This is a genomic window from Nocardiopsis sp. TSRI0078, assembly GCF_001905145.1.
Classification (GTDB): domain Bacteria; phylum Actinomycetota; class Actinomycetes; order Streptosporangiales; family Streptosporangiaceae; genus Nocardiopsis.
In genome coordinates this window covers 172,836-288,178 of sequence record NZ_LWLB01000023.1, presented here as the reverse complement: position 1 = coordinate 288,178, position 115,343 = coordinate 172,836, and the positions used below count along the sequence as shown (strand labels likewise).

Here is a 115,343-nt window from a genome sequence, read left to right as displayed (position 1 = left end):
CGCGGGGTCGATCAGGCCGCCCGCGCACAGCAGGAAGAAACCGAGCTGGAAGGGGCGCCAGGAGGCCTTCCCGTCAGGGGCGGTGTCCCGAGGGAGGGGGTCGGTGCGGTTTCGAGGCCTGCCTCCCAGGTCGCGGGCCCCGCGACGCATCTGCAGGGCCATGGCCTGGTTGGCCATTCTGAAGGCCGCCAGCGCCACGGGGTCCTCGCACAGCAGGCGTGCTCCGGCCTCCATACGGCTGAGAGCGGTGTGGACACGCGAGAGGATGCGTTCTGCGGCCACGCGTCCCCAGGGGGGAACCTCTGCGGCTGCCTCGCTCAGCCTGTCCTCGTACCACTCCCGGTAGCCGCGAGTGAATTTCGAGAGTGTCTCGGCCAGCTCCGAGGCGGGCAGGAGGCCGTCGCCGAGGTAGGAGAGCCGCAGAGCGCGTGCGTCGCCCTGGCCGGCATGCCGCACCTGGAGTACCTCCTCGGTCGGCATGACCTCGGTGCGTACCCGGGTCGGCGGCGCCCCCTCCGGGGCTGACGTCGGGGCCTCCTCCGCGACCGCGCAGCCGTGGCCCACGGCGAAGGTGCGCACGTGCCGGTACTGCAGGCGCAGCTCCTCCTCTTCCGGGTCGCGGCTGGTGAGGAGGACTCCGGGATACTCCAGGAAGGCGCCTCCGAGCGGCTCCGCGGTGAAGGCCGCCTGGAAGAGCATGCGGTCCCAGTCCGTGCGTGCCGGGCGGTGGCCCACCGTGCCCTCCGCGTCGGGCGGCTCGGCCACGGCGGCGTTGACCAGTGCGACGGTCACCAGCCAGGCCCCCGCATAGGGGCGTCGACGCACGCGCAGGAGCGCGCGCCCGCCGAAGACGGGCAGGTCGTCGCTCTCGGACGCACGGACGGTCTCCTCCTCGAACGGGACGCGTGTCCAACAGCGCCGACCGTCTGTTCTGGAGGTGACGTAGCGTGAGCCCTCACAGGTCAGGCGCAGCTCGGGTGCGTCGGTGAACACCGACAGGCCCAGCGACGAGGGCAGCCAGGCGTTGGCGTCGGAGGTGGGGTCCTCGGCGAAGGCGTTCTCCTCGGTCGGGCTCTCCGCGTCGCGGCCTTCGGCCTCCTCTCCTGCGGCGAGGAGGCGCGAGTGCAGGTCGGCCTCCTGCGGATACAGGGTGCCCATGAGGTAGCGGCGGTCAGGAGGAACGGTCAGGACTTCGTGGGTACCGTCAGCCGGGCCGACGAGCTGGCGCCGCAACGCGGCGGCGAGCAGGCCTCGGACCTCGGCCTCCGGGTGCCTGGCGGGGTGATCGGGCATTCACGGCCTGTTCTCGATAGCGGAGTGTGCGGGATCCGGTTCCCGGATGCGGGCTGGATTGCTCTGGTTGGAGAGAATTCTGTCAGCGGTAGGTGACATTATCCGAAGCATGCGGAATCCCATCCCCCTCACGTCGGATTCAGGTCGGTACAAGCTGGTACGGGCAGTCCTGGGAAGAATTCGGTCATACGTGAATAAAGGGCTCATAGATCTCGAAGATCTCGAAAGGGTGTACGAGGAATTCGGTCTCGACGGTGGGGCCCGCGCCCGTGTCGAGGCGGCGCTTCCCGGGCTGGGTGTGCGCGTGGACCGTGCGCGGAAGCCGCCCTTTCGTCAGTCCGGCCAAGGAGCGGAGCCTCACGGTGAGGCTGCCCCTCCTGTGCGGGAGGATCCGCGGCTGGCGGGTGCGGCGCGCCTGGCGCGGCGGTACGTCGCTGAGGGGCGGATCCCCCCGCGTGTGTTCGAGGGCGTCGTCCGCATGTGCGGACTCAGGCCCGAGGAGTCGGAGGGGTTCAAGGATCGCCTGCGCGTTATGGGGATATCGATCACCTCTTCGAAGAATTCCGGGAGGGCGGAAACGGGAACTCCGCCAGCACCGGATTCCAGCCGGCAGACGAGCAGCGAAGCCGACGCGGACGAACGCCCGCCCGAGGAACCGTCCCCGGACGCGCCGGCGCTGCGGGACCGTGCGGAACTGGTCGGCGCGGTCACCGCCGCGAGGCGAGTACTGGAGGAGGACAGGGTGTGGGGCCGCCCTGGCGATCACATCCTTGACGCGCGGGCCGAGGTGGGGCTGGCCGCGCTGATGAGGGGCGACGGAGACCTCGACCGGGACTTGGATGAGAAGGCCCTGGCCGCCTTGGACCCGCAGGACGAGCGCCGCAGGGCCTTTGACGCGATGGTGCTGCACAACCGGCGGCTCGTCTACAACTTGGCCTTCAAGTTCGAGGGGCAGGGGCTGGAGACGGAAGATCTGGCGCAGCACGGCATGCTGGGTCTGATGCGCGCGGTCGCCAAGTTCGACGGGAGCCGCGGTTACAAGTTCTCCACGTACGCCACCTGGTGGATCCGCCAGGCCATCACCCGTGCCATCGCCGACGAGGGCGCGCTCATCAGGGTTCCCGTGCACTTCCACGAGAAGGCGGCCAAGGTGGCCGCCGCGGAACGGCGGCTGTCGACCCAGGGCAGGAGCGCGAACGCGGCTGCGGTGGCGGTGCACAGCGGATTGACGGTGACCGAGGTCGACCAGGTCCGCCGCCTCACCTACCGGACCGACTCCCTGGACCGCCAGATCCGAGGGGATAGCACGACTACTCTGCTCGAACTGGTGGCGGGCGACGAACGGCACGCCCTGCCCTCTCCCGAGGCCCAGCTGCTGAAGGACGAGTACAGGAGGGAGACCCGTGGTCTGCTGTCGTGTCTGACGGACCGGCGGGAGCGCGAGGTGATCGAACGCCGTATGGGGTGGACCACCGGGGACAGGCAGACGCTGGACCAGATCGGGGAGCACTTCGGCGTTACCCGTGAACGCATCCGGCAGATCCAGAACAAGGCGATGGCCACTCTGCACAACGTCCACGTCCACGGCATCGAGCAGCCTCAGGGCGTGGCCGCGGAGAAGAAGCAGAAGAAGCGCAGGCGGCGACGCAGGAGGGTCGGTTGATCTCCGCGGTGGCACCGGGGTAAGGATCCCTGGACCAGCGTGCCCGCGTCTCCTCCAGGGATCCTTGCGGCTGTCACCAGCTCCCAGCCCCGGCGCCCTGGGCCCGGGCGAAGTCTCTTCTGCGGAACGCCCGCAGAGTTGTTACCTGATGGCCGTATGTGGCCAAAGTTCCAAAAGGGACTTTGGTCCCGGCTCAGTATGCAGGTCAGCGGCGATAACCTGGATCCGCAGACCGCGCGTTCCCCCGTTCCACCGCGCGCGGCCCCCGGTGGTATTGGCAGGCCCACAGTGCAACCCCTCAGAGACGAAGACCCCCGGACCCTCGGTGACATCACGCTGCTGGGCAGGCTCGGCAAGGGCGGCATGGGTGTGGTCTACGCGGGTCGCACCCCCGAGGAGGACATCGTCGCGGTCAAGACGATGCGGGCCGAGTACAGTGACCAGAGCGAGTTGCGCGAGCGGTTCAACCGCGAGGCCGTCGCGCTCGGCATGGTCCAGGGGCCCGGCACCGCCGCGCTGGTGGAGGTCGCCGAGCCCGACGCCGATCCCCAGTGGATGGCCATGGAGTACGTCTCCGGACTGGACCTGGCCGCCTACGTCAAGCGGGAGGGGCCGCTGGACACCGAGACCGGCACCGCCCTGTCCCTGATCCTGGCCGACGCCCTGGCCGCCATCCACGGCGCGGGGCTGTTGCACCGCGACCTCAAACCGTCCAACGTCATGCTCGGCCCGGCCGGTCCGGTGTTCGTTGATTTCGGCCTGGCCGCCATCGGCGGGGCGGGCGGCGACCTGACCGCCACCGGGGCGGTCATGGGCACCGCGAAGTTCATGGCGCCCGAACAGTTCGACGGTGCCGAGCAGGTCACCGAGGCCGCCGACCTGTACGCGCTGGGCGCGGTCCTGGTCTACGCCATGACCGGACGCTATCCCTATGACCGGCCCACGGACACCGCCGTGTACCTGGCGGCCAGGAACCCCGAGATCGAACCGGACCTGGAGGGCGTCCCCCAGACCCTGGTCCCGCTGCTGCGTGCGCTCCTGGCCCCGGAGCCCGAGGACCGCCCGGGCCTGAGCGGGGTACGGGCCCGGCTCGCCGACCGGCTCGCCGCGGTGGGCCTGTCCGCGGGATCGGCCCGCAGGTTCGTCGCCGAGCGCACCCACGTACCGGGCACGGAGGTCTTCGACTCGGTGCGGAGGGACGAGCACGAGCGGCCCCGGCCGACGAAACCGAAGGCTTCCGCGCCAGCGACCGCGGCGACGGGCACGGGCGCCCGGCGCGCGGAGGTGGTCGCCGAACGGTTGCGCAAGGCCTACGCGCGTCCCGCCACCGCGGCCTGACCGCCGGTCGTCAGCCCTCGAGGGCGAGGACGTTCCGATTCGTTATGGCGCCTACGCCAACCGTTGCCCGCGGCAACGCGTGAGACCTGACAAGAGCACACCGGTGGAACACACCGGGGAACACTGTGGAGAGCGAGGGCCGTTCCTTGGCGGAAGGCGTGACAGAGGCCAGCCCGTACGCCCCCGGGGCGCGTGTGGTGGTGCGCGACGCCGAGTGGATGGTGCGGACCTGCACCCACACCGGCTCCGAGCACGACGGATACCAGCTCCGGGTGGTGGGGGTCTCGGAGTTCGTGCGTGGCGAGGACGCGGTCTTCTTCACCGGTATCGACACGGTGGTGCCCCTGCGCCCGGAGGAGACCACGCTGGTCCACGACCTCTCCTCCGGGTACGCCGACAGCCGCCTGTACCTGGAGTCGGTCCTGCGCCGCACCCCGCTACCGCAGTCCGAGCGCCGCCTGGCGATGACCGGCACGTTCCTGCTGGACGAGAAGGTCTACCAGCAGCGCCCCGCCGAACTGGCTTTGCGGGCCCTGCGTCCCCGCGTGCTCATTGCCGACGTCGTCGGCCTGGGAAAGACCCTGGAGATCGGCCTGCTGCTGGCCGAGCTCATCCGCCGGGGCCGCGGCGAGCGCATCCTCGTCGTCACACCCCAGCAGGTACTGGAGCAGTTCCAGCAGGAGCTGTGGACGCGTTTCGCGATCCCGCTGGTGCGCCTGGACTCGGTGGGCCTGGAACGCATCCAGCGCGACATCCCCGCCGGACGCAACCCGTTCCTGTACTTCAAACGGGCCATCATCTCCATCGACACCCTCAAGAACCAGGGCAAGTACGGCCAACACCTGCGCAACATGTACTGGGACGCCGTCGTCATCGACGAGTCGCACAACCTCATCAACGAGGGCAACCTGCGCAACAAGCTCGCCCGGCTGCTCTCCCGGCAGACCGACGCCCTGATGCTGGCCTCGGCCACCCCGCACAACGGTGACTCCCGGTCCTTCGCCCAGCTGGTCAACCTGCTCGACCCCGCCGCGATCGCCGACCCCGGCTCCTACACCGCCCAGGAGATCGAGCACCTCTACATCCGGCGCACCAAGGTGCACCCCGAGGTGCGGGCGGAGATGGGCGACCAGTGGCCCGACCGCGGCCCGTCGGTCCCGGTACGGGTACACGCCACCCCCGCGGAGGAGGCGGTGTTCGCCGAGTTCGCCCAGGTGTGGCTGGCCGGTGAGACCCGCGAGGGCGGACCGGTCGTGGGCCGGGAACGGCGGCTGTTCCCCTACACCCTCCTCAAGGCCTTCCTGTCCTCGCACCGGGCCCTGGCCACCACCGCCGGGAACCGGATCAGGACACTGGAACGCAAGCACGCCCGGCAGGCCGGAACCGGCACCGCCCCGGCGGACCAGCGCGAGCTCGCCGCCCTGACCACCCTCAGGGCCCTGGCCGAGAAGATCGATACCACCACCTCCGCCAAGTTCCGGGGGTTGGTGGACCAGCTCACGGAGATCGGCGTGGGCGCGAAGAGCCCCACCCGCGCCGTGGTCTTCTCCGAGTCCGTGCCCACCCTGGAGTGGCTGCACCAGGCCCTGCCCGCACAGCTCGGCCTCAAGCCCGACCAGGTCGCCCTGATGCACGGCGGCATGTCCGACACCGAACAGCACCGCGTCATCAGCGACTTCGCCCTGTCCGACAGCAGAGTCCGGGTCCTGGTCACCGGCGACGTGGCCTCCGAGGGCGTCAACCTGCACCGCCAGTGTCACCACATCGTCCACTACGACCTGCCCTGGTCCCTGATCCGCATCGAACAGCGCAACGGTCGCATCGACCGCTACGGGCAGGAACACCAGCCGCAGTTCCGCGCGCTCATCCTCACCTCCGCCACCGACGGGGCCAAGGACGACACCACCGTCGCCGAGAAGCTCCTCGACAAGGAGGCCGAGGTACACCAGCGGCTGGGCACGGCCGAGGCCGAGTCCGGTCTGTACAGCGCCCAGAAGGAGGAGGACCGCCTCGTCCTGGACCTGCTGGAGGAGCGCACCGTCGAGGAGTCCATCGACAGGTCCCGGCAGGAGGACCAGGACGACGTCTGGGCGGGGGAGGTGTTCTTCGGGGACTTCGGCGTCGACGACGATGCGGACCCGCCGGAGACCGCCCCCGTCCCACGCCTGTTCGACTCCACCGAGCAGTTCGTACGTACCGCCCTGCACACCGTGGGTGAGGGGATCGACCTGGACGGTGACGACAGGATCGTCGCCTTCGCCCCGCCCGCCGACCTCAGGCAGCGCCTCAAGGCCCTGCCCGCCGACTACCTGCGCACCCACGGGGTGAGGGAGCGCCTGCGGGTGACCTTCGACCGCGAGCACGCGCAGAACAGGCTCGACGAGGCCCGCGCCACCAAGACCACCTGGCCCGACACCGGATATGTCACCGACCTGCACCCGCTCGTGGAGTGGCTGGTCGACAAGATCCAGGTGCGGATGCCCCGCGGCCAGGCCCCCGTCCTACACGGGCGGGTCGACGCCCCCGTCTTCCTGGTCCAGGGCACCTACTCCAACGCGCTCGGCCAGCCCACCGTCGTGGAGTGGATGGCGGTCACCGGGCTGCCCGACACCCCGCGGGTGGAGGACATGTTCGAGGTCCTGGAACGCGCGGGGGTCGGCCCCGACATGGTCAACACGGGCCAGGGCGGTGACCTGGCCGACCTCCAGCGGCTCGTCCCCGACGCGGTCCGGGCCGCCGCGGTCCACCTGGAGGAACGCAAGGACGCCTACACCGCCGGGATCGAGGCGGACCTGGAGGAACCTCGACAGCGCGTCCAGAAGTGGGAACAGCTCGCCCTGGAGGGGCTGGCCCAGGTCACGCAGGGCGGCGGGAAGAGTGACGAGGTGCGTGACACCGCCGAGCAGCAGCGCAGGTTGATGGAGCAGATGCGGACCGCCGGGGAACCCCTGCTGCGTGTCCTGGCCGTGGTGAAGGGTGGAAACTGAGCATGGGTTACGACTCCCTGGTCAACCGGGGCGAGTACTTCTCCGACCACTACCTCGCCGAGGTCCTGCCCAAGACCCTGAGGAAGGGCGTTTTCAAGGAGTGGGGGGAGCGGGAGGCCGCCGAGACCAAACGCGTCGCCGTCGCCAAGCAGAACGAGAGGGCCGGTGAGGAGGAACGGCGCCTGCGGACGGTCACCCCGCGCGCCGGACTGCGCAGGCTCCGCTCGCGCTACTTCGACGATCGTCCCGCCTTCGCCGACCACGTCGAACGGGTCCGGGAGGGTGCGGGAACGCGCCCGGGCGAGGCCGACGCCTACCGCGAACGCCTGCACGGGCTGCACCGTGAGCTGCTCACCGCCCTGGGGTACACCCCCAAGGACGAGCCCGTCGTCTCCCACTTCGAGCACGGCGAGGACACCGTCGGTGTCCACCTCGCCCTGCACGAGCCCACCGTCGCCGCCATCGAGTGCGGCTGGGCCCCCGACGTCGACGCCGCCATGGACGCCGACGGCGCCGGACGGCTCCTGGACCCCGTGGAGCTGGGCGGCCGCGAACGCGTCGAGGCGGCCACCAAGCTGGTGTCGTGGCTCTTCGCCCGGGAGGAGGGACTGCGCTACGTGCTGGTCCTGGCCGGGGGAGTGGCGGTCCTGGCCGACCGCACGGTGTGGGGAGAGGGGCGTTACCTGGGCGTGAGCCTGGACACCGCCCTGGGCCGCAACGACACCGACGAACTGGGCACCATCGCCGCGCTGCTGGGCGCGGAGTCGCTGCTGCCCTCGCAGGACGGCAGCGGGGACGCGCTCGCCCAGCTGGTGGAGTCCTCCCACCAGCACGCGGTCGGCGTCTCCAAGGAGCTGCGCCAGGGTCTGCAGCGGTCGGTGGAGATCATCGCCAACGAGGTACTCGTCCGACTGCGCGAACAGGGGGTCGACCCCCACAAGGTCGACACCCGCACCGGTCGGGACTTCGCCGAGGAGCTGGCCCGCCAGTCGCTGCGCTACCTGTACCGGATCCTGTTCCTGCTCTACGCCGAGGCCCGCCCGGAGCTGGGCGTGGTGCCCGCCAAGGACGAGGCGTACGTACGCGGGTACAGCCTGGCCCGTCTGGGCGACCTGGTGGTCGACGACCTGCTGGGTGAGGAGGCCCGGCGCAGCACCCACCTGTACGAGTCGCTGGACCTGCTGTTCCGCATGGTCAACAAGGGACACAACCCGCGCGGGTACGTGCTGGACGAGGACGAGGCCGCCGGACTGTCGGAGGGGGAGGGGCTGCGCTTCGAGCCGCTCAAGGCCGACCTGTTCGACCCCGAGCGCACCAGTCTCATCGGTATGTCCCTGCCGCACCCGCAGGACGACCCCGACGAGGGGGAGGTGCGCCTCCTGGACACCCGGCTGCGCAACGAGGCGCTGCACAGGGTGCTGCGCATGCTCATGCTGTCCCGGGGCAGCAAGAAGGGGCGCGGCGGGTTCATCTCCTACGCCCAGCTCGGCATCAACCAGCTGGGGGCGGTCTACGAGGGGCTGATGTCCTACACCGGCCGGATCGCCGAGGAGACCCTGTACGAGGCGGCCAAGAACGGCGATCCCAAGGACGGGTCGTGGCTGGTGCCGCACTCCAAGGTCGACGACTACCCCGACGACGTGTGGGTGAAGGTCCCCGACGAGTACGGCAAGCCCACCGACGAGCGGGTGGTGTACCGGCCGGGGGCGTTCGTGTACCGCCTGGCCGGACGCGACCGGGAGACCAGCGCCTCCTACTACACCCCCGAGTCGCTGACCCGCCTGACCGTGCAACTGACCCTGCGCGAGCGGCTGGACCAGGACGGGCGCACCACCCCGGCGCGTGAGCTGCTGGAGTGGACCGTCTGCGAGCCAGCCCTGGGCTCGGGGGCCTTCCTCAACGAGGCGATCAACCAGATCGCCGCCGAGTACCTGAAACGGGCCCTGGCCGAGCGCGGCGAGGAGCTGGACCCGGAGCGGTACGCCAAGGAGCTGCAGAAGGTCAAGACCTACATCGCGCTGCACCGCTCCTACGGGGTGGACCTCAACGAGACCGCCGTGGAGCTGGCGGAGGTGTCGCTGTGGCTCAACGTGATGTACCCGGGTCTGCAGGACCCGTGGTTCGGTCTGCACCTGCAGCGCGGCAACTCGCTGGTGGGGGCAGGGCGGCGGCTCTACTCCCCGGGGGAGGTGCAGAAGGGGGAGTGGCTCAAGAGCGCCCCGAAGGAGGTGCCCTTCCGGGACGGGGAGATTCCCGAGGGGTACATCCACCACTGGTTGCTGCCCGCCCAGGGGTGGGGAAGCGTGGCCTCGGAGAAGGAGGCCAGGAGCCTGGCCCCGGACGAGACGGCGAGGCTGAATGCCTGGCGCAAGGCGATGCGCAAGCGGCCCAAGGACAGCAAGGCCAAGGGCACGCAGTTCAAGCGGTTGCAGGCGCTGTCCCGGCGGGCCGAGTACCTGTGGCAGTGGGTTATCCGCAGGCTGGAGCTCTCCGAGAGGGAGATCAGCCGCCGGATCGACGTCTACGGCGCCGACTGGATCGACCAGCCCCAGGACGCCATCCCGCGTGAGCAGGTGCTGGAGCGGCTCAAGAAGACGGGCACGCCGTACTGGCGGCTGAAGACGGTCATGGACGCCTGGTGCGCGCTGTGGTTCTGGCCGGTCCAGGAGGCCGGGCTGCTGGACGGCAGCGACGAGATGTACAAGGGGCTGGATCGTTCCTCGCAGGTCACCGTCGCGGGCGCGGGTTCCCAGGCCAAGCAGCGGGACAGCGTGAGCCTGGCTGACCTGGAGGCGTGGCTCACTTTCGCCGAGTCCCTGCTGGGCGCGCACGACATCCCCGACGACTCCCTGTTCGGCGGGAAGATCGACACGCTCGCCGAACTCGATCAGCAGGAGAAGCTCCTGTCCGGGTTCATGGGGATGACCGAGCCGTACCGGCTGGCGGAAAAGTTCCCCTGGCTGGGGATGGTGGAGAAGCTGGCCAAGCGGCACGGTTTCTTCCACTGGGAACTCCAGTTCGCCCACCTGTTCAAGAACCGGGGTGGTTTCGACATCCAGGTGGGGAACCCGCCGTGGGTGCGGCCCACTTGGGATGAGGACTCTGTGCTCGCGGAAGACGATCCTTGGTTTAAGCTCGTTGAGCGTTCGTCTGTTGAAATAAAGAAGAAAAGGAAGAATTCTCAACTCCAATCGGAAAGCAGCTGTGACTACTTCCTTGAGGAGCTTGCTTCTGTTTCGGGCCTCAGTGATTTCCTGTCTGATGTTTCGACGTATCCTATTTTGGTTGGAACGCAGTCCGATCTTTATCGGGCCTTCATGTGTCGCACCTGGCTGAACGAGAGTTCTATCGGTGTGGTCGGCCTTATTCACCCTGTTTCCCATATGTCTGGAATTAGAGAAGCCTCCCTGAGGGGTGCCGCTTATCGGAGGATGAAATTTCACTTGCACTTCTCTAATGAGAGAAGGCTTTTTTCCGATGTTCATAATCAGACCTATTTTTCCGTAAATATCTATGCCCATTCTGCAGATCCTAAGTTTGTTTCCGCGAGCTTCCTCTATGGTGCGGAAACCTTCCTTGGTTCTCTTGGGCATGATGGAGCTGGTGATATTCCAGGTGTAAAGCACGACGGCACCTGGGATGTTCGCCCGCATCGTGAGCGACTAGTGCATGTGGACAAGAGTGTGTTGCTCCGGTGGGGGAAGTTGACTGGTCAAGAAGATTTGCTTTCTGTTCCATTGTTGTATCCCGTGAGCAATGCTGAGGCAGGTGCTATCGATGCGTTTTCGAGGTCTGTCGTGCGTCTTGGGGGCGATGGTCCACTGATTTCTAGTGGTTACCATGAAATGGGGGCGAAAAGGGATGGTTTGATTTCTTGGGGGACGGTGCAGCCATCGCGCCTCAGAGATGCCATCATCCAGGGTCCTCATTTTTCGCAGGGAAATCTCTTCAGCAAGAAGCCAAATATTCCTTGTAAGAGCAACAAGGACTGGTCAGCGTGGGATCTTCGGGCCCTGCCTGAAGACGCGGTTCCCGTGACCAACTATGAGCGTGCTTGTGACGTGGACGAGTACCTGGCCGCTCAGGACGTGTGGAACGGAAAGCGTTACACCGAGTACTTCCGTTTGGCATGGCGGCGCATGATCCCCCTGGCCAACGAGCGAAGCCTGTTTGCGGCGCTGATCCCACCGGGGCCCGCCCATGTCAATGCGGTCCACTCGATGTGGGTCAAGGACAACCGGACCACCGTGCTGAACGCGGGGTTCTGGGCTTCACTGCCCTTGGACTACCTGTTGCGCATCACTGGTAGGGCTGACTTGCAGCAGGGCGAGGCTCCCAAGATGCCTGCACCCACTCCTGGGCATCCCCTCGAAACCGCTCTCCTCGTGCGTACCATGCGCCTGAACTGCCTCGCCAACGCCTACGCGCCCCTGTGGTCGGAGCTCTACGACGACTCCTGGCGGGAGCAGGCCTGGGCCGTGGACTGGGAGGACCTCGCTCCTCTGGGGGAGGTCGGCCCCGAGTGGGAGTACGCCTCACCCCTGCGCACCGAGCGCGAGCGCCGCGCGGCCCTGGTCGAACTCGACGCCCTCGTCTCGGTGTGGCTCGGGATCACCGCTGACCAGCTCGCCGTCGTCTACCGCTCCCGCTTTCCCGTCCTGCATGACTACGAGGCCGAGACGTGGTTCGACGCGAACGGCCGCAAGATCGCGAAGAACCACAACACCTACGGCTACGGGCAGACCAAGGAGGACTACCTCCACCTCCAGAAGTTCCTGGACCCGGAAGACCCCACGAACACGCCCCCGGAGGGCTACTCCGCGCCCTTCCACGAGGCCGACCGTGAGCGGGAGTACTACCAGGCCCACGCCCACTTCACCGAGATAGTCGAACGCGCCAGGCGCGACGGAACCTGGACCGACCCGACGCCCAGGTCTGAGTCCGCGCCCGGGAAGGCATGAGCATGCAGCCCACCCTCGCCGCAGCCGAGGTGCGCCGGAACATCACCCAGTACCTGTCCACCACCTTCGCCCTCGCCGACGAACCCGTCCGCGAAGGTCTGGAGTCCTTCTTCAACGACCCGGACCAGGGCATCTTCCGCGGCCCCTACCTGCGCGTGCGCACGCCCTTCCGCAGGTCCGGCGACGGGTGGCAGCGGCACCTGGAGTGGTACCCGGCCGGGTTCAGGCCCTTCCTGCACCAGGCCAGGGCCTTCGAGCGGCTGTCCTCCCTGGACACGTCCCCCGAACCCACCCTCATCACCACCGGGACCGGCTCCGGCAAGACCGAGTCCTTCCTCGTCCCGGTCCTGGACCACTGCCGCCGCGCCCGCGCCGAGGGCGGGCAGGGCGTCAAGGCGATCCTGCTGTACCCGATGAACGCCCTGGCCACCGACCAGGCCGGTCGTCTCGACGACTACCTCGCCGACCCCGCCCTGTCCCAGGTCACCGCGGGCCTGTACATCGGTGACACCCCCGCCACCGGCTACGACCGGGTGGCCACCTCCCGGGGGGAGATCCGCCGCCTGCGCCCGGACATCCTCATCACCAACTACAAGATGCTGGACCTGCTGCTCCAGCGCGAGGACGACCTGCCCCTGTGGCAGGGCTCGGAGCTCACGTACGTGGTGGTCGACGAGTTCCACACCTACGACGGCGCCCAGGGCACCGACGTGGCCATGCTGCTGCGCCGCCTGTCCGCCGCCACCGGCCAGGCACGCCCCGGCCGCCCCCTGGGCGGCATCTGCCCGGTGGCCACCAGCGCCACCCTCGGCCAGGACGACGGCGGCGACGGGTCCGGCGCCGCCATCCGCGAGGTGGCCGCGATCGTCTTCGCCACCGAGTTCGGCCCCGACGCGGTGGTGGGCGAGGACCGGCTGTCCATCGACGAGTTCATGGGCGGGCTCGAATACGAGCTGCCGGTTCCCAACCCCGTCCGCGTCGCCAACCTGCCCGCCCCGCACGGCGACCCGGACCGGATGGGCCCGATCATGGCGGCCTTCACCGGACGGGACGACCTCACCCCCAGGGAACTGGGTCGGGTTCTGCGCGGCCACATCCTCACCAAGGCGATCCTGGAGATCCTCGACGGCTCGGTGCGCTCCCAGGACGAGATCCTCGAACACCTGCCCAAGAACGGCGCCTACGAGTGGGGACGGACCCTGCGCAGCAGCCCCGAACTCACCGCCGAGGCGCTGTCCCGCTACGTGGCGCTGCTGTCCACCGCCCGCGACCCCGACGTGCCCGAGGACCAGAGGCAACAGCCGCTGGTGACCGTGGAGGCCCACCTGTGGGTCCGCGCGATCTCCCAGCTGCTGCGCGCCGTCTCCGACCGGGCCGCCTTCACCTGGCACGGACAGAGCCCGCCCTCCCAGGACGGTCACACCACCACCGGTACCCTGGGCCGGTCCCACCTCCCGGCGGTCTACTGCCGCCACTGCGGGCGCTCCGGCTGGGCCGCGGTATCCCCCGAGTCCACCCCCCACGACCTGATCAGCGCACCGGAGAAGGTCTACCGCACCGCGGTCACCGAGAAGCGGCGTCTGCGCCCGTTCATGCACGCCACCCTCAAGGAGGCCATGGAGAGCACCTCCGACCACGCCGTGCTCGTGCTCAACTCCTCCGGTACGCACGTGCGCCCGGTCGGTCCCCGGGACATCGCCGCCTACGACGCGGGCGAACTCGACGGGGTGTTCGTCCACGCCGACCTGCGCCACGACAGCGAGGCCTTCCGCGCGGCCGAGAACGACCGCTGCCCGGTCTGCGACGCCGACCAGGGCACCCGCTTCCTCGGCTCAGGGCTGGCCGCCCTGGCCTCGGTCGCCGTCACCGAGCTGTTCACCGGCGGCCAGCTCACCCACGACGGAGACAAACCCAAGACCCTCGTTTTCAGCGACTCGGTGCAGGACGCCGCCCACCGGGCCGGATTCGTCTCCAACCGCTCCTACACCTTCTCCGCCCGCTCCCTGCTCACCTCCTCCCTTGAGGACGACGGCACCCCCAAGGACCTCAACGACCTCATCGCCGACACCGTCAGACGCGCCGAGGACCCCGCCTACCTGGCCTGCGTGGTCCCGCCCGACCTGCACGACCAGAAGGGCATCGACGAACTCCTGGCCGGGGAGAGCACCGGCACCGTCCGGCAGTGGACGATGGTCGGCGAACGCCTCGCCTTCACCGCCGTCCTGGAACTGGGCCTGCGCTCCCGCCAGGGCCGGACCCTGGAACTCACCCGCACCGCCGTCGCCCGCGTCCGCCTGGACGACCCCGACCGGACCGCCGCCCTGGCCCGCGACCTGCTCCGGCACAGCAGCGAGGCCCTCACCGGCCTGCCCGACCTCCGGGTCTTCCGCGGCTACCTGCGCGGCCTCCTCGAACGCATCCGCACGCGCGGCGGCATCAGCCACCACTGGCTCCAGAAGTGGATCCACAACGCGGGCACCAGCCGCTACGGCGCCATCTGGGGCAAGCGCCCCGACGGCATGCCCGCCTTCCCCAAACCCCGGGGCGGCGCTGCCCTGCCCGCCCCGCGCTTCCTGCTGGACCGTGCCAAGAACGGCAGCGAGTTCGACTCCATCGCGGGCAAGGGCACCTGGTACCAGGACTGGACGACCCGGTGCCTGGGGATGCCCGCCGACGCCGCCACCCGCTACCTGGGCCGCCTGCTGGACCTGCTCCACGACGAGGGCGTCGTCAGCCGCTTCGCCACCCAGGACAACGCCACCCGCGTCTACGGGCTCACTCCCGGACACATCCAGGTCAGCCGCATCGCCGATGACGAGGTGACCAAGGCCGGACTGATCTGCCCGGTGTGCCACTGGCGCCAGACCGTCCACACCGACGACCAACCCGACTGGGAGGGGGCCCGCTGCCCCCGCTACCGGTGCTCGGGCGCCCTCGGCCTCGACGAGGACGTGCGCTTCCGCAACGACTACTACCGTCGGCTGTACGGAAGGACCCAGCCGTTCCGTGTCACCACCGCTGAGCACACCGGCCAGCTCACCCGGGCCCAGCGCGAACGCGTCGAGGAGGCCTTCACCAGGGGTGCCCGCTACACCGACCCCAACGTCCTGTCCGCCACCCCCACCCTCGAACTCGGCATCGACATCGGCGACCTGTCCGCCGTCATCCTCGGCTCCCTGCCGCACGGCCCCGCCAACTACGTGCAGCGCGCGGGCCGCGCCGGCCGCCGCTCGGGCAACGCGCTCCTGCTCACCCTGGTGGGCCGCCGCGCGCGCGAGCGCTACTACCTGCAGGAACCCCGCGACATGATCGCCGGGCGGATCGAACCCCCGGGCAGCTTCCCCTCGGCGGTGGAGATCCTGCGCCGCCAGTACGTCGCCCACCTGCTCGACCTGGCCGCCCGCGGCCACCTGCCCGGGGTGTCCGCGCTGCCCCGCCGCGCCGCCGACCTGTTCGGCGACCTGGGCTGGCTGCGCGGATTCGTCCCCTCCGCGCAGGCCCACGGTCCCCGCCTGGTCGAGGACTTCCTCGCCCTGTTCACCGGCGCGGGCCAGGGCGTGGACGACGACGCCGCCGCCCAGCTGCGCGACTTCGCCCAGAGGGGTGTCGGGGACAAGATCGAGGCGGTCGAACTGGCCTGGGCCGAACGCCTCGACGAACTGCGCGAACGCGTGGCCAACGTCGGCCGGACCATCGACGACCTGCTCGACACCGACCCCGAGCAGAAGCAGCGCAAACGCGCCCTGAGGGCCGAGCGGTTCGCCGTGCAGAGGCGTATCGGCGAGATCGGCCGCACCAGCGCCCACGGCGCCCTCGTCGAGTACGGGGTGCTGCCCAACTACTCGCTCATCGACACCGCCACCGAGCTGGAGGCCACCCTCGTCTGGGACGAGGAGGGCCCCGACGGCGACCGCGTCCACCGCTCCGAGGTGCGCGAGTACACCCGGCCCGCACGGGTCGCCCTCACCGAGTTCGCCCCCGGCAACCACTACTACGTCCGCGGTTTCCAGCACACCGTGGACGGCCTGGACATCGGCTCCCGCAACCGGCAGGCCTTCCACCCCTGGCGGATATGCCCCGGCTGCGGGTTCGTACGCACCTCCGAGGCCGAGACCGACACCTCTCCCTGCCCCCGGTGCGGCAACACCTTCATCGGTGACCGCAGCTGCCTCCACCAGGTCCTGGAACCCACCCGGGTCCACGCCCGCGACCGGCGCGACGACGCGCTGATCCGCGACGACCACGACGACCGCCGCCGCGAGTTCTACGAGACCACCACCACCGTGGACATCCCCCAGGACCGGATCGAGAGCGGGGCCTGGCGCCACCACAAGCAGGCCTTCGGCGTGGAGTTCACCCGCGCCGCGACCGTGCGCCACTTCAACCTCGGCCGACAGCGCGCCAGGGGTACCGACGCGGGCAGGATCTCCTTCGCCGGGGAACAGGTCGACGTCAACCCCTTCCACGTCTGCCGCTCGTGCGGGGGCGCCACCCCCGGCGAACCCAAGGAGGCCGTCAGCGACCTGCTCGGCAGCCGCTACGACTCCAGCCGCAGCTACCACCGCCCCTGGTGCCCGCAGCGGCGCGGCGACGCCGTCGACCACGTGCCGCTGATCCTGGCGCACACCCTGCGCACCGAGGCGCTGCGCATCCTGTTGCCTGTGGCCACCGTGCACACAGTCGAACGCATGGTGAGTTTCAAGGCCGCCCTCATGGCCGGGTTCGCCCGCGTCTACGGCGGCGCCCTGGACCACCTGGACGCCGTCGTGGCCACGATGCCCGACAGCCAGACCGGCCACCAGCGCCGCTACCTGGTCGTCTACGACACCCTGCCCGGCGGCAGCGGCTACCTCAACCTGCGTTCGTCGGGTGCCGAGGGCATCCACAAGGTCCTCACCAACGCCCGCGAGGCCCTCCGCGAGTGCGGGTGCGGGGACAGCGTCGGCGGCCGCGCGGCCTGCCACCGCTGCCTGCTCGCCCACGTCAGGGATCAGGAGTTCCCCTTCGCCGACCGGAACACGGCCCAGGAGATGCTCGACGACCTGCTCGATGACTGGCGCACCGCCACGGTCGCCCACACCGGCCTCATCTCGCTGTGGGACCAGGTCGAGAGCGAGCTCGAAGGGCGTTTCCTCGGGGCCCTGGAGCGCTGGGCCGCACAGGGCGGGTCCTCCCGCTCCTTCCGCCGGGAGGGGCAGGAACGCGGCCGCAAGAAGGCGGTCCTGCGCCTGGACACCCCCGAGCACGGCGTCATCAGCTGGGAGGTCGTCCTGCAGAACACCATCGGGGGCACCCGCCCCGACGTGGTGTTCCGCCGCCTGGACTCCGAGGGGCAACAGGTCGCCGTCTACCTGGACGGCTACCGCTACCACGCCTCCCCGAGCAGGAACCGGATCGCCGGCGACGCCGCGAAACGCGCCCGGCTGCGCGCCCACGGCATCACCGTCTTCCAGCTCACCTGGGACGACATCGACTTCCTGGAGGAGAAGAAGACCTTCCACGACCCGGTGTGGCGGCCCTACGGTCCCAAGGGCCGGATGGCCGCCCAGCAGATGTTCGGCAAGGGCGACCCCAAGGAGCTGGAGAACCTGGTGTGGACCAGCCCCGCCCGGACCCTTCTCGCCTACCTCACCGATCCCGACCAGAGGGTCTGGGGCGGGCGCGCCGCCGCGGCCGTCGCCGGGATCGCCGGGGCGCGGAAAACGGAGAAGACCAACGGCACGGGCGTGGCACTGGCTCCGCACATGACCTCCCTGCTGCGGGGGGAACCCCTGCCCCCGCCCGCCTCCGGCGGTGAGTGCCTGGTGATGCGGGGCCGCGACGACGCGGGCTGCCAGGTGGTGGCGCTGCTCAGCAAGGCCACCAAATCCGTCACCGGCCTCACCGTCCTCGACGACCGCGAGAAGACGGTCGCGGCCGACACCGAAGCCCACAAGCGCCGCTGGAAGGCCTGGCTGTACTGGGGCAACCTCGTCCAGTTCCTGCCGGCGCAGCAGGGTGACGGGGCCCAGATCGCCCTGACGGAACTGGACTCCTTCGACGCCGTCGTCCTGAGGGCGCTGGGCGGGGACAGCCTCGATGAGAGCATCGCCCGACGCCCCCTCGACGAGGCCGAGCGCGAGGAGCTGTTCGGCGACACCCTCGTCAGCGCACGCCTGGACCGGACCCTTCCCGGGCAGACCCCCGGGCTCGTCGTGGCCACTCCCGAGAGTCTCCACGGCGACCAGGAGAACCTCATCCCGGAGTGGGAGGAGACGCTCGACCTGGTGGACACCGACGCCCCCGGCCTGCGCGCGCTCGCCGAAGGCCTGGCGCGCGCCGGTGCCCCCCTCCCCGAGGTCGGTTACGAACTGGACGGCGGACTGTGGCCCGCGGAGCTGGCCTGGGTCGAACAGCGGGTGGCCGTGGTGCTGCCCGCCGATCTGGTCGGCGCCGAGGAGCGCGAACGCGGTGACGCCGCCTTCGCCGAGCAGGGATGGCGGGCCAGGGAGGCCACCGGATGGGAGCTGCCGGAGCTGCTGAGCATACTGGCCTCCAGCGCCGACCGGCCCCCGGCGGCGGCCGTGACGACGACACGACGACAGCGGTGAAGGGATGAGCGTGCAGGGCAGGACCACACTGCGGCTGCTGGACAAGGCCGACAAGCAGATCCGCAAACTCCCCCAGAACGTGAAGGGGGCGCTCTACGACTTCCAGTACAAGTTCCGGGAGAACCCCAAGCTCACCGGCCTGAGGTTCAAGGCCCTCGAAGGCCACGACCGGCTGTACTCGGCGCGGGTGAACGCCGACTACCGCGCGCTGCTCTTCCACGTGGGCGACAGCGACTACATCCTCGTCGGGGTCCGCCACCGCAACCACGTCTACGACCACCTGGACCGGTTCCGCTACGAGGTCAACGCGGTCACCGGCGCCCTGGAGATCTTCGGCATCGTCGAGTCCCGGGAGGTGACCGAGGAGGCGCCGCCCGCGCACCCGGCCGTTCCGGAACCCGCCCCCGCTCCCGCGGCCGAGGAGGTCCCCGCACCCGGTTCCGAGCCCGAGGAGTCCTCCGGGGCCGACGAGTCCGGAGTCGGGAAGGCGGCGGCTCCGCTCTTCGCCGACCACACCGCCGAGCAGCTGCGCGAGCTGGGTGTGGCCGAGGGACTCATCGACGACGCCCTGGCCGTGACCTCCGACAGCCAGTTGCTGGAGTTGGTCTACGGTGCGCCGGGCCACACCGAGGACGTGCTCCTGGCCCTCGCCGACGGCAAGGGCTTCGACCAGGTGATGGCCGAGATCACCGGTCCGGTCGCCGCCGAGGAGCCCGTCGACACCACCGACTACCCGGCGGCCCTGGCCCGGACCTCCACCCGCGTCACCACCTCCGACACCGACCTGCGCGAGGTGCTGGACGACGACTTCGCCGCCTGGAAGGTGTTCCTGCACCCCGCCCAGGAGAAGCTCGTCAGGCGTCACTACCGGGGCCCCGCCCGGGTCACCGGCGGCCCCGGCACGGGCAAGACCATCGTCGCCCTGCACCGGGTCAAGCACCTGGTGGAGCAGCTTCCGCCCGGCCGGTCCAAGGCCGTCCTGCTGACCACCTACAACACCAACCTCGCCGCGGACCTGCGCCGCCGCCTGCTCGACCTGGCCGGTCAGGAGGTGGCCGACCGGGTCGACATCGTCAACATCGACCGCCTGGTGTCCCGGATCGTCACCGAGAGCGGGCAGGGCGGCCGGGGACGGACGCCCATCAACGACAACCAGGTGCTGCGCGAGTGGCGGAGCATGCTCACCGAGGTCGGTGAACAGCGCTGGAGCGCCGAGTTCCTCAACGACGAGTGGAACCAGGTCATCCTCGGCCAGAGCCTGCGTTCCCGGGGTGAGTACTTCCGGGCCCGCCGGGCCGGGCGCGGGCAGCGCATCAGCCGGGCCCAGCGCGCGGAGATCTGGCAGTTGGTGGAGCGCTTCACCATGCGCCTGGAGGAACGCGGTGTGTGGAGCTACCGGCAGATCGCCGAGGCCGCCGCCCAGGTGGAGGGGGACCGGGCAGCCAAGATCGAGACCAACCGCCGCCGCGAGGCGCAGGGCGGCCCGATGCTGCACCACCGGGACCAGTCGTCCATGAACCTGCGGTTCCGGTACCGGCACATCGTCGTGGACGAGGCCCAGGACCTCAGCTCGGCCCACTGGACCCTGCTGCGGGCCATGGTGGACCGCACCGACAACGACATCTTCCTGGTCGGCGACACCCACCAGCGCATCTACGACAACCGGGTGTCCCTCGGGGCCCTGGGCATCGAGATCCGGGGGCGCTCGGCCCGGCTGACCCTCAGCTACCGCACCACCCGTGAGATCCTGGGCTCCGCTCTCGGGCTGCTCGGCGACGAGACCTGGGACGACCTGGACGAGGGCACCGACACCCTGGACGGCTACCGGTCGGTGCTGCGCGGTCCCCGGCCCGGGTTCAGCGGTTCACCCACCTGGGCGGCCGAACGCGACGCCCTGGCCGCCTGGGCCCAGGAACAGGTGGAGCGGGACGGCCGGGCCGCCTCGGTGGCCATCGCGGTACCGACCGGTAACGAGGTGAACGAGGTACAGCAGGCCCTGGTCAGGGCCGGGGTCCGCGCGGCGGCCCTCGGCAAGGACGGGCCCCCTCCGGGGTACGAGGAGGCCGTGCACGTGGGGACCCTGCACCGCTTCAAGGGGCTGGAGTACCAGCACATGGCCATCGGCGCGGTGAGTGAGGGATTGGTGCCGCGAACCGGCCTGGAGCGCCTGCGCGCCAACGACGCACCGAGGTACCGGTTGGAGACCCAGAAGACGCGTTCCCTGCTGTTCGTGGCCGCCACCCGTGCGAGGGACTCGCTGCTGGTGTCCTGGCACGGCGACCCCAGTCCGTTGCTGCCCAAGAAGGCCGTGCGTGCGGCGGAGGCCGAGGGCGACGGTTTCGAGGACGGGGGCCTGTTCAAACCCCCGGGCGCGCTGCTGTGACCGAGGGCGAGGAAGGGGCGGCGTGCCCGCGCCCCTCCCGCCCCTGTGGGATCCTGGACCGGATATGAGCCCGGACATGCACACCGAACCCGAACCCGCCAACACCTACCTGCTGATCCTCAGTGAACGAGAGGCCGTGGCATGGGTCCTGCGCACCTCGCGGATGGCCTTTCCCGCGACGCGGCGGGCGGAGGTGGAGCGGCTCAAGGTCGGTGACCGGCTCCTCCTGCTCACGACGCGGGGCTGCTGGCACAACCCCACGCGGGACCGGACGAGGGTGATCGGCCTGGCCAAGGTCACCTCGCCCGTCCGCGCCTACGACGAGCCGGTGACCATAGCCGGGCGGGACTTCACCCGCGGTTGCGGGCTTCGGATGGAGGCGCTCAGCCCGTACCGGACCGGTGTGGAGCTGGTTCCGCTCGTGCCCCGGATGGAGGCGTTCCCGGACACGCGCCCCGGCGCGTGGGCGGTCCGGCTGCGTCGGCCGCTGCTCCAGCTCAGCGCGGCGGACGCGGATCTCCTCACACAAGAGATCAACAAGGCCGCTGGTGCTCCTGAGGACCTCGTGCCGGAGTACGTGGAGAAGGTGCGCCTGGCCGTCTCAGGCCGGTAGCGACGAGCACGGCCCCGGCTTCGGAGCGAAGCCGGGGCTCTTGGGTTTTCAGGCCTTGTGGGGTGTGGGGGCTGAGGAGGTCAGCTGCGGGCGATGGCGAGGAAGGCGTCCCACTCGGCGGCGGGGAAGGGGAGGTGGCCCCTGGCCGGGTTCTTGGAGTCCCGGACGGCCGCGCCACAGGGCAGGTCGGCGACCTCGACGCAGTTCTGGCTCTGGCCGCTGTAGCTGCTCTTCCGGAACACCAGATCGTTGATCATCATTTGCTCTCTAGGGATTTCAGGACGTCAGTGATGAACCTTGCTGACTGTGCGGTGCTCAGCGCTGAACCCTGGACATCGCTGTAGGTAACAGTATGCTGCTCGACCTCTTCCGGTTCCTCCAAGAAAAGGCCGTCTGTGGCGGTGTCCACGAACACGATGGGCAGGTCCAACGGATCTGGGAACTCCAAGATGCTGAAGGGAGCAACAAGCGCTGCATGTGATCCAGCAGCAAACGGTAGGACCTGAAGGTCGACGTTGGGGAGTTTGGCCATGTAGAGCAGGTGGCGCATCTGCTCAGCCATGATCTCACGGCCGCCCATGAAGCGACGTAGCGCCGCCTCATCAAGGACCACACGGAACTTGGCCGGGTTGAAGCGGGTCAAGATCTCCCGGCGTTCCATACGTGCTTGAGTGCGACGTTCGATCTCTTCGGCGCCGGTATACCGGCCGCCTTCAAACACAGCCATGGCGTACTCGGGCGTCTGTAGCAGCCCGGGAATCACGGAGGACTCGAAGGTACGGATGGCGGATGCCTCCGCTTCGAAGTCCGGGAGCGACTGAGGCCCGAACACCTCCTTGTAATTTGACCACCACCCTCGGACTTTGGCATCCCTGGCCAGCGCGTGCAGAGCTTCGCGCTTCGCCGGATCGTTGATCTCGTACAGGTCCAACATCTTGTCGAGATCGTCGGCCTTGATCGTCTGCGTCTCGGCGGTTTCAATCTTGCTCAGCTTGCCAGTGGCCCACTTGAGCGACTTCACCACTTGAGTGGTGGTCAGGTTCGCGTTGCTACGGGCGCGCTTGAGCTCGGCGGACAAGCGTCGGCGGCGGAGGGTGGGGCTGTGAGGACGCTGCATGGTGACAGTGTAGTTCTTTCCTGGTGAATCTCCTATCTCGATGTTGACGTGAGTGAGATTCACTACTAGCTTGAAGATGTGGCCAGTGACCGGATTGCTACACAGAGTCTCTACTGGTCAGGCTACGTCGTGCCCCTTCCCGCTGATCGGGAAACGCGAAGGTCTCACACCTGCGGGCACACCGAACCCCCGTTCCGCTCCACACGCGCAAGGAGTCTGTTCGTCATGCCCGCAACCGCACCCCTGACCGGTCTGCCCGAGGTGACCGTCCCGCTCGGTGAGCTGGTTCCGCCTCGGTGCCGCCACTACTTCACCGGCCGGGCCGACCGTGCCCACTATCGTGTCCGCCGCTACGACTTCGGCGGCTCGGCCCAGTACATCCCGCTGGTGCGCGCGTTCCTGGACACCTGCGCCGCCGAACGCGACGTCGACTACCGCTACCTGTTCACCCTCCTGGGCAGCGAACTCGCCAACAACGCGCTCCGGCACTCCCGCTCGGGCCAGCCCTTCGGGGTCTACACCCTCACCTGCCGGCGCCACCGCGACGGCCTGAGCCTGACCTGCCGCGACCAGGGGGCGCGTGACGAGAGGAAGGCCGTTCTCGGCCAGCGCTCCCACCTGACCGCCGACCCGAACGGGTCGGCCCTGTCGGCCGAGTCCGGGCGTGGGCTGGCCATGGTCGACGCCTTCGCCACCTCCTGGGGTGACAACGGCATCTGCGACTACCGGCAGGTGTGGTTCTTCCTGGCCTACGACCTGACCGGCAGCCTGTGGAACACCACCGCGTAGCCGTCAACACCGCTGCACGCAGAAGGGCCCAGGAAAGCGCGGCAACGCTTCCCGGGCCCCGACAATCCCGAAATCCGCACACTTCCACATGTTCAGAAAGCAGGATCAGTGACGCATCCTATCCCTGCGCCCCGGCCCTCCAGCGACCCGCTGTACCGTCCGCTCCCGCCGCTGCCCCGGCGTCGCCCCCTGGTGGGCCCGTTCTGCCCGGCGTGCGAGCACCCCTCCTGCCGGCAGCGCCGCGCGGCACGCCTGCCCCGCCTGGGCGGCCAGCGCTCCGAATATCAGCGCGAGCACGCCCGCGCCGCCACCCTCCAGCGGCACAACCCGCACCTGCTCATCTGGTGGGGTGAGAGCACGCTGTCCTATTGGGTGGCCTCGCCCGCCGGCCTGACCGAGGCTCGCGAACCGGGGGAACTGCTTCTGCTCCTGGACCCGGCTCCCGTCCTCGTCTGCTGAACCTGCACCCCGACGGGCGGCCGCTCCGGGAAGGCGGTCGCCCGCCACAATTCGGGCCCCAGAGCCCGTAACCCTTTCACGCACCCGGCACGGTCGCGCTCCTCCGCGCCGTACGGATTCTGTCACCGTCCGCTGCTATTCCTGACCCAGCGATCGCACTACGAGGGCGGGGAAGCCGGGATATGAGGGTCAGGGCGGACCGGACGCTGTACAAGCTCCTGGACAAGATCGTCGAACTGGGCTGTTCAGGGAAGACGGAAAGGCTCATCGATGACGCGAAGAACCAGATGGGGCACTGGTCTCCCTTCCGTGGAAACCGCGACTTGGTGGAGCTCCTGGAGTTCGTGCAGGCCAACGCGGTGAAGGAGAGAGATGAGGCGACGAGTCAACGGCTCACGGACGCCATCGGATACGCGCTCAACACGGTGAACAGGAACCGCCTCGAAGCCGAGTACGAGCTGTACGGAGGTTCTCTGGAGCGGGAGCTCCAGTCCGCGCAGAGGGTCCTGTCCTTGGGGCTCCAGTTCGCCGCAGTGCAGATCCGGGAGAACTTCGACGACCTCAGGCGGGTGTCCGGGGACGACGTCGTCGCCTACTTGGAACAGCTCCACGCTGGTGCCCAGCGCATGTTTCCGGAACCGGGTCGCCCCGGCCACTACCAGGTGCCCCGGGGCAGAGCGGAGATCGCCCACAGGTTCGGTGAACTCCTGGACAAGCACATCACCGTCGTGGCCGAAACGGGAACGGACGGATCGGAGGGGATCAGCGGACTCGCTCGCGAAGCCGACTCGCACGCCGTCTTCGACGGGATCGAGGTGCAGCGCCGCCGCGACGCACTCGCCCTGCTGCGCAGTACGGCCCTCAACCCCCACGCGGTCGAGGCCGACCTGCAAAGGGCACTGGAGAAGAACCCGTGGATCTTCGGCGGCCGGTTCGTCGACTTCGCGACGCGCCGCCTCCTCGCTCCCAGCACGGAGATCGACCTTCCGCTGCTGCGGCCGGACGGCGTACTCCACGTCGTCGAGATCAAACGGGCCAACACCAAGGTGGTGACCCACCAACGGGGACGGTTGATCCCGAGCGCGGAGGTGCACCGCGCGGTCGAACAGATCATGAACTACTTCGTGTCACTCGACGAGCGGCGCGAGGAGATCCGGGAGAAGTGGGGGATCGACGTCCGGCGCTGCCAGGCCACGGTGGTCATCGGTCACCCGCACCACACCGAGGAGGACCCGCGTGCGGTCCACGAGACCCTGCGGGTCTACAACAGCCACCTCAGCCGCATCGATGTGGTCACCTACCAGGAGCTCATCGACAGCGCCGAACACGCGGTGGACTTCACCCGAGGCGCGCTCCGCCTCTCCGACGCGTGAACGGTAGTCGGTAGGCCCGGGCCTGCCCGCCTTCACACGCCGGTGGCCGCTGCTCCGCGAGAGCGGCCACCGGCGCGCGACCTGTACCCGTCGCACGCCCGGCGAAGAGCGGCCTACCCGGCGCCGGCCCCCGAGCCGTCCGGCGGGATCTCACCCTCCAGCGTGCGAACCCGCGCCGCGCCCGGGTGGCGGATCGAAGCGATGGCCGGACGGGTGTAGGTGACCTTCTCCGGCTCCTCCGACGGTGTGAAACCGTCGGGAAGATCGGTGTCGATGAGGAAGATCTGCAAGCGATCCCTGTTCTCGTCGGCGATGCTCTGGATGCGGTCGTACATACGCTTGCTGAGTTCCTGGCGCGCCCCGAGCGATTTCTGCGGCGTGTCCAGGATCAGGCAGCTGGGCACGCGGTAGTTGGGGTTGCGCAGCGCCATCGTGAGGAGCGTCAGCCAGTATCCGACGATGAACGGCACCCGGTTGCCACCGCTGATGTTGACGTGGTCGAACCTCTTGTCGTCGATATAGGGCAGGTAGTCCTCAGGGCTGATCCGTCCCCGGTCGACGTTCGGTGTCCCAAAGGCATGGAGTAGTCCGTCGTAGGACTGGCTCAGGTCCTCGAACAACCGCCAGGACGTCGCCTGGGCACGGAGGTTTCGCTGACGCCATTCCTCCTCGGACTCGCTGACCCGCTCTTCGAGGACCTCCGCCGAAGCCGCGAAGGTGTCCACCCGTCCCCACAGCCGGAGTGCCTCCTCCGCCCGGCTCACGTCCGCGTCGGCCTGCGCCAGGGCCTTGGTGGTGGACGCCAGTTCGTCGGCGCGTGGTGAGGCCGTGGTCGTGACCATGTCGTCGATCTCCTGGCGCAGTGCCACGACCTCCTCCTCGACCTCCTCCCGGTGCCCGTCGAGTACCGCGAGTTCGCGTTTCCCCTGGTCGATCAACTGCCTGACCTCCTCACTCTCCGCGGCGAGCTGCTCCTCCTGAGCGCTGGCCTCGCCCTCCACGACGAGCGGTAGCCGGTCCTGTTCCGCGCCACCGCGCTCAGAGGATCGGCGGGTCTGCTCAGCCGAGTCGGGGAGAGGCTGACGGCACAGGTGGCAGTCGTCATCGTCGGTTCGCCGTTCCGGAAGGTCCTGCATACAGCGCGGGCAGGTGGAGAACTCGATGCCGTGCAGCAGGTGTCCGGCACTGCGTACACGCTGCACACGGACCAGCTCCGCTTCCAGGCGGTCCAGCCGTGCCCGGCGGCGCCTCTGCACGCGTTCGAGCCGTTCGCGCGCCTCCCGCAGTTCGTCGGTGTTGGTCCGGCTCACTGACAGCAGGCCGCGTAGCGCCACCACGCGATCGGAGTGTGCACCTGTGCGTGACCGCAGCTGTTCGAGTTCCGAGGAGAGGTGGTCACGGCGACGGCGGGACCGTGTGAGGTCGTGTTGGAGGTCAGCGCGCGCCCGGACGGGGGAGGAGTCCAGGAAGGAGGTGACCGCCTCCTGCCTGAGCACGGCCTCCTTGTGCCGTTTGCGGATCTCGCTGATCGCCTGGTCGAGCGCCTGGAGTTCCGGATCGTAGATGCCGAACAGCAGCTCGAAGAGGCGCTTGCGCTGCTTGCTGAGCGAGGAGACGTCGTGTCGGGCGATACTGCGGTCGATCTCCGGCTGCGGGATGTGGATGAACTCCCACAGGTGCTGGAACCCCAGTGTCCGGGGGCGGCCGTTGACGAGCACCTCGGCGTCGGCGGGGAGTTCCAGCCACTCCATGAGCTTCGCACCGATCGTGGGCTGTCCGTCCCCCTGGGCGCGCACCGGGAACTCGCCCTCATGGGTCTGGACGTCGAGGTCGTACACCGAGACCGTGCCGGGTGTCGCGACCTCGCGGGACAGGCGCAGCTCACGCCTGTGGGTCTGGATCTCCACGGACACCCCGTGGACGTGCTGCTCCACCACCGGGGTCTTCTGCGCGGTGCCGCCCAGACCGAACCTGATCAGTTCGAGCATGGTGCTCTTGCCCGCTCCGGGCGGGCCGGTGAAGATGTTCAGCCCGGGTTTGAAGTCCCGTCGGTCCGCCGGGTCGGTGTCCGTCCTGAGAACCAGCGCGTTGATGCGGAAGAAGGAACTCACCTGATCGGCTCCCGAAGGTCATCGCGGCGGGTCCGCGGCAGGCGGGTGAGAATCAACTGGGTGAGCCGGTGGCCGCTGAGCCTTCCAGCGGCTTCGGCGACAGCCGCGCAGCGGTCGGCCACCGGTCGCCACGGAGGGGACGCAGCGGCGGCTCGTGCGAGACGGCTGCCGGCCGGTGCGGGGGTGAGCGTGAACCGGCTTCGGCCTCCTTCCCCGAGACGGATGAGCCCGCGGCCGACCAGGGCACCGACCACCGTGTAGTAGCGCTCGTCCCAGGGGCCGTAGCGGTGCCGAATGCCGGGGGAATCGACGGCGCGCGCGTCAGGTGCGTTCAGGTGCAGACGCGGGTCCTCTTCCCCGACCTCCTCCAGAGCGAGCGCGGCGAAGCGGGGATGACGTACGAGGAAGTCGAGTTTGGCCAACTGGGTGAGGCCGTCGATGTGGCCCGGGCCGGGGCGGTGTTCGGAGACCGACACGATGAGCAGCAGGACACGGACCTCGTGGTAGTCACGGTCCGTTCTGAGGATGTCGGGATGGGGACGTACGGGGGGTGGGGATGTCACATATGCTCCTGTTCCGTGTCCTGGGGGCCCTCATCGCCGTCGGTGTCGCTCTGCGCGTTGGCCCGCTCCAACACCGCCAGGGCGTCGAAGGGCTCGCTCAGCCAGAACCTGCACTCGTCGGTGATGTCGGCCGCCGCCCCGATGAGCAGGGACCGGTTCACCTCGAACGGGGGTTGAGGTAGGTCGCCAGGGGGATCTGGGTGGCCCGCCGCCACAGGAGGCGACCGCGTTCACTTCCGTCGCCCGGCGCTTCCGGTAGTTCATCGTCGAGATCGTCGAGCCGGGTCTGCAGCTCCTGGGTGAACATCTCCAGTCGGGCGTGGTTGCCGGGTGCGTCATCGAGCTCGTTGTCGCGCGTGTCCCGCCACAGGTCCAACTTGTCCTTGGCGTTGCGTACCGCGTTCGGGCGGCACCCGCCCACGGCGAGCTTCACCTCCAGCTTGCTGGAGTAGGGCTTGCCGAGCGAAGGCAGTGCATAACTGCGGGGACGGGTGGTGACACGCTCGATGGCGATACGTGCCTGCTCCGAGGTGATGCGCCGCCGTTCCTCGTCGGGGGTCCGGTGGTGTTCGCCCCGGCGCCACCGGTGCACCAGGTCGGCGAGGCCCCCTCCCCTCGCGGGGCCGTCGGCCTCCATGCGTTCCGAGACCATCCGGGTGACGTGCTCCCACGCCTCCCGTGCCCGCTCGCCGGGGTAACCGAGGCGTTCCAGGACCGGACGCACGTACCGCTCGGGACCCGTCGAGCGGATCAGGCGACGCGGGGGGAGTTCCAGGTCCAGGCTCAGACCGCGCAGGAACGGGCCGACCTTGGCCAGGAGCCCGGGGCCGGGGCGGCATCGGTTGACCTGGGCGGCCAGGCCGTCGAGATCCTCTCCGGCCAGTCCGGCCTTCTTGGCGTGTGTCATGAGGTGGCGGGCGACCGTGTGCTCCAGGGCGGCAACCTCCTTTTGGTCGAGCTTCCGCGCCGGCGTGCCGCTGGCCTCGTCGGAGACCAGGCACATGTTCTTCAGCGCCCGGGTGGAGGCCTCGCTGACCAGCGCCGCGTTACTGACCAGGCGGCAGTGTGGCAGGCCGCCCATCAGCCGGTGCGTGCGGTACAGGTGGGCGATCCCCCCGTCGTCGAAGATGGTGGACATCCGCCAGGGGCCCTGGTCGGCGTCCAGGTGCTTGGCCGAGACGAACTCGACAGCCGCACCGCCGAACACCAGCCAGTCCTCCCAGCGTTCGCAGACCAGCCCGCGTTCTTTCGGGGTGATGCCCTGGTCGCGGTCCTCCGCGTCCAGCAGGATCAGCGCCAGTACGTCGCGTGCCGCCATGCGGGCCTGCCACCGGAACTTGTCCTGGGTACGGGACCCGGAATCCTCGGGAGGCAGCGAGCTGACCAGCTTGCTGACCGCCTCGTCCGTTCTCACAGAATCGTCCGTTCTTCTCGTGTGCGCTGTGCCGAATCCGGGGAGCCGGTCAGGCGACCTGCCGGAAGTCGCGATACACCGTGCGCTTGTCCACTCCGAGTTCGGTCGCGATCTGTGCCACCGTCCACCCCTGCGCGCGTAGGCGAACGGCGCGCAGAGCACGGTCCCCGGGGCCGGGGTCCGGGTACTCCTCCGGAGCCGTCGCCCCGAGGCCGAGACGGGCCGCGATCGCGCTTCGTTCCTGGGGGCCCAGACCTCCGGACCATCCGTGGCGCGGCGCCGAGGTCTCGTACCGCAGGGCCAGGGCCAGACAGACGAGCCTGGCATGACAACTCCGGCAGCGGGCCAGGGCGAGTCCGTCCGGCACACCGTGTTCGGGGAAGAAGACGTTCGTGTCCATACCGCGGCAGGCGACGGAGGCGGTGGCCCGCTGTTGGAGCTCGCCCGTCGGCTGGCGGACCAGCCTTCGGAGGTGTTCGTCGTCGCGGGTGGGGGAAGGGGCTGGGTTGAGGTCGCTGTTCATGGAATCCGTCTCAGCTGCTGGCGGCTCAGGCGGCCGCTGGGCGGACAGCTCGGGTGGTCCCGGACGAATTCCGGTGCACCCGCGTGGCACGGGCCGGTGTCCTCCACCGGCGTGGTGCGTGCGGCTACGGTCGCGGCCATGTGTCCCAAGGCGTTCGGGTGTCGCGCTCCTCGCGGAGGGTGACACCGGAGTGTCCTCCCCGCCCCGTCTGGGAGGGCGGGTGGACGGCTCGCGGAGTCCGTGGCGTGGTCGTGTGCGGGACCGGAGCAGGGAGTGCTCCGGTCCCCGGCTGTGGGGTCAGGCGCCCGTCAGCTCGACGGGGCCCTCATCGAGATCGGGATCGTCGAAACCGTCGGCCTCGGGGTCCTCCTCCTCGTAGGCGGCGCTGGTGAGGGCCTGCTTGCGCTGCTGCCACAGCGGGAGCTTCTGGATCACGCCGAACAGTGACCCCTGCCAGTTCGCGCAGTCCCCGGGGTCGGCTCCGAGCGAGGCGATGGCGGGCGTACCGTCATCGTCCTTGACTCTCTCCACCTTGCCGACGGCGTCGAGGAGGGCCTCGACGGCGGCCGCGAGCTCGGTCAGGGCGTTGCCCAGGTTCTCAGCGGGGGTCTGGGGCGCCGGAGTCATGCCGGGCCCCTTGCCCTCGGCGTAGAAGCGCGTGCGCAGGACCTGCTCGGTGGCCCGGGATTCGGTGCCCTTCTCCGTGCGCTCGACCTCTCCGTGCTCGTCGACGAGCCGGATCGGGCCCCGGCGGGACAGGTCCAGGAGGGCCTGGCCGAGCTGGTGGATACCCCGGGGGGTGGCCCGCATCCGGTCGATCACCTCGCTCGGGTTGCGGCGGTCCGGCTGGTCGTTGTTCTGGGTGCCCCGGTCGGCGGTCAAGGCGCCCTTGACGATGAGGGAGTAAGCGCTGCGCACCGCGAGTTCGGCCGAGGCCGGACCCGGACGCCCCTCCTCGGACTCGGAGAGGGCCGCGGCGACGAGGTCCTCGGGGGAGCGGTAGGTCGCGGCCCAGTCCTCCTTGGCCAGGTCGCCGCGGAAGGCGTTGGACAGGTACTTGCGGATCCTCTCCCGCCTACGCGGCTCCTCCTCGGGCAGCGAGCGCAGGATGAGGGAGGTGGCCAGCTCGAACAGGAGCTTGCCGCTGGTCCTCTTGCGCGTGCTCTGGCTGGTGATGGCGGTGCGGACCGCCGCGTGCACCTCGGGATCGCGGTCGGTGAAGGTCCGCACGATCGCCGCCGCGCGTGTGGCCGGGTCGTCGGAGAACCCCGCCTCCTTCGCCTCCTGCGGGGTGAGGCCCCCGGAGAGCCAGTCCGCCCTCTTCGCCGTGATCAGGTTCTGGCGCCTCAGCTCGTCGATGACGGCGTCGGCCAGGGTCTCGTTCTCGGCGGCCGGGCCCCAGGGCTTGGGGTAGTCCACGTGGCGCAGCGCGACCAGGGACTTGACCGCGACCCCGAAGTCGTCCGTCGTGCCGCTGTGGGGCTCGAAGCCGACCAGGAGCAGGGCGGGGACGATCTCGCAGCGGGCCTGGACGGCCACCTCCTCCTCGAGTTCGTGCTCCTCCTCCACCGAGCTGATGGCTTCGTTGAGCCTTCGGATCTCGGCTCGCAGCCGGCGGTCGTTGCGCTGGTAGGGGACATCGGCCGACCGGAGCGGCTCGCGCCCGTCCGACTGGTGATCGGGCAGCAGCCTGTGCACGCAGGTGATGCGGCTGGAGCCCTCGGCCGTGGTCGGCACGGTGACGTCCGGGGTGTCATCGTCGTGGGTGATGGTGGTGGCGACCAGCCACACCTCCGTCATGACCCCCTGGTTGCGGATCGAGTCACGCCAGTCGTTGCTGTTGAGCACGTAGTCGCTGGCCTGTTTGGCGGACCAGGCCAGGTGCTCCTTGCTCCTGACCCGCTGGACCAGCTCGGGGCGGCCCCGGGGTGCGCGGACGGGTTCGGGAAGGGGGCGCTCCCGGGTGGCCTCCCCCCGGCCGATCAGCCCGGAGGCGGCGTGGCGGCGGGCGGGGCTGATCCGCGGGTTGCGGGGGTCGGGCATGATGTGGCGGGCCCAGACGTGGGTCCGTATGGCGAGGATGACCCCGCCGGGGACCGGCAGGCGCTCGGGTACCTCGATCGCCTTGCGGGCCTGGGCCGGGTCGGTCACCGCCAGGGCGAAGGCGTCGGCGCCCTCCTCGCTCAGGTCGAAGTGCTCCCTGAGCTTGTCGGCGAGCCTGTGGCGGGCGGTGGCGATGGGCGGGAGGGGAAGCGGGGCGACGGGCCGGGGGAGGACGGTTTCGTCTGCGGGGTAGGAAGGGGGCACCGGACACCTCTCGGATAGACGCATCGCCCGGTCGGCCCGGACGGTGCGTGTGGCACTGGTCCGGGGAGGTCGGCCCCAACGGATTCCGCTCTCCCCCTCGACGGCCAGGGGAATCCCTGTGTGGCCGAGGCGGCATCGCTCAGATTCCGGTTCCCCAAGGCGTACAGAACCAGCGCGCTGGTCCGCGTTGCCTCCCTCTTCCGGGAAAGGGGAAGAGGTGGGAAGTCGAAGCTGCTCGAAGTCGCACAGAAAATTTATCAGAAGGGGTGACACGGGGATGAGAAATGAGATTCCCGCGTCTTTCTTCTGCTCTCATCATGATCATGGAAGACCGTGATTGTTCTTGATGTGAATCATGTCTACTTGTGTGACTTATGGGTTATTCGATGACGAGGTGGAGGCCGCCCATGACGGTCACGGCGGTGACGGCACACGCCACGGGGCCCGAGGCCGCGAAGGCGGCGAGGGCCGCGCAGCCCGCCGCTCCGAGGATGAGTGCCCAGCGCAGTGGGAGCCGCTGGCTCTCCTTCGTGGAGTCCGGGGTGTTCTCACGGCGGGAACGAAACATGGGTGTCTCCTCGGTGCGAGAGGATGAATGGACATGGGCAGGAGTGCTGTGAACTGGGAGAAGGTGTCGGACTGCGCGGTGGCCGCCCCTGCTGCCTCCATCCTGGCCCCCGGCGGAAGGTTGTGCCCGCTCCGTGAAAACGCCTTGACCCGCCCCTGCTGAAGGGCATAGGTATATAACTTCAGGGGCGGGTTAAGGCGTTGAGTTCAATAACAGCAGAGGGAAGAATGGGCGTTCGTGAAATCCAGCGGTTCAGGCGTCGCCTCATGCGCCTGGAGGTGATGCGGAGCATGGTCGGAACAGCCGCGGAGCAGCTCCGGCACCGTGGTACGCCGCCGGGGGGAGTCGTGCGGGTGCGCTCGCGTTTCGTGTGGACGGAGCCCCGCCACGACGCCGCCCTCTCGGACCGCCGGCTGCCGGAGAGGGCACGGCGACCGTCCGCGACGAGGATCCTCACGCCGCGCGGGGTCGCCCTGCGGCTCTACCTGATCGCTCTGTACGAGGCGCAGGCCCGGGGGACGGCGGTCGACCGGGTCCCCGTCAACGACATGCCCCTGTGCGGGGCCGGACGGGAGACCGGTTGGACCGATCTCATCGCGGTTCCCGTCCAGCACCAGGCGCGCGGCCGTGTTGTGCAGTCGGTGACGGACAAGAAACTCCGCGCCCTGCAGTCAGCCCTGGCACACCTGGCCTCCACCGAGGTGCAGCTGGTCCACCTTCCGTACGGTGGAGCCAGAGCGGGAAGGTTCGAGGGGTTCCAGCTCCTGCATGAGTCGGGTGCCCAGGAGGGCCCCCATGCCCTTGCCTACACCGTGCCGCGCCGTGACGAACCCTGTGTCCTCCTTCCTGCGGAGATGTTCACCCGAGGGTGGATCCACCTGTTGGAGGACAGTGAGATCGTCTTCCTGATGATGCTGTTGCACGAGAGGCGGCGGGCCGGGCACTCCGACTGGGTGAAGGTGGAGAGCGAGGTCCGCCTCTCCGGCTACGGCGTCGGTAGGGACTCCTACGCCGCCCATCGTGCCCTCGACCTGTTCGGCCTGGTTTCGGTGTCCGTCAGCCCGGACCGGGACGAGAACGGGAGGTCGAAGGACTTCGACAGGTTCCACCTCCCACCGCTGCACCAGTTCCGTGTAAACGGGGAGGCCTTCGAGCAGGCCGCGGTGGAGGTGGTTTCGAAAGCTCTGACTCAAGGGGTTCAAGGATAGGGATGGTTCCTGGTCCTCTTTCGCGCGAGGCAGGATGCCCGGCGGTACCGGCTGAGATCCGTTTCCGGGGCAACGTCGTGGAAGAGGTCAGGATGGCCATCACCCTCCTGAACGGCCCGTTGTCTCCATCCGGGTGACTGCTCCCCGGCTGCTGCTGAGACGGCCGGATTCGTAGACTATTTCCCTGCTCTCGGAGGACCTGCCTTTCACACGGCTCCGGTCAGGGCCCCTTCCCGTTCGGTTCCACCCACGGGCCGTCGTTTCCGAAAAACTCAGTGAACACCTGGCTCACCTCGTCCCGGGCGACCTGCCGGATGTACCAGTCGGGTTCTGTCGGATGCCCGTTCCCGGTGGCCGCTCGGGGGACGTGTAGCTGAACCGTGTCAGCTCCCTTCCGGTGCGTCTGCTCCCACCTCTCATGGCCGAAGTCCTCGTCGTGGCGTGCGGCCGCTCGGTAGAAGTCCTCGGCCTCAGGGTTTCCCAGGTCTCGGAGCAGGTCCCCGGCCTCGACGAGGACCTGTGGGCCGGACTCCTCCAACGCCCTGTCGTACCAGTGGCGTGCGTCTGCCGGACGTCCCCGCAGGCTGAGGTCAAAGGACCACAGCACCATGCCCAGAGGGTCCTCGGCGGACTCCGCCGATTGCCGCAGCCAGTGCTGTGCCTGTTCCTCTTCCGCCCGCTGTGAGTACAGCATGCCGAGGTGCGCCATGGCTCGTCCGGAGCCACTCTCGGCCGCATCCAGGTACCACTGTTCGGCTTCGTCGACACGGCCGGTCCTGTGTAGCAGGGCACCGAGTTCGAACCTGTAGGCGGCGGAACCGTTCTCCCCGACCACCTCGCGCAACAGCGGTTCGGCTCTGCGGTAGTCGCGGGCCTGTGCGGAGAGGAGACCGAGCAGGCCTCTGGCGGCCAGATCGTCGTGCTCCGACGCCTGGATGAGGATGGACAGGGCGATCTCGTACTCGTCCATACGCAGAGCGTTCATCGCGACATCGGCGGGGCCGACCTCACCTGAGGCGTTGGCCGCGGCGGTGAACCACAGCTCCCGGGGAACGGGGCCGCCCGCTTCAGCCAGGAGGTGGTCGGCGGGACGCCAACGGGTACCCTGCGCCGAGACCAGGAGACCGCCGCCCCGGGGCACCGGTAGGCAGGCCCAGTTCAACTCCTCGATGAATGACATCCCCTCGGGAAGGTGTACGTCGTGGAGGTGGACCGTGTGGGCCTTCGCGAGCAGGTCGTTGGAGACCGTTGGAAGACCGGCGCGGGCGAGGTCCGTGACGGTCCTCGCCAGGGAGTGTGCGAGGGCGTGGGGCCGGTGCGGCCGCCGTTGGTGCGTATGAGGATTGACCGTGGCTTCCCCCCGGGCGGTTTCCTCTCGGGAGGAGGGCGCGGGGCTTTCGGGAGAACCGTCCTGGAGGTCGGTCATGGGACGAGTGGTGAACAGCCGGGTGGGGGTGAGCCGGGTCGACGAAGGTTCTCTGCCCGTTCCGGCCGCTGCCACTTCGCCCGTCAGCCTCGTCCATCCGCCGGAGGAGTGGCTCTCCACCAGAGTCTGCATCAGTCTGGCCGAAGTGGGCCGCCTCTCGGGCCTCTTGTCCAAGCAGGACAGTACGACGGACAGGAGGGGTTCCCGAACGCCGTAGGTCTCGGGTTCACGGTTCATCACCTGGTGCATCCAGGCGAGCTTCTCAGCAGCCGGGAAGGCTTTTCTTCCCGTGGCGGCGAACACCATGACGGCACCCCAGGCGAAGACGTCCGTCCTCGGGCTGAGAGGGACGTCCTTCAACTGTTCGGGTGCCGCGTAACCGACAGAACCGAGAGGCATACTCGGAAGCATTCCCGTACTTTCCAGAGCCCTGGAGATGCCGAAGTCGATGACTCTGGGGCCCTCGGAGGCCAACAGGATGTTCTCGGGCTTCAGATCGCGGTGGATCACTCCGGCGGCGTGGATTCCCGTGAGAGCCTCGGCCGTTCTGACCGCCAGCCGATACAGATCCGGTCCTGTGCACGGACCGTTGGCCTCAATGAACTTCTGGAGAGTCGGTCCTTCAATGTACTCGGTGGCGATCCAGGGGATCGGGGCCTCAGGATCAGCGTCCAGGATGGAAGCCACGCAGGGACCGCTGACCCTGCTGAGCTGCTCGATCTCCCGGACGAAGCGCTGTTGGGCTTGGCCGCTGTCGAACCGATCGGTGCGCAGGAGCTTGACCGCGGCCTGCTCTCCAGAGTCCCGCGACCCCAGGTAGACAATGCCGTAACCGCCGCGCCCAAGCAGTTTCAGGGGGCGGTAGCCGCCCACGGGGACAAGAGGCCACGGGAGGATGTCGGACACCGGGTACCTTTCCAGCTCGGGGCACTGAACGGGAACGTGCTCGCTCCGACGGGAACGTGCTCGCTCCGCTGTTCACGCCCAGTCAGTAGGGGCTATGGACTCTGCCTACAAGGCGGTGCCCCGAGGGAGTCGCCGCGGGAGAACGGATGTGTCATCCCCACGGATCGAGGTCTTCGGGCTGGGACAGCAGCTCGACCAGAGGGCCTCGGCTCGCCCAGGCGTTGGCGAGATACTCGTCCTCCGCCAAGGGGCCGTTCGGGAGCAGACGGCGCAGCCGGGAACAAGCCCAGGAAGTGATTCTGTCGAGGAGTTCCGCGTCGTCCTGAGTGAAGAGAAAACCCCGGGCACCGATCGGGATGCTCTCCTCCGCCTCCAGATCCTCGTTCCACCTCAACTCCACGAACTCCACGGAGACCTCACGGCGCTTGGCGATGAGCAGGATCTGACACAGGTCCCCCACTCGTCGGGGAAAGAACGAGAAAGCCGCGTCGACTCCGGCGGACTCCAGAGGAGGGGCGTCCAGAGACAGTCCGACAGGTGAGGAGAAGCTCTGGGGGATGTTCGCCGTGATCTGGTGGACCTCCCAGCCGAGGATCTTCCGCGCGGCGGCGACCTGCTCCTCTCCTCGCACCACGACCACGAGCCACGGCACCGGGCCCCACGTTCCGGCAGCGGTCTCACAGGGGATCTTGCGGATGTTGGGCCGGTGCTGAGCCATGTACACGGCGAGGCACTCGTCCGCGAACACCTCGTCGTCGTCACGGTCAACGAGGAGAAGAACCTCGAAGGCGGTCAGGCCGCGCATGACCGAGCGGTACCGCGTTTCCAGTTCGTCCCACAGGTCGTTGACGCGCCTGCCTGCGGTGAGGACGTGCGGGGGCATGTCCGCCCTGGCCATGCTGTTGTTCAGAACCTGTCGTGCCGCTCGCAGGTAACGCAACTCGGTTCCGAAGAGAAAAAGGTGCTCCGTGTGGTTGATGTCCCAGTGAAGGGAATCGACCCAGGCCTCCACATGACTCCTCGCGGTGCCGTGGCTCAGACACAGGCTGGCGAGGTTACCTACGATGGTCTCCTCCTGCTTGAGGATGCCGAAGGCGTCCACGAAGTCGGCGAAGGGGTCCTCGGGCAAACCCATCCAAGCATCAATGAGCTCCGGCATCCGGATGTCCCAGCAGCCGGTCAGCTCGTGCCTGAGTTGAGCCGCAGGTACGACGGAACCGCGTTGGGAGGCCCAGTACTCCGTCAGGCAGGAGGACAACTCCTCCAAGTTCCACTGGGGGATGCCGGTCATCTCCAATGCGGAACCGAGCCACAGTCGCTGCTGTTCGAGCCGCTCGGTGATCCGGTGGACCAGGGACTCCAGGATCTCGGTCGTGGGCGCCGCTGAAGAGAACACTTCTCTGACCGTCAGCCACTCCGTGACCTTGGTCAGGCCTTCACCGGCAGAGAGCCTGTGGGCGACGAGAGTCACCAGAGTGGCTCTCACCAGGTCCACGTCACCCAGGTCATGCCGAAACAGGCCTGCCTCCAGAGCCGGGTGGGGACCGACACCCTCCAGGATCGCGGCGCTTACTCCGTTAAACCACTCCGCCCGACTCCTGCGGAGTTCTGCGGCCTTGTTTTCGTGCATGGGACCTTTTCGGAAAGAAGGGGCGGTAGAGAGCAGACCGGACTCCACTGTCCGGAAGAACCTCGGCTGACGAAGGAGGCAACGAGTACGCCCTGACGCGACACAAGGAGGAGCAACCGCGCTTCCAGGGGGTGACACCGTGCCGAATGCTACAACTTCCGCACTCCTGCCGGATGCGAGAAATCCTTCAGAACAAGGGATTGCGGATGGCCGGAAGGGGCCAACGGGTTTACCTCGACCGCCCGTCACCATAGGCCCACCAAGGGCACGGGAGCTCCGCGAACCTCCAGAACACGTGGTCCCTCGGAGACGACGCGCGGCGACGCCAACGACTCGCCCTGCTGCTCCAACTGCTCCTCGTGCTCGCCGCCGACCTGCTGGAGTGGTCACCGATTTCGCCGCCGACGGGCGTCAGACGCCCCTGCCGATGCGACTGTTGGAGCAGGCCGCCGTCTTCTTCAGCCGCGCCGCCCAGGCCACCGAGGCCATGCGCCGCCTCAACGGCGTCGGCACCGACTCCTTCGGGCCCTGACCAAAGCCCTGGCCGCGGCCACCGACCACGCGCAGGCCGACCGCCTGTGCCCGCCACATCCGGCGCGACAGCGGCGAACTCCTCACCCTGTCGCGCAAGACCCGTCACGAGAACAGCGGAACCCGCCGCACAGTCCTGGCCATCGACCAGCTGGAAAACTGCTCACCCTCAGCGGAGAACACGATCGGGCCCTGTTCCTATGTCCAGCGAAGACGTGACAGGAGCGCGTGCCCGGTAGCCCCCTCCAGGCGTGCGGGCGCACCGAGGGAGGGGCGGCCGTCCTCAGGTGTGCTGGAATACGCGTTCGTAGTGCCAGGCGAACGCGTCCGGGCTGGGGAGGTCCGCCTTGCGCGGGGGAAGAGCGATACTCCTGCCCTCCAAACCGGTGTACTCCTTGGTCGCGGGGGAGGGGTGTTCGTGCAGGCGGGGGCTCACCCGGACGGTCAGCTCCGGTGAGACCCCCAGGTACCCCTGGTCGAAGAGCCGGTGCACGTCCGCGCGCAACAGCATGCCGTTGTCGAGCCGGTGCAGCCCTCCCTCGGACACCGGGTGGATGTGCGCCGCCTCCAGGGCCGGTGGCACATCGATCCCCGTGACCGCGCACCTGCCCTGGTAGGCGCTCATGAGCGCGAGTTTGAACGCCTCCTGCCCGAGGCGCTGGCGGACGGGGCGGTACCCGCCTCGGGTGGGTCCGTCGTGCCGCCAGGTGTCGGTGTCCTCCGACTCCTCGCCGAGGGCGGCGTCCGCGCCCTCCGCCAGTACGCGGTCGGCGATCGGGGCGAAGTAGTCCGCGAGGACGGAGGCCTCGATGTTGTCGTACCCCTTGCCCTGGACGAGGTTCTTGCTGAAGTCCGGCGGGGGCGCGAAAGTCGTGCTCTCGGGGAAGAAGACGGGGTCGCGCAGCATGATGCAGCCGATGAGCGGGTCCTCGTCCGTGCGGATGGGCGGCTTGCCCTCCTTCCGGCGGTACACGTTGAGTGCGTCGCGCAGCTCGTTGAGGCTGCTCCTGCCGTTGCCCTCCCCGAAGGAGGCCCAGGCTTCGGACAGACGGACCTGGGTGAACCCGCTGAAGACGGCGCCGCCCACGATCCTGTTGTGGGGGTACCGCGTCTTGAAGAGGAAGAGGTCGCCCAGGCCGATACGGCCGAAGTCCTTGTCTGACGAAGGGCGCCAGAAGTTGATCTCGGTCAGGTGGGGTCGCTGGGCGAGGAATTCGGCCCAGCCCTGGTCAGTCACTCCGACAAAAGCCTTCATATCCGGCATTATGCTGCTTTCTCGGTTTTGCTGCTTCCGCGGAGAGTTCCTTTCGTCCCATTTGGCCTATTTGGCCGGAATCGGTCATCCCTGGTTCGCTTCCGTGCTCCAGTCGGGAGGATGGGCGGCAGCGGATCCGATGGTGAAGCCGAGAAGGACCGCATGGCGCAGCGGCAGCGGTTGCGATGTCCCGTGCGCAGAAGCCGCACGTTGACGCGGCCCGGCTGGACAGGCTTCTCACAGAGGCGAACAAAGGCGGTGGCCAGGAGACCGGAGGCGACACGGCGTATCCGCGAGCGGGCCCGGGGAATGCCGCGGAAGGCCCTGCGGAGCAGGACAGCGCAGGCACCTTCGAGGAAGCCTTCCAGGAGGTGTCGGGGAAGGCCAGGAAGAGGACGCCGGGCGTGCTCGGAAGCAGGCACGTCGCCGGAACAGGAGCGCGCGGGGTATGCCACCGGGATGATGCCCCATGGGGTTCGGCAGCTTGCCCCTGTTGCGGGCAAGCGCTCTGAACGCCTCGGTTAGCGGATCTCGTTCCCGGGGTGCTCGCTGTCGTATGCGCGGCGGGCCCGGGCGACGGTGTCACGGTGCTCCAGCGACCAGTCCGCGAGCGCCTTGACCAGGTGGATCAGGCTCGCCCCGGTCTCGGTGAGCCGGTAGTCGACCTGGGCGGGGACCGTCGGGTAGACGGTACGAAGTACCAGGCCGTCCCGTTCGAGCCGCCGGACCGTCAGGGTGAGCATCCGCTGGGATATCCCGTCGATCGCGCGTTGGAGCCGGCGGAAACGGCGTGGCCCGTGAGCGAGTTCGACGATGACGAGGACCGACCACTTGTCCCCGACCCGGTCGAGGACGTCGCGGATCCCGCAGTCCGGGTGGTCCGACCTTCCGCACGGGGCCAGGTCGGCCGCGTCGGCGGTTACACCGGTGTGCGTCGGTGACATGAAACTGCCTCCTTGTGGGCGGTCTGCGGCCGGTCCAGGATCTCAGAGGTAGTTACCGAAGAGAACCACGAGGGAGACCGAGACGCATGATCATGGTGACCGGTGCGCACGGACAGCTGGCGTCGCTCACGCTGGATGAGCTGAACTCGCGAGGGGCACAGGCCGTCGGAGGCAGCCGCACCGCCGGGGACGGTCTGCGCCACCTCGACTTCGACGACCCGGGGAGCCTGGATTTCGAGGGCGTCTCCACGCTGGTCCTGGTCTCGGCCGGGTACGCCGAGGACGACCGGGTCATCACCCGTCACGGCGCCGTCGTCAGTGCCGCGGTCCGTGACGAGGTGGCCCACATCGTCTACACGAGTCTGACGGGGGCCGGGGACCACCTCGGGTTCGCCCTCGCCCACCGGGCCACCGAGAGACTGGTGAAGACCAGCGGACTTGGGTGGACCATCCTCCGCAACGGCCTGTACGCCGAACTGTTCGGCGCACTGCTCGCCTGGAGTCCCGGCGGCCTGGAGTCGGCGTTCGGCACCGGTGCCCTGGCCGCGGTCGCGCGCGCGGACCTGGCCGCCGCCGCGGCGGTCGTCGCGGCCGAGCCCGCATCGCACGCGGGAAGGACCTACGAGCTGGTCGGCGACCCGATCAGCGCCGACGATATCGCCGGGCGGCTCGGCGTTCCCCACCGCACGATCAGCCTGGGGGAGTACCGCGCCCGCCTTCTCTCCGACAACGCCCTGCTGCCGTTCCAGCCGCCGATGCTGGTCTCGACCGCCACCGGTGTCCGTCACGGCTTCCTCGACGGCACCAGTGACGACCTCGCCACCCTGGTGGGGAGGCCGCTCACGGACCCGCTCACGATCGCCGCGGACACGGCGGCCTCGACGCGCGCCGGTCAGCTTTGAGGTCTGGAGTCCTCTTCCGACCCGATGGCCGGCTCAGGTGGGCGGGGAGCCACCGGAGGGGCGCAGTGTCCTGGGCATGGGCGGGACGGGGTGGTCCGGGCGAGCCTTGCGGCCGACCCGACGCGGTTCACGGTCCTCGGTGACACAGTCCAGGGCCTCGCGGACGGCCAGGCGGCCCGCCATCGTGAAGCCCTGCGGACTGGGGGCGTCGTCGTGCCGGATCGCGTCGCGCAACACCACGCGGGCGGCGTAGAGGGGGTGGCCGCCGCCCGAGTCCTCCCATGACTCGCGCGCATCCTGGGCGAAGGCGCGGACGAACTCCTCCGGTAGCGGTTCCCCTGGGTAGTCGCAGGTTGCGGGCAGGTCGTCGGTGAAGGCGAAGGCCGCCCCCGCGCCGTCGTCCGGCAGCGGTTCGAAGTCGGCCCAGACCAGGGCGAAGTACCAGGGACAGGCCGTTTGGAGCACTTGTTGGACGAAGACACCGGTGACCGGTCGGGGTGGGACCGGTGGTCTGGGGGACGCGCTCACGGTAGTTCTTCTCAGGTGTCGCAGCTCCGGCAGCGGCGGGTGGCGAGGCGCTCGGTGTTGCCGTGTGTGGCGCGGGCGGGGGAGGACTCGCCGAGGCGGCGCCACAGTTGCGGGTCGGCGTCGGGAATCCAGCCCCACAGGGGTGCCTTGATCTCGGAGTCGGACTGGTGCAGGCAACCCGGGCGGTGGGCCACGCCGCGCGGTGAGATGAGCAGGGTGCCCGCGGGGAAGTGCGCGTCGCCCATGGCGGTACCGCCGTCCTGGGCGTGGGCATGGGCGCTGCGGCCCTCGCGCGTGAGCGAGCACGAGCATCCGCCGCCGATGAGGAGTTCACAGAAGTCACAGCGTTCCATGGCCCCGACCATGCACCGCTCTGATGACGAACGGGCTGAGGTCTTCCGCGCCTGAGGGGTGTTCTGCCAGGTGGGAGGCGGATGACCGGATCCGGCCATCCGGCACCGGATCTCACGCGGGGCCGTGCTCCCACCCGTGCCCGGGCCGGGGGCGGGGGCGCGGGTGGGAACGGCACGGAGAGTTCGGCGCGGCCGCCGCCGCGCATCGCGGTTTCCCTCCCCGCGGGTGAAACCGACGTGCGGATTTCACCCGCGGAACACCCCTTGACACTCTCGCGACCACGGAGCTATACCTAGGAAAATACTTCAACCGACCGAATTCGCTCGACGACACCTAGGAATGTTAGCGCTAACATACAAATAGCGAACACCGGGACAAAGGCCATGGAATACGTGCGCCCTGTCCCCGATGAATGATGCCTGTCGTCGCCGATAGCCCTCATATCGCCGCGACCCGACACATCCTGCCACCGCCGACCGGACCCCCGTCGGCGGCACACCCCCCGGAGGAGACTTGCGAGCGAACCGAAGGAGATCGGCGCGCACCGCGTGCGCGCTGATCACCGGACTGCTGTGCGCCGTGACCGCGGCGGCCCCCGCATCGGCCGCGACCGACTACAGCATCACTGTCGACCCTTCCGCTACCGGGCCGCGCATCAGCGACCAGATGTACGGCATATTCCTGGAGGACATCAACCACGCGGCCGACGGCGGACTGTACGCCGAACTGGTGCAGAACCGCTCCTTCGAATACGGCACCGCGGACAACGAGAACTACACTCCCATGACCGCATGGGAGGAGATCACCACCGGAAACGCCGACGGCTGGGCGAAAGTGGTGAACGACGACGGCCGGCTCAACGAGCGCAACCGCAACTACCTCCGACTGGTCCTGCCCGCCGACGGCGAATACGGCGTGGTCAACAGCGGATATTCCACTGGAATCACCGTCACCGAGGGGGAGGAGTACGACTTCTCGGTGTGGGCGAAATCCCCGGGCCACGCCGTTCCGCTGACCGTGCGGCTGCACGACGCCCAGGGCGGGCCGCTGGCCGAGCCGCTGACCTTGGACGTCCAGGGCCGCCGCTGGGCGCGGTACACCGGCACGCTGACCGCCACGGGCTCCAGCACCACAGGCCGGCTGTCGGTCACCGGGAGCGGCGGCGGCGTGCTGGGCCTGGACATGGTCTCGCTGTTCCCGCGCGAGACCTTCAAGGGGCGCGAGAACGGCCTGCGCGCGGACATCGCCGAGAGGATCGCCGAGCTCGCCCCGGGCTTCGTCCGCTTCCCCGGCGGCTGCCTGGTCAACACCGGCAGCCACGAGGCCTACGAGGGCCCCGACTGGCCGCGGGAGCGCTCCTACCAGTGGAAGGACACGGTCGGCCCGGTCGAGGAGCGCGCGACCAACCACAACTTCTGGGGCTACAACCAGTCCTACGGGCTGGGCTACTACGAGTACTTCCAGTTCGCCGAGGACCTCGGCGCCATGCCGCTGCCGGTGGTGCCCGCCCTGGTCACCGGCTGCGGCGAGAACGAGGCCACCGACGACCCCGACCTGCTGCGGCGCCACATCCAGGACACCCTGGACCTGATCGAGTTCGCCAACGGCCCGGCCGACTCCGAATGGGGGAGCGTGCGCGCTGAGATGGGTCACCCCGAGCCGTTCGGCCTGACCCACGTGCAGGTCGGCAACGAGGAGAACCTGCCCGACGCGTTCTTCGAGAACTTCCTGCGGTTCCGCGACGCCATCGAGGCCGAGTACCCCGACATCACCGTGGTCGGCAACTCCGGCCCGGCCTCCGGCGGCACCGTCTTCGAGCGCGCCTGGGAGCTCAACCGCGAGCACGGCGTCGACATGGTCGACGAGCACTACTACAACTCGCCCGCCTGGTTCCTGGCCAACAACGAGCGCTACGACTCCTACGACCGCGAGGGCCCCGACGTCTACCTGGGCGAGTTCGCCTCGCAGGGCAACCAGTTCTCCAACGCCCTGGCCGAGGCCGCCTACATGACCGGGCTGGAGCGCAACGCCGACGTGGTGAAGATGGCCTCCTACGCCCCGCTGCTGGCCGCGGAGTGGGGCACCCAGTGGACCCCCGACATGATCTGGTTCGACAACAGCACCAGCTGGGGCTCGGCCAACTACGAAGTGCAGCGGTTGTTCTCCACCAACACCGGAGACCGCGTGGTGCCCAGCACCGCCTCCGGCACCCCCGGTATCGGCGGGCCGATCACCGGCGCGGTGGGACTGTCCACCTGGAACACCAGCGCCGAGTACGACGACGTCCGCGTGACCTCCGCCGACGGCGAGACACTGCTGGCCGACGACTTCTCCTCCGGCGCCGACCAGTGGACCCACGTCACCGGCGCCGGGAACTGGACCGTTGAGAACGGCGCCTACGTGCAGACCGAGGTCTCCGGCGAGAACACGATGGTCACCGCCGGAGACCCCGGGTGGACCGACTACGACCTGGAGGTGACCGCCACCAAGCGCGAGGGCGCCGAGGGCTTCCTCATCGGGTTCGGCGTCCAGGGCACCGGCGACTACTACTGGTGGAACCTGGGCGGGTGGAACAACACCCAGTCCGCGGTGGAGCGCGCCTCCGACGGCGAGAAGAGCCTCATCGTCTCTGACGGAACCACCGTGGAGGCCGGTCGCGCCTACGACATCCGCGTCGAGGTGCGCGACCGCGACGTCACCCTCTACCTCGACGGCGAGGAATGGGATAGTTTCACCGCGCCCGAGCCCGAGCCGTTCCGCCAGGTGGTCACGCGCGACGAGCAGACCGGCGAGCTCATCGTCAAGGTCGTCAACGCCCAGGACGAGGCGGCCCGCACGTCGATCGACCTGGGCTCGGCACGGGTGGAGCCCACCGCCGAGCTGACCGTCCTGCAGGCCGACCCGGCCGCCGAGAACACGGCGACCGACCGGCCCGTCAGCCCGGAGACCTCCACCATCGACGGCGTGGGCAGCACGTTCACCCACACCTTCCCGGCGCACTCGGTCACCTTCATGCGCCTCGCACCGGAGCGGTAACCCGCTGCGGCACCGCGCCCGCCGGGCACCGCAGAGCCGGTGCCCGGCAGGCGTCCGTGCGTGGGGGGCGAGGACCGCGGGATCTCGACAGCGCCGCCGGTGATCACCCGCGGCGCCCCGGTCGCCATCCGGGCCGTCTTCCCACCGCAGCCGCCGTGCTCCGAGCACCACCGCTTCCCGTGACTGGCTGGAGGTACACCGCCTATTCGCCTCATCCGCTGTCACGCACCAACTCGTCAGGACCCTTGGTAAGCGAGGCCTTTCGCGGCCAGTGCGTCACCGAGGACGGCGATCGCCTTGGGGCCGACGCCGTGGATGGCCGGCAACTCCTTCCTCGAGTGCTCGGCCACCTGCCGGAGGCTGGTGATGCCGTTGGCGGAGAGTTCGCGAGCGGCCGTCTTTCCGATCCCGTCCGGCAGGTCCCCGACCGGACGTATGTCGGGTGTGGCTGCCATGGCGCGTCCTTCCGGTCGGACCACTGTGAACGCCAGATCAGCGATGACGGGTGCTGACGAACAATTGGTCCAAACCAGCGGCTGGTCTCCGCTTCGGGGACGGTCCGGCCGAGCGCGTCGCCCCCACACCGGAATCGGCGGGGCCCTTTCCCCGCTCGCCTGCCTCCTCCAGGGACTCCGCGTCCGTGCCGGTGCCCGCGGGGCCGTCACAGAGGCCGATTCCGGATCACTGAATGATGCTGGTGGCGGGTAGACCACCCCCACAGCGACCATGGACGGGACTGCCATGACAGCCGGACGAACCGACAACGCACACGTGGAGGTCGTCGGTGTCGATGCCTGCCGCAAGGGGTGGATGGCGGTCCGCCTGGTCGACGGGCGGTTCCGTGACGCCCGCCTCTGCGATCGCCTGAAGGAGGTCACGGCCAAGCCCGGCTCCCAGATCGTGGCGGTGGACATCCCGCTCGGACTCACCGACCGGGAATGGCGTGAGTGCGACCTGCGCGTACCCGCCCTGTTGGGACCTCGCTCGCACAGCGTCTTCCGGGTCCCATCCCGCGCAGTCGTCGAGACCGCGGACTACGCGGAGGCCAATGCCCTGTGTCGGGACATGACGGGACGTGGTCTGACCCGTCAGGCCCACGCCCTGTTCCCCAAGATCCTGGAAGCCGACCGCATCAGGCGTTCCGGTGCGGACCACCTGTACGAGGTCCACCCCGAGCTGTCCTTCCGCACCATGGCCGGTGCGCCGTTGAGCTGGGCCAAACGGACCTGGAACGGCCAGAGGCACCGTCATGCGCTGCTCGCCGAGGAGGGGATAGTGCTTCCCGAAGACCTGGGCGCGGCAGGGGAGGCGGCGGTCGACGACGTCCTGGACGCCGCCGCGGCGGCCTGGAGCGCGCACCGCATCGCCCTGGACCGGGCGCTGTCCTGTCCCGAGTCTGAGCAGCTCGACGCTTCCGGTCGGCCGATCGCTATCTGGCGCTGATCCCTCCAGAGGACTTCCGCGCTTCGAGTGCCGAGTGAGCCCCGGTCCGCGCCGCCGCGGAGTGGCGGGCCCTCACGATCATGTGAAGAGGGGGAACCGAAACCGCCTGAGTCGGCGCGGACCAAGGCTCCGGAACAGGACGGAATCGGTAGCCTGACCAGGGATTGCGTCCCCTGGGCGGTCCCGGGAGCCCGCTCGGGGGTAGCCACGGCCCATGACCACCACACGCAGTGAACAGGGTACGGACACCGTCACCACACGGATCGTCGACTACTACAACGGCCGCGAACGGGCCTGGGCGAAGGCCGCGTCGATCGCGTCCATGCGCCTGCTCCTGTCACGACTGCGCCACCGCGCGGGCCCCTCCACCGGGACCAACCTGGGGGGAGCGATGCGGATCGTCGCCGAGATGCTCTCCGACGGGGAGAGGGGCAGCGTCGTCAGGCTCATGTGCGACCAGGGCGAGCGGTACATGCGCAACTACTACGACGACGCGTGGGTCGAGCAGACGCTCAAGCTGGACCTCGCGCCCTACACCAGGGCGCTGGAGGACTCCCTCTCGACCGGTCGCTGGAACGAGCCCGCGGCCACCGCCGTCCCCGCGGCCAGGAAGGCCTGAGGACGAGTCCGTGCCCGGGGCCGAGGGATGCCGGGAAACACGGCGTCCCTCGGCCGGTTCGTCCGCGGCACCGATGGTCTCCTACCCGCGCAGGTGCTCCAGCGCCGACAGGACCTCACCGTCGGGGTCCTCGACCATCTCCTCCGCTTCATCGGTGAGAGTGAGCACGGTGTCGAGGAACTCCCCGGCGGCCTCGACCTGGCCGGAGCGCTCCAGCTCACGTACCGCGTCAGCGGCGCTGTGCACCACCCGGGCGTACTCTGCCGCCTGTTCGTAGGGCACCGGTTCGGTCACGCGCAGCGCGCCCTCGAACAGGGTCCGCAACGCCTCCGGGTCCCGGGCCGCCACCGCCGCACGTGCCTCCAGGGCCAGGGTGAGCGCGGGGGAGCGGTCGGCCTCCTCCAGCAATAGCCCCACGAGCTGTTCGCGGTCGAGGGTGTCCAGGTGGGAGGCGATATCGGGCACCGACGGTGCGGCACCGCCGTGTTCGCGTTCGTACAGGTGCACCAGGCCCACCGCGACCACGTGCTTGCAGCAGTTGCCCTCCTGGGCCCAGGGGCAGTCGCAGTGCCAGGAGAAGGCCCCCTCGGCGGTGAGCCGCACCCGGTAGCGCCGCTGTCCGCCGACGGTGGCGTGCACGGCCTTCCCGCGCTTTCGCAGCCCCGACACCCGTCCGAGGTAGTCCAGGCCGCGGTCGAAGGACTTCTGGCCGGCCAGATCCAACAGGTGGTCACGTGAGAGCTCAGCCATGGGCCCAGTCAAGCAGAGCGGCGCGCAAGACGTGCAGCCCGAACACCACGCCCCGGCCGCGGGTCGGGAAGTCCCCCTGCCGAGAGGCGGAACATGTCCGGAAGCGGCCACCCGGGGCACGGCGGCCCCGGAGACCGCTAGCGTGGCCGGACGTGAGTGATTCCCCTGCCCCTCGTGACTACGCCTCCTGGATCAGGGACTACGCCAACCTCGTGGACCGCGTGTTCGCACGGGGACCGGAACGGGTCGCCGACGAACTGGCCGAGCATGTTCCCGACGCAGCCGACTCCGACTCCGCGCCCGGACGGTTGCGGCGGCTGCTGCTCACCCGTGCCCACCTGCTCACACACTCCCGCGACCGGACCGAGACCGCCTGCACGCTGCATGACGTCCTCGCCCGCGAACCACGGGTGTCCGGGTGGCTGACCGGGGCCGACGAGGTCCTGCCTCCGGTGCGCCTGGCCGAACGCGGCCCCGACGCGGCCCCGGTCGACGCACGGCTGCTGCGGGTGCTGACCGGGCACCGCGCACCGGTGTGCTCCGTGGCCTGGTCCCCCGACGGGGAGAGGCTGGCCACGGTCGGCGCCCACGACGCCACCGTACGGATCTGGGACGCCCGGACCTGGCGGCAGGAGCGGCGCCTGGACATCCGGGGCGCGGCCCTGGACCGGGCGGTGTGGAGCCCCGACGGGCGGCGGCTCGCGGTGCTCGGCAAGAGCGACCGCTTCCCCGATCTGGGAGAGTACGACGCCGACGACGTCCACGGGTGGGAGAGCCGGATCGAGCACGTGCGCATGGTGCTCGTCTACGACACCGCCACCTGGCGGGAACATGCCGCCACCCCCACCGCGCCGCGCTCCTGGTACGGGGACCGGCCCGTCATCGCCTGGTCGCCCGACTCACGGACGCTCGCCATCGGCGAGGACATCGGTGTGCGCCTGTGGGCGGTGGACGGGGAGGAGCAGCCTCCGTGGCTCCTGCCCGGCGACAGGGTACGGCGGGTGCTCGACCTGCACTGGCACTCCGGTGGCGCTCTCGCGGCCCTGGCCCAGGGCAGTGAGTCCGCGCCGGGAGGGGCGCGCGGGGTTCCGGAGAGCCTCCTGGTGACCTGGCCCGACCCGTACGGCGGTCCCCGGTGCCGGGTGTGGGCGCGGGGAGTGCCGTGGGACTCCCCGTCCGGAGTCCGCTGGCACCCCGACGGGGAGCGGGCCTGGGTGTTCTCCAGCCACGAACTGACCCTGTGCGATCCCGGAGCCGAACAGGTCCTGTGGCGTTCCGAACGCGGATCCGAGGACCCCTGGGCGAAGGCCGTGGAGTGGTCCCCCGACGGGGCCACCCTCGCCGAACTGCGGTCCCGGCACGGGGGGTGGGCGCACCTCGCCCTGTGGGACGCCGGGGCCACCGGTGCGGTGTCCCCGCGGGCCCGGATCGACTGTGCCCCGGAGGAGACCACGGACCTGGCCTGGAGCCCCGGAGGCGCGACGGTCGCCACCGCCGGAGAGTCCGGGGTGCGTCTGTGGGACCTCCGGCGCGGCGGGCACACGGGCCCGGAGCGGTCCGCTCCGCGGTTCACCGACCCCGTGTGGAGTCCCGACGGCGCGCACGTGGCGGTGCGGTCCATCCAGGAGCGGCGGTGGTACGTGGCCGACGCGCGTGATCCGAGCAGGGTCGAGCCGGTCGGGGAACAGTGCCCCTTCCCGCACACCGGCACCGAGGAGGTCCGGGAACGGGTCGAGGCCGCGCGCAGGGAGGGGCGCGACTACGACCAGTACGCGAGCTGGTACGGCAGCCGTATCCCGGACGCGGTCAGTCCCGGGCGTGAGCTGTACGCGCTCGCGGGGGGCCTGGCCCCCGTCATCCTCTTCGACCTCCGCGACGGAGGCAGCCGCAGGCTCAGCGAGGCCAGACCCGAGGGCCGGTGGATGCTGGTCCGGTTCGGCCCCGGGGCCGACCGGCTCGTCACCGTGCAGCAGCGCACCGTCAGCTGGGAGCGGGGCGGTGACTGGGTGGAGGAGATCGTGATGATCCTGTGGGACGTCGACACGGGAGAGCAGTTGGCCCGCACGCGTTCAAGGGGAACCCGCGGCGAGGACGCGTGGACCGACTACCCGCGCGACCTGGCCGTGGGCCGCACCCGTCTGGCCTGGTGCGGCAACCACGGGGTGATCGCCCTGCACGATGCCCGCACCCTGGAACCCCTCAGCCGGACGAGGGTCACCGGGGGCGTGAACGGGGTGGCGTTCTCGTCCGACGAACGCGCCCTGGCCGTCACCGGCGACGCCGGGGTACGCGTTTACGACGTGCTCGGCGGCGGCCTCTTGCGGGGGTAGTGCGCCGGTCCGCCACCGCCGCACTGTCTCCGGTGCTCCCTACGATGCCGCCATGGACACGAGTACGGATGTGTGGACCGGAGTCCGCGAGCGGGTACGGGAGCTGGCACGGGAACCCGGCGCCGGGGAGGTGTTCGGAGCCCGCTCCCACGGTTTCGAGCTGCTGGACCCGCTGACGCCCGGGGAACTGGCCGAGGTGGAGGGACAGCTGGGGACGCGCCTGCCGGAGGGGTACCGGGAGTTCCTGCTCAGGGTGGGCGCGGGCGGCGCCGGACCCGCCTACGGCGTCTTCCCCGTGGTCAGGGGGGCGGACGGCCGGTGGCGGTGGCAGGGCGACGGCGCCGACCTGGCCGCGCCGTCGCGGCTGGCGGAGCCGTTCCCGGTCACCGGGCCCGATCCGGCGTCCCTGGCCGCCCTGCGGGCCCAGGAGCCCGCGGAGGAGGACTTCGGGGACATCGAGGAGTTCGACAGGGTCTACGAGGCCTGGGACGCGCGCATGGGCGACCTCCTGTGGGCCGAGGACCGCACGGCCGGGGCGCTGTGCCTGTGCCATCTGGGCTGCGCGCTACGGCAGTGGCTGGTCGTGTCCGGTCCTGAGGCCGGGCGCATGTGGAACGACGGCCGCGTCGACGACGAGGACCTGCGGCCGCTCACCGGTGCGGACGGCAGGCCCCTGACCTTCACGGACTGGTACCTGGCGTGGCTGCGGGAGGCCTCCCGCACCGCGGCGGCCCGGCCCTGACGGTGCCGTGCGCCGCCCGCCCCCTGCGGGCGGCGCGTTCCGGGAGCGGAACCGGGCGCCTCAGGCGGACGGTTCCGCGCCGGGAGGCGGCGGTGTCCTGGGCATCGGCGGTAGCGGTCGGCCTCCGCGTGCGCCGCGACCGACCGGGCGGGGGCGCGGCCCTCCTCGGCGCAGCCCAGGATCTCCCTCGCGGCGAGTCGCCCCGCCGCCTCGAAGCTCCGGGCGTTGGAGTCGGTCCAGTGCCAGACGGCGTCGCGCAGCACCACGCGTGCGGCGAAGGGCGGTCGGCCGTCGTTCCACCCCTCCCATGCCTCGCGTGCGGCCTCGGCGAACGCGTCGGTGAACTCCTGTGGGAGCGGCTCCTCGGTGTACCGGCACTCGGCGGGAAGGTCGTCGACGAACGCGAAGTCCCCGGCCCTACCCTCCGGCGGCGGCTCGGCGTCGAACCCCGTTGTCCAGCACACGACCGCCGCGGCGGTGGAAGACGAGGTGCCAGCCCGTGTTCGGAATCCTGCGTCCCTGTCGGCACACGTTGTCCGACGGACTGGCAAAGGAGTGGATGTCCCACATGTGCGGGCTGTGCCTGGCACTGCGCGACGGCCACGGCCAGGCCTCCCGGATCGCCACCAACCACGACGGGCTGGTGGTGTCGGTCCTGGCGGCGGCGCAGTCCGAGGAGTGCGCCGGTACGCGCCGGGCCGGCCGCTGCCCCCTGCGCGGCATGCGCGGGGCCGAGGTCGCCGACGGTCCCGGCGCCCACCTGGCGGCGGCGGTGTCGCTGATGCTGGCCTCGGCCAGGATCGCCGACCACGTCGAGGACGGCGACGGCCCCTACGCCCGCCGCGGCGTGCGCGCCCTCGCCGGGCGGGTGGCCGAGCGCTGGCGTCGCGACGCGCGGGAGGCGGGCGCCGGACTCGGGTTCGACGGCGCCGCGCTGGTCGCGGTGGTCGACCGGCAGCGGGAGGCCGAACTCGCGGCGGGACCGGGCACCGACGTCCTGGCGGTGACCCGGCCGACCGAGGAGGCCACCGGCGAGGCGTTCGCGCACACCGCGGTCCTGGCGGGGCGTCCCGGCAACATCGAACCGCTGCGCGAGGCGGGACGCCTGTTCGGCCGGGTCGCGCACCTGCTGGACGCGGTCGAGGACCGTGAGCAGGACCGGGGACGAGGCGCCTGGAACCCGCTCACGGCCACCGGCACCGGGAACGGCCGGGCCCGCGAGCTGTGCGACGACGCCGTCCTGGGTGTCCGGCTGGCGCTGGAGGAGGCCGGGTTCGCCGACGACCGCCTGGTCCGCGCGCTCCTGGTGGGGGAGCTGCACCGCGCCGTCGGCCGCGCCTTCGCCCACGGCGGGTATCCGGGCCGGGGCCACCACCAGAACGACCACCCCCACCACCAGCAGCAGCCCCATCAGCGGCGAAGTGACGGGGACGGGGCCCATGACGCCGAGTACGGCGACGGACACGGGGGCGGCTCCGGCTCGGGCGGGGACAAGGGCGGCTGCTGCGTCGCCTGCTCGTGCGACACCCCCGAGCTTCGGCACCCGCCCAGGCAGCGGGGGTTCCTGGCGGGCTGCGCGACCGCCCTGTTCATGTGCTCCACCTGCCAGTTCTGCTGCCGCGACCCCCACCCCGGGCCGTGGTCGGGCAAGCCGCGTGACGCCTGGTGCGGTTACTGCGATTGCTGTAGTGCTTGTAACCCCTGTAACTGCTGTGAGTACTGTGAGTGCTGTCCGTGTTGCTGTAACTGACCTTCACGGACAGCGGCCCGGACGCCCCTACCCGCTCACCGGCCGCCCCCGCGGCGCCGCGAACCGCTCCGCGAGGGCCTGGGCCTCGTCGTAGCCCGGAACGCCCTCGGGCAGGGGCAGGTCCGACGCCACCGCCTCGACCGCCGCGAGGGCCCCGCGCAGGGCGGCGCGAAAGAGCAGCGAACCGCAGCTCACCCGGCGCACGCCCAACTCGGCGAGGACCCGGAGCGGCGGACCGGCGGGGGAGTGGAGGACGTTGAGCGGGACGCGCAGGGCGCCGGCCAGTGCCGCGATCTCCTCCTCGTCGCGCAGACCGGGGACGAACACCCCGTCGGCGCCCGCCTCCTCGTAGGCGGCGGCCCGCTCCGCCGTCCGTTCGGCCGTGCGCTCGGTGTGCCCGGTCAGCCACCAGGTGTCGGTGCGGGCGTTGAGGAACAGCGACGGCGCCTCCTCCTTCACCGCGCTGATGACGGACCGCTGCCGGGCGACGTCGGCCAGCCCGCCGTCCGCGAGGCCGTCCTCCAGGTTGATCCCCGCGATCCCCAGCCGCTCCAGTTCGGCGGCCAGGGCGGCCACCCGCGCGGGTGAGGCGTCGAAGCCGCCCTCGACGTCCACGCTGACCAGCACGTCCAGCCGGGACAGGCCGCGGGCCAGCCGCAGCGTCTGCTCGCGCGCGAGCCCCCGGCCGTCGGGGAGCCCGGCCGCCGCGGCCACGCCCAGGCTGGTGGTCCCCACCGCACGGAACCCCGCCGCGGCCAGGGCGGCCGCCGAGGCGTGGTCCCAGGCGTTGGGCAGCAGCAGCGGAGCGCCCGCCCGGTGCAGGGCGCGGAACCGCTCGCCGGGGCTCGACCCCTCCGGGGAAGGGACCTCCCCCTCCCGTGCGGCGGTGCCGTCGTCGGAACGCACGGCCGTGCGCCGCGGCCGCGCCGGGCCGTCCTCCGGCGGAGCGCCCGCGGCATCGTCGCGGACGGGCGGAACAGTGGGCGCGGGGTCGCCGGGGACGGCACGGACGCCGGCGTGCCCGTTGACGCGTTCTGCTGGTGAGGTCATGGGGTGACGTTACGGCCGTGTCGTTTCGGTCTCCACCGAAGTGACGCGACCCGGCCCAGCGCGGTGCTGCTGTTGGCCGCTGGTCCTCGACCGGGGGCGTCACGCGTCGCACGCCCCGCATGGTTCGCGCGCTCGGGGGAAGGTTTCCGGTCCGTCACCGTCCACGGTTCCCCCGATACGGGCGGATCCCTGTGCCGGAGGCCACGGCCTCCGGGGAGGTCCACGTTGTTCTACGTCATCGTCTCCATTACCGGCCTGGTCTTCGGAGCCGCCACCATCGTGCTCGGTTTCCTGCACGAGGCGAGGATGCGCAGGGTCGTCGAGCGTCTGCGCGCGGGTGGCCTCACTGAGTCGGAGGCCGTCCGCGACCGTGCGGGCCTGCTGTACCGCTTCCGGGCGTTCGTGGTCGTGGTCGCCCTGGTGATCGCGGGGCTGCTCGTCGCGATCCCGGTGCACGCGGTGATCATGGACGCCTGGGACGGGGACGCGGTCCTCCAGTCGGTGGTGTTGGCGGTGGTGCTGGTCCTGAGCGCGGCGTGGCTCCGGCGTCTGCGCGCACGGATCACCGCGTTGCGGTCCGGGGCCGAGGAGTCGTCCTGAGCACGCCTCCGTCGGCGGCTCCGCCCCCCGGCGAGCGGAGCCCCGCTGTGGCACCGGCCGACCGTAACCCTTTCCGTATGCGGCCGTGAAGCGGCTTCTCGGGGCACCCCCATGGGAATTCACATCATGACATGTCCATATTCAATGGACTGGCCTTGTGGGTCTTCCCTGGACCGGGATGGCTGATCCGAGGGAACCCATGGATCATCCTTGCCGGCCAACGGCATAACGAAGGGATGGGAGCGCCGCTCCTGCGGGAGCGCGCGCCCCGCGGTGTCCGACAAGGGCCAGCGTAGGTAGGGGACAGGCATTTCCCCCTCCCGGTGCCGATGGAAACCGTGGTTTCCTTGCACGCATCGGATGGCCGAACCTAGGGTGGTCAGCGGTTTGCGGAACTCCGATCCGCGCCTCAACGGTCCTGTTCAGCCCACGTATCCGAACAGGCGTCACCACTTTTCCTCCGGGTCCGCTTCGCAGGAGTCCCTCAAGTCCCGTGGAGCAGGCATGTGACCACCCAGGGGAGACACGACGGATATCGATCGATTCGGCTCCCGAGGTACGAGCCGGAAAGCAACAGAGCCTGGGAACCGCCGCCGCGCCCCCGCATCCGCCGCCGACCCGAACGCGAAGGACGCCCATGCCCACCGGTTCAGCCGCCGACCACCGCTCCACCGCACCCCCGGCCGACCCCGGCGCCGCACCGGTCATGCTCGAACTGGTCGACGAGGACGGGACGACGATCGGCACCGCGGAGAAGGTCTCCGCGCACCTGCCCCCCGGGCGACTGCACCGGGCCTTCTCGGTCTTCCTCCTCGACGACCGGGGCCGCCTGCTGCTCCAGCGCCGAGCCCTCGGCAAGTACCACTCTCCCGGGGTGTGGTCCAACACCTGCTGCGGCCACCCCCACCCCGGGGAGCCGCCCTTCGTGGCCGCCGCCCGCCGCACCTGCGAGGAACTGGGCGTGGAGCCCGCGCTCATGCGCGAGGCCGGGACGGTGCGCTACCACCACCCGGACCCCGATTCCGGGCTGGTGGAGCAGGAGTACAACCACCTCTTCGTGGGACTGGTGCGCGATCGGCTCCGCCCCGATCCGGACGAGGTCGCCGAGACCGCGTTCGCCGACTCCGCGGAGCTGGAGCGCATGCGCGGGAGCCTGCCGTTCTCGGTGTGGTTCCCCACGGTGCTCGACGCCGTGCTGCCCGCGGTGCGCGAGCTGACCGGGAGCCGCCACTGGTGACTCCGTCCGTACGGGGAGCCGCCGGCCGTGTCCGCCACCGCGGAGCCGCCGCTTCCGCCCGCCTCCGCGGTCCGGGTCCTCAGGCCTGTGAGGCGCCCTCGCGGACGATACGGCGGTGGAGGAGGGAGAGGGCTCCGAGGGTCAGGGCGAACCCGGACACGGCGATGGCCGCGGCGTAGAGGGGTTCGAGGCCGCTGGTCGGTACCAGGGCCGGGGGCATGGGGTTGGCGGGATCCCTCATCGCCCGCAGCGTGGTGAGGGTGTCCCAGGCCGACCAGCCGACGAAGGCGAGGGCGATCACCGCCTCGAAGGCCAGGAACCGCCGGTGCGTGGCGGCGAAGGTCCACCCGCTGATGTGCCGGGCGAAGATGGTCTGGGCACGGGCGCGCACGTGGATCACGCATGTGGCGATCCCCGTCATCAGCAGGACCGAGGCGGCGGCGACCAGGTTGAACGTCTCGACGCGCAACAGGGTGAGCTGGGTGGCGTGGGCACTGGCCGCCTTGTCGAGGACCGGTTGGACCGTGTTGACGTATTCGGCCATCCGAGGGTCGGCGCGTGCCTGTTCCACCACGGACGGGTCGGGGAACAGCAGGGCCTCGTGGGTCATGTAGTCGACGTAGCCGCTGTCCGACAGCACGGCACCGTTGGGCAGCGCGATGATCACCGGGTCCCGCAGGAAGGGGGACTCCTCCCGGCCGAGGGGATCGTTCGAACCGTAGGTGAACGCCGTCTGGCCGTCGGCCGTGGGCAGGATCTCGACGTCGGCCCCGAATTCCTCGTCCCCGGTCTGGACCCGGAACCACCCCGGCAGCGCCCGCGTGATGCCGTCGCTGTGGGAGGCGTGCTTCTCCGGGAGCAGGACCCGGATCCGGTCCTCGGAGCCGGCGGCACCGTAGCGCTCGCCCGTGGGGGACAGGACCTCCTGCTCGGTGAGGTAGGTGTCGTTGACCACGAGCACGTCGAGGTCGGGGCGCCGGGAGCCGACGGGCGCGACGGACTCCGGAGCCTGCTGCTCGGCGATGACGAGGTGCCCGTCGCGGTCGGTCCGGCGCAGCCAGGGGCCGAGAAGGGAGTCGACGTCCTCGAGGTCGTCGAAGCCGGTGCTGCCGTTGAGGGTGATGTGCGAGGTGTCCCCGGTCCGGGCGAAGGCCTCCAGTGAGGCGTGCTGTTCCCGTGTGGTCTGCGCCAGGTGGACGACGGACCCGAGGATGGTGAGCACCAGGAGCAGGACGGGGGCACGCACCAGGTAGGCGCCCACCTGGGTGCTGCGGACGGGAATGCGGCCCCTGAGCGCGGGGAGGACCGCGGTGAGGTGCACGAGGCCGAGTACGGCGGCGTGCGTGGCCAGGGCCACGGCGGCGAAGACCCCCACGAGCACCAGGGCGTTCAGTGCGAAGAACCCGAGTTGGTTCCACCTGTTGTAGAAGCCGAGGAAGACCAGCGTGGCCACGGTGACGGCGGGCAGGACGACACCCCACAGCCGCGCGACCCGGGCCAGGTCGTGGAGGAGGATCCCGGCGTAGGAGCGTCCCTGCAGGCGCTGGACGGCGTAGTCCCTGGAGGAGAGCAGGACACCCGCGCTGATCGCGGTGACACCCACCAGCAGCGCCGCGGCCAGGGCGTTGAACAGCGGACCGCCGAGGAAGGACTGCCACAGCTTCGCCTCGTCGCCGCCGGCGGCCGGTGCCAGCCCGTGTTCGGCGAGGGCCTCGGTGAGCACCTGCCCGTTCTCGGGCGGCCCGAAGACGAGGTAGAACCCGCGCGGGCTGCGGCCGGCGAACTCCTCCACGGGATGGACGCGCAGTTCCATGGTGCGGCCGAAGGACGGGTATCCGTCGGTGAGCCAGTCGGCGTACCGGGAGTCGGGGTCGCCCACGGCCAGGTACATGTGCCACAGCGACTCAGGGGCTTTCACATCGGGCGCGGCGAACCCGATGGCGATGTCCCGCTCGGCGGCCACGCGTTCGATCGTCCGCGCGACCTGTCCGCTGTCGGAGGTGCCGTCGTCCTCGACGATCCACACCAGGCTCGAGTGCTGTGCCGTGGGTACCGACAGCTCCCATGTGGTGAGCAGCAGCGTGGTGATGAACGCGGCGAGGAGGAGGAACGCCGTGTGGGCGAAGGCGATGGTCCGGTGCGGCATGCTGTCCTGGCGCGTTGGTGGAGGTCAGACGGCCCGCCGGCGACGAGTGCCGGCGGGCTTGTGCGGGGCCTTGGTCAGCAGTACCTCCAGTAGGTCTGGTTGTTGGAGAAGGCACGGGTGGCGCTGGCGTAGGACGTGGACCCGGCGTAGGCGGTGGCACGGTCGGTGGTCGTGCCGAACGCGGTCGATCCGTGGCAGTAGGAGCCGTGGTAGTAGTTGGAGTACACGTCCCCGACCCTCGGGGCGCCCGTGAAACCGTGGCTCCACTTGCCGCCGCCGACGTATTCGACGGCCGCGAAGGCGGCACCCGCGGTCGCGGCGGTGAGTCCGGCGGCGATCGCCAGAGTCGCCACCGTTCGCTTCAGGGCACTGGTCATGGTTCCTCTTCCCCGGCCTCCGGTGGGGTGGTGGGAGGCCGTTCGAAACGGGGGCGGTCTGATGCGTGATCCCTTGCGGCGGGATTTTCCTCGGGCCGTTCTCGGCTTTGTGTCGTGCGTGCCTAGTGGTGGCCACGTACTGAGGAATATGCGGTGGGCGGTACCGGGGTTTTTTCTCGGGGCCCCGGGCGGACTGGTGTACGGCTCGGGGGGAAATTACAGCATTCGTTGCCCGGGCGGGACCCCCGGGGCCGGTCCTGGACAGGCGACCGGATCCGCGCGGCCGCCACCTGGATCGACGCGGTAGCGGCCGACCACGGGAGCGGCGTCCGCGGCGGAGGCGGCGTATGGCCCTTGCGTCTTGAGGCGCGTCCGTGTAGTGGCGGTGCCGCGGCTGGTGGAGGGCCGGGGCACAGCGGGTCCGGGGGTGTTCGGGGGCGAGGACGGACGCCCGCCGACGGGGCCCGGAGGCGGCGGACACGAATCCGGCTGGTCGGCCGGGGTGTTACGGACGGACCCGGCCCGCGTCCTCGGGGCCGGGCCGGTGGCCCGTTCCCCGCGGTGGTGCCGCACACGCCCGGACGGCCGGTGGCCGTGGCGTCGCGCTTTCATCGGTCATCCGGAAACTCACCGGCCGTCCTTCCGGGGTTCGGTGGTCAGGCCTTTACCCACGGGGAATGCACATCACAACATGTCCTGAATTCAGGAGGATCATCGCAGTGGGCGTGCGGAGTGCCGCGGGGTTACTGCTCGTGGGTTCCTACTGGTCAAAGGATTGTGTGAGTGTGCGAGGAGGATGCGGTCTCGTATGTGCTGCTGTCGTCCTGAGTAATGGTTCGGGCAGGTATTGGACAGCCTTTTTTCGCTTCGTGTGGGAAAAAACTCCGCTTCCCTTGCGTCTTTCTCATGCCCTCTCCTAGGATGATCGTCAGTTTACGAAGAGGCGCCCGCCGCCGGTGGGACCGGCCGATGCGCACAGGCGATTCCCTCCCCCCTCCCCCCGGTCCGCCCCGTGAGGTCCCCTCAGCCTCGCGGGGCGGACACAGACCACACGCGGAAGGGGTCGACCGGCGCCCGGACGGGGCGGCCCCGCCCTTTCCGGAGCGGCGGAGCCCGCGCGCGGCCCCGGGGCCCTACGGCAGGATGCGGCGCGGCCCCTCGGGCGGAAGCGGCCGCGCGCCCCACTCCCGGGGGTAGCCGAGGGAGACCTCGACGTGGGGAACGCCGTCGACCACGATCGTGCGCGGGATGTGCAGGTGCCCGTAGACGACGGCGCGGGCCCGGTAGCGCACGTGCCAGTCGGCGGTGGCCTCGGTGCCGCACCACTGGGCGAACTCGGGGTAGCGCAGGATCCGCGTGGGCTCGCGCACGAGCGGGAAGTGGTTGACCAGCACGGTGGGCAGTTCCGGGTCGAGGGAGTCCAGCCGGGCGCGGGTGTACTCCAGCCGGGCGCGGCACCAGGCGTCGCGCCCGGGGTGGGGGTCGGGGTGGAGCAGGTACTCGTCGGTGCACACCACGCCCGCCGCGTGGGCGACGGCCAGCGCCTCCTCCTTGGTGCTGGTTCCCGCGGGGCGGAAGGTGTGGTCGTAGAGCACGAACAGCGGGGCGACCGCGACCGGGCCGTCGGGTCCGGGCCAGAGGGGGTAGGGGTCCTCGGGGGTGTGCACGCCCAGGCCGCGCAGGGCCTCGACCAGGTGGTGGTAGCGCTCCTGCCCGCGCAGCTGGAGGGGGTCCGCGGACACGGTCCACAGGTCGTGGTTGCCGGGCACCCAGACCACGGTGGCGAACCGGTCGGCCAGCAGTTCCATCGCCCAGAGGATGTCGGTGCTCGTCTCGGCGACGTCCCCGGCCACCAGGAGCCAGTCGTCCTCCGACCCGGGCCGCAGGGCCTCGGTGAAGGCGCGGTTGTCGCCGTGCCGCACGTGCAGGTCGCTGATGGCCAGCAGGCTCATCCCAGCCGTCCTCCCGTGTGGGCACCGGTTCGCGATCACCCTACACAGCTCCGCGGCGCCGTCGTCGGCGGGGCCGCCCCGTACCGGGACCCGGGCGGGACCTCAGTGCTCCGCGGCGCTTCGGGCGCCGGGGGCGGCGGTGGCGGCACCCGCGGAACCCGTGCGGCGTCCGGCGCGCAGGTGGTGGACGAGCACGGCGATCACCGCGGCCAGGAACACCGCCTGCATCGCGGTGCGGACCGGCAGGTCGTCGGTCAGGCCCGTGCTCACCTGGGCGGTGATCGCGTAGACGTTCGCCGGGAACATCGCGACCAGGAGGGCGCCGAGCCCGGCCGCGGCCCAGGGCGAGGTCCGCGCCCACAGCAGGCCCGCGGCGCCGGCCAGTTCGAGGATTCCGGTGACGGTGACCAGCAGTTCGGGGGTGGGCAGTGCGGGCGGGACCATCGAGACCAGTTCTTCGCGCATGCCCACGAAGTGGGACACCCCGGTCAGGGTGAACATGGCGGCGAGCCCGCCCCGGAGGGCCGTCGGCCACGAGCGCAGGGGGCGCACGCCCGCGGCGCCGAGGGCGAGCAGCAGGGCGGTGGTGCCGACGAGGGCGATGAGGGGTGCCACGGGGTTTCCTCCTGGCTCGGGCACGGAATCTTTCCACTGGAAATATTCCTGTGCGCACCCCTGTCTTGTCAACGGAAAGATCAGGTGTGCCCCTTCGGAGGAGCCGGCCGGCTGGAGGGGCGGAGCGGTGCGTCCGCCTACCGATCGTGATCCTTCCCATTCCGGTGCCGGGTGGCCGAGGGGCCCGGCTCGGGTAGGGCCCGCGCACCGTGACGGCTCCGGTGCGCTCCGCGCGCGACCGTCACACTCCGTCCGTGTCCGGCACCACTGCGGCGTGTGTAGGATGCCGCGGGTGATCGTCACGCCACGGTCACCCGAGGCCCGTGGTGTCCTACCTCCCCGCCACGGTCCGAGCCGAGGCGGCGCCCCGTCCGACGCCCCGCGTCCGGGTGCGCGCGCCTCTTTTGCCGGATGACCACGAGAGGTAGAGATGACACCTGAGACCGTCGGCCTCGCACTCCTGCTGCTGGGGGTGCTGCTCCTGGTATCGAAGCTGGTCCGGGTCAAGTGGAGACTGACCCAGAAGCTGTACCTGCCCGGTTCGATCATCGGCGGCGGCATCGCGCTGCTCCTGGGCCCCGACGTCCTCGGGCGCCTCATGGGATGGATGGCCGACCGCGGCATGGGCGGGGGCCTCGCCGAGCGCGCGGCCGAGGGCGGGCTCTTCGGCACCGACGTGATGTCGGTCTGGTCCGCGCTGCCCGGCCTGCTCATCTCGGTGGTCTTCGCCAGCCTCTTCCTGGGCAAGCCCCTGCCCCGGTTCCGCGACGCCGCGAGCCTGGCGGGCCCCAACCTCGCCTTCGGGATCACCATGGCCAGCGGCCAGTACGTCATCGGCCTGGTGCTCGCACTGCTGGTGCTCGTTCCGCTGTTCGGCGTGCCGGTCTTCTCCGGTGCCCTGATCGAGATCGGCTTCCTGGGCGGGCACGGCACCGCGGCCGGCCTGGGCGCCACCTTCGAGCAGGCGGGCTGGGCCGAGGGGCAGGACCTGGCCCTCGGCATGGCCACCGTGGGCCTGCTCTCCGGGATCATCGTCGGCATCGTCCTCATCAACTGGGGCGTGCGCCGCGGCAAGTCCAACGTGATCAGCGCCGACGCCCGGGGCAGCGGCGACGAGCAGGCCGGGCTGGTCGAGCGCGGCGACCGCTCGCCGGGCGCGACCATGACGATCCACCCCTCCTCCATGGACCCGCTGACACTGCACTTCGGCCTGGTCGCCCTCGCCGTGCTCATCGGCCAACTCCTCCTCATGGGGCTGCAGTGGCTGGAGCGGGCGCTGTGGGCCGACACCATCGAGATCATGGCCTACGTGCCGCTGTTCCCGCTGGCCATGATCGGCGGCATCGTCCTGCAGATGCTCATCGACCGGTTCGACCGGGGCGACGTCGTGGACCAGAAGACCGTCGAGCGGATCCAGGGACTGTCACTGGACGTGCTGATCATCGCCGCGATGGCCACCCTGTCGCTGCAGGCCATCGCCGACAACTTCGCCACCTTCGCGGTCCTGGCCGCCTCCGGCGTCCTGTGGTCGCTGTGCGCCTTCCTGTTCCTGGCGCCCCGGATGATGCCCAGCCACTGGTTCGAGCGGGGCATCGGCGAGTTCGGCCAGTCGCTCGGCGTCACCGCCACGGGCCTGGTCCTGATGCGCGTCGTGGACCCGGAGATGCGGTCGCCCGCCTATCCGGCGTTCGGCTACAAGCAGCTGATCTTCGAGCCGTTCTTCGGCGGCGGCCTGGTCACGGCGGCCGCGATCCCGCTGATCATCAGCCCCCAGGTGGGGCCGGTGGGCTTCCTGGCGGTCATGGCCGCGGTGCTGGCGGGCAGCCTGTTCACGGGCCTGTTCGTGCTCGGGCGCGGGCGCCGGGGCCGGTCCCGGGGCGGCGCCGCGCCCGAACGGGAGGCGGAGAAGGTCTCCTGACACGGCACGAGAGGGCGCCCCGGCGCGCGCCGCGCCGGGGCGCCCGCCGTTCGCGGGCGTTACGCTCCGCCTCCGCTGGGTAGCGGCAGGGCCGCGTGGGGGAGGGCGGGAGCGGGCCGGACGCGGACGTCCGAGGTCCGCGGCCTCCTCCCGCCACGCTCCCGGACCGAGGCGCACCCGCCGGGCAGGGCCGTGCCCGACGGTGTGCCCCTCCCCGCAGAACGGCCTGAGAGGTGGAGATGACCCCTGACACCGTCGGACTCGCGCTTTTGCTCCTGGGAGCCCTGCTCCTGGTGTCGAAGCTGGTGCGGGTCGGGTGGAAGCTGCCGCAGAGACTGCACCTGCCCGGGTCGGTCATCGGCGGCGGCATCGCGCTGCTCCTGGGTCCCGGTGTCCTCGGGCGCCTCATGGGGTGGCTCTCCGACCGGGGCCTGGGCGGAGGGCTCACCGAGGGCCTGTCCCGGGGCGGGCTCTTCGGCCCCGACGTGGTCTCGGTCTGGTCCGCGCTGCCCGGCCTGCTCGTCTCGGTGGTCTTCGCCACCCTCTTCCTGGGCAAGCCCCTGCCCCGGTTCCGCGAGTCCGCGGTCCTGGCGGGGGGCAACCTCGCCTTCGGCGTCACCGTCGCGAGCGGCCAGTACGTGATCGGACTGCTGCTCGCGCTGCTGGTGCTCGCCCCGCTGTTCGACGTGCCGGTGATCTCCGGCGCGCTGATCGAGATCGGCTTCATGGGCGGGAACGGCACCGCGGTGGGGCTGGGCGACACCTTCGACCGGGCGGGCTGGGCCGAGGGGCAGGACCTGGCCCTGGGACTGGCCACCGTCGGCCTGTTGTCCGGGATCATCGTCGGCGTCGTCCTGCTCAACCGGGGCGTGCGCCGGGGCGCCTCCGGCTTCCTCGGCTCCGGCACCGGACGCACCGACAAGGAGCGTGCCGGGCTGGTCGAGCGCGGCGACCGCTCCGAGGGCGCGACCATGACGGTCCACCCCTCCTCCATCGACCCGCTGACGCTCCACGTCGGCCTGGTCGCCCTCGCCGTGCTCGTCGGGCAGCTCATCCTCACCGGACTGCGGTGGTTGGAGCGGGCGCTGTGGGCCGACGCCGTCCAGGTCATGGCCTACGTGCCGCTGTTCCCGCTGGCCATGGTCGGCGGCGCCCTCCTGCAGCTGCTCATCGGCCGCTTCGACCGGGGCGACGTCGTGGACCAGAAGACCGTCGAGCGGATCCAGGGACTGTCGCTGGACCTGCTGATCCTCACCTCGATCGGCACCGTGCCGCTGAGGGGCATCACCGCCGACCTCGCCGTCTTCGCCATCCTGGCCGTCGCGGGCATCCTGTGGTCGCTGTGCGCCTTCCTGTTCCTGGCGCCCCGCATGATGCCCGACCAGTGGTTCGAGCGGGGCCTCGGCGAGTTCGGCAAGTCGCTCGGCATCACCGCCACCGGCCTGGCGATGATGCGCATGGTCGACCCGGAGATGAAGTCGTCCGCCTACCTGGCGTTCGGCTACAAGCAGCTGATCTTCGAGCCGTTCTTCGCGGGCGGGCTGGTCACGGCGGCCGCCATCCCGCTGATCCTCAGCCCCCACGTGGGCCCGGTGGGCTTCCTGGCGATCATGGCGGCCGTGCTGGCGGGCAGCCTGTTCACCGGTCTGTTCGTGCTCGGGCGCGGCCGTCGGCGCTAGGGCGTGGAGACCCCGCACCCCTTCCGTGAACCGGTCCCGTGGAAAACGGGTGTACCGTCTCTGCGGTCACCTAGCGTCATTGACGCGGCGGGCGTCCGGGGCGCCCGGGCAGGCACACGCACACCAACCGAAGGGACGGCCCATGGTCGAACGCAGAGCCCTCGACATGGACTCCCCGGCGGTCAGCGACCGCTTCCGCCTGTTCAACTTCACCCGGCGCGACGACCACGTCACCTACCTGTGGATCCTGAGGGCCATGGACCGCCTGCGCGAGGTCCACCAGGTCCAGGTGGCCCCCGACGACGTCGCCGCCGCCCTGCGCGAACTCGCCGCCTCCCACGACCAGGTGCCCGCCGCCGACCGGAACCTGCGCGACCGCCTGGACGAGCTCCACGCCGACCGCGTCGTGCACCGCTTCGACGACGCCTCCCGGGCCGGCAACCTCGCGCGCTACCGCAACCGCCAGTCGGTGTACCAGTTCAGCGAACTCGGCTACTGGGCCTACCAGGCGGTCGAGAACCTGCTGGGCGCCCGCATCGAGGACGTCAACCTCTCCCGGCTGGTCTTCTCCGAGGTCCTGGAGGACCTGCGCGCCCTGGCCGAGGCCAACCGCACCGGACAGGGCGAACAGGTCTACCGCAGGCTCTCGCGCCTGGACTCGGTCATGGAGGACATGGGGCGCCGCTCGGCCCAGTTCCACGTCACCCTGGGTGAGATCCTGCGCTCCACCGACGCCTCCCCGGACATGTTCCTGCGGCACAAGAACGCCCTGCTGGTGCACATGAGCGACTTCATGGCCGAACTCGACCGCTACCTTCCCCGCCTGGACCGGGCCGTGCGCGAGGTGGAGGAGACCGGGCTGGCCACGCTGCTGTCCCGCGCCTCCGAGCGCGACGAGCGCCTGTTCATGGAGCGCGACGAGCGCCTGGCGGACTGGCGGCGCCGCTGGCAGGCCCTGCGCGCCTGGTTCGCCTCCGACGACGCCGTTCCCGCGCGCGCGGCCGAACTGCACTCGGCCACCCGCTCGGCGGTCTCGGGCGTCATCGCCCTGCTGCGCCAGATCACCGAGGCCCAGCGCGGCGGTGTCAACCGCTCCACCCAGCTGCGGCACCTGGCCGAGTGGGTGTTCAACACCCCCGACGACGGCGCCGCGCACGCCCTGATGGGCGCCGCATTCAACGTCCGCTCCGCCCGCCACCTGGGCGTGGCCCACGAGGACGAGGAACAGATCTCCCCCAACACGACCTGGTGGGACGCGCCCGGGGTGGAGGTGTCGGTGACCCTGTTCCGCAGCGGCACCGCGCCCACCACGGGCGTGCCCAAGCCGGTGCGGCGCAACCCCGGAGCCCAGGCGCGCCTGCGCGGACGGCAGGCCGCCGGCCGGGCCGCCGAACGCGAGGCCGCGTCCCGCCTCGTCGAGCAGGGCGCCCACGACCGCGTCCTGGACGAGGTCGACACCCGCGTCCTGCTGCGCCTGGTCACCCGCGCCCTGGAGGGGCGCACGGTCGTCGCCGGACGCCTGTCCTCGGCCACCGGCGCGGGCGACGGCACCATGGTCCGCCTGGTCCCCGACCCGGCGGGCAGCACCGTCCGCACCAGCCAGGGCCGACTCCACCTTCCGGGCCTGCGCCTGGAGGTCACCGGTCACCGGACCCGAACGAAGAACCCGTGATGCCCCGACTCTTCGCCCGCAAGGTCGCCCCCGCCGACCTGGGCTCCTACCAGCAGGCCATGCGCCGTGTCCTGACGTGCGACCTCATCACCGCCGCGCGCCCGCGCCCCGGCGTCCTGGACCAGGTGCTGCGCTGGGCCGACGAACTGGCCGCCGACCTGGAGCGGCTCTTCGGCTACACCCTGATCGCCACCACCGGCCACGTGCGCCTGGTCCGCGAGCTCGACGCCCTGGACCCCACCCAGCGCCAGACCTTCTCGCGCAGGGGCAGGCCCTTCGACCGGCGCAGGCTCGCCTACCTGTGCCTGCTGCTGGCCGCCTTCCAGCGCTCGCAGATCGAGATCAGCCTCGCCGACCTGGTCGGCCGCCTCACCCCCACCGCCAACGCCGTCGAGGGGCTGGGCTACGACCCCACCGACGGCACGCACAAGGCCGCGCTGGTCGACGTCGCCCACTGGCTGGTGGACCGGGGCGCCCTGCACCTGTCCGACGGGTCCCTGGAGGCGTGGGCGGCGGGCGGCGAACAGGGCGACGCCCTCTTCGACATCGACCACGAGGTGTGCGAGGTGCTGTTCCGCCCGGCACGCCCGGTCCAGCACCTGAACAGCGCGGCGGGCCTGCTCTCCGACCCCCTCACCGAGGGCTCGCCGCGCGAGCAGGCGGCCCGCCGGGCCCGGCGGCTGCTGGTGGAGCGGCCGGTCGTGTACTACGCCGACGTCGAACCCGCCGTCGCCGCGGTCCTGCGCGGGCGGGGCGTGGCCGAGGACCTGGCACGCGCCACGGGGCTCAGGGTCGAGCGCCGGGCCGAGGGCGTCCTGCTGGCCGACCCCGCGGGCACCTTCACCGACCGGCCCTTCCCCGGCAGGGGCGGCGCGGTCAACCGCACCGCCGGACTGCTGCTGGCCAAGGTGGCCGACCTGATGGAGACCTCCCTGGCCGCGCTGGTCATGCTGCCCGTGCCCCCGCACGCCGACGACCGGGCCGAACTCGTACGGCTCGTGGACGCCGGACTGCCCCGCGACGGTGTCGTGGACGAACTCGCCTGGACCGTGGAGCCCCCGTCGGGGACGCGGGAGGGCGAGGCGGCCGCGCGCCTGGAGGCCCCCCTGGTCGAGCGCGGCCGGTGGGAGGCCATGATCCACGAGCTCTTCGCGGAGTTCGGCGCCTCCTCCTTCGGGGGCGCCTGGCAGCAGGACCCCTACGGCCTGCTGGACGCCGCCCTGTCCCTGCTCGCCGAGCTCTCCCTGGTCCGGCCGGTCCCCGGCGGCGCCCTGGTGCTCCCGGCGGCCCTCCGCTACCGCAACCTCCAGGGCGCGCTGCCCGAACGCGCCGACGAGGGCCAGCTGCCCCTGGGACTGTCCGAGCCCTCCTCCGGCGGCACGCGGCCGCCCGACGACGCGGGCCCCTCCGCCGGCGCGCGGTCCTCCGACGGGGAGCCCGGCCCCGAGGAGACCGGTGCGCCGGAGGGGGCCGCCGGGCCCGAGGGGGCCGCCGCGCCCGCCCCCGCAGCCGACCACATCCCCGCGGAAGGAAACCGATGACCCCCAGGAGCGACCGATTCCGGCCCAGCCGCGCCGGTGTGATCAACGTCTGGGACTACGTCGACGAGGAGTTCGTCTTCGCCGACGGCCGCCTCGTCCTGCGCGGACACAACGGCTCGGGCAAGACCAAGGCCCTGGAGGTGCTCTTCCCGTTCATCCTGGACGGGTACACCGACGCCCGCCGCCTCGACCCGTTCAGCGGCCAGAACCGCACCATGAAGTCCAACCTGCTCTACCGCGGCCAGGACGCCGAGTACGGGTACGTGTGGATGGAGTTCGCCCGCCCGGCCCCGGGCCCCGCGCCCGGCCCCGGGAGCGCGGGCACCGAGACGGTCACCCTGGTCATCGGGCTGCGCGCGCACCGGCACCGCGACGGTGTCATCCCCTCCTTCTTCGTCACCGGCCAGCGCCTGGGCGTGGACTTCGGCCTGCTCGCCTCCGACGGGCGCCCGCTCACCGAGAGGCAGCTCAAGGCGGCCCTGGGCGAGACCGCCTTCCAGTCCACCGCCGCCGACTACCGCCGGGCCGTGGACGCCCGCCTGTTCGGCCTCGGCGAGCGCTACATCCAGCTGCTCGACCTGCTCCTCGCGCTGCGCCGCCCCCTCCTGGCCAAGGACCTGGACCCCGAGAAGGTCTCCGAGACCCTCACCAGCGGGCTGAGCCCCCTGGACGAGGAACTCGTCGACCAGGCCGCCCGCGACTTCACCAACCTGGCCGCGGTGCAGCGCCGCTTCGACCAGGCCACCACCGCGCACGCCGCGACCACGGCCTTCGTGGAGGAGTACGCCTCCTACCTCACCCTCCACGCCCGCCACCGCCTGGCCCGCGTGCGCACCGCCGTCGGGCAGACCGCCGAGCAGGCCCGCGCCATCACCGAGGCCCGCGACACCCGGGAACAGGCCACCCTCGCGCACGCGAGCGCCACCAAGCAGGCCGAGGAGTACGACGCCGAGATCCGCCGGCTCGCGGCGCGCAGGAGCGGGCTGGAGGCGCACGAGGCCTTCCGCAGCCACGCGGCCCTGGAGATCGAGCGCGCGCACAACGCCGACACCGCCCGCGAACTGGAGGAGCAGCGGGGCAGGCTCGACGAGCAGGCCGGGGAGGTCGCCGCCCTGCGGCGGGAGGCCGACCAGGTCGCCGCCGGCCTCGAACACGGGCGGGCCCGCACCCGGGAACTGGCCGCGGAGCTGGCCGAGACCGCGGCGCAGGCCGGACTCGCCCACGACGGCGAGGGCGCCGTCGACACCGGCGACGACCTGCCCGGCACCGCGCAGGCGCGTGCGACCGCCCGCCGCGCCGACGTGGCGGCGGTACGCGAACGCCTCGGAGACCTCGCCCGGGCCGAGAGCGCGCGCGGCACCGCCGAGAGGGCCTGCGCCCAGGCCGACGACAGGCTCCGATCGCGCGAGCGGGGATGCGAGGAGGCGGACGGGGAGCTGGCCGCCGCCCGCCGCACCGCCGCCGACGCGCTCGCCGCGTGGGCCGGGCACTGGGCCGAGGGGCCGGCCCCGGTCACCGACACGTCCTGCGTGAAGGCCCTGACCGAGGCCCTGAAGGCTTTCGGCGAACCCGGGACTCCCACCCTGACCGAGGTCTACGGCGAGCACACCGACCAGCGGCGCCTGGACGCCGCCGCGCACGCGCGCACCCTGGAGACCCGCCGCGACCAGCTCGACGCCGAGATCGCGCTGCTCACCCGCGAGCGCGAGGACATCGCCGCCGAACGCGACGACGCACCGCCCGCCGACGCCCCGCGCACCGCCCCGCGCCAGGGCCGTCCCGGCGCCCCGCTGTGGCAGCTGGTCCGCTTCGCCGACGGGGTCCCCGACGCCGACGCCGCCGCGGTCGAGGGCGCCCTGTACGGCGCGGGACTGCTCACCGCCTGGGTGCACCCCGACGCCGACGCCACCCGCGCCGCCCTCGCCGACGGCGGGGCCGACGCCTATCTGCTGCCCGGCGACGCCGCCGCCGCGGACGGTGGCCCCACCCTGGCCGACGTGCTGGTGCCCGAGCAGCAGGACCTGGTTCCCGAGCCCGTCATCGCCCGCGTCCTGGAGTCGGTGCGCCTCACCGACACCGACCCCGCCGACAGGGGGGAGGCGGCAGCGCACACGGTCAGCACCCGGGCGCACTTCGCCCAGGGGATCCTCGTGGGCGCGCACCCCAAGGCCGCCCCCGAGTTCGTCGGGGCCACCAACCGCGCCCACCGCCGCCGCGAACGCCTGGCCGACTGCGACGCACGCGCCGCCGAGCTCACCGAACAGCGCGCACGGGTCGCCGAGCAGCTCGACCGGGCGGGCGAACTCCTCAGGGACTTCGCCCGGGCGCGCACCGCCCTGCCCGACACCGCGCCCGTCGACCGGGGCGTGCGCCGGGTCGCGGAGCAGTCCGCCCTGCTGGCCTCGGCGCGCGCCGAGAGCGAGGAGCGCCGCCGCGACCTGGACACCGCGGTCGCCGAGGTGGACGCCCACCGCCACCAGGTGCGCGCGGTGGCCACCGAACGCGCCATGCCCGCCCGCCCCGAGGACGTGGACGCCGTCGCCCGGGCCGTGGACGACTTCCTGGAGACCGCCCGCGCCCTGCACGCCGCACGCACCGAGGTCGCCCGGTACACCACCGACCTGGACGGCCGCAGGGAGGCCGTCACCCGGCTGCGCGGGCGGCTGGAGCAGGACCGCGAACGCCACGAGGAGCGGGTGCGCGAGCACGAGCGGGCCACCGCCGAGCTGGCCGCCAAACAGGACGGCATCAGCGCCCCCGTCCAGGAGCTCATGGCCGAGCTGGAACAGGTCAAGGAGGACCTGCGCGGGGTCCGCGAGGAGCACCGGCGCGCGGACCGGGAGGCCGCGGCGGCCCACGAGGCGATGATCCGGGCCGACGAGAAGCTGGAGGGTGGGCAAAGGGCCCTCACCGACGCGTTCGCCGCCCTCTTCGAGCAGGCCGACGCCTTCGCCGCCCTCACCCGGCCCGACCTGCGCGCCGCCCTGGGCGCGGACACCGCGCTCGCCTGGCCCGACCGTCGCTCCTGGCCCACCGCGGAACGGGCCGCCGAACAGGTCCTGGAGTCGGTCTCCTCCGACCCCGGGGCGACCGTGCGCGCGGTGCTGCCCGGCCGGGCGGCGGAGCTGCTCGACGCCTTCGACGCCGCGGTCGGCTCCGGCCCGGCCGTCGCCGACGGCGACCTCAAGACCGCCTCGACCCGGATCTCCAACGCCCTGCGCGTCTTCCAGGACACCCTGGGCGGCGACGCCGAGGGCTACCGGGTCGACCACGACCTCGGCGTCAGCGGCGTCATCACGGTGTTCGTCAACGACGAGACCGGCCGCAACCCCGTCTCCGCCTTCGCCCGCGTCATCGCCGAACGGGTCGAGGAGCAGGGCGCGCTGCTGCGCGACGAGGAGCGCGGCGTCCTGGAGGACGAACTGCTCACCGGGATCGCCCAGCAGATCCACGAGCGGGTGCGCGCCGCCCGCGACCTGGTCGCGGGCATGGACCGCGACACCCGCTCGCGCCGCATGTCCTCGGGGACCCGGATCGGGATCCGCTGGAGCCGCTCGGACCGCGTCACCGAACACCAGGCCACCGCCGCACGCCTGGTCAAACGCGACGTCACCGGCCTGGGCGCCTCGGGGCTCACCCGGCTGCGCGAGGTCCTGCGGGAGATGATCCGCGAACACCACGCCGCCCACCCGCGCGCCACCTACAAGCAGGTCCTGTCCGCGGTGCTGGACTACCGCACCTGGTACCGGTTCGAGCTGCGCATGGCCGTGCCCGGCCAGGAGGAGGTCAGGCTCACCAAGAACAAGCACGAGCAGATGTCGGGCGGCGAGAAGTCCGCCGCGATCCACCTGCCGCTGTTCGCCGCCGCCAACGCCCTGTACACCTCAGCCGCGCCCACCTGTCCCCGGATGGTGGCCCTGGACGAGGCCTTCGCCGGGATCGACGACCGCTACAAGCCCGAGCTCATGGGGCTGACGGTCACCTTCGACCTGGACATGTTCATGACCGGGCACGACCTGTGGGTGCACTACGACACCGTGCCCATGGCCGCCCACTACGACATGCACCACGACAAGGGCGCGCACACCGTCTCGGCGATGCTCATGCTCTGGGACGGCACCCAGACCGTCGACGCCGACGCCGGGTTCTCCGGCAACGAGGAGCTGGCCGCCGAGCTGCTGGGCATCACCCCCAGCCGGTTCGCCCCGCTGTCGTCGGCCGGAACGCTGCTGGAGGAGACCACCGAGTGAGGGAGCCGCCCCCGGCCCCTCCTGAGGGGCTCGCCCACTGAGCCGTCGTGTGCCCGGCGGCCGGCCGGGCCGGGCCCGTCCACGGTGCGTGCGGGAGGGCCCCGGCCGATCACGCGCGTCTGGGAAGGCGGATCCGCGCGGTGAGCCCTCCACCGGGGTTGGGCGTCAGGTCCAGGTCGCCCCCGTGGGCCTCGGCGATGCGCGCGACGATGGGCAGGCCCAGGCCGTGTCCCGCGCGTACGGATCCGCCGGCGGCCATCCGGCCGCCGCCGCGGAGAAAGGGCTCGGTGAGGTTGTGGACCGGTTCGGTCAGGTGCGGCCCGGTGTTGTCGACGGTCAGCAGCACGAGGCCGTGGTCGAGGGGATCGGGCGCGGTGGTCAGCACCACCCTGCCGTCCGCGGGCAGGTTGTGCCGCAGGGCGTTCTGCAGGAGGTTGACCACGAGTTGGCGCAGCAGCACCCCGTCGCCGGTGACCGGCGACGTCCGGCTCCGGACCGAGACCGTGACGCCGAGGCCGGTGGCCTCGTCCCCGGTGATCGCGACGGCCTCACGGACCGTGTCCGACAGATCGACCGGCTCCATGTCGGGCGGGGTCTGGGCGAGCGAGGAGAGCTGCAGCATGGCGTCGACGATCTCGATGCCGCGCTGGTTGGTCTCGTGCAGGCGGGAGATGAGGCGGGGATGGTCCTGGCCGTGGGGGTCCGCCCTGGCCACGTCCAGCATGGTCCGGGTGATGGCCAGCGGAGTGCGCAGTTCGTGGGAGGCGTTGGCGGCGAAGCGCTGCTGGACCTCGAAGGAGTGCTGGAGGCGGTCGAGCATGTGGTCGAAGGTGTCGGACAGGTCGGTGAACTCGTCCCGTCGGCCGCGCAGGCCGATCCGGTGGTCCAGGGAACCGTCGGCGGCTCGCCGGGCGGCCCGGGTGATCTCCTGCAGCGGCCGCAGCACACGGCCCGCGATCACCCAGCCTCCCCACAGGCCGATGACCGCCAAAGCGACGAGCGCGAGCCCCGAGGCCACCAGCAGGGACTCCAGGATCTCCTGGCGGGAGGCCACATGCGACACCGACGGGTCCGTCGTGGACAGCGGATAGCTGGGAACGTAGCGCATCCCCAGGTAGAGGACCGCCAGCGTGGCCGCTCCGGCGACGTTGAGGAAGAGCGCGTAGCTCAGCGCCAGTCTCATCCGCGCCGTCAGCCGCCGCGGGCGCCACGCCAGCGCCGGAGCGCGCCCGGTCGGGGCCGCCGCCGCGCCGTGGACCGGCGCCCCGCCGCTCACCGGTCACCACCGGTCTCTTCGAGGCGGTAGCCGACCCCGGGCACCGTACGCACGACCGGTGGTTCCCCCAGCCGCCTGCGCAGTGTGGAGATGGTGATGCGCACGGCGTTGGTGAAGGGGTCGGCGTTCTCGTCCCAGGCGCGTTCGAGCAGCGTCTCCGCGCTGACGACCCCGCCCTCGGCGGTCATGAGCACCTCCAGCACGGCGAACTGCTTGCGGGTGAGGTGCACGTGGACACCGGAGCGGTACACCTCGCGCCGGAACGGGTCGAGCCGGATCCCGGCGTACTCCAGCACCGGGGGCGCGCCCCGGCTCGGGCGCCGGGCAAGGGACCTGAGGCGTACGACGAGTTCTTCGAGGTCGAACGGTTTGGTCAGGTAGTCGTCCGCCCCCAGCCCGAACCCGGCGACCTTCTCCTGGAGGCGGCTCGCGGCCGTGAGCATGAGCACGCGGCACCCGAGCCGCCGTTCGACGACGGCCCGGCACACGTCGTCGCCGTGCGTGCCGGGGATGTCGCGATCGAGGACGACCACGTCGTAGTCGTTCACGTCCAGCCGTTCCAGGGCCGTGTCCCCGTCCCCGGCGATGTCGGAGGCGATCGCCTCCAGCCGCAGCCCCGCCTGTACGGCTTCGGCGAGGTAGGGCTCGTCCTCGACGATCAGCACACGCATCCGCTGTCCCCTCTGTCACCCGGTACGGCACCGCGCCCGCCCTCGTTCCCGCGGGCCGCGACCCCGAGGGGGGACGGGTTCGCTCACGCGGTGAGGCCTGGTCACCGGCCCATTGAACGCGACGGTACGTATCGCGAACGTATCGAAAAACCGATACGGCCGTGCAACACCGCCTGTACTTCGCTTGTGGCACCGAGAACCCACGCATCGGACACGCGATGCCCGGAGGCGAGGATGAGAGAAGTGACGAAGCGGGAAGCGGTGGAACGCCGCCCTGCCGGGGAGCCGGACGAGCGTCCCGGCGGATCCGTCGGCCGCAGGTGGTGGTCCTGGTACTGGCTGGCCGCGACGCTGTGCGCCACGGCGGTCATCGTGCTGATGGCCTGGTCGGTGATCGTGTCGGTACCGGACACGGTAACGGACGGGATCTCCGCGCGGGAGGAGCCGACCGTCTCGGCCGAGGACGGCGACCTTCCGGACGACCTGTCGGTCACCCCCTTCGACACCGGGTACCCGGCGGTCGACAAGCTGGACGGGGCACTGTTGGAGGCCGTGCAGGAGGCGGCCCGGGACGCGCTGGAGGAGGGGATCGTCCTTCGCGTCACGTCGGGCTGGCGCAGTGAGGAGTACCAGCGCCACCTGTTCGAGGAGGCCGTCGTCAGGTACGGGTCCCGCGAGGAGGCCAGGAGGTTCGTCGACACCTCGGGGGAGTCCGCGCACGTGACGGGGGAGGCGATCGACATCGGCCCCACCGACGCCGCGGACTGGGTCGTCCGCCGCGGTTCGGCGTACGGGCTGTGCCAGGTGTACGCCAACGAGATATGGCACTTCGAGCTCCTCACCGAGCCGGGCGGCGACTGCCCGGACCTGTTCTCCGACGCCGCGTCCCGATGACCGGGCCGCGGCGCCGGGGCCGTGCCACGGCCGCGTCCGTGAGGGCTCAGCGCAGGTGGGAGGCCCCGTTGACGTCCAGGACGGCGCCGGAGGACCACACCGCCTCGGGTGAGGCCAGGTAGCGCACGGCCGCGGCCACCTCCCCGGGTGAGGCCACCCGGCCGAAGGGGCTCTGCGCGCGGATCCCGTCGGTGAGCCGGTCGGCCACGCGCTCGGTCTCCACGAACCCCGGCGCGACCGAGGCGACCGCGATGCCGTGCGGGGCCAGCGCGACCGCCAGCGACTGGCCCAGGGAGTGCAGGGCGGCCTTGCTCGCGCCGTAGGCGGGGTGGTCCGGCTCGCCCTTGAAGGCGCCCCGGGAGCCGACGTTGACGATGTGCCCCCGCACGCCCCGGTCGATCATGTGCCGGGCCGCGAGGTGGCTGACGTCGGCGGCGGCGAACACGTTCACGTCGAAGGTGTCGCGCCAGGCACGCCGCCACCGCTCGTAGGAGGTCTCCGCGGGCGGGTGGGCGGTGTTGACCGCGGCGTTGTTGACCACCACGTCGATCCCGCCCAGGCCCCCGACCGCCCGGGCCACCAGGTCGGCCACGGCGTCGGGGTCGCTCAGGTCGGCCTGCAGCAGGACGTGCCCGTCGCCGGGCAGGCCTTCGAGGGTGCGCCGCGCCTCCTGCGGGCGGGACCCGCAGTGGACGGCGACGCGGTCGCCCTGCTCGGCGAAGGCCGTGGCGACCGCCCTGCCGATACCCCGGGAGGCGCCGGTGACCAGTACGCCCCTGCTCATGGGCACGTCCTTTCGACGGAGACGGGAGTGGCGGGAGTGGTCCGGTGATCTGGCATGCGCGGCATCCTAGTGCCCCCGCGCCCTCCGCCCGCACCTCCTCAGACCGGGGTCCCCCTTCCCGAACGCAGGCCGAAGGGCACGCCGAAGCCGGTCAGCCAGCCGCCCTCGGCCAGGAGGCGGAACACCTCGTGGGTGACGTCGTGGTCCGGCGCCTGGCGCGGCGGCCAGGCGAAGGCGTCCGCGACCGCCGACCAGCTGGGGCCGTGGCCGTGCTCGGCGCGGTAGTCGTCCACCCAGCGCGCCACCCGCTCCTCCCGGCCCCGGACCAGGTCGCGGGCGCGGTCGGCCACGGGCACGTCCAGCGGGGTGGTGGCCGGCACGGTGCGCGGTGGGGTCGGCGGGGGGAGGGGCTGGTAGGCCAGGGGCAGGGTGACCTCGGTGAGGGAGGCGCCCACGACTCCGCCGTCGGCGCTCAGGCCCTCGATCCACGAGATCTCCGTCAGCCACGTGAGCAGCTCCGCCAACTCGCCGGTGCCGGACAGGGCACAGGCGTCCACGGCCTCCGCGGCCGGGACGCGGATCCGGCCCCCGGGTTCGGCGTGCAGGGCCAGGTGGGCGGCCAGGAGCCGGAGTCGGTTGGGCTTCTTGCGCATCTTCTTGTGGGCGAGGGTGCGCATGAACCACCCCGAGGCCCGCGACCGGACGCCGTTGCCGACCTTCCAGGGGCCGCCGGCCAGGCTGGGCAGGTCGCACAGGGCCGGGTTGGCGGCGTCGGCCTCGATCACCCTCTCCGGCGTGGTGTCCAGCCACCCCGGCGAGGTCAGGTCGCTCAGCGCCGCGTGGGCGTCCTCCAGGCGCAGTATGCGCAGGTCCTGGCCGGTGAAGTTCGCCTGCCCCCTCAGCGCGCCCCGCAGGGCGAAGGTGAGCGCGAGCAGGCGGGCGTCCGGGAAGGTGCCCGCCCGCTCCGCGGCCGTGCGCGCCCACAGGTCGCGGAAGAACTCCGCGTGGTGGGGGCCCATCCGCGGCACACGCCTGCGGTCGGCCGGAACCTTCACCTGGGGCTTGGCCCGCGCCTCGGCCTGGGCGCGCTTCCTCTCCTTCTTGGCCCTCTTGGCCTCGGAGTTGGTCAGCCTCCTGGGAGCGCCGCCCGGCGGGACGCTGATGCCCTGCTCCTTGCAGCGCACGCACTCCATGGCCGCGGCCAGGTCCTCGCCTGGCCGGTGGAAGCGGGGCTGGGGCGCCTCGAGGGGGAGGGGGTCCCCCACGTCACTGGTTGCGGTGTGCTGCGTCATGGTGAGGAGGGTAGCGACCAAAGCGCTCCCGCGCCGGGCATCCGCGAGATCGGCCCCTCCCGCGGCCGTCCGGGCACCGCCGTCGCGGACCGTCGCCGACCCGGCCTGTGCGTCCTCCGCCCGTTCGCGGGGCAGGAACAGGTCTATGGGCGAACTGGTACTGATCAGGCACGGGGAGACCGAGTGGAGCCGGACGCGTCGGCACACCGGGCGGACCGACCTCCCCCTGACCGAGGAGGGCGAGCGCCAGGCCGCGGCGCTGCGCCCACTGCTGGCCTCACGCGACGTCGGGCGGGTGGTGACCAGCCCGCTGCGGCGTGCGGTGCGCACCGCCGAGCTGGCCGGGTTGGCGGGGGCCGTGACCGACCCCGACCTGGCCGAGTGGGACTACGGCGGCTACGAGGGGATCACCACCGTCGACATCCAGCGCGAGCGCCCCGGGTGGTACCTGTGGCGGGACGGGATCGTCCCGGGCGGTCCCGAGCACCCGGGGGAGAGCGTGGAGCGGGTCGGGGAGCGGGCCGACCGGGTCCTGGAGCGGGTGGAGCCCCTGCTGGGGGACGCGGAGCCCGACGTGGTGCTGGTGGCGCACAGCCACCTCCTGCGTGTGCTCACCGCGCGCTGGCTGGGGCTGCCTCCCGCGTCGGGGTCGCTGTTCACCCTGGGCACGGCCGCGCTGAGCACGCTGGGCCACGAGCACGGACGGCGCGCGCTCATCTCCTGGAACGTGCCCTCCTCCGCGGCACCCTGACCCCTCGGCCCGGCCCGGAGCGGGCTCCACGGGAAGCGGGGGAGCGGTCGCCGCGGGCCTTCGCGCGCAACCCCGGTCCTCGCGCCGGGGCGGTCGGCGGGCACCGGCCGCCGCCCCGGGATTCGGGCCGATGCGGCCCCGGGAACGGTGACGGTGGGGGCCGCTTTGGTGCCACCCGTATCCGGGGCGGATCCGGACGGGATCTATCCGACAGGTTTTCGAATCCGGTGTCGGACCCAGGCACCCCCGCCGCCGGGCTTCGGCGGCGCGGGGCGCGCCGGGACGAGCGGTATCCGGTCGTCCACAACCGGAGGACCCCCTTCCCGGCTGTCGTGCCCCGGGGCGATGATCGGCAGCGCCCGAGGACCGGGGTCGCGCACGAGCACACGGAAGGGCACTCCCGGTGCGACCTGTGACCGCCGTGCCGTGCGGTCGGACCCGGGCACCGACCGGATCCCACACCACCGGAGGGACGCCAGGATGCGCACCGCACAGCCCGCCCCCGACACCGCCGACGACACCGACGAGGAGGGCCTGTCCCTGCCCGAGCTGGCCACCCCCATGTGGCGGCACTTCGGCGACCAGGCCGCCGAGGCGACGTGGGCGAGGATCGGGCGCCGCATGCCCGCCCTGGCCGCACAGGCCGCCGCACTGGCCTGGCGCAGCAGCCCGCGCGACGTCGTGGCGGCCGCCGCGCTCAACGCGGGGGTCGGCGCCGCCACGGCCTGGGCGCTGGTGGCCACCACCGGCGTGCTCGGCGAGCTCTTCGCCGCCGTGCCCACCCCCGACCGGGTCCTGGCGGCCCTGCCCTCCCTGGTGCTGCTGGCGACGGCCCTGGTGCTGCGCGGGGCCTGCTCGGCCGCAGCGGGACGCGCCCAGGCGCGGCTGGAACCGCAGGTCGTGCTCACCGCGGAGAAGCAGCTGCTGCGCCACTGCACCGCGGTCGAACTGCGGGCCTTCGACGACAGCGGGTTCCACGACCACCTGTTCCGCTGCTACGTGCGCGGCAGCGACGAGGCGGGCGCCCTGGTCCGGCACACCGCCGACGTGCTCACCGGTGCGGTGGGCCTGGTGGCCGCGGCGGGCGTCCTGGGCGTCCTGCACCCCGTCCTGCTGCCGCTGCTGCTCCTGGCCGTGGTCCCCCAGTGGTGGGGTTCGGCCGCCGCGGCGCGCATGCGCTACCGCATGCTCTTGGCCTTCACCGAGGGCCGCCGCCGCAAGCTGCTGCTGGAGCACATCATGATCGACCGCAAGAGCGCCGCCGAGGTCCGCTCCTTCACCATGGAGCGGCGGCTGCTCGCGGAGTTCGACAGGGTCGCACACCGGGAGATGGACATCCAGCTGAGCCTGGCCACCCGCCAGTCCCTCATCCGGCTGGCCGGGGACACGGCCGGGGGCCTGGTGACCGCCGCGGTGTTCGCGGCCCTGGGGCTGCTGCTGGTCGACGGGACCGTGGAGATCGCCGTGGCCGGGGCCGCAGTGGTCGCCATCCGGGTCGCCCAGGGCGCTCTGGGCAACGCCCTGTCCTCCCTGACCCTGGTGTACGAGTCGGGCCTGTACTTCTCCGACTTCGTGGCCTTCGACGAGGAGGCCCGGCGGCGGCTGCCCCGGACGGAGCCCGCTCCGGCCCCGGAGGGCTTCGAGGAGATCCGCGTCGAGAACGTCACCTTCTCCTACCCGGGACGCGAGGACGGGCAGGCCCCGGCCCTGGACGGCGTCAGCCTCACCATCCGGCGTGGCCGGACCGTCGCCCTGGTCGGGGAGAACGGATCGGGCAAGACCACGCTGTCCAAACTGCTGTCGGGCCTGTACGGCCCGAGCGGCGGCCGGGTGCTCTGGGACGACACCGACCTGGCCGGGGTGGACGGCACCGGACTGCGCCGCCGGATCGCCGTCATCGCCCAGGACCACACCCACTGGCCGCTCACCGCGCGCCGCAACGTGGTCATGAGCAGCCCCGACGGCGACCCCGGGCGCCTGGAGCGCGCGGCCCGGGCCTCCCGGGCCGACACCGTGGTCGAGGAGCTCGACCACGGTTGGGAGACCCTCCTGGACAAGCGCTTCGCGGACGGCGCCGAACCCTCCGGCGGTCAGTGGCAGCGCCTGGCCGCCGCCCGGGGCTTCTACCGGGGCGACGACGGCGAGGAGACGCCGCTGCTCATCGCCGACGAGCCCACCGCCGCGCTGGACGCCCGCGCCGAGCACGCCTTCTTCGCCTCCCTGCACGCCCACGCCGGACGCACCGGCGCCGCGGTCGTCCTCATCACCCACCGGCTGGCGTCGGTGCGGATGGCCGACCACATCGTCGTGCTGCGCGGGGGCAGGGTGGTGGAGCAGGGCGGCCACGCCGACCTGCTGGCCGCCGACGGGCTCTACCGGGAGCTGTGGGACCTGCAGGCCGGCGCCTACCGGTTCTCCGACGCCTCCGAGCGCGGGTCGAGCGCCTGACCGGGGGAGCCCGGCCGCGTCCCTCCGGTGGGATCCCACCGGTCGTCCGTGTCCGGGCACCAGCGCCGGTAGGGGCAGTCCCGGCAGGCCCGGCCGGGGGCGGGGGGATGGGACGGGTCGCGGTGCCAGGGCCCGGCGAGTGCGTGGACCACCCGCCGGGCCTCGGCCCTGACACGGGCCTCGGCCGGATCGAGGGAGATCACGCGGGCGCCGTCGGGGGCGAGGACCTCCAGTTCGACCGCCGAGCCCGGCCCCTGAGGCAGGGCGCCACAGGAGAAGAACAGCACCGCCAGGGCCAGCCCGGGTTCGAGGGGCAGCAGGCGGGGGCCGTCCGGGAGGGGTGTGCCGGCGGCCGTGCCGACGGCGCGGTAGATCCAGGACCCGCCCCGGTGGTGGAGCACGTCGGCCCGGGCCAGGACCAGGACGTCGGCGAGGGTGTCGTCGGCGGCCAGGGTGTGGTCGATCCGGACGTGGCCTCCCGAGGGCAGGCCGCGCAGCGGGCAGACCTCGCTGTGGGCGGCGATCATCGCCGCGCCCCGGTGGGCCTGCCCGCCCTCCAGCCCCCGTCCCGCGGCGGACCAGGAGCCGTGGTCCGGGGGGAGGTCGTCGGGGGTGCAGGGCCGCCGGGGCAGGCGCGCGTGCAGTCGCGCCAACCACGCGCGCACGGCGCGGTCGAGCCGGGCCCCGGCCGGTTCGCGGTCGCCGTCGGCCGGAAGGCCCAGGGAGTGCAGGTACGCCCTGGCGGGGCAGTCCCGGTGGTGCAGGCCGAGGCCCACCGACCAGGAACGCCGGGGCCGGGAGCGGTCGCGGACTCCGAGGAGGCCGGGGGCCCGGGGCAGTCGCCCGCACCCCGGCCGCGCCCCGCACGACAGGCAGTCCCGGCCGGGGGAGCGGGCACCTCCCGCCAGGGCCGAGCGCAGCCCCTCCCTGCCCGCCGAGGCGAAGGCCTCCTCCGCGTCGGCGGCGGAGCCGTCGTAGAGCACGGCGGTGGAGGAGTCGAGGCAGGACACCCGGACCACCCGCACCCGGTCCGGCGGGCCGGGGCCGCGCGCCCGCATCGGGTAGGGGGCGCCCTCCAGGTAGCGCCGGGGCCTGGCCGCGCAGGCGTCCCGGTCGACCTGCGTGCCGGTGGCGAGCACGTAGGCGGCGACCGCCGCCTCCGCACGGGCGGGCTCCCGCTCACCCGCCGCTCCCATGACCGGGATGCGCAGCTCCCGTACCCGGTCCGCGCCCGACAGGTAGGTGTATCCGCGACCCCGGGCGCACACCTCGTAGGGCCGGGAGTTCGGTGTGCCGCGGTCGGGCATGTACTGGCGGACCCAGAAGTCGGGGGCCGGGGCGCGCCGGAGGCCGTCGCGCTCGTCGTCCCGGGCCAGGGCGTCCAGGTAGGACCGCGCTGCGTGCCGGACCCAGGCCAGCAGGCCCGTGTGCGGGGGTGCGGCCCGTGCTCCCGGCAGGCCGCCGCCCGGTCCGCCGGGCGGGGCCGGGCGCGCGCACGCGTCCCCGAGCGTTCGGCCCCGGTGCTCGACCAGGTCCAGGACGGCGTCGAGGAAGGCGAGGGACGCGTCGGGCGGCGACGCGCGCACACGGGGACCTTCCCCGCCGAGGGCGTGGTCGGCTCTGATCCGGCGGTGCTCGGGGCAGTCCCCCCGTGCGGTGGCCGCCGCGTCGCTGAAGAGGCGGACGACGGGTACGGGCCCGTGGTCGTCGGTCGCGTGGTCTGGCACGGGGCCTCCCCTCGAAAGACTCCCCTCCAAAGAAGAGTGGCATGATCGGGGCTTCGGCGCCCGGGGCCTGTGGACAACCTCCCGTGAGCGTGCGGCCGCCCCGGTCCGACGCCGCCGGACGCTTCGGGAAGAGGCGTCGGGGTGTGTCCGATCAGGGTGATAGAAACGCTCAAAGCGGATTCAGTTCGCATACATCCCAGAAAGAACGAACAGAACAAAGGCATCCCCCATGTCACGACGCGTCTCCGCCGCCTCCTGCGCGGCGGCGCTCCTCACGCTCACCCTCACCGGCTGCGTCTCACTGGAGGACCTGGACCGGTACGCGCAGAGCGTGGTCACCGGGGTCCCGATGGACTCCTTCGACCAGGTCGACCGCGACGCCCCCTTCGCCGGGAGTCCCGCCGAGGACTACGGCGAGGGCTTCGACGTCCCCGAGGCCGAACCCGCCGGATCCTTCACCGAGGAGCAGGTGGCCCAGGCCTACTCCCTCACCCAGGACCTCCTGGAGGCCGTCTACCTGAACCAGGACGCGGTCTTCGACGGGGACAACAGCGAGTTCACCGCACTGCTCTCGGGCCAGGCGCTGAAGTGGTACCTGGACAACTTCGACAGCGAGGACTTCGAGCTCAGCAGCCGTCACGTGACCTTCAACATCACGCCCGGGACGGCCGAACCCATCGGTGACGTGGTGAAGGTGGACGGCGCGATGTACGCCGAGGCGGCCCGCGACGAACACGGCCAGGACTACCTGGCGGTGCACACCGAGTACACGATCGTCCACCCCGTCGCCCGGCCCGGGGAACCGGTGTCGGTGCGCCTGGTCACCTCGCACTTCGGGGAGGTGTCCCTCTACGACGTGGGAGGAGAGGCCCTGGAGGCGTGGCCGAACTGGTGGAGTTCCACCGGGCCCGTGCACTGCGTGGAGGAGTACACCCTCACCCCCGCCTACCCCGACGAGTTCCCCGAGGGCGAGGAGCCCAGGGGCGTGCCCAAGGACGCCTACGACCGGGAGGAGTTCGAGAACCAGGAGGAGTGCGAGGCCATCGGACAGACCTGACGGACGGCGTCCGGCCGGAGTACACGCGCCGGCCGGACGCGCCGTGTCCACCGCCATCCGGTCCTCTTCCTTGACGGCGACGGGGGATAAACCTCCGTAAAGAGTCACTCACGGTGACGTTTTCGACTCTCCGGGTGGTGCGGCGGACTGGCGCTGGGCACCCCCTCATCATGTTGAATGACGTGCATGATCGTGCGTCGAGTACTTCCCGATGAGATGAACGCCGTCAGCGAACTGCGCGTGATGGCCTACACGGCCGACGGCCTGTTGGACGCGAATCCGGCCTACGTCGAGGCACTGCGCCTCCTGGGAACGGACGGTCGCGGTGAGATCCTGGTCGCCGCCGACGAGGAGCAACGCCTCCTGGGGACGATCATGTTCGAACCCTGGTCGCCGGAGAGCGAGATCGCCCGCAACGCCGACGAGGCCGAGATCCGGGCCTTCGCCGTCTCCCCCCAGGCCCGCGGGCGCGGTGTGGGCCGGGACCTGGTCAACGCCCTCGTCGAACGGGCCCGTGAGGAGGGGGTCGCCAGACTCCTGCTGTCCACCCTGCCCGAGATGGTCTCGGCCCAGTACGTCTACCGCGCCCGCGGCTTCGAGCGGGTACCCGAACGCGATTGGACGCCGATGCCCGGTGTCACCCTCCTGGCCTACGAACTCGTCGTGAAGGACTGACCCGGCCCGGCCGCTCCTCCCCGCCCCGGCGCGGAGCGGGGAGCGGCCCGGACCGGACGGGCGCGTGCCGTGCGCTCACAGTGCCCCGTGTTCGGCCGGGTGGGGCGCGTACGGCCGGGGGGAGGGGGCCGGGCTCCCGTCCAGGGCGGTGAGCAGGCGGGCCACCCGCCTGCGGCGGTACCGGGCCCCGGGGGTGCTGGTGGCCTGGAACAGCCCGAGCACCGCGCTCTCGGTGTCGCGGGCGGCCACCCACCGCTCCAACAGCCCCTCGGTGTCCACCGGGCGGCCCTCCTCCAGCAGGTCGAGCACCCGTGCGGCGTCCATCTCGGCCACGGGCGGGGTGACCACGATGTCGGCCCCCGACCGGCGCAGCTGCCGCACCATGAAGTGGTCGCCGAGCCGGGTGACGAGGAAGCGGTCGTCGGCGAGCCGGTCGACCGCGCCCAGGCCGGCCAGCACTTCCAGCACCTGGTGGACGTGCCCGTCGGGGGCCCCGTCGCCGAGCGCGACCCCGGGCCCGTACGCCGTCGCCAGCTGGGCGGGCGTGCGCGCCCGCCCGTGCACGAACAGGTCGGTGAGCAGCAGGAACACCGTCACCCCGTACGGCTCGGCCATGGTCAGCAGGGCGTCGGCCCAGGCGTCGGCGGCCGCCCCCGGCTCCCCGTCCAGCCAGGTCCGCGCCGCAGGGCCGGGCAGCACCTTGGTGTAGGTGGTGCGCAGCAGGCCCGAGCCGCGTGCCACGGCGAACAGGACGGGCACCCTCTCGGGGGGAAGGCCCAGGTCGGCGGCCGCGTCCTGGGCGTCGCACTCCAGGAGCGCGTCTTCCCCGGTGCCGCCGGAACCCAGGATCCTGCCCGTGCCCACCCACTCCGCCAGCCGTGCGGCGTCGGTCAGGGGGCGGCACAGGTGCGCCGCCGCGTCCAGTTCCACCGGTCCGGCCGGGACGATCGGGGGGACCGCCTCGGGTCTGCCGTTCTCGCCGACGCCGAGCCGGTCCAGGATCGGCAGCGCGGCCTCGTCGGCCGGCTCCTCGGGCGGCGGTCCGCCGGGCGTGAGGTCCACCTCCGCGATGGCCGCGCGCAGCCCGCGCGGGCTCTCCGCGGACAGCAGCCGTCCCTGTTCGACCAGGAAGTCGCACCAGGTCAGCCAGGTCTCCCGCAGGCCTTCGGGTACCCGCTCCCAGGCACGGACGGTGCGGGCGATGCCGTGGACGTCCGCGGCGGACCAGTCCCCTGGGCCGGACGCGCCGGCGTCCATGTGGGCCGTCAGCAGGAACAGCAGGCTGTCGGGGTCCAGGACGGGCCGGGGCTCGATCGTCCGGGCCCAGTCCAGGCACGCGTGTACAGCGGAGTAGATGCTCTCAGTCATTGACCCGTCACAGAAAGTGGGCGAGCTGCCAAAACGGCACCAGGCTAACCGTGCCGCGCACACCCGCGTGGGAAAACGCCGAAAGTCGCTCCCGCCCCGTTCCCAAGGGGTCCTCCGGTTCCGTGACCAGCGGATTCGCGGGTCCGCCCGACCGTACTCCGGGCCTCGTGAACCTCAGGCGGGGCCGCCCGCCCTCGGTGGTGGGGCGCCCGGCGTTGAATTCGGCCTTTGCGGAGGTGGCCGTGCCTCTTCCCGCCATCGGTGCACACGGAAAGTAGCATTGTGGTTACTCGTTCTACGGGAGGACATCATGGCCCAGCCTTCGCAGCAGCAGACCCCGCCCGGGCGAACCGACGCCATGGACCCCAGGCCCGACCACGGCGAGGAGTCCTACCGGGGGTCGGGACGACTCGCCGGCAAGGCGGCCGTCATCACCGGTGCCGACAGCGGTATCGGGCGAGCGGTGGCCATAGCTTTCGCCCGCGAGGGCGCCGACGTGCTCATCGGTTACCTGGACGAGCACGATGACGCGCAGGAGACCGCGAGATGGGTGCGGGAAGCGGGGCGAAAGGCCGTCCTGGTCCCCGGGGACGTGGTCGAACCGGCCCACTGCCGGGCCCTCGTCGCGAAGGCGGTGGAGGAGTTCGGCCGGGTGGACGTGCTGGTCAACAACGCCGCATTCCAGATGACCCACGAGACGCTCGAGGAGATCCCCGACGAGGAGTGGGACCACACCCTGGCGACCAACCTCAGCGCGTTCTTCCACCTCGCCAAGGCCGCCGTGCCGCACATGCGGCCCGGCTCGTCGATCATCGGGACGACATCGGTCAACTCCGACAGCCCGCCTCCCACCCTGCTGCCCTACAACGTCACCAAGGCCGGCATCGCCAACATGGCCGCCACACTGGCCCAGATGCTGGCCCCGAGGGGCATCCGGGCCAACTCCGTGGCCCCGGGGCCGATCTGGACCCCGCTGATCCCCTCGACCATGCCGCCCGAGCAGGTGGAGAGCTTCGGCTCCGAGGTACCACTGGCCCGTGCCGGGCAGCCGGCCGAACTGGCCCCGGTGTACGTGATGCTGGCCTCGGACGAGGCCAGCTACGTCTCCGGTGCCCGCATCGCGGTCACCGGCGGAAAGCCGGTCCTGTGACGGGGACGTCCGCGGACTGGTGTCCGCTGCGGGTGAGCGCTCCGTCCCGGCAGCTGGTGTTCGGCGGCCACTCCATCGCTCGCCACCTGGGCAAGGAAGGACTGCCCGACTGGGCCATCGGGGAGACCTGGGAGGTCAGCGACGTCAGCGGCAACGGCAGCACGGTACTCGACGGCCCCCTGGCCGGCCGGTCGCTGCGCGAACTCGTCACGGAACACCCGGAGGAGTTGATGGGTGAGGGGTGGTCCGGGGAGTGCTTTCCGGTACTGACCAAGTTCATCGACGCCTCCGGGACGCTGCCGGTGCATCTGCACGCCGACGACGCCACCGCCCAGCGCCTGGAGGGCCAGGCCAACGGCAAGACCGAGGCCTGGCACATCCTCGACGCGTCTCCCGGGGCCACCGCCCTGTGCGGGCTCAGGCACGGGGTGACGCAGGAGGGCCTCCACCAGGCGCTGCTCGACCAGGACTTCGACGCCGTGCTGCGCCGGTTGCCGGTGCGGCCGGGGGAGACGATCTACGTCCCGGGCGGCACGCTGCACAGCTTCGGCCCCCGAACCCTGGTCTACGAGATCGAGCAGACCTCCGACATCCAACAGCACGCGATGCGCTGGGACATGGAGGACGGCTCGCCGGTTCCGGACGAGCAGTGGCACGCGAACCTGGAGGCGTTGCTGGCCGAGGTCCGGCTGGAGTCCAGGCCGAACTTCCACGCCGGACTGAGGGTCGGGGTCGGCGACGGTGTGGAGCGGGTGTTCTGCTGCGCCGGACCGTACTTCGCGCTCGAGCGCTGGCACGCGGGCACCGCCGAACCCCTGCGCCACTCGTTCGCCACCGCGCAGGTACTCACCAACGTCGGGGCTCCCGTCCAGGTGCGCTCCGGGACCTGGAGGGGGGAGATGGGCCGGGCCCAGACCCTGCTGCTGCCGGCCGCGGTGGGCGAGGTGGAGATCACGGGCCCGGCCGATGTGCTGTTCGGCTACCTGCCCGACCTGGCCCGCGACGTGGTCACCCCGCTGGCCGCCGCCGGCTACCCTCCCGAGGTCATCGCCACCCTCGGCGAAGTCCGGTGAACCGGAGAACGCGCCGTTTCTCCGCGGGGCCGGGGTCATCGCGAGAGCGGCGCGGGCCCGTCATCCGCGCCGACAGTGTTCACGTCCCCATCGGCCCTGGCGACGCCCTCCGCCGGGAGGATGACGACGTGATCCAGGACTGGATCTCGCTGAGAGGCCCCCTGGGTGACCGCGAGGTAGTGGACAGCGCGGGTGAGCCGGTCGCCCGGTGTGAGGCCGGCACCTGTCCCTGACCGCCGCGAGCGCCTCAGCTCTGGGAAAGGATCCCCGTGGGAAGCCACGCGAAGCTGGTACGTGTCATCGGGGCCAACGCGTGGACACGTGCTTGGGCCCGACGGACCCCGGGGTCCGCACGGCTGACACGCCGCGGCCCGGAACCCCCACCGAGGGTTCCGGTCCGCGGCGTGTCCGAGGGCCGCTACCGGATCGGAGCGCCGGGCACCAGACCACCGGGCAGCGTCCTCACGGGGACCGCGGTCGCCTCTGGTACCCGCGGGCAAGGCCGGACACAGCCGTACCCATACGATCTGCGTGTGACCGGGGAACCGCCGGACGTCAGCGCCCCTCCAACCCCAGACCCCCGTACCTGCCCGGAAAGGATCACGTGTGACCGCCCTGCACGTGTTGTTGTTCGTGACGGTCATCGGAGCCGTCGTGGTGCTGATCTACCCCCAGGTGGCCTGGCAGCTGCGGGCCTGGCAGTACCGCGACCCCGAGGCCAACCACCCTTCCGAGGCCTGGTTCGCCATGCAACGGGTCGGCGCCGCGGTGCTGATCGTGGTCTGCCTCGTGGTGTGGGCGCAGGTGTGGCAGCCCGCCCCCTCACCGGCCTCTGAGGATCGGGCCGAGGCTTCCGCGACCGAGGAGGCCGAACCCTCACCGGCATTCTCACCGGAGGAACACACGCTCACCACCACGTTGACCATCCAGGGCCGCATCCACGGCTACACCGCCACCGACGACGGCCTGGTGGTCTACGTCGACACCGGCCACTGCACCATGGACCCCTCCGTGCGTGCCACCGAGGACACGGACACCGTCAGCCTGCTGGTGCGGATCGAGAAGCGGCCGCAGGCGTGCGGCCACGAGCCCGACACCCCCGTGGAGCGGGTCGTCAAGCTGGAGGAGCCGCTGGGCGAGCGCCGTGTCCTGGACAGCGAGGGCTCGACCGTGCGCCACTGTCAGCAGGGGTGTTAGGGGACCAGGCCGCGCAGGGGTATGGAATCGCTCGTGACCTCCAGGTAGGACACCACCGCTCCGGGAACGGCCAGGGCCTGGTGTCCGACCTCGTCCAGCAAGCCATGGGTGAGGTCAGGCAGTCGCTCGTCACCGAAGCCGACCAGGACCCGGTCGTCCTCGTCCGCACCGGCCTCCAAGGGCAGAACCGCAAGCGCGCGGTCCTGGCGGTCGGCGGTGTCGTGGAGGATCCGAGGCACAGCCAGTGCCGCGCCCAGGACAGTGGCTCCCTCCATGTCCCACCACAGGTCCCACTCGATCCGCGTGCGCTGGACCACCTCGCCCGAGGCGTCAGTGTGCAGGATCCAGCCGGACTCCTCGTCCCTCTGGTCGCGCATCACCACCGCTCCCCCGGTGTCGATCGCCAGGGTGTGGTCCTTGGCCCCCTCAGGCGTCTCGGGAGCGGCCTGGACGGACTCGCCGTCGGACAGGGCGAAGGTGCCGCCCGGGGTCAGGGCCACCGGCGCGCCCCCGTGGGACTCACGCACGGTTCCGACACCGGGCACGGCGACGTGGGGAAGGTCGTCGGGCGTCCACTCGTGGCGCCACACCTGCTCTCCGGTGGTGGCGTCCAGCGCGATCACGCTCTCCACCGCGCCGGCGGGCACGTCCATGTCCGCGAGGGCGGCGCTCAGGTTGTACTCCACCTCCGGGTCCTCCAGGCACAGACGGGCCACCAGGACCCGGTCGCCGTAGCCGCGGACGCCGCCGTCGTTCCCCCACAGGCACAGGTGTCCGTCAGGTGTGTCCAGCGCGAACTCCCACAGGCGTTCGGTGGAGTCCGTGGCATGGGCGACCACCAGGGGCTGTCCGCCCTCATAGACGAGGAAGACGCGCACGTTGGGGGCGAGGTAGTGGATATTCGCCAGCTCTTCCTCGCCCTCCTGTGCCAGTTCGGGCATGGGCGCGTCGTGGATCACCTCGCCGGTCGCGGCGTCCAGTACGACCATCGCCCGGGTCTCCGGTTCGGGCTGGGCCTCGGCGATGTGCAGCAGGTAGGCGTAGCGGTCCTGGCCCGCGAACACTCCGGTCTCCACCTGCCGCGCGTAGGGCAGCCGGTAGGTCCACAGCTCCTCGCCGGTGGTCCCGTCCAGGGCCACGAGTCCGTCGGCGTAGCGCACGATCGGTCCGTGCGATCCCCGTTCCACGTCCAGTACGGGGTGCTCGGGCTGCCAGGTCCATCCCACTCGGCTGACGGTGGTGGGGACCGGGGCGGGTTCACCCGCGGCTTCGGCCACGGTGTGCTCGACCAGGAGGAACCGGGTGAGGATAGGGGTCAGCGCCCAGACCAGGGCCACCGCCAGCGTCCCCGCCACAAGGCCGGCCAGTACCCGCTTCCACCGGTGCAGCGGCAGGACGGCGGCCAGGCACAGCACCAGCGCCATGCCCAGAGTGACGAGGCAGACCCCGATCCACAGCCCGGTCACCGACTCGGGGAACATCCGGTAGTTCTCGTTGTCGACAGTCAGGACCAGGTGCCGGGTGGGGAAGGTCGCCCACACCAGCACCAGCCCCGCCAGGGCGATTGCCGCGCGCCCCAGCACTCCGGCCAGGGACGAGTGCGCCGCGATGTGGGCGGGGTCGCGGGTGGCGGTCAGGGACACGAAACTGAGCACCGCGACCGCCATGAGCAGTGTCGCTCCCACCAGGACCGACAGGTTCTGCCCGGGTGCCGCGTGCTCGGAGAAACCGAAGACCCGGGGAGTGGTGAGGGCCAGGGCACCCACGAGTATTGCGACCCCGCTCCAGCCGAGCACGTCCCTGAGCCGTCCGCCCATCGATCCCACGTCCCGTCCGTTCCCGTCCCGCCGTCGGCGATGGAAGTCTAGGGACCCGGTCCCGACATGTCCGCGGCGGGTGGACAGGGCAGGTGGCTCGCCCACATCGTTGCCACCGCGGCAGGGCGCGGTTGTAGCGCTTGCGCGGTTCACATGGCGGAGACGGTCGACAGCGGCGGGGAATCCCCTCACCGTCGGAGTCCACGATCTGGCGGTCCCCAGAGGCTCACCCAATGCCACGACTCCGCTGCGCGGGTCGTCCTCGCTTTCCCCTTCGTCCTTCTCCGGCCCCCGGTCGCAGAAGGCCTCGCCGGTGGTGAGGAGGGCGGTGATGCGCACGGTCTCGACCGTCCCAGAAGCGTGGGGGGACACCGATTCCGCGCTGATGCTGGAGGGGCAGCCGTCGATACGAGCGTGGACTTGGAGCGACTCGCCGCCGGACAGACGGTCGCCGACCTTCGGGGACGCCGGCCGCAGACCGTGGAACGGTCCCCGAAACCTCCCGCACTCACCGCGCGGGGTCGGCGGCGGGCCGGTCCACCGTCCCGGGGCCGCCTCCCGGGCCAGCGGTTCCCTCGGCGCCGATGTGCCGTAGCATCACCGCGGTCACCACCGCCAGGACGAGGATGACCACGGCCCCCGCCCACCCCGCGGTGTTCAGCCCCGCGATGAAGGCCTCCTTCGCCTGGTCCAGCACCTGTACGGGGATCTCCCCGGCGACGGAGGCGGCCCCGGACAGGCTGTTCTCCACGATCCGGGCCGTGTCGTCCGGGACGCCGGCGGGCATCTCCGCCCGGATCCTGCTGCCGTAGACGGCGGCGGACAGGCTTCCCACCAAAGCGATGCCGGCCGCCAGGCCGAGCTCCTGGACGGTCTCCGACATGGCCGAGGCCGATCCGGCCTTCTCGGGCGGCGCGGCGCCGACGACCAGGTCGGTGCCCAGTGCCGCGATCGCTCCGAGCCCCAGGTAGACCAGGGAGAAGGACGCGACCACCAGAAGCAGTCCGGTGGACGGCCCCACCAGGCCCATCAGGCAATAGCCTGCGGAGGACAGCGCCAGCACCCCCGCCACCACGTACCCCGGGCGGATCCACCGGGTCAGGAGCGGTGCCAGGATCGACGAGAGCATCATCATCAGCGCGGGCGGTCCGTACCACAGGCCGGCCGCCAGGGGAGAAAGCCCCTCGACCAGTTGCAGGTACTGCGTGGTCAAGAACATGGTCCCGCCGACGCCCACCAGGCCGACGAGCATCACCGCCAGGGCGACGCTGAAGGCGCGGTCGCCGAACAGGGCCACGTCGAGCAGCGGGTCGTCGAGGGCGAGCTGGCGACGCACGAACACGGCTGAGAAGACCGCGCCGATCACCACGGCAACGAGTACGCTCGCGCTCGGTCCCTCCTTGGCGAACTCCTTGACCGCGTAGACGACCGGGAGGATGGCGACCAAGGACAGAACCGCGCTGAGCAGATCGAAGCGGCCGCTCTGCGGGGCGCGGTACTCGGGCAGCAGGAACGGGGCCAGGGCGAGCATCACCCCGATCACCGGGACCGCGAGGAGGAACGCGGCGCCCCACCAGAAGTGGTGCAGCAGCACACCTCCGACCAGCGGGCCGGCCGCCATGCCGCCGGCGAAGAACGTGGCCCACAGGCCGATCGCGAGCGCGCGCTGCCGCGTGTCGTGAAACATGTTGCTGATCAGCGCGAGCGTGGAGGGCATGAGCGTGGCACCGGCCACGCCCAGCGCGGCTCGGGAGGCGATGAGCGTCTCGGGCGTCGGCGAGTAGGCGGCCGCAAGCGATGCGACCACGAAAGCGGTGCCGCCGATCATCAGAAGGCGACGGCGCCCGATCCGGTCTCCGAGCGTTCCCATGGTGATGAGGAATCCGGCGATCAGGAACCCGTAGGAGTCCACGATCCACAGCTCCTGGGTGCCGCTGGGCCGAAGGTCCACGGCGAGCGAGGGCAGCGCCAGGTGCAAAACGGTGAGGTCCAGACCCAGAAGGATGGTCGGTAGGGCGAGAACGGCCAGGCCCGCCCATGCCGCCGGGCCTGCCCTGCCACTGCTGGATCGGGTCATGCCACGGCTCCTTTCGTCGTCGAGGTGGCTCCAGCATCGGAAGCACCGCGCACGGCGTGCGCACGGAACACGCACGGAAACCCGGGCCCCGGCTCGTATGCTGGGGACATGCGTTTTGGGGTGCTCGGCTCACTGGTCGTGTGGAATTCCAGCGGCGGGCAGGTCCCGGTCACCGAAGCGAAGATCCGGGCGCTCCTGGCAGACCTGCTGGTGCACCAGGGACGTCCTGTATCCGCAGACCAGCTCGTCGAGGACCTGTGGGAAGGGCGTCCACTCGGTCGTCCGCTGAACACCCTGCAGACCAAGGTCTCCCAGCTCCGGAGGATTCTCGGCGCCGACCGTGTCCTTCGCTCCCCGGCCGGTTACCGACTCCTCGTCGAGGAGGACGAACTCGACTCGGTACGGTTCGGACGGGCCCTCGCGGAAGCGGACCGACTCGGTGACCCCGGCGCCCGGGGGCGGCTGCTCACCGACGCGCTGGAGCTCTGGAGGGGCCCGGCCTTCGCGGACTTCGCCGACGCCGCGTTCGCCCGGGCCGAGGCAGCCCGCCTGGACGAGCTACGGGTTGGCGCGGCAGAGCGGCTGGCCGAGGCGCGTATCGAGACCGGTGAGGGTGCCGGGATGGTCGCCGAACTGCGGGAACTGGTCGGGAAACACCCGCTGCGGGAACGGCTGCGTGGCCTGTACATGCTGGCCCTGTTCAAGGCCGGGAGGCAGGGGGAGGCCCTGAAGACCTTTCACGACCTGCGCGGCAGACTCCATGACGAACTCGGGGTCGATCCCGATCCGGCGGTCAGCGGTCTCCACACCTCGATTCTGCGCCAAGAACCCGAACCGGCCTCGCTTCCACGTGTCCCGATCCGCCCACGAAGCAACCTGCCCAGCCCGCACACGGCACTGATAGGCCGAGAGAGCGAGAGCTCGCACGTTCGCGGGGCGCTCTCAGCCCCTCACAGTGGCCGCCTGATCACACTGACCGGCCCTGGCGGGGTCGGCAAAACCCGCTTGGCGATCGACGTCGCGCGGTCCCTGACCGGGGACTTCCGCGACGGGGTGTGGATCGTCGAACTGGCTGGGATGGGCCGCCGCTCGTCGGCCGCCGATCTCGCCGAGCGCGTCATCGCGACGCTGGGACTGTGCGAGGGGGCGGCGGACTCCGACGCGTTCGATCTGGTGGACTGGCTCCGTGGGGCTCTGGACGGCCAGCGGACGCTCATCGTCCTGGACAACTGCGAGCATGTGGTGGCGCAGGTCGCCGACCTGGCCGGCGCGCTGTTGGCCGCCGGCGGGGTGCACATCATGGTGACCACGCAGGAGGCACTCGACGTTCCCGGGGAAACCGTCTTTCCGCTGACTCCGTTGACGTTGCCCGAATCCGTCGGTGCCCCGGACGAGATGCTCGACTCCTCCAGCGCGGTGCGGCTCTTCGTTGAACGTGCCCGGGCCGCGTCTGCGGGTTTCGCGCTGACCGAGGAGAACGCCCCGGCCGTCGCCGCGATCTGCCGTCGGCTGGACGGTGTCCCTCTCGCCCTCGAGCTCGTGGCCGCCCGGTTGCGCGCGCTCACGCCCGAGCAGATCGCCGCCGGTCTGGACGACCGCTTCGCGCTGCCGACTGGACCGGGCCGCGGTCGGCCCACCCGGCAGCAGACACTGCGGGCGATGATCGACTGGAGCTGGCAGCTGCTGACCGAGGGGGAGCGCACGGTCCTGCGCCGCCTGGCGGTGAACAGGGACGGGTGCACTCTGGCCGGGGCACGAGCCGTGTGCGCCGACGGACACGATGTGCTCGACGTGCTCTCCCGGCTGGTCGACCGGTCGCTCGTGGTACGCGAGGGGAAGCGGTACCGGTTGCTGGAGTCGGTTTCCGCTTACTGTGCCGAGCAGCTGGCAGCTGCCGGTGAGCTGGGGGAGGCCAGACGCAGGTTCATCGCCTTCCACGTCCGGGACGCCGAGCTCGCCGACCCGCTCCTGCGGGGCGCCCGGCAGCGTGAGGCCCTCGAGTTGCTGGACGCCGAGACGGTCAACATGCGCCAGGCGCTGGAGATGGCTGTGCGCGAAGCGGACGCCGATTCGGCACTACGGCTGGTCAACGCGCTGGCGTGGTACTGGCGGCTGCGCAACCGGGTGAGCGAAGCACGGCGCTCCTTCGAGGCCGCGCTGGGAATCCCGGGCGGCTCGCCGATCGCACGGAGCGTCGCTGAGAGCTGGCTCGCGGCCTTTGAGGGGCGCTGGCACCGAGCGGGTGAGGCCGGTCCGGAGGTGGCGTTCCGGCTGCTCTGGTTCGCGGGGGCGTCCCTCTACCGCTGTGGTGACCGTGAAACAGGGCGCGGCCTTGTCGAGGAGGCGCTGGACGGTGCCAGGGCGGTCGGTGACCGCTGGGTGGAGGCCGCCGCACTGGCAGAGCGCGCCGGGCACCGTCTCGACGCCGGCGACGTGTCCGCCTCGCGTGGGGACGCGGAGCGCAGTGCCGCCATCTTCCTCGACCTGGCGGACCGCTGGGGGCGATTGCGGGCGAACGCCTCCCTGGCCCGGGCCGCTGAGGCCGTCCCCGACCACCCCGGTGTCACCGCTTCGATGGAGGAGGATCTGCGGGCCGCCGAGGAACTCGGGCTGTGGGTTGATGCGATCGAGACACTGTTCCGCCTCGGCCGCCTCGCGGCAGCGCGCGGCGCGCAGACCCGGGCACGCTGCTTCTACGAGCGTGCGCGTCAGGTTGCTGCGGAACGCTCCTACGGTTCCGGGGCGGCGGAGGCCGACGCCTGGCTGGGAGGGGGAGAGCCCGTTCCGCGGTGGAGCGTCGGCGGGGTCTGGTCGGACGTCTGCCTCCCCGGCGAAGGCCCCGACACCGCCGGGCCGCCTCCGCGGGAGGAGCGGGACCCGGACGGCCCGAGCGTTCTCCTTCCCGGCCCTGACCGCTGAGGCACCGCTTGTCGGTGCCGGGTCCCTTCGGCGCGAACGGGGAACCACGTGGCACCGAATCTCGGGGCGTGGCCCGGCCGGATTCGACGTACGGACTCCGCCCCGCTGGGCTGCGCCCCGTCGGCGGGGCACGGCCTGGCGCACAACCACCCGGGAACCCGCCGGAACACCCCGGTTCGGCCAGCCGCGCCCCACACAGCGACAAACGGTTCCTGTCCAGGAAGAAGTCCAGGTCTAGGGCCCATGAGCAGACGAGCCGGCCTAGCCGGTGACCCGCCGGACCAGCAGGTGCGCCTCGGTCGGGTCCGGGCACTCCCAGCGCCGGACGAGGCGCTCCACGGCGGCGGCCGGGACCGGCGACCGCCGCTGGTCCAGGCGGTTCCGCAGCACCCGGGGCGGGGCCTCGACGGAGACGATCTCCACACGTGCCCGGTAGGCGGCCGCCAGGTCCACGCACCGGTCGCGCAGCGAACGCGAGACGTTGGTGGCGTTCCACACGAAGGACCGTCCCGCGCGCAGGTGCTCGCGGGCGCGCTCGTGGGCGGCCGCCGCCACCGGCCGCTGGTCGCCGGTCGGACGCACCCCCAGTTCGGCGCGCAGAGTGTCCAGGCCCACCACCGGCACACCCGGGCGGTTGCGCCCGATCCAGGTGTCCTTGCCCGCTCCCGGCAGCCCCGACATGACGGTCACCGTCAGCCGGGTGTCGTCGTGGGCGGCGTAGTCCGGGTCGCGGTCCGGCTTGCGGAAGAACCAGAACCGGGCGTGCTCGGAGGGGAAGTCGCGCGGCCGGTCCAGGCACCGCTGCTCGGCGCAGTACTCGCCGTACAGGCCGATGTTGTCCAGCACCTCGGAGGTGTCGCCGCAGCGGCGGCCGAGGATGTCGGCGGTGGCCAGCAGCACCAGGTCGTCGTTGCGCGCCAGCAGGCTCATCCGGAACGCGATACGGCGCAGGTCCGGCCGCTCCAGCGCCCAGAAGGGCACCTGGTGGTGGCGGACCAGGGCCGCCACGTGCTCGCGCCACTCCACCGCGTCCGGGCAGGACCCCCGCGCCCGGGAGCCGGCCGTACCGGAGGACTCCCACAGCAGGCGCCGCGCCATCAGGTCGCCCCGCCGCGAATGGCCGTGCGCGGTGACCCGGCCGTCCCCGTCCCGGCGGGTGCACAGCGGTTTGGCGACGTCGTGCAGCAGCACGGCCGCGAACAGCCTCACCCGCTCGGCCGTCGGCCGGGCGCGCCAGGCGGGCAGGCCGGCCAGCGCCTCGCACGCCATCCGGGTGTGCGTCTCCACGTCCCCCTCGGCGTGGTGGACCGGGTCCTGCTCCACCCCGGACAGATCGCGCACCCACGGAAGGGCCTCACGTACCCGGGCCCAGTCCAGGTCCCAGTGCGGCGGGGCCGGGCACAGTTCATCGAACACCCGCATAGAGCACCTCCGGTTCGACCAGTCCGTTCGCGATCACCGGCCGGTCCAGCCAGTGCGTCCCCGAGTCCAGCACGGCGGTGGTGAACCCGGCGCGCACCCACTTGAACCTGTCCACGGTGCGGTCGCCCTCCTCGACCTTGACGTACAGGCCCTCCATGTGGTCGGAGCCGTCGCTCTCGGCCAGTGCCCGGCCGGGATCGGCGCCGCACGCCCGCGCCGCCTCGGCCAGGGAGCTGCGCCAGCCGGGGGTACGGCAGGTGGAGGGGCCCACCAGGCGGGTCAGATCCTCCGGCCGTGCCAGGGGTCCGGAGTGCAGCACGGGTACCGGCACCACCGGTGTGCCCTCCAGCAGCTCCCGGCGGCGCGGCGTGGACAGGAACACGTCATGGCGGGTGTCCAGTACGTCGAACTCGCAGAAGTAATGGGGGAGCGCGTCGTAGAACACGGTGTGCTTGGCGTACAGCCACTCCCCGTAGAGCACGTACCGCTCGCCCAGGCGCGGCCACAGCAGCGGTGCCACGGTCGCGGCCCAGGCCTTGAAGGGGGCGAACTGCCGCTCGCGGGGGCCGCCCGTCAGGTAGTGCCCCCGGCTCTGCAGGCGCGGCTCGCCGCCGGGGCCGAAGCTGATTCCGGCGTTGGCGCCGTCGAGCTTCTCCTCCACGACCAGGTGCCGCCCCGCCAGCTCGCCGAAGGGGGCGGCGGACAGGTCGTGGTCGCCCGGTTGGAGGCGCGAGCCCCGGATGTGCCGGGTGCGGGGGTACTTGCGCATGTACGGTTCCTACCGGTTCAGCCTCGTGCGCGGCCACCGGTTTTCGTGCCGTGGAGAGGCCGCGCGAAGGGCCGCACCTTCCACGAGCCGGTCCTTCCGCGGGGGAGGAGCGGCCCCGTTCAGGCCATGCCCGACGGTGGTCTGCTGTGGATCCCGTGGTCGCTGTCCGGTGCGGTGCACGATGTCGGATCCGCCCGCGTGTGGAGAATCGCTGAGCGCGTCATCGCCACCAGGCCGGTGGCGGTGGTCGGCAACGGCCTGCGGGCGGTCATGATCCGGATGCACGGGCTCGTCGGTGTCCGCGATCGCTGTCAGGCTCGTCCGTGCGCCGGTCCGGGGCACGGGAGTGGACATGGGCGTGCTTCTCCACCATCTCGGCACCGTCGCGGCCTCCACCGCGGCCCGGGCCTCTCGCCCGGCCGACAGGGCGCGCCAGGACGGACGGCAAGGGCCCGCCCCGGGCGCCGAGCGCAGTTCTCGCGGCCAGTAGTCTGCCGTCGCACACGTGACGGAAACGAGGTACCGATGGACAGCCCGGACGGCGAAGGCACGGCGGTGGAGGCGCAGCACGGTCCACACGAGGACGACTCCGCGGAGGAGAGCGCCGCAGCACCCCCGGCCGACCTGTTCCTGCACAAGGAGCTGGGACCCCTGCTCGGCCGGGTGCTCGTAACCTACGCGCGACGTTTGTGGGCCCTGCTCGTGGTGGCGGCCCTGCCCGCGGTCCCGGTCACACTGTTGAGCCAGGCCCTGGTGGTGGCGCCCGCCCGCGACGGCGCCTACCTCAACGGTGTGCTGGAGTCCGCCGCCAACCCGCTGGCTCCCGCCCTCGTGGTCGCCACCGGGGTCGTCGCGCTGCTCGGACTGGCGGTCGCGCCGTTCGCCCTGGGCGGCTCCGTGCTACTGGGAACCGCCGCCCTGCTGGGGCGCCGGATCTCCCCGCGCCAGGCCTGGCAGGGGGCACGGCGGCGCTACTTCACCGTCCTGACCTGGCTCCTGCTGCTGCTCGTCTTGGTAGCGAGCTCCCTGGCGCTCTACCTCTGGGCCGTGGCCTCGGACTGGCCGCCGGTGGTGACCGAGCTCCTGGTCCTGGGGCCGCTGATGGCCGTGTTGGTCCCGTTGACGGTGTCGCTGCCCCTGGGCCTGGTGGAGGGACACGGCCCCTTCCGAGCCCTGCTGGAAGCCTGCCGTTTGGCGCGACACCGGTTCATCATCCACCTGACCCTCGTCAGCCTCTCCTACGGGGTGTCGGTGCTGGCCGGAACGGGCCTGGAATGGGCTCTGCCGCGATGGACGGACCTTGCGGACGGCAGCTCGGCGCTGTCGGCCATCACCCTGCTGACCAGCCTGGTGGTGGCCCCGTTGTCGCTGCTCCTGGGGTGCGCCCCCGTGGCCTACTGCGACTTCGAGAGTCCCTACACCGCACCAGGTCAGGACCGCGCACCGGGCGGCCTGGCCAGCTCCACGCCCGGAGGGGCGCGATACGTGGTCCAGCCGACCGTGCGTGATGTGGACCTGGTTCGAGCCGGAGAGCACCTGCCCGCGCCCGCGGCCTCCGTTTCCGGGCGCTCCTCCGACTCGGCCTTCACCGGGCCCCGGCTGGTCCTGGTTCCCGCCCTGGCCCTGGTCGTGTTCGGCCCCCCGCTGCTGGGCCCCGGCCTGCTGGCAGCCAACCCCTTCGGGTTGCCGGAGATGGACGCCCACCCGGTCGCCAGCATCAACAGCGACGAACTCTCGGTGAGCCTGGAGCCGACCGGGGAGGGGGCACTGGTCGGTGCCGCGACCAGCTACGTGAACCTGGAAGTGTGCGCCCCCCAGTGCCGTGTCGTGGCCGAGGGCGAGCGGAGCTGGATGGGCGACGGCGTGCGCATCGTGGACGGCGGCGCCCTGTGGACCGTCTGGCGCGAGTACGAGCACGAGGACGCGGAAGAGGAGGCGAACCGCTACGCCCCGCATCCGGACTCGGGGCTCTACCTGCTCTCCTGCGCCGACATCGCGGACTGTGAGACCCCCGACCAGGAGACCCTGGTCCGCCCGTACCCGGAAAACCAGCACCACGTCGCCTCCGCGGTCACCCCACTGGCCGACGGGCGCCTGCTGGTGGCCTCCTCCGTCAAGCGCTACGACCCGCCGGAGCTCGGCGTGAGCCTTGAGCAGGACCGGGGCGGGCTGCGCCTGCACCTGTGCGAGGACACCTCCTGCGCCGACCCTAAGGTGGTCCTGTTCCCCCCGGAGATGGCCGCCGGCGGCTTCCTCACCGACGGTGAGTTCCTGGCCCCGGCCGCCTACCCAGGGGGCGGGTACGCGATCGCTGTGACCGACACCGCCCGCGGATCGCTGTCCCTGGTGGCCTGCGCTGAGCGGGCGTGCACGGATCCGGAGACCACCCAGATCCACGGGGACCGGTTCTACAGTGAGCACGACAGCCGGTTGCGGAGCCGGTTCGGAGCCCGGGTGGAGTTGCGCTCCGACGGCACCCCGGTCCTGGCCTACCGTGACCCCCAGGGCGGCCGGGCCCACCTGGTGGACTGCCACGACGCGCTGTGCTCGGAGTTCACCGACACCGCCGTCACCGGACCCGGCTGGGCGCGCCCGGTGCCGGGGCTGGCCGTGGACTCCCGGGACCGGGCCCATCTGCTCACCCCCGATTTCGCCCAGGAGCGGCTGGTGCTGCTGTCCTGCCTGGACCGCAGCTGCTCGCAGGCCTCCTCGGCCCCGCTGCTGGAGCTGACGGAGGCGGAGCCGGGCCTGACCGCCCTGGTCCTGGACGATCAGGACCGTCCGCACATGCTGTGGGGGCAGGGGGAGTTCGTCCCCGGCTACACCGGGGGCGAACTGGAGGCCGAGGCGCAGTACTTGCGCTGCCTTGAGCCCCTGTGTGGGGCCGGGCGGTGACGACCCCGCCACCACCCCGACCGGGGCGCATCACCGCCCCTGAGCAACGCGGCCCCGCATCCTTCCGGATGTGGGGGCCGCACCCGTCCCCGGATCAGTAGTCCACCGCGAACAGGCGAGGTTCGGCGCACGTGGTGGCGCCCGTGGGCGCGTCCATCGCCGGCGGGCGCAGCCCGTCCGGGGCGCAGCCGGCGTAGACGCCCACGACCCCGCCGTCCGGCCCGGGGTAGGCGGTCAGGTGCTCGGCCCCCGCGGCCAGCCCTTCCAGCGGGCCGACGTCCACACCGGGACCGGTGGGCCGGATCGGAAGCAGGTCGTACTCCTGCTGGTTCAGCGACGCCGCCTCCCCTTCCTCCAGGGCGTGGCGCTCGGCGCCGAACTCGACCAGCAGCTCGGCGTCGTCGATCCCACCGTCTTCGGCGAGGACCTGACCGGTGCGGGCGTCCAGGGCCCGGTAGCCGTCCTCGTCGTGGACGAACACCCGGGGGTCCTGCCCTGCGGAGACCGAGACGATCTCTCCGGGTGCTGTGTGGGTCCACAGCACTTCCCCGTCGGCGGGGTCGACGGCGGTGATCCGGTCCTCCTCGCAGTTCTCCTCCTCTTCGGAGGCGCAGCCGGGTGTGTCGAACAGGAGCGGACCTTCGGGGACGGCCCGCAGTTCACTGTCCAGCCCGGCTCGGTCGGGGATGTCGAACTCCGCGGCCTGCTCCCCGTCCACGACCGCCCTGACGTGGGCGGGCCCCTCCTGGGGGGAGTACTCCAGGTACAGGGTCTCGCCGGCCACCGCGTGAGAGCTCGCGGAAGCCAGACGCGCGGACCATGCGACCTGGCCGGTGGCCGCCTCGACCAGGAAGTACCGGGGATCGTCCTCGCTGTCCAAGGGCAGTGGCTCCCGAAGGGCCAGGTGTGTGTCGTCGGAGGCCAGGACGCCCGTGTGCGCGAGGTCCTCGGGCAGTTCCGTCTCCAGTACCTGAGCCCCGTTCCGGTCCGCCTTCAGCAGGCGAAGTACGTTCGACTCGACTTGGGCCTCGACGGGGAGTACCGCCAGGGTCGACCCGACCCACCGGACCCCCACCACGTCGGCGCCCACGGACTCGGTCCACAGTGTCGCGGCGGTAGCGGTGTCCAGCGCGACGATCGTGTCAGCCGTGTGCAGGTAGAGGACCCCGTCGGCCTCCAGCGCTCCGGGGCCGGGGTACCTGTAGTCCAACCAGTGCCTGGCGGGCCGGAGCAACGGCCCGCTGTCCTTGAACCGCTCCAGGTAGAAGTCGCCCTCCAGGGGCCGGGACCAGCGCACCGACCCCGCTTGTGCGCAGTCGCCGATCTCCTCGCAGACGACGACGGCGTCGGGACTGATCACCGATGGCTCGGGAGGCTCGGGGGCGTCCTCCTCGCCCCGCGCCGAGCAGCCGGAGAGGGCGAGGACGCAGGCGAGGGCGAGCACCGGGAAGGGGCGGGAAGGGGAACGCATGCGCCGCATCGTAGCGGGACGGAGCGCCCCGTCCCGCGGGCGCCCTTGAGGACGGCATGCGGTAGTGCTCAGCTCGGCTCCCGACCGCCATAGGTCCGCATGCACTGTCATGTCGCCGATCGCGGATCCACCGTGAACGACGCCCCCTGGCGGATGGGCGTCCGCGCCCTTGGGCGCGTTCGTGCGGGTGGTCCGGCGTGACCTGCCGACGAAGGCCCCGGCGCCGCCGGGTCGCCTCCGCGGGAGGAGCGGGACCCGGACGGCCCGCGCGTTCTCCTTCCCGGCCCTGGCCGCTGAGGCACCGCTTGTCGGTGCCGGGCCCCCTCGGCGCGAACGAGGAACCACGTGGCACCGAATCCGTCCGAAGGGGTGGCCGTCGATACCGGGGGTGGGCGAGGATGAACACCGCCGAACAGACGTGGACGGCCACAACGGGAAGACGGTGCGACGCCAGAAGGAGCGCGCGTCCCGTTGAACCCGACAGCGGCACACAACGAGCCGCACCGTCGTCTGGAGGACGCCCACGAGGCGGACCGTTCGCCCAAAGCCCGACCCGCCACCCGTGCCCCGCTCGCCCTTCCCTGTCCGGACGGCCCTCCCGCTCGCCCGTGGACCTGGGGCGAGTCGGGAGGAAGGTGAGGGAAGGCGCGATCGAATACGGGCTCTGCTGACGGCGGACCGGTCAACGCCGGTGACCATTGGGAACCACGACGGGCGGGGACGGCACACCTAGAAAGAAGGCGGCATGCCCAGGTCTGTTGACGCGCGGAAGTCAACGCATCCACCGCGTCGTACCGTTTTCATTTTGATGACGGCGATGTCGGTGCTGCCGGTGACTGTTTATCTGCCGGCGCTGCCGAACATCGCAGGCGCGCTCGGAACGAGTTTCGCCCTGGTCAATCTCTCGATTGCGGTGTATGCGATCGCCACCGCCCTGACCGAAGCCGTGTCCGGCGCCCTGTCGGATCGTTACGGGCGCCGCCCGGTCGTGCTGGTGTCCGTTTCGGTGTTTATTGTCGCGTCCATCGGATGTGCGCTGGCGCCCGGTATCGAGGTGTTCCTCGTGTGCCGCACGTTCCAGGCGGCGATCGCCGCGTGCTTCTCGGCCGCGATGGTCGTCATCAAGGAAACGTCGAGCGGGCATGAGGCGGTAAGGAAGATCGGCTTCGCGAGCATGGGGTGGGCGCTTGCCCCCATGCTCGGGCCCACGTTGGGCGGGGTTCTGGACGAGCTGTTCGGATGGCGTTCGATCTTCGTCGTTCTCGCGGTCCTCGGCGGAGTGGTCCTCGTTGTGTCAATGCGACAGCTGGAGGAGACATCTCTCCGCCCGGGAGATTCGAAGGAGAGCTTTCCTTCCTCGTTGCGGCGGGTACTGGGTTCGTCCCGCTTCTGGGCCTACACTCTCTGCATGGCTTTCTCGATGGGGACGCTTTATGTGTTCCTGGGAGGAGCTCCCCTGGTCATGAGCGGTCACTTCGGAGGATCAAGTGTCGCGCTGGGACTGTACATGGCCATGGTTCCGGGCGGGTTCGTCCTGGGCGGATACCTGTCAGGAATCCTTGCCTCCCGAGTGTTCAGGAGCCGCATCCTCGTCTATGCGCGCATCTTGACATGCTCGGGGCTGCTGGCCGGTTTGATCCTCGCGACACTGCATGGCATCCACCCTCTCGCATTCTTTGCTGCTTGTATGTTCATCGGCATAGGCAACGGCTTGACCATGCCTGTCGCCAATATGGGGGTGATGTCCGGGCGCGACGGTCTTGCGGGAACCGCGGCAGGCCTGTCCGCCGCGATGTCGATCGGGGGTGGCGCATTGATGTCCTCCGCCGCGGGCTCTTCTCTTGGCGCTGGCAGTTCACCGCACCACCTGCTGGCTCTGCTGCTGGCGTCGGCATCACTCGCACTGTCGGCGGCACTCCTCGCCGCCCTGGTCGACCGCCAGCCCCGTGCGTGCCCGGACTGAACTCGTGGTGTACGCGACCCCGTGGCGGTTCCTGACCGACGCGGTACGGCGTCAGCAGGCCGTGCTGTCGACCCTGGGCTCTTCCACACACGCCGAGACGACTCCGGTATGGCCGTCTCAAGTACCGGATGCCCGCCGCGCTTCGCCAGGACGGTGGCCGGGTCCTTCCGTGAGCTGGACGAAGACCATGATGGCTGTGCCGTCGTGAGCGGTCGCCGCTTCCACCAGGCCCTTGGCCGACTTGCATCGACTCATACGTCCCAGGGGACGGCTGCGAGGATCCGGCCTCGGTGGAAGCGCTGGAAGGCGGCGTCCAGCCTCATGTCGGGATGATTGATGACGGGTACGTAGGTCCGCCGGGTCACCCCGCGCAGACCCGCCACCGTGGCGGAGTCGGGCAGCCGCGCGCCGACGCGGGCCAGGACGGGATCAGCTGATGCGCGGGCCGTCACGAGGTCGATGACCTCGGCCTCCGGTGGGTCCTGCCCCCGCCTCCAGTCATGCTCGGGGTCGCCGCGACGCGGAAGAAGAGCTGCGCAGACGCCTTCCCGACCTGCCGACGGAGGTCCGCGCGGAGCGCCAGGACATGGCCAGCCAGCTCATCGTGTACATGATCGCCGAGCGGGAGCGCGCCCTGGCCGAGGGAGGCCGCACCCCCAGGGACTCCTGGGGCCGGGCCGCCGCCGGGCTGACCGACGCCCTCACCGGCCTCTGGCTCGCCCCGGTCACCGAGCCCTCGGTACGGGTCGGGCGGGCAGCCATGCGCTCCGAGAACCCCTGAGTCCTTGCGCGAGGTGCGTTGACGCAGGGATGCTCGCATCCCAGCCGTACGGACCACAGAGGCCGGGTACAGCGCCTCGCGCTCGTGGACGAACAGGTTGCCGATGTGGGTCGTCGTCGATGGCGGCGAAGCCCCGACACCGTCAGCCCCGCGCTTCGCCGGGGCGGGACCAGCTGGGCCCTGGCCGCCGAGCGAGCCGACGCGGGCAGGCTGAAGCCGCGCCGGGGCCCCGCCCCCAGCGCGGCGGAAACAGACTCCTTCCCCTGACCTCGGGCCGCCCCGGTCCTCAGAGCAGGCGCGGGGTCCGAGGCGGCTCCTGGCGGCGGTTCCCGGTCGCCTCGAAGGCCGCCGCGATCCTCAGCAGACGCGCGTCGTCGTAGGCGCGCCCGGCGAAGGTCAGCCCCACCGGCATGCCGGTGTCGGGCATCGTGCCCATCGGTACCGTCACCGTGGGGACGCCCAGGTGGCGCCAGACGAGGTTGCCGTTGGCGACCCACACCCCGTTGCGCCAGGCGATGTCCGCGGACTCGGGGTTCACGTCGGCGTCGGCCGGCGCGACGTCGGCCACGGCCGGGAAGGCGATCGCGTCCAGCCCCAGCTCGTCCAGCCAGTCCTCGAAGTCGATCCGGCGGGTGCGCTCCAGGCCCTTGATCCCCTCCTCCAGGTGCGGGATCTCGGTGAAGGACGAGATCCCCGTGCGGCGCACGAACTCCGGGTAGGCGGCGATGTCGTCGTCGAACCCGTCGTAGCGGTCCGGCAGCGCGCCCGGAACGGGCGGGAAGACGCGGGCGCCGTCGACCTGCCCCAGGTCGTTCAGCTCGGGGTCGCCGTTGGCCTGCAGGAAGTCCTGCCAGGCCCAGGCGGACAGGTCCAGCAGCTCCCGGTCCAGGTACTCCTGGCTGACCAGACCACGGGTCTTGACGGTGGGCGCGCCCGGACGGTCGCCCTCGTAGTTGCTCACCACGGGGAGGTCGGTCTCCTGAACGCAGACGCCGGAGGCCTCCAGGTCGGCCCGGGCCGCCTCCCACAACCGCAGCACGCTGGGTCGGGTGGCCACCCGCCGCCCCGTGGGACCGCCGATACCGGGGTTCTCCGAGGTACCGGCCTCGGGGTCCCGCCCGGTGTACAGGCGCGGGGCACCGATCCTGAGTCCGGCCAGGGCCCGCCGCCCCGCGTCGGCGTCGGCCACACCCAGGTCGGTGAAGGACGCGGGCCGCACCCGCGAGGCCGCCGGGATCTCGATCCAGGGCTGGCAGCGCCAGAAGTCCCCGCGCGGCTCGGGGTCGTCGGCGACGATGACCTCCAGCAGCTCCAGCATGTCGGCCATGGTGCGGGTGTGCGGCACCACGACGTCCATGGTGGGCACCAGCGGCCAGTTACCCCGGATGGAGATCAGGCCCCGGGACGGGGTGTAGGCGCACAACGCGTTGTTGGAGGCCGGCGCGCGCCCGGAGGACCAGGTCTCCTCCGCCAGCCCGAAGGCGGCGAAGCTGGCGGCCGTGGCCGTCCCCGAACCGTTGGAGGAACCCGAGGCGAAGGCCGAGGTCAGGTAGTCCCCGTTGTAGGGGCTCTCGGCGCGCCCGTACACGCCGCGCTGCATGCCGCCGTTGGCCATGGGCGGCATGTTGGTCAGCCCGACCAGTACCGCGCCGTTCTCCCGCAGCCGGCTCACCGTGAACGAGTCGCGCTGGGCGACCAGGTCCTCGAAGGCCGGTGATCCGGCCGCGACCGTGAGCCCGCGGGCCTGGTAGCTGTCCTTGGCGGTGTAGGGGATCCCGTCGAGCGGCCCCAGTACCTCGCCACGCGCCCGGCGCCCGTCGGAGGCCCTGGCCTCGGCGATGGCCCGGGGGTTCATCACCACCACGGCGTTGAGCGTGATCCCGGTGCGGTCGTAGGCCTCGATCCGCGCCAGGTAGGCCCGCACCAGCGCCTCGCTGGTCACGCGCCCCCGCTCCAGGTCCTCGCGCAGCCGCGCGATCGGTGCCTCGACGACGTCATAGGGCTCTGCGTGGAAGTCGGTCACAGTGCACTCTCCTGCTCTCGCGGGGCGGGCTGCTGCTGGGTGATGCAGTGGATGCCGCCACCGAACCGGAAGATGTCGCGGGCGTCGACCTGTTCGACCCTGCGACCCGGGTAGGCCTCGGCCACGATCCGCGCGGCGACCTCGTCCTGCGGGTCGTCGAAGCCGCACAGCACCACGACCCCGTTGGCGACGTAGTGGTTGATGTAGGACCAGTCGACGAACTCCCCGTCCTCGTCCATGAGGGTCCCGGGGGCGGGTACGTCGACGATCCGCAGCGGCTCGCCGTCGGCGTCCACCGCGCTCTCCAGCACCCGACGCAGGTTCCGGGTGATCTCGTGGTCCGGGTGGCGGGGGTCGTCCTGGCGGTGCAGCAGCACGGTGCCCGACTCGGTGAAGCTCGCCACGATGTCCACGTGCCCCCGGGTACCGAACTCGTCGTAGTCGCGCCAGAGCCCGCGGGGCAGCCAGACGGCGTGGCCCGTGCCCAGCCTCGCGTGGATCTCCGCCTCGACGTCCTCCCTGCCCAGCTCGGGGTTGCGCTCCGGGTCCAGCTGGACGGTCTCGGTCAGCAGCACCGTGCCCGAGGCGTCCACATGGAAGCCGCCCCCCTCGTTGACCAGGGTGCTGGGGACGCGGGGGACCCCGGCGAGCTCGGCCATCCGGCCCCCCACGAGCCGGTCCGAGCCCCAGGACGCCCACTCCTGGGCGCCCCAGCCGTTGAACACCCAGTCCACGCCCCGCACACGCCCGTCGGGGCCATGCACGAAGGTCAGCCCGGAGTCACGCATCCACGCGTCGTCCAGCGGCACCACCGCGGTCTCGACCCGCGGGCCGAGCAGCGCCGTGGCCGCCTCGGCGTCCTCGGGCGCGACCACCACCGTCACCGGTTCGTGGCGCGCGATGGTGTGGGCCACCGCGGTCCATGCCTTGCGCGCACGCGCCAGGGTCTGGCTCCCGGGCGGACCGAAGGTGGCGTTGGCGGGCGGGAAGGCCATCCAGGTGCGTTCGTGAGGTGCCCACTCCGGCGGCATCACCATGGGGGACGGCTCGTCGGCGGAGCTGTGAGCGAACATGTCAGTCCTTGTCGTGGAACGGGGGTGCTGGAGCGGCGGGGCCCGGACCGGTGAGCGTCAGCTCTCCGCGGGGTACTCCGTGGTCACGAACCGGCGCCGGAAGAACTCGGGGCCGCGCAGGTACCGCACGACCATGGCCGCGCCTCCGATGGCGAAGATGGCGACGCCCAGGACGAACACCAGCCCGACCCCGCCGATCTGCGAACCGGAGCCGTAGGCCGGGTCCATGGAGTCCCAGGCGGTCTGGAAGAAGAAGACGAGCAGCAGGAGCCCACCGACCAAGGGTGCCACCAGCTTGGTGAACAGTCCGCGCAGCGACGCGGTGGCCTCGCGCCGGAAGTACCAGACGCAGGCGAGGGCGGTCACGCCGTAGTAGAAGCAGACCATCATGCCCAGCGTGGTGATGGTGTCCCACAGGACGTTCTCGGAGAGCACCCGCATGACCGCGTAGAAGGCCGAGGCGATGACCACCGCCACGACGGTCGCGTAGCCGGGGGTCTTGTGCACCGGGTCGACCTGGGCGTACTTCGGTGAGAGCGCCCCGTAGTGGCCCATCGCGAGCATCGTGCGCGCCGGCGAGATCATCGTGGACTGCAACGAGGAGGCCGAGGAGGACAGCACCGCCAGGGACATCAGGACGGCGAAGGGGCCCATGACCGGTCCGGCCAGCGCCGCGAAGACGTTCTCCTGGATGTCGGGGTTGCCCAGGCCGAACTCGCCGGTGGAGACACCGGAGAAGGAGAGCGTGGCCACCGACACCGCGGTGTAGAGCGCGACGACCACCAGGATGGTGGTGATGGCGGCCTTGCCCGGGGTGCTCGTCGCGCCGCGGCTCTCCTCGTTCATCGTCACGACCACGTCCCATCCCCAGTAGATGAAGACGGACAGGGCCACACCGGCGGCGAAGGCGGAGAAGGAGTCGACACCGAACGGGTTGAACCACTCCAGTCGCACGGGCGTGGCGTCGAAGGCCGAGCCGGCGCCGACCTGGACGAACGCGGCGATCGAGAACCACGCCAGCACCACGATCTGGAATGTGACCAGGATGTACTGGAAGGTCTTGGTGGCCTCCATCCCCCGGTGGGAGATCCAGGCCGCGGCGGCCATGAAGGCCAGGCAGGTCAGGATGTTGACCGGCACGTTGCGGGTCAGGGCGGCGATCTGGTCCTGTCCGGTGAGCTGCGCGATCGCCAGGTAGAAGAAGTCGACCGCGATTCCCGCCAGGTTGGACAGCACCAGGATGGTCGCGGCCAGCAGGCACCAGCTGGCCATCCACCCGGTCCAGGGGCCGAAGGCCCGGGACGCCCAGGTGAAGGTGGTGCCGGAGTCGGGCATCGCCTTGTTGAGCTGGCGGTAGCCGATCGCCACCAGCAGCATCGGGACGAAGCCGATGAGCAGGATCGCCGGCAGGTGTTCACCGACCGCGGAGGCCGTGGGGCCCAGGGCCCCCGAGAGGGTGTAGGCCGGGGCGATGGTGGAGACGCCGATGACCAGGCCTCCCAGGAGCCCGATCGCTCCCTTGCTGAGGCCCTTCCAGTCGTTCGGGGTTTCGGTGCCCGCCTTCGCGGGGCGTCCGGTGGTGTGGGTCATGGGTTGTCCTGTGGTCGCCGGGGTGGTCTCGGCGCCGAGGGGTCGGCGCCGCGGGAACCGGTGAGCGTGGAGCCCGTGCTCACCAGGGGGTGGGGTCGTGCGCCGCGGCACCGGCCCCTTTCGGGGGTGGGTGTTCGGAGGACGCCCGGCCTGTGTGGCGAAGGCGTCCACCGCACCACCCACCCGGGTCAGTCGGCCGGGCCCGCGAGGATCTCCTCGGCCGCGCGTCGGCCCTGGCGCAGCGCGCCGTCGACGTGCTGGTAGCCCTCGGCGGCCAGGTCCGAGCAGGCCCAGCTGATGGGTCCCACCGGCTTGCTCTGGTCGGCCCCGTAGCGGTGCAGGCCACCGAGGTCGTAGCTGGCCGCGTACGCGCCGCGGGTCCACTCCTCGGAGGCGAAGTCCGACTCGAAGTACACGGTGGGCTCGAGCGCCTCGTCACCGAGGTAGTTCGCGAGAGAGCGCAGGATCGCGCCGCGGCGCTCCTCGGCGGGCTTGCGCAGGAGGTCGTCGGCGCGCTCGTCGGAGACGAAGGCGACCAGGGTTCCGCGCGTGTCCTCGTGGTTGGTGTTGTCGTACACCTCCTGGCACAGCTCCTTGGCACCGAAGCCGGTGCCGGAGAGCCCCTTGTCCCGCCAGAACGGGCGCTCGTAGACCGCGTGGACCTTGATGACCAGGCCCATCGAGGTGTGCTGGTGCATCTGCTGCTGGAGCCACGGGAGTGCGGGCTCGAAGGAGATGCGCGAGTAGAGGGTGGGCGGCACGGCCACGATCACGTGGTCGGCCCGCACGGTCACGCGCTCGGAGCGTACGAGGACCTGGCTGTCGTCCCAGCGGATGGTCCTGACCGGGCTCTCGAGGACGACCGTGCCCTCCTCCAGCGCGGCGGCCATCGTCTGGGAGACCGACTGCATGCCCCCGACCACGCGGCGGTCGAGGATGAAGTCCTCGTCCACGAGGTTGGAGAACGACCCGGCCGAGGCGGCCATGAGCACGGCCTGGAGCACCGAGAACGCGTGGGCGGGCTTGGTCAGCATGCCCCCGGCCATGAAGATGCCGATGTTCTCCCGGGCGGCCGCGTCATCGGTCTGGCCGTGCAGCCACTCGGTGAACGAGATGGTGTCCAGTTCACGGGCGCGCGGGTGGGCCCAGGGGCGCTCGACGCCGATGTCGGCGACCAGCTTGTCCAGGGCCGCGATGACCCGCTCCATCTCCGCCTCGGTCCGCTCGCCGGCGGGGAACATGTCCCCGGTGAACTCGTGCCGGGAGCCGTCCGCGGCGAGGTAGACGCTGGCCCCGTCGCGGTGGCGCGGAAAGGTGCTCATGCCCAGCTCGTCGAGGAGGCCGAGGAGTTCGGTCTGGTCGGGGGAGACCCACTGGCCGCCGAGCTCCAGGAAGGCGCCGTCGATCTCGCGGGACCAGGTGCGACCGCCCACGCGGTCGCGGGCCTCCAGGACCGCGACGGAGCGCCCGGCGGCCTGGAGGGTGCGTGCGGCCATCAGCCCGGCCGGGCCGGCGCCCACGATCACGACATCACGATCGAGGATCTCGTCGCTGCCGATGACGTGCGTGCCACTCATGGGTGTGCTCCTTCGAACATCAAAATGAACTTCATTCATTAATAGGTACGGCGTCCCCGATGTCAAGTTCCTCACCCGCCGCCCGGGGACGAAGGACAGGCCGGTCAGAGGGCTGAAGGCCCGCCACCGCGCCGATCCGGCGAGTGTGCTTCGCTTCTACACTTGGGGGAGATCGCGTTGATGCCCCCGCAATGTGGACAACAGGAAGTAGGCGTCAGTGACCCAGCAAGCGCGCAGCGGACGAGGTCGAGGTCGCCCCTCCTCGCCGATCCTGACCCGCGAACGCGTCTCCCAGGCCGCGATCCGGATCGTGACCGAGCAGGGATACCGCCACCTGACCATGGCCTCACTGGCGCGCGAGCTCGGTGTCGCCGCCTCGGCGCTGTACAACCACGTCGCCTCCAAGCGCGACGTGCTGGTGCTGATCCAGGACCGCATCAACGAACAGATCGACTGCTCGGCGTTCGACACCGAGCCCTGGGAGCAGGCACTGGGGCAGTGGGCGCGCTCCTACCGGCGGTGCTTCATGGAGCACACCGCGCTCATCCCGGTCATGGCGGTGCTGCCCGTCGCCGACTCCCCCCAGACGCTGCGCATGTACGAACGCGTCACCCTCGCCCTGCGCGACGCCGGGATCGTCGGCGCGGACGCCGTGGACATCATCGTCGGGGTCGAGGCGCTCGTCTTCGGTGCGGCCTACGACGCCTCCGCCCCGACCGACATCTTCGATCCGGGCGGTCTCGAGGACCTGGCCCCGACCTTCACCCGGTTCTCCGCGCAGCGGTCGGCGGACCCCCGTGCGGCCGCCGACCGGGCCTTCGAGCTCGCGCTCGAGGCCCTGATCAGCGGCCTGCGCCAGAAGTACGCCGGCTGAGCCGTCGGACTCGGGGTCCGGTCAGACCTCCAGCGCGTGCATGACGTGCTTGACCCGGGTGTACTCCTCCACGGAGTACAGCGACAGGTCCTTGCCGTAGCCGGACGACTTGAAGCCGCCGTGGGGCATCTCCGCGGTGAGCAGCACATGCGTGTTCACCCAGACACAGCCGAAGTCGAGGGCGCGGGTCAGGCGCATGGCCGTGCCGTGGTCGGAGGTCCAGACGCTGGAGGCCAGCGCGTAGTCCACGTCGTTGGCCAGTGTCACTGCCTCCTTCTCCGAGGAGAAGGTCTGCACGGTCAGGACCGGTCCGAAGGTCTCCTCCTGGACCAGCTCGTCGTCCTGGCGGACGCCGGTGACGACCGTCGGCTCCAGGAAGTAGCCCTTGGCGCCGGCGACCGGCCTGCCCCCGGTCACCACGGTGGCGTGCTCGGGCAGCCGGGAGAGCTTGTCGGTGACCGACGCGAAGTGCCGGGCGTTGTTCAGCGGGCCGTAGTCGTTCTGGGCCTCGTCGGCGTTGCCGGTGCGCGTCTGGCGGGCGGCCTCGGCGAGCAGCTCCACGAACCGGTCGTGCGCGCTCTCCTCGATCAGCACCCGGGTGACGGCGGTGCAGTCCTGACCGGCGTTGAAGGTGCCGAACTCGACCAGAGCCTTGGCCGCGGCGGGCAGGTCGGCGTCGGCGAACACCACGGCCGGGGCCTTGCCGCCGAGCTCCAGGTGGCCGCGCTTGAGGCCCTTGGCGGCCGAGGCCGCGACCTGCCGGCCGGCCCGTACCGAACCCGTGATCGAGACCATGACCGGTTCGGGGTGTTCCACCAGGAGTTCACCGGTGCCCGCGTCGCCCAGGACGGCGTTGAACACGCCCGCCGGGAAGATCTCCCCGATCAGTCGGGCCAGGACCAGCGTCGACTCCGGAGTGGTGTCCGAGGGCTTGAGCACGATGCAGTTGCCCGCCGCGAGGGCGGGGCCGATCTTCCACACCGCCATGAGCAGCGGGTAGTTCCACGGGGTGACCTGGGCGACGACTCCGACCGGTTCCCGGCGGACGTAGGAGGTGTGGCCGTCCATGTACTCCATGGCGGCACGGCCCTCCAGCGTGCGGGCGGCGCCGGCGAAGAAGCGCAGGTGGTCCACGCCCATGCCGATCTCCTCCTGGGAGATCATCCAGCGCGGCTGACCGGTGTTGCGGTGCTGGGCCTCGACGATCTCGTCGGCGTGGGCCTCCACCGCGTCGGCCAGCTTGAGCAGGAGGCGCTGTCGTTCGCCCGGGGTGACGTCCTTCCAGGACCCGAAGGCCTCACGTGCGGCGGTGAAGGCGCTGTCGACGTCGACCTGGTCGGAGACCGGCGACACCGCGACGGTGCACCCGTCCGAGGGGTTGACGACGTCGATGCTCCCCTGCCCGTGAGCGTCGACGAACTCACCGTTGACGAAGTTCTGGAGGCGGCTGCCCATGAGGTCTCCTCGGCCACAGATTTAATGATTGGTGTTCATTTTAGAGGTGTGTGGAGTGAGGGGCAACACGCCGCCCTGCCGACGGGGTCACCCGCCCCGCGGTCAGCCGTCACACACGCGGCGTTGGGACGGAAACGGCCTCTGTGTCGCCAGAGGTCCGCTGGCCTGGACTTACGCGTTGGTGCGTGAGAGCGGACGAGGTCGGCGGTGCAGGGCGGTGGCATGCTCTGGCCGTGGCGATCGAGGCGGACCGCGCCCTCCTGGCCCACCCATCGCTCACCGGTGTCTCCCAACACCACCTGGACGCGCCCGTCGAGGAGTCGGCCCGTCCCCGGGAACCGGTTCGTCCGTCCCCGTGCGCGGCCACCGGTTTCCGCGTTGTGGAGAGGTCGCGCGAAGAGCCGCCCCGCGGCGAACCACCCCTTCCGCGGGGGCGGCCGCGCCCCGGCCACCGGGTCCGGGTCAGCGGCCGCGGACGGGGGGACGCGCTCCCAGGGAGGCGGCGTCGGCCGCCGCACGACCCTCGTACCAGCCGTCCGCGCTGGAGGGGCCGCGCACCCGCGAGTAGGTCAGCTCACCGAACGCCTCGGCCACGGCCGCCTCCACCTCGCGCTCGCGCGCGGCGAACACCGGCACCAGGTCCGTCCCGGTCTCGGCCGCGGCGGCCTGCTCGGCGGCGCGGGCCGACTCCACCAGGCGCTCGCCCACCCGTACCGCGAACGCGGACACGAACGACTCCCGGAAGGCCCGGCCCGCCGCCCTGCCGGACCGGTCCCGCACCGCGCCGCTGGCCCGCATCATCGTCTCGGCCTGCACCAGCAGCGAGGTGAACATCAGGTCGACCGCCTCCACGTCCCCCGGGAAGCCCATCACCGTGCACAGCCCCAGCTCCTGGTGCCACACGGCCCGGCAGTGGTTGGCCTCGGCGACCTCGTGCAGCAGCACCGCCTTGTGCTCGTCGTAGGGCGCGTCCACCGGAAGCCGCCGGCCCGCCGCGGCCTCCGACGCCTGCCCGGGCTCCTCGGCCAGCAGCGCCCGGTCGATGCTGTGCCGGGCCATCAGCTCCTGCGCGCGGGCGCTCAACGCCTCCGCCTCACGCGGGAACTCCGTCGACTCGGCCTTGGCCAGCAGCGCCCTCACCCGGGCCAGCTTGGCCTGGTCCACCGGCGCGTGCGCCGCACGCGAGGTGCCCTCCCGGCCCGGCCGGAACGTTCCCGGGGGCGGGCACAGGCGGTGCATCGGCGGCAGCACGCGCAGCGCGGCCAACAGCCGCAGCGCCGTCTCCACCACCTCGAAGCGCAGCAGCCCGTGTTCGGCGCCCACATGCGCCAGGTAGCCCTCGGCCCCGCCCCAGGAGGCCGAGGCCCCCAGCTCGTGCACCTGCGCGCTCCACCGGGGATCCACCGCGGAAGGGGAGTGGCGGGCCAGGTCGGCCGTCACCGCGTCGGCGCACACCGCCGCGGCCACCGGGCCGAGCACCCGGTCCGCCTGGCGCACCGTCTCGGCGGGCTGCCAGCCGCGCGTCCAGGCCGAGGCGACCGCCTCCAGCAGGGCGCCGAGGACCGCCCGGCCCGCCGCGTCGGCCCACGCGGGGTCCTCGGTGTCGGCCAGCCGCGCGGCGGCCAGGTCCACGCCGTGGCCGCCACGGCCGAGCACCAGCGCGTCGACCGCTCCGGAGACCACCTCGGCGGGGGAGTCCCCGGCCGACGGGCCGTCCCAGGCGTCGGCGCTCCCTCCGGAGGTACCCGCGGACGCCCGGCCGCCGGCCCGCCGCTGTCGGCCGCGACCCTTCCTGCCCACGGTGGTCCTCCCTGGTCGAGTGATGGAGCCG

79 protein-coding genes and 1 pseudogene (1 of these 80 only partly in view) are annotated in these 115,343 nt (G+C 71.3%); 39 read left to right on the top strand and 41 right to left on the bottom strand.

The window, feature by feature from the left end; translation table 11 throughout:
- Window positions 1-1,293: the start of a helicase-related protein gene (locus tag A6A08_RS15585; RefSeq protein ID WP_073703320.1), read on the bottom strand. It extends 1,908 nt beyond the left edge of the window; only the first 1,293 of its 3,201 coding nucleotides appear in the window; its start codon is at window positions 1,291-1,293; the stop codon falls past the left edge of the window.
- A 742-nt stretch (window positions 1,294-2,035) separates the two neighbouring features.
- On the opposite strand from A6A08_RS15585, the gene A6A08_RS15580 reads away from it, so the two are divergent.
- The 7 genes from A6A08_RS15580 (at window position 2,036) to A6A08_RS15550 (ending at window position 21,828) form a co-directional block, all read left to right on the top strand.
- Complete coding sequence (locus A6A08_RS15580) at window positions 2,036-2,956, top strand: RNA polymerase sigma factor RpoD/SigA (protein WP_199866944.1); 921 nt, start codon at window positions 2,036-2,038, stop codon at window positions 2,954-2,956.
- A gap of 288 nt (window positions 2,957-3,244) precedes the next feature.
- Window positions 3,245-4,294, top strand: coding sequence for a serine/threonine-protein kinase (locus A6A08_RS15575; protein WP_073703318.1), 1,050 nt, complete (start codon window positions 3,245-3,247; stop codon window positions 4,292-4,294).
- A 158-nt stretch (window positions 4,295-4,452) separates the two neighbouring features.
- On the top strand, window positions 4,453-7,281 hold the full coding sequence (locus tag A6A08_RS15570; RefSeq protein ID WP_242422649.1) for a DEAD/DEAH box helicase: 2,829 nt from the start codon (window positions 4,453-4,455) through the stop codon (window positions 7,279-7,281).
- Between the two features lie 2 nt (window positions 7,282-7,283).
- A complete protein-coding gene (locus tag A6A08_RS15565; RefSeq protein WP_073703316.1) occupies window positions 7,284-12,242 on the top strand; it encodes an Eco57I restriction-modification methylase domain-containing protein in 4,959 nt (1,652 codons plus the stop codon).
- Window positions 12,239-18,832 carry a DEAD/DEAH box helicase gene (locus tag A6A08_RS15560; RefSeq protein WP_143181773.1) on the top strand — a complete coding sequence of 2,198 codons (6,594 nt, stop codon included), beginning with the start codon at window positions 12,239-12,241 and terminating at the stop codon, window positions 18,830-18,832. Before A6A08_RS15565 ends, A6A08_RS15560 begins: the two co-directional genes overlap by 4 nt.
- 4 nt (window positions 18,833-18,836) lie before the next feature.
- On the top strand, window positions 18,837-21,215 hold the full coding sequence (locus tag A6A08_RS15555; protein WP_073703314.1) for a UvrD-helicase domain-containing protein: 2,379 nt from the start codon (window positions 18,837-18,839) through the stop codon (window positions 21,213-21,215).
- A 76-nt stretch (window positions 21,216-21,291) separates the two neighbouring features.
- Entirely contained in the window at window positions 21,292-21,828 is a 537-nt protein-coding gene (locus A6A08_RS15550) for a hypothetical protein (RefSeq protein ID WP_242422646.1), read from the top strand.
- Between the two features lie 80 nt (window positions 21,829-21,908).
- On the opposite strand, the gene A6A08_RS15545 is transcribed toward A6A08_RS15550, so the two are convergent.
- Both A6A08_RS15545 and A6A08_RS15540 read right to left on the bottom strand, forming a co-directional pair.
- The gene (locus A6A08_RS15545; RefSeq protein WP_073703312.1) at window positions 21,909-22,088 is read right to left on the bottom strand and encodes a DUF397 domain-containing protein; all 180 of its coding nucleotides are present in this window, start codon (window positions 22,086-22,088) and stop codon (window positions 21,909-21,911) included.
- Window positions 22,085-22,945 carry a helix-turn-helix transcriptional regulator gene (locus tag A6A08_RS15540; protein ID WP_073703311.1) on the bottom strand — a complete coding sequence of 287 codons (861 nt, stop codon included), beginning with the start codon at window positions 22,943-22,945 and terminating at the stop codon, window positions 22,085-22,087. The genes A6A08_RS15545 and A6A08_RS15540 overlap by 4 nt, the downstream gene beginning before the upstream one ends.
- 225 nt (window positions 22,946-23,170) lie before the next feature.
- Between A6A08_RS15540 and A6A08_RS15535 the strand changes: the two genes are divergently transcribed.
- The 3 genes from A6A08_RS15535 to A6A08_RS15525 all read left to right on the top strand — a co-directional run bounded on the left by A6A08_RS15535 (window position 23,171) and on the right by A6A08_RS15525 (window position 25,566).
- A complete protein-coding gene (locus A6A08_RS15535) occupies window positions 23,171-23,734 on the top strand; it encodes an ATP-binding protein (protein ID WP_073703310.1) in 564 nt (187 codons plus the stop codon).
- Window positions 23,735-23,842: 108 nt separating this feature from the next.
- Window positions 23,843-24,193, top strand: a complete 351-nt coding sequence (locus tag A6A08_RS15530) for a hypothetical protein (protein WP_073703309.1) — start codon at window positions 23,843-23,845, stop codon at window positions 24,191-24,193.
- Between the two features lie 182 nt (window positions 24,194-24,375).
- Window positions 24,376-25,566, top strand: a complete 1,191-nt coding sequence (locus A6A08_RS15525; protein ID WP_073703308.1) for a Shedu immune nuclease family protein — start codon at window positions 24,376-24,378, stop codon at window positions 25,564-25,566.
- Between the two features lie 113 nt (window positions 25,567-25,679).
- Here A6A08_RS15525 and A6A08_RS15520 read toward each other — a convergent pair whose 3' ends face one another.
- The 7 genes from A6A08_RS15520 to A6A08_RS15495 all read right to left on the bottom strand — a co-directional run bounded on the left by A6A08_RS15520 (window position 25,680) and on the right by A6A08_RS15495 (window position 33,052).
- Window positions 25,680-27,677: an ATP-binding protein gene (locus A6A08_RS15520; protein ID WP_073703307.1), complete on the bottom strand. Its 1,998-nt coding sequence runs from the start codon at window positions 27,675-27,677 to the stop codon at window positions 25,680-25,682.
- Window positions 27,674-28,240 (bottom strand): hypothetical protein, encoded by a 567-nt coding sequence (locus tag A6A08_RS28260; RefSeq protein WP_199866943.1) that lies wholly within the window; start codon window positions 28,238-28,240, stop codon window positions 27,674-27,676. The genes A6A08_RS15520 and A6A08_RS28260 overlap by 4 nt, the downstream gene beginning before the upstream one ends.
- The gene (locus tag A6A08_RS28010; protein ID WP_158069283.1) at window positions 28,237-28,401 is read right to left on the bottom strand and encodes a hypothetical protein; all 165 of its coding nucleotides are present in this window, start codon (window positions 28,399-28,401) and stop codon (window positions 28,237-28,239) included. The genes A6A08_RS28260 and A6A08_RS28010 overlap by 4 nt, the downstream gene beginning before the upstream one ends.
- Window positions 28,398-29,654, bottom strand: coding sequence for a hypothetical protein (locus A6A08_RS15510; RefSeq protein ID WP_073703306.1), 1,257 nt, complete (start codon window positions 29,652-29,654; stop codon window positions 28,398-28,400). Before A6A08_RS15510 ends, A6A08_RS28010 begins: the two co-directional genes overlap by 4 nt.
- 49 nt (window positions 29,655-29,703) lie before the next feature.
- A complete protein-coding gene (locus A6A08_RS15505; protein WP_073703305.1) occupies window positions 29,704-30,177 on the bottom strand; it encodes a helix-turn-helix domain-containing protein in 474 nt (157 codons plus the stop codon).
- Between the two features lie 297 nt (window positions 30,178-30,474).
- On the bottom strand, window positions 30,475-32,484 hold the full coding sequence (locus A6A08_RS15500) for a hypothetical protein (RefSeq protein ID WP_073703304.1): 2,010 nt from the start codon (window positions 32,482-32,484) through the stop codon (window positions 30,475-30,477).
- 379 nt (window positions 32,485-32,863) lie between these two features.
- A complete protein-coding gene (locus tag A6A08_RS15495) occupies window positions 32,864-33,052 on the bottom strand; it encodes a hypothetical protein (protein ID WP_073703303.1) in 189 nt (62 codons plus the stop codon).
- Window positions 33,053-33,279: 227 nt separating this feature from the next.
- On the opposite strand from A6A08_RS15495, the gene A6A08_RS15490 reads away from it, so the two are divergent.
- Entirely contained in the window at window positions 33,280-34,260 is a 981-nt protein-coding gene (locus tag A6A08_RS15490; RefSeq protein WP_073703302.1) for a hypothetical protein, read from the top strand.
- A 220-nt stretch (window positions 34,261-34,480) separates the two neighbouring features.
- Here A6A08_RS15490 and A6A08_RS15485 read toward each other — a convergent pair whose 3' ends face one another.
- Both A6A08_RS15485 and A6A08_RS15480 read right to left on the bottom strand, forming a co-directional pair.
- Complete coding sequence (locus A6A08_RS15485) at window positions 34,481-36,592, bottom strand: protein kinase (protein WP_073703301.1); 2,112 nt, start codon at window positions 36,590-36,592, stop codon at window positions 34,481-34,483.
- A gap of 151 nt (window positions 36,593-36,743) precedes the next feature.
- Window positions 36,744-38,222 carry a hypothetical protein gene (locus A6A08_RS15480; protein WP_073703300.1) on the bottom strand — a complete coding sequence of 493 codons (1,479 nt, stop codon included), beginning with the start codon at window positions 38,220-38,222 and terminating at the stop codon, window positions 36,744-36,746.
- A gap of 382 nt (window positions 38,223-38,604) precedes the next feature.
- On the opposite strand from A6A08_RS15480, the gene A6A08_RS28005 reads away from it, so the two are divergent.
- On the top strand, window positions 38,605-38,754 hold the full coding sequence (locus A6A08_RS28005; RefSeq protein ID WP_158069282.1) for a hypothetical protein: 150 nt from the start codon (window positions 38,605-38,607) through the stop codon (window positions 38,752-38,754).
- A 282-nt stretch (window positions 38,755-39,036) separates the two neighbouring features.
- On the opposite strand, the gene A6A08_RS15475 is transcribed toward A6A08_RS28005, so the two are convergent.
- Both A6A08_RS15475 and A6A08_RS15470 read right to left on the bottom strand, forming a co-directional pair.
- Window positions 39,037-40,008 carry an HNH endonuclease gene (locus tag A6A08_RS15475; RefSeq protein WP_073703299.1) on the bottom strand — a complete coding sequence of 324 codons (972 nt, stop codon included), beginning with the start codon at window positions 40,006-40,008 and terminating at the stop codon, window positions 39,037-39,039.
- A 521-nt stretch (window positions 40,009-40,529) separates the two neighbouring features.
- Entirely contained in the window at window positions 40,530-40,952 is a 423-nt protein-coding gene (locus tag A6A08_RS15470; protein WP_073703298.1) for a helix-turn-helix domain-containing protein, read from the bottom strand.
- Between the two features lie 86 nt (window positions 40,953-41,038).
- Between A6A08_RS15470 and A6A08_RS15465 the strand changes: the two genes are divergently transcribed.
- Window positions 41,039-41,854 (top strand): NAD(P)H-binding protein, encoded by an 816-nt coding sequence (locus A6A08_RS15465; RefSeq protein WP_073703297.1) that lies wholly within the window; start codon window positions 41,039-41,041, stop codon window positions 41,852-41,854.
- A gap of 33 nt (window positions 41,855-41,887) precedes the next feature.
- Here A6A08_RS15465 and A6A08_RS15460 read toward each other — a convergent pair whose 3' ends face one another.
- Window positions 41,888-42,382, bottom strand: coding sequence for a hypothetical protein (locus A6A08_RS15460; protein ID WP_073703296.1), 495 nt, complete (start codon window positions 42,380-42,382; stop codon window positions 41,888-41,890).
- An 11-nt stretch (window positions 42,383-42,393) separates the two neighbouring features.
- On the bottom strand, window positions 42,394-42,735 hold the full coding sequence (locus tag A6A08_RS15455) for a hypothetical protein (protein ID WP_073703548.1): 342 nt from the start codon (window positions 42,733-42,735) through the stop codon (window positions 42,394-42,396).
- Between the two features lie 514 nt (window positions 42,736-43,249).
- On the opposite strand from A6A08_RS15455, the gene A6A08_RS29150 reads away from it, so the two are divergent.
- Window positions 43,250-45,772 (top strand): alpha-L-arabinofuranosidase C-terminal domain-containing protein, encoded by a 2,523-nt coding sequence (locus tag A6A08_RS29150; protein ID WP_073703295.1) that lies wholly within the window; start codon window positions 43,250-43,252, stop codon window positions 45,770-45,772.
- Between the two features lie 236 nt (window positions 45,773-46,008).
- Here A6A08_RS29150 and A6A08_RS15445 read toward each other — a convergent pair whose 3' ends face one another.
- Window positions 46,009-46,227: a helix-hairpin-helix domain-containing protein gene (locus A6A08_RS15445; protein ID WP_073703294.1), complete on the bottom strand. Its 219-nt coding sequence runs from the start codon at window positions 46,225-46,227 to the stop codon at window positions 46,009-46,011.
- Window positions 46,228-46,513: 286 nt separating this feature from the next.
- On the opposite strand from A6A08_RS15445, the gene A6A08_RS15440 reads away from it, so the two are divergent.
- Window positions 46,514-47,215: a DUF429 domain-containing protein gene (locus tag A6A08_RS15440; protein ID WP_073703293.1), complete on the top strand. Its 702-nt coding sequence runs from the start codon at window positions 46,514-46,516 to the stop codon at window positions 47,213-47,215.
- Between the two features lie 304 nt (window positions 47,216-47,519).
- Window positions 47,520-47,834: pseudogene (locus tag A6A08_RS15435) on the top strand (PLP-dependent cysteine synthase family protein); the annotation flags it as partial.
- 81 nt (window positions 47,835-47,915) lie between these two features.
- Here A6A08_RS15435 and A6A08_RS15430 read toward each other — a convergent pair.
- A complete protein-coding gene (locus A6A08_RS15430; protein WP_073703292.1) occupies window positions 47,916-48,584 on the bottom strand; it encodes an SWIM zinc finger domain-containing protein in 669 nt (222 codons plus the stop codon).
- Window positions 48,585-48,736: 152 nt separating this feature from the next.
- Between A6A08_RS15430 and A6A08_RS15425 the strand changes: the two genes are divergently transcribed.
- The 3 genes from A6A08_RS15425 to A6A08_RS15410 all read left to right on the top strand — a co-directional run bounded on the left by A6A08_RS15425 (window position 48,737) and on the right by A6A08_RS15410 (window position 53,406).
- Window positions 48,737-50,914: a WD40 repeat domain-containing protein gene (locus tag A6A08_RS15425; protein WP_073703291.1), complete on the top strand. Its 2,178-nt coding sequence runs from the start codon at window positions 48,737-48,739 to the stop codon at window positions 50,912-50,914.
- A gap of 52 nt (window positions 50,915-50,966) precedes the next feature.
- On the top strand, window positions 50,967-51,656 hold the full coding sequence (locus A6A08_RS15420) for an SMI1/KNR4 family protein (RefSeq protein ID WP_073703290.1): 690 nt from the start codon (window positions 50,967-50,969) through the stop codon (window positions 51,654-51,656).
- Window positions 51,657-52,155: 499 nt separating this feature from the next.
- Window positions 52,156-53,406 carry a DUF5685 family protein gene (locus tag A6A08_RS15410; RefSeq protein WP_073703289.1) on the top strand — a complete coding sequence of 417 codons (1,251 nt, stop codon included), beginning with the start codon at window positions 52,156-52,158 and terminating at the stop codon, window positions 53,404-53,406.
- Window positions 53,407-53,433: 27 nt separating this feature from the next.
- On the opposite strand, the gene A6A08_RS15405 is transcribed toward A6A08_RS15410, so the two are convergent.
- Complete coding sequence (locus tag A6A08_RS15405) at window positions 53,434-54,228, bottom strand: isocitrate lyase/phosphoenolpyruvate mutase family protein (protein WP_378697987.1); 795 nt, start codon at window positions 54,226-54,228, stop codon at window positions 53,434-53,436.
- Between the two features lie 453 nt (window positions 54,229-54,681).
- On the opposite strand from A6A08_RS15405, the gene A6A08_RS15400 reads away from it, so the two are divergent.
- Window positions 54,682-55,056 (top strand): hypothetical protein, encoded by a 375-nt coding sequence (locus A6A08_RS15400; protein ID WP_073703288.1) that lies wholly within the window; start codon window positions 54,682-54,684, stop codon window positions 55,054-55,056.
- A 637-nt stretch (window positions 55,057-55,693) separates the two neighbouring features.
- Entirely contained in the window at window positions 55,694-56,293 is a 600-nt protein-coding gene (idi, locus tag A6A08_RS15395; protein WP_073703287.1) for an isopentenyl-diphosphate Delta-isomerase, read from the top strand.
- Window positions 56,294-56,372: 79 nt separating this feature from the next.
- Here the strand turns inward: idi and A6A08_RS15390 are convergent, their stop codons facing one another.
- From A6A08_RS15390 to A6A08_RS15375, 4 genes are all read right to left on the bottom strand, one after another.
- Window positions 56,373-58,439, bottom strand: a complete 2,067-nt coding sequence (locus A6A08_RS15390; protein WP_073703286.1) for a bacteriocin-associated integral membrane family protein — start codon at window positions 58,437-58,439, stop codon at window positions 56,373-56,375.
- A gap of 74 nt (window positions 58,440-58,513) precedes the next feature.
- On the bottom strand, window positions 58,514-58,816 hold the full coding sequence (locus tag A6A08_RS15385) for a lactococcin 972 family bacteriocin (RefSeq protein WP_073703285.1): 303 nt from the start codon (window positions 58,814-58,816) through the stop codon (window positions 58,514-58,516).
- A 1,133-nt stretch (window positions 58,817-59,949) separates the two neighbouring features.
- Window positions 59,950-60,768: a metallophosphoesterase gene (locus A6A08_RS15380; RefSeq protein ID WP_073703284.1), complete on the bottom strand. Its 819-nt coding sequence runs from the start codon at window positions 60,766-60,768 to the stop codon at window positions 59,950-59,952.
- Between the two features lie 102 nt (window positions 60,769-60,870).
- Window positions 60,871-61,383, bottom strand: a complete 513-nt coding sequence (locus A6A08_RS15375) for a DoxX family protein (RefSeq protein ID WP_073703283.1) — start codon at window positions 61,381-61,383, stop codon at window positions 60,871-60,873.
- A 430-nt stretch (window positions 61,384-61,813) separates the two neighbouring features.
- On the opposite strand from A6A08_RS15375, the gene A6A08_RS15370 reads away from it, so the two are divergent.
- The 5 genes from A6A08_RS15370 (at window position 61,814) to A6A08_RS15350 (ending at window position 72,443) form a co-directional block, all read left to right on the top strand.
- Window positions 61,814-63,301, top strand: a complete 1,488-nt coding sequence (locus tag A6A08_RS15370) for a sodium/glutamate symporter (protein ID WP_073703282.1) — start codon at window positions 61,814-61,816, stop codon at window positions 63,299-63,301.
- Window positions 63,302-63,540: 239 nt separating this feature from the next.
- Window positions 63,541-64,980: a sodium/glutamate symporter gene (locus tag A6A08_RS15365; RefSeq protein ID WP_073703281.1), complete on the top strand. Its 1,440-nt coding sequence runs from the start codon at window positions 63,541-63,543 to the stop codon at window positions 64,978-64,980.
- Between the two features lie 142 nt (window positions 64,981-65,122).
- Window positions 65,123-66,652, top strand: a complete 1,530-nt coding sequence (locus A6A08_RS15360; protein WP_073703280.1) for a TIGR02677 family protein — start codon at window positions 65,123-65,125, stop codon at window positions 66,650-66,652.
- A complete protein-coding gene (locus A6A08_RS15355) occupies window positions 66,652-68,193 on the top strand; it encodes a DUF2398 family protein (RefSeq protein ID WP_073703279.1) in 1,542 nt (513 codons plus the stop codon). The genes A6A08_RS15360 and A6A08_RS15355 overlap by 1 nt, the downstream gene beginning before the upstream one ends.
- Window positions 68,190-72,443 (top strand): TIGR02680 family protein, encoded by a 4,254-nt coding sequence (locus A6A08_RS15350; RefSeq protein ID WP_073703278.1) that lies wholly within the window; start codon window positions 68,190-68,192, stop codon window positions 72,441-72,443. The genes A6A08_RS15355 and A6A08_RS15350 overlap by 4 nt, the downstream gene beginning before the upstream one ends.
- Before the next feature lie 109 nt (window positions 72,444-72,552).
- On the opposite strand, the gene A6A08_RS15345 is transcribed toward A6A08_RS15350, so the two are convergent.
- Entirely contained in the window at window positions 72,553-73,626 is a 1,074-nt protein-coding gene (locus A6A08_RS15345; protein ID WP_083609153.1) for a HAMP domain-containing sensor histidine kinase, read from the bottom strand.
- 89 nt (window positions 73,627-73,715) lie between these two features.
- Window positions 73,716-74,390 carry a response regulator transcription factor gene (locus A6A08_RS15340; RefSeq protein ID WP_073703277.1) on the bottom strand — a complete coding sequence of 225 codons (675 nt, stop codon included), beginning with the start codon at window positions 74,388-74,390 and terminating at the stop codon, window positions 73,716-73,718.
- Window positions 74,391-74,624: 234 nt separating this feature from the next.
- Between A6A08_RS15340 and A6A08_RS15335 the strand changes: the two genes are divergently transcribed.
- The gene (locus tag A6A08_RS15335) at window positions 74,625-75,284 is read left to right on the top strand and encodes a M15 family metallopeptidase (protein ID WP_083609131.1); all 660 of its coding nucleotides are present in this window, start codon (window positions 74,625-74,627) and stop codon (window positions 75,282-75,284) included.
- Window positions 75,285-75,330: 46 nt separating this feature from the next.
- Here A6A08_RS15335 and A6A08_RS15330 read toward each other — a convergent pair whose 3' ends face one another.
- Together A6A08_RS15330 and A6A08_RS15325 are read right to left on the bottom strand one after the other, a co-directional pair.
- The gene (locus tag A6A08_RS15330; protein WP_073703275.1) at window positions 75,331-76,068 is read right to left on the bottom strand and encodes an SDR family NAD(P)-dependent oxidoreductase; all 738 of its coding nucleotides are present in this window, start codon (window positions 76,066-76,068) and stop codon (window positions 75,331-75,333) included.
- 98 nt (window positions 76,069-76,166) lie between these two features.
- Entirely contained in the window at window positions 76,167-77,360 is a 1,194-nt protein-coding gene (locus A6A08_RS15325; RefSeq protein ID WP_073703274.1) for a hypothetical protein, read from the bottom strand.
- A 145-nt stretch (window positions 77,361-77,505) separates the two neighbouring features.
- Between A6A08_RS15325 and A6A08_RS15320 the strand changes: the two genes are divergently transcribed.
- Both A6A08_RS15320 and A6A08_RS15315 read left to right on the top strand, forming a co-directional pair.
- A complete protein-coding gene (locus tag A6A08_RS15320; RefSeq protein WP_073703273.1) occupies window positions 77,506-78,111 on the top strand; it encodes a histidine phosphatase family protein in 606 nt (201 codons plus the stop codon).
- 480 nt (window positions 78,112-78,591) lie between these two features.
- Entirely contained in the window at window positions 78,592-80,559 is a 1,968-nt protein-coding gene (locus tag A6A08_RS15315; RefSeq protein WP_073703545.1) for an ABC transporter ATP-binding protein, read from the top strand.
- Here A6A08_RS15315 and A6A08_RS15310 read toward each other — a convergent pair.
- On the bottom strand, window positions 80,517-82,286 hold the full coding sequence (locus tag A6A08_RS15310) for a PD-(D/E)XK nuclease family protein (RefSeq protein ID WP_073703272.1): 1,770 nt from the start codon (window positions 82,284-82,286) through the stop codon (window positions 80,517-80,519). The genes A6A08_RS15315 and A6A08_RS15310 overlap by 43 nt on opposite strands.
- A gap of 229 nt (window positions 82,287-82,515) precedes the next feature.
- Between A6A08_RS15310 and A6A08_RS15305 the strand changes: the two genes are divergently transcribed.
- The gene (locus A6A08_RS15305) at window positions 82,516-83,343 is read left to right on the top strand and encodes a hypothetical protein (RefSeq protein ID WP_073703271.1); all 828 of its coding nucleotides are present in this window, start codon (window positions 82,516-82,518) and stop codon (window positions 83,341-83,343) included.
- Between the two features lie 216 nt (window positions 83,344-83,559).
- The gene (locus tag A6A08_RS15300) at window positions 83,560-84,018 is read left to right on the top strand and encodes a GNAT family N-acetyltransferase (RefSeq protein WP_073703270.1); all 459 of its coding nucleotides are present in this window, start codon (window positions 83,560-83,562) and stop codon (window positions 84,016-84,018) included.
- A gap of 75 nt (window positions 84,019-84,093) precedes the next feature.
- On the opposite strand, the gene A6A08_RS15295 is transcribed toward A6A08_RS15300, so the two are convergent.
- Window positions 84,094-85,386, bottom strand: coding sequence for a hypothetical protein (locus A6A08_RS15295; protein WP_073703269.1), 1,293 nt, complete (start codon window positions 85,384-85,386; stop codon window positions 84,094-84,096).
- Between the two features lie 310 nt (window positions 85,387-85,696).
- Between A6A08_RS15295 and A6A08_RS15290 the strand changes: the two genes are divergently transcribed.
- The 3 genes from A6A08_RS15290 (at window position 85,697) to A6A08_RS15280 (ending at window position 88,806) form a co-directional block, all read left to right on the top strand.
- On the top strand, window positions 85,697-86,536 hold the full coding sequence (locus tag A6A08_RS15290; RefSeq protein WP_073703268.1) for an SDR family oxidoreductase: 840 nt from the start codon (window positions 85,697-85,699) through the stop codon (window positions 86,534-86,536).
- Between the two features lie 32 nt (window positions 86,537-86,568).
- Complete coding sequence (locus A6A08_RS15285; protein ID WP_242422643.1) at window positions 86,569-87,609, top strand: class I mannose-6-phosphate isomerase; 1,041 nt, start codon at window positions 86,569-86,571, stop codon at window positions 87,607-87,609.
- Between the two features lie 606 nt (window positions 87,610-88,215).
- A complete protein-coding gene (locus A6A08_RS15280; RefSeq protein ID WP_073703266.1) occupies window positions 88,216-88,806 on the top strand; it encodes a DUF6199 family natural product biosynthesis protein in 591 nt (196 codons plus the stop codon).
- On the opposite strand, the gene A6A08_RS15275 is transcribed toward A6A08_RS15280, so the two are convergent.
- Both A6A08_RS15275 and A6A08_RS15270 read right to left on the bottom strand, forming a co-directional pair.
- Window positions 88,803-90,632 (bottom strand): hypothetical protein, encoded by a 1,830-nt coding sequence (locus A6A08_RS15275; protein WP_143181771.1) that lies wholly within the window; start codon window positions 90,630-90,632, stop codon window positions 88,803-88,805. The genes A6A08_RS15280 and A6A08_RS15275 overlap by 4 nt on opposite strands.
- A gap of 499 nt (window positions 90,633-91,131) precedes the next feature.
- Window positions 91,132-92,700, bottom strand: coding sequence for an MFS transporter (locus tag A6A08_RS15270; RefSeq protein WP_073703264.1), 1,569 nt, complete (start codon window positions 92,698-92,700; stop codon window positions 91,132-91,134).
- Between the two features lie 108 nt (window positions 92,701-92,808).
- Here A6A08_RS15270 and A6A08_RS15265 point away from each other — a divergent pair, with 108 nt between their 5' ends.
- On the top strand, window positions 92,809-95,619 hold the full coding sequence (locus tag A6A08_RS15265) for a BTAD domain-containing putative transcriptional regulator (protein WP_073703263.1): 2,811 nt from the start codon (window positions 92,809-92,811) through the stop codon (window positions 95,617-95,619).
- Window positions 95,620-95,880: 261 nt separating this feature from the next.
- On the opposite strand, the gene A6A08_RS15260 is transcribed toward A6A08_RS15265, so the two are convergent.
- Together A6A08_RS15260 and A6A08_RS15255 are read right to left on the bottom strand one after the other, a co-directional pair.
- A complete protein-coding gene (locus tag A6A08_RS15260; protein ID WP_073703262.1) occupies window positions 95,881-97,041 on the bottom strand; it encodes an AAA family ATPase in 1,161 nt (386 codons plus the stop codon).
- On the bottom strand, window positions 97,025-97,810 hold the full coding sequence (locus tag A6A08_RS15255) for an RNA ligase family protein (RefSeq protein ID WP_073703261.1): 786 nt from the start codon (window positions 97,808-97,810) through the stop codon (window positions 97,025-97,027). Before A6A08_RS15255 ends, A6A08_RS15260 begins: the two co-directional genes overlap by 17 nt.
- Before the next feature lie 525 nt (window positions 97,811-98,335).
- Between A6A08_RS15255 and A6A08_RS15250 the strand changes: the two genes are divergently transcribed.
- Window positions 98,336-100,705 carry a hypothetical protein gene (locus tag A6A08_RS15250; RefSeq protein WP_073703260.1) on the top strand — a complete coding sequence of 790 codons (2,370 nt, stop codon included), beginning with the start codon at window positions 98,336-98,338 and terminating at the stop codon, window positions 100,703-100,705.
- Between the two features lie 94 nt (window positions 100,706-100,799).
- Here the strand turns inward: A6A08_RS15250 and A6A08_RS15245 are convergent, their stop codons facing one another.
- Window positions 100,800-102,176 carry a PQQ-binding-like beta-propeller repeat protein gene (locus A6A08_RS15245; RefSeq protein ID WP_073703259.1) on the bottom strand — a complete coding sequence of 459 codons (1,377 nt, stop codon included), beginning with the start codon at window positions 102,174-102,176 and terminating at the stop codon, window positions 100,800-100,802.
- A gap of 808 nt (window positions 102,177-102,984) precedes the next feature.
- Between A6A08_RS15245 and A6A08_RS15240 the strand changes: the two genes are divergently transcribed.
- The gene (locus A6A08_RS15240; protein WP_242422640.1) at window positions 102,985-104,139 is read left to right on the top strand and encodes an MFS transporter; all 1,155 of its coding nucleotides are present in this window, start codon (window positions 102,985-102,987) and stop codon (window positions 104,137-104,139) included.
- Between the two features lie 251 nt (window positions 104,140-104,390).
- Here A6A08_RS15240 and A6A08_RS15235 read toward each other — a convergent pair whose 3' ends face one another.
- Window positions 104,391-104,591, bottom strand: a complete 201-nt coding sequence (locus A6A08_RS15235; RefSeq protein WP_073703257.1) for a hypothetical protein — start codon at window positions 104,589-104,591, stop codon at window positions 104,391-104,393.
- A gap of 134 nt (window positions 104,592-104,725) precedes the next feature.
- Here A6A08_RS15235 and A6A08_RS15230 point away from each other — a divergent pair, with 134 nt between their 5' ends.
- Window positions 104,726-104,920 carry a hypothetical protein gene (locus A6A08_RS15230; protein ID WP_378697929.1) on the top strand — a complete coding sequence of 65 codons (195 nt, stop codon included), beginning with the start codon at window positions 104,726-104,728 and terminating at the stop codon, window positions 104,918-104,920.
- Between the two features lie 286 nt (window positions 104,921-105,206).
- Here the strand turns inward: A6A08_RS15230 and A6A08_RS15225 are convergent, their stop codons facing one another.
- The 4 genes from A6A08_RS15225 to A6A08_RS15210 form a co-directional block, all read right to left on the bottom strand.
- Window positions 105,207-106,943 (bottom strand): amidase, encoded by a 1,737-nt coding sequence (locus A6A08_RS15225; protein ID WP_073703256.1) that lies wholly within the window; start codon window positions 106,941-106,943, stop codon window positions 105,207-105,209.
- A complete protein-coding gene (locus tag A6A08_RS15220; protein ID WP_073703255.1) occupies window positions 106,940-108,016 on the bottom strand; it encodes an agmatine/peptidylarginine deiminase in 1,077 nt (358 codons plus the stop codon). Before A6A08_RS15220 ends, A6A08_RS15225 begins: the two co-directional genes overlap by 4 nt.
- A 57-nt stretch (window positions 108,017-108,073) precedes the next feature.
- Window positions 108,074-109,606: an APC family permease gene (locus A6A08_RS15215; protein WP_073703254.1), complete on the bottom strand. Its 1,533-nt coding sequence runs from the start codon at window positions 109,604-109,606 to the stop codon at window positions 108,074-108,076.
- Window positions 109,607-109,794: 188 nt separating this feature from the next.
- Complete coding sequence (locus A6A08_RS15210) at window positions 109,795-111,183, bottom strand: NAD(P)/FAD-dependent oxidoreductase (RefSeq protein WP_073703253.1); 1,389 nt, start codon at window positions 111,181-111,183, stop codon at window positions 109,795-109,797.
- A gap of 217 nt (window positions 111,184-111,400) precedes the next feature.
- Between A6A08_RS15210 and A6A08_RS15205 the strand changes: the two genes are divergently transcribed.
- Complete coding sequence (locus tag A6A08_RS15205; RefSeq protein ID WP_073703252.1) at window positions 111,401-112,057, top strand: TetR/AcrR family transcriptional regulator; 657 nt, start codon at window positions 111,401-111,403, stop codon at window positions 112,055-112,057.
- Window positions 112,058-112,078: 21 nt separating this feature from the next.
- Here the strand turns inward: A6A08_RS15205 and A6A08_RS15200 are convergent, their stop codons facing one another.
- Complete coding sequence (locus A6A08_RS15200; protein WP_073703251.1) at window positions 112,079-113,512, bottom strand: gamma-aminobutyraldehyde dehydrogenase; 1,434 nt, start codon at window positions 113,510-113,512, stop codon at window positions 112,079-112,081.
- 462 nt (window positions 113,513-113,974) lie between these two features.
- Window positions 113,975-115,312: a DUF2786 domain-containing protein gene (locus A6A08_RS15195; RefSeq protein WP_073703250.1), complete on the bottom strand. Its 1,338-nt coding sequence runs from the start codon at window positions 115,310-115,312 to the stop codon at window positions 113,975-113,977.
- Window positions 115,313-115,343 lie beyond the last annotated feature (31 nt).

Coding starts and splice junctions, on each gene's coding strand:
- A6A08_RS15565 (WP_073703316.1), top strand. CDS start 7,284: ATGGGTTACGACTCCCTGGTCAACCGGGGCGAGTACTTCTCCGACCAC.
- A6A08_RS15560 (WP_143181773.1), top strand. CDS start 12,239: ATGAGCATGCAGCCCACCCTCGCCGCAGCCGAGGTGCGCCGGAACATC.
- A6A08_RS15555 (WP_073703314.1), top strand. CDS start 18,837: ATGAGCGTGCAGGGCAGGACCACACTGCGGCTGCTGGACAAGGCCGAC.
- A6A08_RS15550 (WP_242422646.1), top strand. CDS start 21,292: ATGCACACCGAACCCGAACCCGCCAACACCTACCTGCTGATCCTCAGT.
- A6A08_RS15545 (WP_073703312.1), bottom strand. CDS start 22,088: ATGATGATCAACGATCTGGTGTTCCGGAAGAGCAGCTACAGCGGCCAG.
- A6A08_RS15540 (WP_073703311.1), bottom strand. CDS start 22,945: ATGCAGCGTCCTCACAGCCCCACCCTCCGCCGCCGACGCTTGTCCGCC.
- A6A08_RS15535 (WP_073703310.1), top strand. CDS start 23,171: ATGCCCGCAACCGCACCCCTGACCGGTCTGCCCGAGGTGACCGTCCCG.
- A6A08_RS15525 (WP_073703308.1), top strand. CDS start 24,376: ATGAGGGTCAGGGCGGACCGGACGCTGTACAAGCTCCTGGACAAGATC.
- A6A08_RS15505 (WP_073703305.1), bottom strand. CDS start 30,177: ATGAACAGCGACCTCAACCCAGCCCCTTCCCCCACCCGCGACGACGAA.
- A6A08_RS15495 (WP_073703303.1), bottom strand. CDS start 33,052: ATGTTTCGTTCCCGCCGTGAGAACACCCCGGACTCCACGAAGGAGAGC.
- A6A08_RS15490 (WP_073703302.1), top strand. CDS start 33,280: ATGGGCGTTCGTGAAATCCAGCGGTTCAGGCGTCGCCTCATGCGCCTG.
- A6A08_RS15480 (WP_073703300.1), bottom strand. CDS start 38,222: ATGCACGAAAACAAGGCCGCAGAACTCCGCAGGAGTCGGGCGGAGTGG.
- A6A08_RS15475 (WP_073703299.1), bottom strand. CDS start 40,008: ATGAAGGCTTTTGTCGGAGTGACTGACCAGGGCTGGGCCGAATTCCTC.
- A6A08_RS15470 (WP_073703298.1), bottom strand. CDS start 40,952: ATGTCACCGACGCACACCGGTGTAACCGCCGACGCGGCCGACCTGGCC.
- A6A08_RS15465 (WP_073703297.1), top strand. CDS start 41,039: ATGATCATGGTGACCGGTGCGCACGGACAGCTGGCGTCGCTCACGCTG.
- A6A08_RS15455 (WP_073703548.1), bottom strand. CDS start 42,735: ATGGAACGCTGTGACTTCTGTGAACTCCTCATCGGCGGCGGATGCTCG.
- A6A08_RS15445 (WP_073703294.1), bottom strand. CDS start 46,227: ATGGCAGCCACACCCGACATACGTCCGGTCGGGGACCTGCCGGACGGG.
- A6A08_RS15440 (WP_073703293.1), top strand. CDS start 46,514: ATGACAGCCGGACGAACCGACAACGCACACGTGGAGGTCGTCGGTGTC.
- A6A08_RS15430 (WP_073703292.1), bottom strand. CDS start 48,584: ATGGCTGAGCTCTCACGTGACCACCTGTTGGATCTGGCCGGCCAGAAG.
- A6A08_RS15420 (WP_073703290.1), top strand. CDS start 50,967: ATGGACACGAGTACGGATGTGTGGACCGGAGTCCGCGAGCGGGTACGG.
- idi (WP_073703287.1), top strand. CDS start 55,694: ATGCCCACCGGTTCAGCCGCCGACCACCGCTCCACCGCACCCCCGGCC.
- A6A08_RS15390 (WP_073703286.1), bottom strand. CDS start 58,439: ATGCCGCACCGGACCATCGCCTTCGCCCACACGGCGTTCCTCCTCCTC.
- A6A08_RS15385 (WP_073703285.1), bottom strand. CDS start 58,816: ATGACCAGTGCCCTGAAGCGAACGGTGGCGACTCTGGCGATCGCCGCC.
- A6A08_RS15380 (WP_073703284.1), bottom strand. CDS start 60,768: ATGAGCCTGCTGGCCATCAGCGACCTGCACGTGCGGCACGGCGACAAC.
- A6A08_RS15370 (WP_073703282.1), top strand. CDS start 61,814: ATGACACCTGAGACCGTCGGCCTCGCACTCCTGCTGCTGGGGGTGCTG.
- A6A08_RS15365 (WP_073703281.1), top strand. CDS start 63,541: ATGACCCCTGACACCGTCGGACTCGCGCTTTTGCTCCTGGGAGCCCTG.
- A6A08_RS15360 (WP_073703280.1), top strand. CDS start 65,123: ATGGTCGAACGCAGAGCCCTCGACATGGACTCCCCGGCGGTCAGCGAC.
- A6A08_RS15355 (WP_073703279.1), top strand. CDS start 66,652: ATGCCCCGACTCTTCGCCCGCAAGGTCGCCCCCGCCGACCTGGGCTCC.
- A6A08_RS15350 (WP_073703278.1), top strand. CDS start 68,190: ATGACCCCCAGGAGCGACCGATTCCGGCCCAGCCGCGCCGGTGTGATC.
- A6A08_RS15345 (WP_083609153.1), bottom strand. CDS start 73,626: ATGAGACTGGCGCTGAGCTACGCGCTCTTCCTCAACGTCGCCGGAGCG.
- A6A08_RS15340 (WP_073703277.1), bottom strand. CDS start 74,390: ATGCGTGTGCTGATCGTCGAGGACGAGCCCTACCTCGCCGAAGCCGTA.
- A6A08_RS15335 (WP_083609131.1), top strand. CDS start 74,625: ATGAGAGAAGTGACGAAGCGGGAAGCGGTGGAACGCCGCCCTGCCGGG.
- A6A08_RS15330 (WP_073703275.1), bottom strand. CDS start 76,068: ATGAGCAGGGGCGTACTGGTCACCGGCGCCTCCCGGGGTATCGGCAGG.
- A6A08_RS15325 (WP_073703274.1), bottom strand. CDS start 77,360: ATGACGCAGCACACCGCAACCAGTGACGTGGGGGACCCCCTCCCCCTC.
- A6A08_RS15320 (WP_073703273.1), top strand. CDS start 77,506: ATGGGCGAACTGGTACTGATCAGGCACGGGGAGACCGAGTGGAGCCGG.
- A6A08_RS15315 (WP_073703545.1), top strand. CDS start 78,592: ATGCGCACCGCACAGCCCGCCCCCGACACCGCCGACGACACCGACGAG.
- A6A08_RS15305 (WP_073703271.1), top strand. CDS start 82,516: ATGTCACGACGCGTCTCCGCCGCCTCCTGCGCGGCGGCGCTCCTCACG.
- A6A08_RS15300 (WP_073703270.1), top strand. CDS start 83,560: ATGAACGCCGTCAGCGAACTGCGCGTGATGGCCTACACGGCCGACGGC.
- A6A08_RS15295 (WP_073703269.1), bottom strand. CDS start 85,386: ATGACTGAGAGCATCTACTCCGCTGTACACGCGTGCCTGGACTGGGCC.
- A6A08_RS15290 (WP_073703268.1), top strand. CDS start 85,697: ATGGCCCAGCCTTCGCAGCAGCAGACCCCGCCCGGGCGAACCGACGCC.
- A6A08_RS15270 (WP_073703264.1), bottom strand. CDS start 92,700: ATGACCCGATCCAGCAGTGGCAGGGCAGGCCCGGCGGCATGGGCGGGC.
- A6A08_RS15265 (WP_073703263.1), top strand. CDS start 92,809: ATGCGTTTTGGGGTGCTCGGCTCACTGGTCGTGTGGAATTCCAGCGGC.
- A6A08_RS15260 (WP_073703262.1), bottom strand. CDS start 97,041: ATGCGGGTGTTCGATGAACTGTGCCCGGCCCCGCCGCACTGGGACCTG.
- A6A08_RS15255 (WP_073703261.1), bottom strand. CDS start 97,810: ATGCGCAAGTACCCCCGCACCCGGCACATCCGGGGCTCGCGCCTCCAA.
- A6A08_RS15250 (WP_073703260.1), top strand. CDS start 98,336: ATGGACAGCCCGGACGGCGAAGGCACGGCGGTGGAGGCGCAGCACGGT.
- A6A08_RS15245 (WP_073703259.1), bottom strand. CDS start 102,176: ATGCGTTCCCCTTCCCGCCCCTTCCCGGTGCTCGCCCTCGCCTGCGTC.
- A6A08_RS15240 (WP_242422640.1), top strand. CDS start 102,985: ATGACGGCGATGTCGGTGCTGCCGGTGACTGTTTATCTGCCGGCGCTG.
- A6A08_RS15230 (WP_378697929.1), top strand. CDS start 104,726: ATGGCCAGCCAGCTCATCGTGTACATGATCGCCGAGCGGGAGCGCGCC.
- A6A08_RS15220 (WP_073703255.1), bottom strand. CDS start 108,016: ATGTTCGCTCACAGCTCCGCCGACGAGCCGTCCCCCATGGTGATGCCG.
- A6A08_RS15215 (WP_073703254.1), bottom strand. CDS start 109,606: ATGACCCACACCACCGGACGCCCCGCGAAGGCGGGCACCGAAACCCCG.
- A6A08_RS15210 (WP_073703253.1), bottom strand. CDS start 111,183: ATGAGTGGCACGCACGTCATCGGCAGCGACGAGATCCTCGATCGTGAT.
- A6A08_RS15200 (WP_073703251.1), bottom strand. CDS start 113,512: ATGGGCAGCCGCCTCCAGAACTTCGTCAACGGTGAGTTCGTCGACGCT.